91 protein-coding genes and 1 pseudogene are annotated in these 88,109 nt (G+C 40.8%); 40 read left to right on the top strand and 52 right to left on the bottom strand.

Translation table 11 applies throughout. The features are described from left to right. Positions 1–11 precede the first annotated feature (11 nt). Positions 12–428 (bottom strand): VF530 family DNA-binding protein, encoded by a 417-nt coding sequence (locus tag H5201_RS09785; protein ID WP_145233938.1) that lies wholly within the window; start codon positions 426–428, stop codon positions 12–14. 189 nt (positions 429–617) lie between these two features. Here H5201_RS09785 and H5201_RS09780 point away from each other — a divergent pair, with 189 nt between their 5' ends. Then, positions 618–1,184 (top strand): hypothetical protein, encoded by a 567-nt coding sequence (locus tag H5201_RS09780; RefSeq protein WP_149981103.1) that lies wholly within the window; start codon positions 618–620, stop codon positions 1,182–1,184. 212 nt (positions 1,185–1,396) lie between these two features. Here the strand turns inward: H5201_RS09780 and H5201_RS09775 are convergent, their stop codons facing one another. Together H5201_RS09775 and H5201_RS09770 are read right to left on the bottom strand one after the other, a co-directional pair. Then, positions 1,397–2,389 carry an MDR family oxidoreductase gene (locus H5201_RS09775; RefSeq protein WP_182784470.1) on the bottom strand — a complete coding sequence of 331 codons (993 nt, stop codon included), beginning with the start codon at positions 2,387–2,389 and terminating at the stop codon, positions 1,397–1,399. 63 nt (positions 2,390–2,452) lie between these two features. Then, the gene (locus H5201_RS09770) at positions 2,453–3,088 is read right to left on the bottom strand and encodes a TetR/AcrR family transcriptional regulator (protein WP_182718837.1); all 636 of its coding nucleotides are present in this window, start codon (positions 3,086–3,088) and stop codon (positions 2,453–2,455) included. A 731-nt stretch (positions 3,089–3,819) separates the two neighbouring features. On the opposite strand from H5201_RS09770, the gene rmf reads away from it, so the two are divergent. Further along, positions 3,820–3,990, top strand: coding sequence for a ribosome modulation factor (gene rmf / locus H5201_RS09765; protein WP_016707188.1), 171 nt, complete (start codon positions 3,820–3,822; stop codon positions 3,988–3,990). Positions 3,991–4,070: 80 nt separating this feature from the next. Here rmf and fabA read toward each other — a convergent pair whose 3' ends face one another. Further along, positions 4,071–4,586: a bifunctional 3-hydroxydecanoyl-ACP dehydratase/trans-2-decenoyl-ACP isomerase gene (gene fabA, locus H5201_RS09760; RefSeq protein WP_145233946.1), complete on the bottom strand. Its 516-nt coding sequence runs from the start codon at positions 4,584–4,586 to the stop codon at positions 4,071–4,073. A gap of 204 nt (positions 4,587–4,790) precedes the next feature. Between fabA and H5201_RS09755 the strand changes: the two genes are divergently transcribed. Genes H5201_RS09755 through H5201_RS09745 form a run of 3 tightly spaced genes read left to right on the top strand, consistent with a single transcriptional unit; the run spans position 4,791 to position 6,893 of the window. Then, positions 4,791–5,648 carry a 6-carboxytetrahydropterin synthase gene (locus tag H5201_RS09755; protein WP_149981106.1) on the top strand — a complete coding sequence of 286 codons (858 nt, stop codon included), beginning with the start codon at positions 4,791–4,793 and terminating at the stop codon, positions 5,646–5,648. Next, on the top strand, positions 5,641–6,456 hold the full coding sequence (locus tag H5201_RS09750) for a M23 family metallopeptidase (protein ID WP_182759275.1): 816 nt from the start codon (positions 5,641–5,643) through the stop codon (positions 6,454–6,456). Before H5201_RS09755 ends, H5201_RS09750 begins: the two co-directional genes overlap by 8 nt. 5 nt (positions 6,457–6,461) lie before the next feature. Beyond that, positions 6,462–6,893, top strand: a complete 432-nt coding sequence (locus tag H5201_RS09745) for an acyl-CoA thioesterase (RefSeq protein ID WP_064666260.1) — start codon at positions 6,462–6,464, stop codon at positions 6,891–6,893. Between the two features lie 174 nt (positions 6,894–7,067). Here H5201_RS09745 and H5201_RS09740 read toward each other — a convergent pair whose 3' ends face one another. The 15 genes from H5201_RS09740 to H5201_RS09670 all read right to left on the bottom strand — a co-directional run bounded on the left by H5201_RS09740 (position 7,068) and on the right by H5201_RS09670 (position 20,716). Further along, complete coding sequence (locus H5201_RS09740; protein WP_182784468.1) at positions 7,068–8,390, bottom strand: Na+/H+ antiporter family protein; 1,323 nt, start codon at positions 8,388–8,390, stop codon at positions 7,068–7,070. After that, a complete protein-coding gene (locus H5201_RS09735; protein ID WP_182784466.1) occupies positions 8,387–10,381 on the bottom strand; it encodes a DUF3488 and transglutaminase-like domain-containing protein in 1,995 nt (664 codons plus the stop codon). The genes H5201_RS09740 and H5201_RS09735 overlap by 4 nt, the downstream gene beginning before the upstream one ends. After that, on the bottom strand, positions 10,368–11,195 hold the full coding sequence (locus H5201_RS09730; protein WP_182718843.1) for a DUF58 domain-containing protein: 828 nt from the start codon (positions 11,193–11,195) through the stop codon (positions 10,368–10,370). The genes H5201_RS09735 and H5201_RS09730 overlap by 14 nt, the downstream gene beginning before the upstream one ends. Positions 11,196–11,363: 168 nt before the next feature. Continuing rightward, positions 11,364–12,269 carry a MoxR family ATPase gene (locus tag H5201_RS09725; RefSeq protein ID WP_182718844.1) on the bottom strand — a complete coding sequence of 302 codons (906 nt, stop codon included), beginning with the start codon at positions 12,267–12,269 and terminating at the stop codon, positions 11,364–11,366. Positions 12,270–12,296: 27 nt separating this feature from the next. Next, positions 12,297–12,677, bottom strand: a complete 381-nt coding sequence (locus H5201_RS09720; RefSeq protein ID WP_182784464.1) for a response regulator — start codon at positions 12,675–12,677, stop codon at positions 12,297–12,299. A gap of 524 nt (positions 12,678–13,201) precedes the next feature. Beyond that, a complete protein-coding gene (locus H5201_RS09715) occupies positions 13,202–14,344 on the bottom strand; it encodes a phage minor head protein (RefSeq protein ID WP_182784462.1) in 1,143 nt (380 codons plus the stop codon). A 1-nt stretch (position 14,345) separates the two neighbouring features. After that, a complete protein-coding gene (locus H5201_RS09710) occupies positions 14,346–14,888 on the bottom strand; it encodes a hypothetical protein (RefSeq protein WP_182784460.1) in 543 nt (180 codons plus the stop codon). After that, positions 14,889–15,329, bottom strand: coding sequence for a hypothetical protein (locus H5201_RS09705; protein WP_149981114.1), 441 nt, complete (start codon positions 15,327–15,329; stop codon positions 14,889–14,891). A gap of 10 nt (positions 15,330–15,339) precedes the next feature. Next, a complete protein-coding gene (locus H5201_RS09700; protein WP_182784458.1) occupies positions 15,340–15,954 on the bottom strand; it encodes a DUF3164 family protein in 615 nt (204 codons plus the stop codon). Continuing rightward, positions 15,947–17,446, bottom strand: a complete 1,500-nt coding sequence (locus H5201_RS09695) for a DUF935 family protein (protein ID WP_220497159.1) — start codon at positions 17,444–17,446, stop codon at positions 15,947–15,949. Before H5201_RS09695 ends, H5201_RS09700 begins: the two co-directional genes overlap by 8 nt. Continuing rightward, complete coding sequence (locus tag H5201_RS09690; RefSeq protein ID WP_182784456.1) at positions 17,439–19,178, bottom strand: hypothetical protein; 1,740 nt, start codon at positions 19,176–19,178, stop codon at positions 17,439–17,441. Before H5201_RS09690 ends, H5201_RS09695 begins: the two co-directional genes overlap by 8 nt. Continuing rightward, positions 19,178–19,684 carry a DUF1804 family protein gene (locus H5201_RS09685; RefSeq protein WP_149981118.1) on the bottom strand — a complete coding sequence of 169 codons (507 nt, stop codon included), beginning with the start codon at positions 19,682–19,684 and terminating at the stop codon, positions 19,178–19,180. Before H5201_RS09685 ends, H5201_RS09690 begins: the two co-directional genes overlap by 1 nt. Then, positions 19,684–20,022, bottom strand: a complete 339-nt coding sequence (locus H5201_RS09680; RefSeq protein ID WP_182784454.1) for a hypothetical protein — start codon at positions 20,020–20,022, stop codon at positions 19,684–19,686. The genes H5201_RS09685 and H5201_RS09680 overlap by 1 nt, the downstream gene beginning before the upstream one ends. 9 nt (positions 20,023–20,031) lie before the next feature. Then, a complete protein-coding gene (locus H5201_RS09675) occupies positions 20,032–20,475 on the bottom strand; it encodes a D-Ala-D-Ala carboxypeptidase family metallohydrolase (RefSeq protein WP_182784452.1) in 444 nt (147 codons plus the stop codon). Next, positions 20,465–20,716, bottom strand: coding sequence for a hypothetical protein (locus H5201_RS09670; protein ID WP_182784450.1), 252 nt, complete (start codon positions 20,714–20,716; stop codon positions 20,465–20,467). The genes H5201_RS09675 and H5201_RS09670 overlap by 11 nt, the downstream gene beginning before the upstream one ends. A 196-nt stretch (positions 20,717–20,912) precedes the next feature. Here H5201_RS09670 and H5201_RS09665 point away from each other — a divergent pair, with 196 nt between their 5' ends. Further along, the gene (locus H5201_RS09665) at positions 20,913–21,800 is read left to right on the top strand and encodes a hypothetical protein (protein ID WP_182784447.1); all 888 of its coding nucleotides are present in this window, start codon (positions 20,913–20,915) and stop codon (positions 21,798–21,800) included. Positions 21,801–21,834: 34 nt separating this feature from the next. Then, positions 21,835–22,539 (top strand): hypothetical protein, encoded by a 705-nt coding sequence (locus H5201_RS09660; RefSeq protein WP_182784445.1) that lies wholly within the window; start codon positions 21,835–21,837, stop codon positions 22,537–22,539. On the opposite strand, the gene H5201_RS09655 is transcribed toward H5201_RS09660, so the two are convergent. The 11 genes from H5201_RS09655 to H5201_RS09605 form a co-directional block, all read right to left on the bottom strand. Then, entirely contained in the window at positions 22,529–22,717 is a 189-nt protein-coding gene (locus H5201_RS09655) for a hypothetical protein (RefSeq protein WP_182784443.1), read from the bottom strand. The genes H5201_RS09660 and H5201_RS09655 overlap by 11 nt on opposite strands. Further along, on the bottom strand, positions 22,704–22,955 hold the full coding sequence (locus H5201_RS09650; protein ID WP_182784441.1) for a hypothetical protein: 252 nt from the start codon (positions 22,953–22,955) through the stop codon (positions 22,704–22,706). Before H5201_RS09650 ends, H5201_RS09655 begins: the two co-directional genes overlap by 14 nt. An 8-nt stretch (positions 22,956–22,963) precedes the next feature. Continuing rightward, positions 22,964–23,371, bottom strand: a complete 408-nt coding sequence (locus H5201_RS09645; RefSeq protein WP_182784439.1) for a Mor transcription activator family protein — start codon at positions 23,369–23,371, stop codon at positions 22,964–22,966. Beyond that, a complete protein-coding gene (locus tag H5201_RS09640) occupies positions 23,368–23,565 on the bottom strand; it encodes a hypothetical protein (protein ID WP_149981125.1) in 198 nt (65 codons plus the stop codon). Before H5201_RS09640 ends, H5201_RS09645 begins: the two co-directional genes overlap by 4 nt. Beyond that, positions 23,566–23,964 carry a phage protein GemA/Gp16 family protein gene (locus H5201_RS09635; RefSeq protein ID WP_182784437.1) on the bottom strand — a complete coding sequence of 133 codons (399 nt, stop codon included), beginning with the start codon at positions 23,962–23,964 and terminating at the stop codon, positions 23,566–23,568. Next, on the bottom strand, positions 23,961–24,320 hold the full coding sequence (locus H5201_RS09630; RefSeq protein WP_145233999.1) for a hypothetical protein: 360 nt from the start codon (positions 24,318–24,320) through the stop codon (positions 23,961–23,963). The genes H5201_RS09635 and H5201_RS09630 overlap by 4 nt, the downstream gene beginning before the upstream one ends. A 36-nt stretch (positions 24,321–24,356) precedes the next feature. After that, positions 24,357–25,592, bottom strand: a complete 1,236-nt coding sequence (locus H5201_RS09625) for an AAA family ATPase (protein ID WP_182784435.1) — start codon at positions 25,590–25,592, stop codon at positions 24,357–24,359. Beyond that, the gene (locus H5201_RS09620; protein ID WP_182784433.1) at positions 25,582–27,246 is read right to left on the bottom strand and encodes a Mu transposase C-terminal domain-containing protein; all 1,665 of its coding nucleotides are present in this window, start codon (positions 27,244–27,246) and stop codon (positions 25,582–25,584) included. Before H5201_RS09620 ends, H5201_RS09625 begins: the two co-directional genes overlap by 11 nt. Positions 27,247–27,255: 9 nt before the next feature. After that, the gene (locus H5201_RS09615) at positions 27,256–28,173 is read right to left on the bottom strand and encodes a hypothetical protein (RefSeq protein WP_182784431.1); all 918 of its coding nucleotides are present in this window, start codon (positions 28,171–28,173) and stop codon (positions 27,256–27,258) included. Between the two features lie 118 nt (positions 28,174–28,291). After that, a complete protein-coding gene (locus H5201_RS09610) occupies positions 28,292–28,741 on the bottom strand; it encodes a hypothetical protein (RefSeq protein ID WP_182784429.1) in 450 nt (149 codons plus the stop codon). Positions 28,742–28,793: 52 nt separating this feature from the next. Continuing rightward, positions 28,794–29,060, bottom strand: coding sequence for a helix-turn-helix domain-containing protein (locus tag H5201_RS09605; RefSeq protein ID WP_016707158.1), 267 nt, complete (start codon positions 29,058–29,060; stop codon positions 28,794–28,796). A gap of 201 nt (positions 29,061–29,261) precedes the next feature. On the opposite strand from H5201_RS09605, the gene H5201_RS09600 reads away from it, so the two are divergent. The 5 genes from H5201_RS09600 to H5201_RS09580 all read left to right on the top strand — a co-directional run bounded on the left by H5201_RS09600 (position 29,262) and on the right by H5201_RS09580 (position 33,142). After that, positions 29,262–29,942: a LexA family transcriptional regulator gene (locus H5201_RS09600; RefSeq protein ID WP_182784427.1), complete on the top strand. Its 681-nt coding sequence runs from the start codon at positions 29,262–29,264 to the stop codon at positions 29,940–29,942. 22 nt (positions 29,943–29,964) lie between these two features. After that, positions 29,965–30,453 carry a hypothetical protein gene (locus H5201_RS09595; protein WP_182784425.1) on the top strand — a complete coding sequence of 163 codons (489 nt, stop codon included), beginning with the start codon at positions 29,965–29,967 and terminating at the stop codon, positions 30,451–30,453. A gap of 3 nt (positions 30,454–30,456) precedes the next feature. Further along, the gene (locus H5201_RS09590; protein WP_182784423.1) at positions 30,457–31,515 is read left to right on the top strand and encodes a hypothetical protein; all 1,059 of its coding nucleotides are present in this window, start codon (positions 30,457–30,459) and stop codon (positions 31,513–31,515) included. Between the two features lie 71 nt (positions 31,516–31,586). Further along, on the top strand, positions 31,587–32,588 hold the full coding sequence (locus tag H5201_RS09585) for a hypothetical protein (protein WP_182784421.1): 1,002 nt from the start codon (positions 31,587–31,589) through the stop codon (positions 32,586–32,588). After that, on the top strand, positions 32,585–33,142 hold the full coding sequence (locus H5201_RS09580) for a hypothetical protein (protein WP_182784419.1): 558 nt from the start codon (positions 32,585–32,587) through the stop codon (positions 33,140–33,142). The genes H5201_RS09585 and H5201_RS09580 overlap by 4 nt, the downstream gene beginning before the upstream one ends. Before the next feature lie 31 nt (positions 33,143–33,173). Here the strand turns inward: H5201_RS09580 and H5201_RS09575 are convergent, their stop codons facing one another. Further along, positions 33,174–33,428 carry a hypothetical protein gene (locus H5201_RS09575; RefSeq protein WP_182784417.1) on the bottom strand — a complete coding sequence of 85 codons (255 nt, stop codon included), beginning with the start codon at positions 33,426–33,428 and terminating at the stop codon, positions 33,174–33,176. 250 nt (positions 33,429–33,678) lie between these two features. After that, positions 33,679–34,053 (bottom strand): hypothetical protein, encoded by a 375-nt coding sequence (locus H5201_RS09570; RefSeq protein WP_182784415.1) that lies wholly within the window; start codon positions 34,051–34,053, stop codon positions 33,679–33,681. A 68-nt stretch (positions 34,054–34,121) separates the two neighbouring features. Between H5201_RS09570 and H5201_RS09565 the strand changes: the two genes are divergently transcribed. The 20 genes from H5201_RS09565 to H5201_RS09470 all read left to right on the top strand — a co-directional run bounded on the left by H5201_RS09565 (position 34,122) and on the right by H5201_RS09470 (position 58,788). After that, positions 34,122–34,904 (top strand): hypothetical protein, encoded by a 783-nt coding sequence (locus H5201_RS09565; protein ID WP_182784413.1) that lies wholly within the window; start codon positions 34,122–34,124, stop codon positions 34,902–34,904. A 141-nt stretch (positions 34,905–35,045) separates the two neighbouring features. Beyond that, complete coding sequence (locus H5201_RS09560; RefSeq protein WP_182784411.1) at positions 35,046–36,194, top strand: hypothetical protein; 1,149 nt, start codon at positions 35,046–35,048, stop codon at positions 36,192–36,194. Positions 36,195–36,198: 4 nt separating this feature from the next. Next, entirely contained in the window at positions 36,199–36,594 is a 396-nt protein-coding gene (locus tag H5201_RS09555; protein ID WP_182784409.1) for a DUF2190 family protein, read from the top strand. A gap of 41 nt (positions 36,595–36,635) precedes the next feature. Then, on the top strand, positions 36,636–37,574 hold the full coding sequence (locus H5201_RS09550) for a capsid protein (RefSeq protein ID WP_182784407.1): 939 nt from the start codon (positions 36,636–36,638) through the stop codon (positions 37,572–37,574). A gap of 76 nt (positions 37,575–37,650) precedes the next feature. Continuing rightward, positions 37,651–38,118 (top strand): hypothetical protein, encoded by a 468-nt coding sequence (locus tag H5201_RS09545; RefSeq protein WP_182784405.1) that lies wholly within the window; start codon positions 37,651–37,653, stop codon positions 38,116–38,118. A gap of 1 nt (position 38,119) precedes the next feature. Continuing rightward, the gene (locus H5201_RS09540; protein WP_182784403.1) at positions 38,120–38,542 is read left to right on the top strand and encodes a phage virion morphogenesis protein; all 423 of its coding nucleotides are present in this window, start codon (positions 38,120–38,122) and stop codon (positions 38,540–38,542) included. 33 nt (positions 38,543–38,575) lie between these two features. Beyond that, a complete protein-coding gene (locus tag H5201_RS09535) occupies positions 38,576–39,019 on the top strand; it encodes a hypothetical protein (RefSeq protein ID WP_182784401.1) in 444 nt (147 codons plus the stop codon). Next, positions 39,016–39,219 carry a hypothetical protein gene (locus tag H5201_RS09530; protein WP_182784399.1) on the top strand — a complete coding sequence of 68 codons (204 nt, stop codon included), beginning with the start codon at positions 39,016–39,018 and terminating at the stop codon, positions 39,217–39,219. Before H5201_RS09535 ends, H5201_RS09530 begins: the two co-directional genes overlap by 4 nt. After that, positions 39,216–40,115 (top strand): hypothetical protein, encoded by a 900-nt coding sequence (locus tag H5201_RS09525; protein WP_182784397.1) that lies wholly within the window; start codon positions 39,216–39,218, stop codon positions 40,113–40,115. The genes H5201_RS09530 and H5201_RS09525 overlap by 4 nt, the downstream gene beginning before the upstream one ends. A gap of 52 nt (positions 40,116–40,167) precedes the next feature. Beyond that, positions 40,168–40,494 carry a hypothetical protein gene (locus tag H5201_RS09520; RefSeq protein WP_182784395.1) on the top strand — a complete coding sequence of 109 codons (327 nt, stop codon included), beginning with the start codon at positions 40,168–40,170 and terminating at the stop codon, positions 40,492–40,494. Positions 40,495–40,514: 20 nt separating this feature from the next. Further along, on the top strand, positions 40,515–40,859 hold the full coding sequence (locus tag H5201_RS09515; RefSeq protein ID WP_182784393.1) for a hypothetical protein: 345 nt from the start codon (positions 40,515–40,517) through the stop codon (positions 40,857–40,859). Further along, positions 40,819–43,698: a tape measure protein gene (locus H5201_RS09510; protein WP_182784391.1), complete on the top strand. Its 2,880-nt coding sequence runs from the start codon at positions 40,819–40,821 to the stop codon at positions 43,696–43,698. The genes H5201_RS09515 and H5201_RS09510 overlap by 41 nt, the downstream gene beginning before the upstream one ends. 54 nt (positions 43,699–43,752) lie before the next feature. Next, positions 43,753–44,544 (top strand): hypothetical protein, encoded by a 792-nt coding sequence (locus tag H5201_RS09505; protein WP_182784389.1) that lies wholly within the window; start codon positions 43,753–43,755, stop codon positions 44,542–44,544. Between the two features lie 155 nt (positions 44,545–44,699). Further along, positions 44,700–45,233 (top strand): hypothetical protein, encoded by a 534-nt coding sequence (locus H5201_RS09500; RefSeq protein ID WP_259399679.1) that lies wholly within the window; start codon positions 44,700–44,702, stop codon positions 45,231–45,233. Then, positions 45,233–45,823, top strand: a complete 591-nt coding sequence (locus tag H5201_RS09495; protein ID WP_149981151.1) for a hypothetical protein — start codon at positions 45,233–45,235, stop codon at positions 45,821–45,823. Before H5201_RS09500 ends, H5201_RS09495 begins: the two co-directional genes overlap by 1 nt. Beyond that, positions 45,807–46,217 carry a DUF6950 family protein gene (locus tag H5201_RS09490; RefSeq protein WP_182784385.1) on the top strand — a complete coding sequence of 137 codons (411 nt, stop codon included), beginning with the start codon at positions 45,807–45,809 and terminating at the stop codon, positions 46,215–46,217. The genes H5201_RS09495 and H5201_RS09490 overlap by 17 nt, the downstream gene beginning before the upstream one ends. Further along, on the top strand, positions 46,210–53,994 hold the full coding sequence (locus tag H5201_RS09485; RefSeq protein WP_182784383.1) for a phage tail protein: 7,785 nt from the start codon (positions 46,210–46,212) through the stop codon (positions 53,992–53,994). The genes H5201_RS09490 and H5201_RS09485 overlap by 8 nt, the downstream gene beginning before the upstream one ends. 25 nt (positions 53,995–54,019) lie before the next feature. Further along, positions 54,020–56,923, top strand: a complete 2,904-nt coding sequence (locus H5201_RS09480; protein ID WP_182784382.1) for a hypothetical protein — start codon at positions 54,020–54,022, stop codon at positions 56,921–56,923. Continuing rightward, positions 56,913–57,548, top strand: a complete 636-nt coding sequence (locus H5201_RS09475) for a hypothetical protein (protein ID WP_182784380.1) — start codon at positions 56,913–56,915, stop codon at positions 57,546–57,548. Before H5201_RS09480 ends, H5201_RS09475 begins: the two co-directional genes overlap by 11 nt. Before the next feature lie 634 nt (positions 57,549–58,182). Beyond that, complete coding sequence (locus H5201_RS09470; protein WP_182784378.1) at positions 58,183–58,788, top strand: metallophosphoesterase; 606 nt, start codon at positions 58,183–58,185, stop codon at positions 58,786–58,788. A 155-nt stretch (positions 58,789–58,943) separates the two neighbouring features. Here H5201_RS09470 and H5201_RS09465 read toward each other — a convergent pair whose 3' ends face one another. The 3 genes from H5201_RS09465 to H5201_RS09455 form a co-directional block, all read right to left on the bottom strand. Next, a complete protein-coding gene (locus H5201_RS09465; RefSeq protein WP_149981156.1) occupies positions 58,944–59,516 on the bottom strand; it encodes a tRNA-(ms[2]io[6]A)-hydroxylase in 573 nt (190 codons plus the stop codon). A 101-nt stretch (positions 59,517–59,617) separates the two neighbouring features. Further along, positions 59,618–60,250, bottom strand: a complete 633-nt coding sequence (locus H5201_RS09460) for a sulfotransferase family protein (protein WP_182718846.1) — start codon at positions 60,248–60,250, stop codon at positions 59,618–59,620. Beyond that, complete coding sequence (locus tag H5201_RS09455; protein WP_182718847.1) at positions 60,251–60,625, bottom strand: MAPEG family protein; 375 nt, start codon at positions 60,623–60,625, stop codon at positions 60,251–60,253. Positions 60,626–60,988: 363 nt separating this feature from the next. Between H5201_RS09455 and H5201_RS09450 the strand changes: the two genes are divergently transcribed. After that, positions 60,989–62,338: a DUF2254 domain-containing protein gene (locus tag H5201_RS09450; RefSeq protein WP_182740523.1), complete on the top strand. Its 1,350-nt coding sequence runs from the start codon at positions 60,989–60,991 to the stop codon at positions 62,336–62,338. A gap of 8 nt (positions 62,339–62,346) precedes the next feature. On the opposite strand, the gene H5201_RS09445 is transcribed toward H5201_RS09450, so the two are convergent. The 3 genes from H5201_RS09445 to ggt all read right to left on the bottom strand — a co-directional run bounded on the left by H5201_RS09445 (position 62,347) and on the right by ggt (position 66,833). Then, complete coding sequence (locus tag H5201_RS09445) at positions 62,347–63,057, bottom strand: SIMPL domain-containing protein (protein ID WP_182740524.1); 711 nt, start codon at positions 63,055–63,057, stop codon at positions 62,347–62,349. A 126-nt stretch (positions 63,058–63,183) separates the two neighbouring features. Then, positions 63,184–64,878 carry an NAD-dependent malic enzyme gene (locus tag H5201_RS09440; RefSeq protein WP_182718850.1) on the bottom strand — a complete coding sequence of 565 codons (1,695 nt, stop codon included), beginning with the start codon at positions 64,876–64,878 and terminating at the stop codon, positions 63,184–63,186. A gap of 161 nt (positions 64,879–65,039) precedes the next feature. Further along, complete coding sequence (gene ggt, locus H5201_RS09435) at positions 65,040–66,833, bottom strand: gamma-glutamyltransferase (protein WP_182784376.1); 1,794 nt, start codon at positions 66,831–66,833, stop codon at positions 65,040–65,042. A gap of 88 nt (positions 66,834–66,921) precedes the next feature. On the opposite strand from ggt, the gene rrtA reads away from it, so the two are divergent. Beyond that, positions 66,922–67,509, top strand: a complete 588-nt coding sequence (gene rrtA / locus H5201_RS09430; protein WP_182761833.1) for a rhombosortase — start codon at positions 66,922–66,924, stop codon at positions 67,507–67,509. 27 nt (positions 67,510–67,536) lie between these two features. Here rrtA and H5201_RS09425 read toward each other — a convergent pair whose 3' ends face one another. The 7 genes from H5201_RS09425 to H5201_RS09395 all read right to left on the bottom strand — a co-directional run bounded on the left by H5201_RS09425 (position 67,537) and on the right by H5201_RS09395 (position 75,894). Then, entirely contained in the window at positions 67,537–70,029 is a 2,493-nt protein-coding gene (locus H5201_RS09425; RefSeq protein ID WP_182784374.1) for a prolyl oligopeptidase family serine peptidase, read from the bottom strand. A 105-nt stretch (positions 70,030–70,134) separates the two neighbouring features. After that, on the bottom strand, positions 70,135–71,304 hold the full coding sequence (locus H5201_RS09420) for an endonuclease/exonuclease/phosphatase family protein (RefSeq protein WP_182784372.1): 1,170 nt from the start codon (positions 71,302–71,304) through the stop codon (positions 70,135–70,137). Beyond that, positions 71,301–72,236, bottom strand: a complete 936-nt coding sequence (locus H5201_RS09415; protein ID WP_220497158.1) for a putative sulfate exporter family transporter — start codon at positions 72,234–72,236, stop codon at positions 71,301–71,303. Before H5201_RS09415 ends, H5201_RS09420 begins: the two co-directional genes overlap by 4 nt. A gap of 13 nt (positions 72,237–72,249) precedes the next feature. After that, positions 72,250–72,474: a DUF2798 domain-containing protein gene (locus tag H5201_RS09410; protein WP_145233348.1), complete on the bottom strand. Its 225-nt coding sequence runs from the start codon at positions 72,472–72,474 to the stop codon at positions 72,250–72,252. Between the two features lie 47 nt (positions 72,475–72,521). Beyond that, a complete protein-coding gene (locus H5201_RS09405) occupies positions 72,522–73,670 on the bottom strand; it encodes a 5-(carboxyamino)imidazole ribonucleotide synthase (protein WP_182767442.1) in 1,149 nt (382 codons plus the stop codon). Position 73,671: 1 nt separating this feature from the next. Further along, on the bottom strand, positions 73,672–74,154 hold the full coding sequence (purE, locus tag H5201_RS09400) for a 5-(carboxyamino)imidazole ribonucleotide mutase (protein WP_145233343.1): 483 nt from the start codon (positions 74,152–74,154) through the stop codon (positions 73,672–73,674). A gap of 153 nt (positions 74,155–74,307) precedes the next feature. Continuing rightward, the gene (locus tag H5201_RS09395) at positions 74,308–75,894 is read right to left on the bottom strand and encodes an ABC-F family ATPase (RefSeq protein ID WP_145233417.1); all 1,587 of its coding nucleotides are present in this window, start codon (positions 75,892–75,894) and stop codon (positions 74,308–74,310) included. Positions 75,895–76,195: 301 nt separating this feature from the next. Between H5201_RS09395 and H5201_RS09390 the strand changes: the two genes are divergently transcribed. Beyond that, a complete protein-coding gene (locus H5201_RS09390) occupies positions 76,196–77,404 on the top strand; it encodes a porin (protein ID WP_149981168.1) in 1,209 nt (402 codons plus the stop codon). A gap of 64 nt (positions 77,405–77,468) precedes the next feature. Here H5201_RS09390 and H5201_RS09385 read toward each other — a convergent pair whose 3' ends face one another. Beyond that, on the bottom strand, positions 77,469–77,669 hold the full coding sequence (locus H5201_RS09385; RefSeq protein ID WP_182740530.1) for a hypothetical protein: 201 nt from the start codon (positions 77,667–77,669) through the stop codon (positions 77,469–77,471). A 110-nt stretch (positions 77,670–77,779) separates the two neighbouring features. Here H5201_RS09385 and H5201_RS09380 point away from each other — a divergent pair, with 110 nt between their 5' ends. Then, positions 77,780–78,301, top strand: a complete 522-nt coding sequence (locus tag H5201_RS09380; RefSeq protein ID WP_182740531.1) for a TetR/AcrR family transcriptional regulator — start codon at positions 77,780–77,782, stop codon at positions 78,299–78,301. A 427-nt stretch (positions 78,302–78,728) separates the two neighbouring features. Here the strand turns inward: H5201_RS09380 and H5201_RS09375 are convergent, their stop codons facing one another. Then, on the bottom strand, positions 78,729–79,607 hold the full coding sequence (locus H5201_RS09375; protein WP_182718858.1) for an alpha/beta hydrolase: 879 nt from the start codon (positions 79,605–79,607) through the stop codon (positions 78,729–78,731). Between the two features lie 81 nt (positions 79,608–79,688). Then, positions 79,689–80,186 (bottom strand): GNAT family N-acetyltransferase, encoded by a 498-nt coding sequence (locus tag H5201_RS09370; protein WP_182718859.1) that lies wholly within the window; start codon positions 80,184–80,186, stop codon positions 79,689–79,691. Between the two features lie 81 nt (positions 80,187–80,267). Between H5201_RS09370 and H5201_RS09365 the strand changes: the two genes are divergently transcribed. Both H5201_RS09365 and H5201_RS09360 read left to right on the top strand, forming a co-directional pair. After that, positions 80,268–80,465 carry a hypothetical protein gene (locus H5201_RS09365; RefSeq protein ID WP_145233335.1) on the top strand — a complete coding sequence of 66 codons (198 nt, stop codon included), beginning with the start codon at positions 80,268–80,270 and terminating at the stop codon, positions 80,463–80,465. 297 nt (positions 80,466–80,762) lie between these two features. Then, entirely contained in the window at positions 80,763–82,280 is a 1,518-nt protein-coding gene (locus H5201_RS09360; protein ID WP_145233333.1) for a Calx-beta domain-containing protein, read from the top strand. A gap of 1,283 nt (positions 82,281–83,563) precedes the next feature. On the opposite strand, the gene H5201_RS09355 is transcribed toward H5201_RS09360, so the two are convergent. Both H5201_RS09355 and H5201_RS09350 read right to left on the bottom strand, forming a co-directional pair. Beyond that, positions 83,564–83,935: a hypothetical protein gene (locus H5201_RS09355; protein WP_182784368.1), complete on the bottom strand. Its 372-nt coding sequence runs from the start codon at positions 83,933–83,935 to the stop codon at positions 83,564–83,566. Between the two features lie 338 nt (positions 83,936–84,273). Continuing rightward, positions 84,274–84,487: pseudogene (locus tag H5201_RS09350) on the bottom strand (hypothetical protein); the annotation flags it as partial. 322 nt (positions 84,488–84,809) lie between these two features. Here H5201_RS09350 and bktB point away from each other — a divergent pair. Further along, complete coding sequence (gene bktB / locus H5201_RS09345; protein ID WP_182784366.1) at positions 84,810–86,003, top strand: beta-ketothiolase BktB; 1,194 nt, start codon at positions 84,810–84,812, stop codon at positions 86,001–86,003. A gap of 258 nt (positions 86,004–86,261) precedes the next feature. Here the strand turns inward: bktB and H5201_RS23165 are convergent, their stop codons facing one another. Further along, on the bottom strand, positions 86,262–86,528 hold the full coding sequence (locus H5201_RS23165; protein WP_310736878.1) for a DUF6419 family natural product biosynthesis protein: 267 nt from the start codon (positions 86,526–86,528) through the stop codon (positions 86,262–86,264). Positions 86,529–86,862: 334 nt separating this feature from the next. Beyond that, a complete protein-coding gene (locus H5201_RS09340; RefSeq protein ID WP_182784364.1) occupies positions 86,863–87,321 on the bottom strand; it encodes a hypothetical protein in 459 nt (152 codons plus the stop codon). A 392-nt stretch (positions 87,322–87,713) separates the two neighbouring features. Here H5201_RS09340 and H5201_RS09335 point away from each other — a divergent pair, with 392 nt between their 5' ends. Next, positions 87,714–87,971: a group II intron maturase-specific domain-containing protein gene (locus H5201_RS09335; RefSeq protein ID WP_259399677.1), complete on the top strand. Its 258-nt coding sequence runs from the start codon at positions 87,714–87,716 to the stop codon at positions 87,969–87,971. Positions 87,972–88,109: the final 138 nt, after the last annotated feature.

Genomic DNA, 88,109 nt, shown 5'->3' with positions numbered 1-88,109 from the left:
GCACTTAGCACTTAGTTCCCCCAAGGATTACTGGCATTTGAGCGTTGTTTGCGCGTCCGTGCACGATCTTTGGCTTCTTTTTTCGCTTGAATACGTTTTGCGTCACTAAAACTTAACTCACATGGTTCACCCGGTTTATGATCTTCAGGAATAACGCGGTCACGTGGTGGTAGTTCATATTGAACATCATCGGGTTTAGGAAGATTTTTTAATCTATAAAGATAAAAGTTTTCAACTTTATCTTGTGCCCACTGGGTTTTACGCAAAAATTTAACTGCAGATTTGATGTCAGGGTTGTTTTTAAAACAATTTAGCAGTAGATAAGCATGTAAAAGCTCCCACCCATATTGATCAACTAACTCTGATACAACTTGCTCAAGTTTAACGCCTTGTAGCGGGTTATTGCCGAATAAATCTTCATTACTCATGTTTTACACTCTTTTTCTAAAATCTAATCCCAGAATTATAATTTTTATCACGATAATTTGATACAAGAATATCAAGTCAGTTTGCTTGTGTAATTTACATTTGTTTAGTTTATCGGTAATATTAGTGCGCTTTAATAAGTATTGGCATGACGCCACAACATTGGATGATAGATTTAAGGAATAATATACATGGGTCTTTTTAATAAAATTAAAACACAAGCTACCACTATTGGTTCAAATATCAGCGAATCAACGTCTAAACTAAGCTCTGATATGAGCACCTCAATGAAAGAGAACTCAAAGTTATCGGCGATCCGCTCTGAGATCACTTCAATAGAAGGGCAGCTAAATATTGGTTATCAAGATATTGGTAAAAAATACGTAGAAAATTTACTAGAAAACCAAGGACAAAATATCGAAAGTGCTTTGCAAGAAGCATTAAACCGTGTTGAACCGTTACTTGAGAAAAAAATTGAGCTTGAAGATGAAGCTATTGAAATTGAGAAAAAGCTAAAAGATCAAATCATCATTCAAGAAAAAGCAATTTTTCAAAAAGAATACGATCAAGAAAAAGAGAAGCTTGAAAAAGCCGTTAAACTTGATGTGATCTCTGTAGCAGAAAAAGAACAGAAATTAGCTAAAGCACGATTAAAACTTGATAATTTTGACACTATTCGTAAAGTTAAAAAACAGTATGAAATGAGTTTAATTTCAAAAGACGAATTAAACGAAAAGCTTGCTGCTTTAGGCGTGTAATTACGAAGAAATTAAAGCTTCTTTTACAAGAAGCTTTAATAATACCAATTGAGTTAAATATTTAACCATTCTAGCGGGCTAAATGAAGCGCTAACTACGTTAGTAATTTTTCAAGTAGAACAACGACATGTCAAAATTCCTGCCTTGTTATTACTGCATTTCTCCGTCGCTATAAATACTTAGTAACTTAACACGATTGGTAGAACTTATTTTTACTGTTGGCAATTTACTACTACACGGCCTCGGATATTTCCGGCCATCAGCTCATCAGCCGCGTTAATAACATGCTCTAAATTAATTTCAGTCGATATTTTATCTAAGTAGCTCTGCTCAACAAGCTCACCTAGACGTTGCCATGCTTGGATGCGGTCGACCTTTGGACGCATTACACTGTCTATGCCGATTAATGAAATACCACGCAAAATAAACGGCGCAACGGATGCAGGAAAATCCATGCCTTGTGCTAAACCGCAAGCAGTAACAACACCGCCATACTTTAAAGAAGCACAAATATTAGCAAGGGTATGACTGCCAACCGAATCAATGGCTGCAGCAAAACGTTCTTTTGCTAATGGCTTACCTGGATTTGATAGCTCATTTCGGTCGATCACTTCAGAGGCACCAAGTTGTTTTAAATGTTCGCTTTGATCTACACGACCTGTTGCAGCAACTACGGTAAAACCTAGTAGATTAAGTAAATAGACGGCAAAGTTACCCACACCACCGTTTGCACCCGTAACTAAAATATCACCAGAGTCGGGAGTGATGCCTTGCTTTTCAAGCGCAATAATACTGAGCATCGCGGTGTAACCGGCAGTACCAATTTGCATGGCCTGTTTAGGTGTTAACGACGTTGGGAGTGGGAGCAACCAATTGCCATTAACAGCGGCTTGTTGAGCCAGACCCCCCCAGTATTTTTCGCCAACACCAAAGCCATTTAGTAATACCAACTGATCAATAGCGAACTCGCTAGAATCACTGGCTGTTACTTTACCCACTAAATCAATACCCGGCACCATAGGAAATGAGCGCACCACGGGGCCTTTTCCTGTAATAGCTAGACCATCTTTATAATTTAGGGTGCTGTAAAGCACATCTAGTTTGACAGGGAGATTGGGTAATTCGCTATTATTTAGTGTTTGTACTGACGCGGTATACTTATCGTCAGTATTATTTATAACAATGGCTTTAAATTGATTGTTCATCTGGACTCCATTTAGACCGATCGTCTTTTAATTGTTATGAATAAAGAGCAATTACTTAAGCCGTTACCTAAGCAATGCACGTAAAAACATTTCAGTATATAAAATAAGTGGCTGAGTATTTTTAGTTAGCTTGGCACGCATTACAGCACCTTCCCAGCCAATCCAAAAAAATTCACTCATTTGTGTGGTATTCACGTTGGCTGCAATAACACGCTCCTGCTGAGCTTGTGCCAAGCAAACTTGCACATGTTGTTGCCAAATCTCGTAGCTGGTTAATAGTTTATTTTTAAAGTCATCGCTGAGGTGGTTTAGTTCCTGATTTAAATTACCGACTAGACAACCGCGACTAAAATCGTACTTTTGCATACCCCGTGCTGCACTTTGGGTGAAATTGATTAGTCGCTCTAAAGGAGGGATATCGCTTGCCCCTAGATAGCGAATAAGTTTAGCAACAAAGTAATCGTTATAAGCGTCTATAACAGCTAAGCCGTAGGCATCTTTATTATTAAAGTAGTGGTAAAAAGAACCTTTTGGAACACCTACTTTTTTTAAAATAGTATCAAGTCCTGTGGCACTGAAGCCAAACTCGGTTAGTGTTTCTACCCCCGTAGCAATAAGTAATGCTTTGGTGTCGGCATTACTGCGGGCAACTTTTGGTGGGCGACCACGTCGTGGTGGATTTTGACTGTTTTTTAGCATAAACACATATTAGACCGATCGTATTAATATACCCAAACCACCTCAGGATGCGAGTTTCAGTTGGAATTAAAAGCGATTTAGGCAAGGCATTGATTGCAAGTAATAGTGGTTCTATTGTTAAAATCAATAACGCAGTATAAATCGCTTTTAAACCAACCCGTTGGGCGTTTCACAGGCACTTACTCTCAGCGTTGTTACTTCTTAAAAGGGGCTGCCATTGTTGCAAAGTAACGCCTTGATACTAAGCCCCTGTGAAACGCTGAATTCTGTATCTTGAGGTGGTTTGGGTATAGTTGCAAGGATTAATTATTAAACAATTTAAAAAAATGTACGTGAAATGTGGGCTAATTAAGTGCGAGTAAGCCGCAGTAAAGTGGTCTGAAATAAGTTCAAAAATTAAACTTCTTTACTATTAATGAGTTGAAATAAATTTGTCATAATTACATTTTTTATAGGAACTTCACCCATAAACCGCAGTCACAATTAGAGCAGGAAACTGCGTGTTAGTGATTAGATAGTCGTAATTTTTTGTACATATATGGGTCGCACAGAAAATGGTACGACCACTTTACTTTTTTATATGTTAATTCATTTTTGCATCAGCAGCTTAGTTAAAGTAAATTTATTTAATTGCTTTTGTGATTTGAATTTAACAGTTTTATTAACTATTCATTAAATGTAGATGTCACGAACACTACAAATATATAAATATAAAAGGTGAGGATTTACCTATGAAGAGACAGAAAAGAGATCGGTTAGAAAGAGCTCATTCTCAAGGCTTTAAAGCAGGCCTCGCGGGCCGTTCAAAAGACCTATGCCCTTATCAACAAGTAGACCCAAAATCAGAGTGGTTAGGCGGTTGGCGCGAAGCGATAGAAAATCGCAATATGTATAAAACCTAATTTTTAAGTATTGAATTAAAGCAAAAACGCCGCTGTTTATGAAACAGCGGCGTTTTTGTAGCTGGGTTTTAATTACAAAATTAAAACGCGCTAGTATCTTGGAATAAACCAACTTTTAAATCTTTTGCTTCGTAGATAACGCGGCCATCTACTTCAACAGTACCATCAGCCATCCCCATGAATAATTTACGTTTAATAACGCGCTTCATGGTCAAACGGTAGGTCACTTTTTTTGCTGTTGGTAAAATTTGCCCAGTAAATTTAACTTCACCTACACCTAGCGCACGGCCAAGACCAGGACCACCAGACCAACCAAGGAAAAAGCCAACCAGTTGCCACATTGCATCTAAACCAAGACAACCTGGCATGACTGGATCACCTTTAAAGTGACAAGCAAAAAACCAAAGATCAGGGTTAATATCAAGCTCAGCAACGATTTCACCTTTACCATGCTCTCCACCGTCATCAGTGATTGAGATGATACGATCCATCATTAACATGTTGTCACTTGGTAGACGACAATTGCCTTCTCCAAACATTTCACCTTGACCACATAGGATCAAATCTTCTTTTGTATAACTATTTTTAGGTTCCATAACACTTTTCATCGCTTAGAAATTGCCACGTACTTTAGCGTACACTTGTACGCTAAACAACTCGGAGCAGTTAAAAAAATAATTTATTTGCACGAAATACCACCGCTTAGGTGAAGAACATGCTAATTACACGATTAAATCGCGCAATTACTAGCAAAAATCATTATAATTACCGTGATTTTTTAACCAGTATAAAGGAAGTTTATGATCCTTTTTGTTAACGCACTTACCGTAATTGATTTTTCTTACTTGTGTAATAAACGAGGCGCAGTTGGCGAGAGCTGGATTGTTGATTTAACCTTGCATGGCAAGTTAAATGAAGAGTCTATGGTGCTTGATTTTGGCTTAGTTAAAAAGCAAATCAAAGGCATTATCGACCAATGTATTGATCACAAGCTGGCCATTGGCAACCAAATTAACGGCCAAGTTGAAAACCATGGTGACTACACAACACTTGATTGTACTTTTGGTGATGATCACCACTTAGCAATGAGCGCGCCAAACCAAGCGTTTTGTTTAATTGATGCTGATGTTATTAATGAGCAGTCAGTTATTGAATTTTTAATTGCTACAATCATGCCGCAGTTACCAAGCAATATCGATAAAATCGAAATTGAGTTAAAGCCAGAGCATAGTAAGAGCTTTTATTATCACTATAGTCATGGCCTTAAAAAGCACGACGGTAATTGCCAGCGTATTATTCATGGTCACCGTTCGCAAATTGGTATTGCCCTTGATGGCATGGCAATGCCACGCTTACAAAAGCAATGGGCTGATAAATGGCAAGATATTTATTTAGCGACAGCAGAAGATCAAATTCAAGCGCCGCAGCTACAGCACATCAGCGCCAAAGAAAATGACCTCTGTTTTGCCTATACCGCCGCACAAGGCTATTTTGAAATGGCAATAAGTAAAGAACGGTGTGATATTTTACCCATTGATACTACGGTTGAATGTATTGCAGGTTACCTTGCTGAGCAAGTTAAAGCGCAGCATCCTGACAATGACGTAAAAGTCACAGCATACGAAGGTGTGGCCAAAGGGTCCATTTGTTATGCGTAAATTATTAGCCGTTTCGTTATTTGCTACTGTGAGCTTTTTTGCTGATGCAGTGGAGCTAAAAGGTCACTTAACCCAAGGCGGGTTAGTGACGGGTCAAATTGATGGGGTTAAGTCAGTTATTTTTAATGGCCAAGCATTAAAAACCACCGCACAAGGTGAGTTTGTATTTGGCTTTGGCCGTGATGCTGAATTAACCCATCAATTAGCCTGGGTTGATGCAGACGGCGTCAAACATCAGCAAGCGATTGAGATCACTAAACGTGATTATAAAATTGATAAAATTACTGGAGTGGCAAGTAAATATGTGTCACCGCCAAAAGCGGTAAGTGAACGTATCAGCCGCGAAGCTGTGGCAGTAAGAAATGCCCGAAAAGTTGACTCTGAGCTTAGGTATTTTTTAGATCCAGTTTACAAACCTGCACAAGGGCGTATTTCGGGTGTGTATGGTAGCCAACGCTATTTTAATGGTGAGCCTCGTCGGCCACATTTTGGTTTAGATATAGCCAACAAAACAGGCAGCCCTGTTTATGCGCCTGTCAGTGGTACCGTTGTTTTTGCTGATAACGACCTTTATTACTCTGGCGGAACTTTAATTTTAGATCATGGCCACAGTGTCACGTCTACCTACATACACTTAAGTAAGCTTGATGTAAAAGTAGGGGATACCATTAAACGCGGTGATAAAATAGCTGAAATTGGTGCGACTGGCCGTGTAACTGGCCCTCATCTGGATTGGCGTTTTAATTGGAAAGGCGAACGCCTTGATCCTGCACTTATGATGTTAGATAAATTAGCAAACCAAAAGTAGAGAACATGACAACTCAAGTAAACCGTGAAGAAATAATTGCTCAGCGTATTAAAGACTCAACGACTTCGGTCACAAAAACAGTATTTCCTGGGCGCACTAATCACCACAATACCTTGTTTGGTGGTGATGCATTGGCATGGATGGACGAAGTTGCATTTATTGCTGCAACGCGCTTTTGCCGTAAACCATTGGTAACCATTTCATCAGATAGAGTTGATTTTAAAGAAGCTATTCCAGCTGGAACCTTCGCTGAATTGATCTCAAAAGTTGTGCATGTAGGCAATACAAGTTTAAGAGTCGACGTTGAAATATTCTTAGAAACAATGCACAGGGATGATAAACACTCGGCAATTACTGGCAGTTTTACATTCGTTGCGGTCGATGACAATCACAGACCTACGCCGGTTGTATGCGATAAGATGATTTATGGTTTTTAAACCGAGTTGTTAAGTTAAGAAAGCACTTTTATGGTGCTTTCTTTGCTTTATAAAAAGAACACATCATACTATATTGCACTATTTTATATCTTTAGCATCTGCGTTAAAACAATAATTGAGTAACCAAGTAGGGGGCTTAATCTATTCTCTACTTGGTTACTCACATTCAAGGTATTAAAGCACCATAGCGGCTATCCAGCCAAATATTAGTAATGGAATATTAAAGTGGATAAAAGTAGGCACAACTGAATCCCATATATGATCATGCTGACCGTCAGCGTTTAAGCCGGAAGTTGGTCCTAAGGTTGAATCGGAAGCAGGGGAGCCAGCATCGCCTAAAGCACCTGCGGTTCCCACTAAAGCTGCGGTTGCCATCATTGAAAAGTTAAGCTCTAAGCACAGTGGCACAAACAAGGTTGCTATTATTGGCACTGTGGAAAATGAGCTGCCAATCCCCATGGTGATCATTAAACCAACTAATAAAATTAGTGCAGCTGCCAAAGGTTTGTTGCCATCAATAATCAATGCGGCGCTTTGTATTAAGCTAGTCACATCGCCTGTCGCTTTCATTACAGAGGCAAACCCTTGAGCTGAGATCATTATAAATCCAATCATTGCCATCATTGCTACGCCTTTACTAAATACGTCGCTATTTTGCTCCCACTTAACTACGCCAAACAAACTAAAAATCATCACCCCAACTAAGCCACCTAAAATCATTGAACCACTGACATTTTGTGCTGCTAAAGAGGCTAATACCGCTGTAATACCGACTAACAATACTTTTTTAGGTTGTTCTACAACCACATTAGTTGCGTGCTCTTGATGTTCGTCATGCTGATAATCTCGATGTTTTCTATAACTGATAAACACCGCTACAATTAATCCAACTAACATGCCACAGGCAGGAATGATCATCGCCATAGGTACTTGGGTATTAATGATTTCTAAGCCATTTTCCACTAAGTTTTTATGTAAAATCGAGTATAAATAAATTCCACCAAAGCCATAGGGTAAAACCATATATGAGGTTGCTAGACCAAACGTTAAAATACAGGCAATAGCACGTCTGTCTAACCTTAGTTTATTAAATATAACCAGTAGCGGGGGGATCAAAATTGGTATAAAAGCTATATGAACTGGGACTAGGTTCTGCGATGAAATTGCACACACTAAAATTATCAGTAAAATAAAATAGCTTAAATTTGTTTCGCTATTACTACTATTGTTATTTACTTTAGCGAGTAGTTTTGCAGCTAAAATGCGCGTTAAGCCTGATTTTGAAATCGCAACAGCGAATGCGCCTAGCATTGCATAGCTTAGAGCGATCTCAGCTCCGCCAGAGAGGCCTGCGTTAAATGCGTTAAGGGTATCGTTTAAGCTAAGTCCGGCGGTTAAACCGGCGACTAAAGCACTTAAAGTCATAGCAACAATTACATTAACGCGGGCTAAAGTAAGGCCAAGCATTAAAATAACGCCAATCACGACTGCATTCATTGAGTTCTCTTAGTTGTTGTTTTAATTAATTTTACCAGATTTTTACTGTGTTTTTTACGATAAGCGCTAAATATTAGCTGGCGATAACGCACATCGGAGTATAATTGCGCAAATTGCATGATATATGTCCGCTTGTTAGGCAGCTGTTGAGCTGCATATGCTAAAAATTGCAGCGGCGTTTGATTTGACGGTGCAGAAATACCTTGCTTATTACACCAACGCACAACAGTAAGGTAGTCTTTTGCGAGTGAATGCGCTGGTGATTCTGGTTTTTTAGGCCAAGACAAATACACAAAGTAACAAATAAAGGCTAAACATACGGTTGCTATCACCATCAGTGAAATTTGCCAAAGCTGTTTATTACCGAATAATTCTTTTAGCAGGGAAGATTGCTTTTGCTGGTCAAAACCTAACACCCAATTTGTCCATTGGTAATCAAGATTTTCAAGCTTAAGCCTTAACCAGTTAATACCAGCAATATTACTCAATCGTAATAAGCCAAAACTCAAGTTGCTTGTAAATTCGCTATTCAGCTGCAAGTGCTGTGATAAAGATCCGTTTAATCGTTCAGGTGAAACAACCGCAGTTGCATCAAAAATTTGCCAACCTTTACTTTTTATAAATACTTCAACCCATGCATGGGCATCATATTGATAGACGCTCATATAACTATTTTGTTGATTATACTCACCACCTAAGTACCCCGAAACAACGCGGGCAGGAATACCAACACTTCTAAACATAAATGCAGCTGTGCTGGCATAATGGCCACAAAAACCACGTTTATTAGCAAATAAAAACTGGTCAAGGGTGTTGTTACCAGTAATTGGATCGGGCGTTAAGGTATAGCTAAAGTTATTATTGGCAAAGTAGTCATACAGTGCTGAATAAAAAGCCTGATCATTGCTATTATGTTGTTCATATAGATGTTTAGCTAAAGACTGTGACTGCAAATTAGTCTCTTTAGCTAAACTAAGCTGCACGTTTTGATAGTGTGCAGAGCGAGAGAGTTCAGCCAAGCTAAAAGCATAACTCTGGGCTGTATAGCTGATACTATTAGCTAAAAAACGTTTCCGCAGTAGTAATCCATTGCTGGTTGTTTTTACATCTTGATGGGCCGAGTCGGCAAACTGTAAACCATAAAGCCAAGGCTTAGCGCCAGGCTCTGCAAAAATTTGATAACTATATAATGGTTCACCACGTTCAGCTGAGGTGATTTGGTCAATTACTTGTTGGCTTTTTAAAATGTCCGATATTAACCAGCGTTTCCCATCAAACTCATCATGTATAATCGCTCGCCAGTAATAGGGGGAAGATGGCTTTTGCTGATCAAATTTAGCTCGAAATACTAACTCATCTGAATTAGACAGTTTGGCTATATCAAATGGATCAACACTTTCTGACAAACCGGTTTTAGCGAGTTTTGGCCCCGGTAATTGCCAAAATGCGGGAAGTTTCGGTAACAATAATAATAAAAATATCGCTAAAGGTAGTGCTAGCAACAAAAGTTTGCAGCTGTCTTTAGCTGCAATTTTTAAACTATGTTTAGATTCAATCAGCGCTAAAAGCGCAAAATTTAAAATATATAGCATGCTAATTACTAGCGTAGCAAATAAGCTCTGAGAAAATAGATATACTGTTGAGAGACTAAAAAAACTTAACAAAATGATAGTTTGATAATGCTTTTTTGTATTGGCTTGCAGTAATTTAAATAAGCTAGAGAGGATCAGCATCGCAACAAATAAAGTCACCGTATCGCTAAAACCTACGTCATAAAACAAGATCAATAGACTCAAACCGGCCAAAGTATTTGCTAATATGGCAGTGGGTTTATTTCTTTTCAATAAGGTAACGGCTAGATTCCAAATACACAAACTAGCTAATAATGTATTAAATAGAGGAGGTAACTCAGTAAAAATAAAACTCAGCACTAAAATATAAACAATAGATAACGACAAATTGATCGCGGTTAAATTATCAGTGACTTTCATTTTCATCCTTTGCAAAACGGCTTAGTGCTTCTAAACACTGTTTACAATGTTCTTTGGTATCACTGATCGCGTATAGTCCTGCTTCTAATTGCAGGCCATAACTAACGCCTTGTGAGTAAGCCTGAGTTACTAAATAGCTTAATTGTTGTAGGCGGGATTCGGTATTTCCTTGTAACTGATTAAAATCAAAAACAACACTTTGGGCTGAATAATTTACAAACTCTTTTACCATTAATTGCTGAGTTTTTGCGTAATGTTTCCATGATATTCGTTTCATATTCATACCAGTTTGATGAATATTTAAACCATCAAATTCATCACTACCATGGCTGTTTTTATGCAGGCCATCATCAGTGTTGTGGTTATTTTGCAAACTAGCTTCATGCAATGGTTTGAGTTGTTGCGGGTAGACAAATACCGTATGTGCTAATTGCATGTAGCTCCATACCGATACTAATCCAAACGGGTACTTGCTGATTATTTTTAATCGGCGCAAGGGGTATTCACCACGTTCTTTTAATCCTAAATCTAAATTAACTATTTGCTTTTGACTGGTTATTTCATCAACGGTTGTGAGGGTTTTATTTTCATAAATAAACTGCAATGATTGACATTTTTTTTCGGTTTTTAGTTGCAGCTCTAATAATGCAGAGCAGGGAGCATAGCTAGCTATATGATTTTTATAATCAATTTTTAATCCTTTAAGATTGCTATAACCCATAAGTAGCGAAAATATCATTACGACAAGCATTAAATAAGCCATCGCTAAAATCAGATTATTCTGATAATTAATGCCTAATATAAAATTAAGCATAGTAACCACTAAAAAGCTCACGCCCAATTTTGATGGCAAAACATATATTGTGTTATGCGTTAAGGTAAGATGTTCGGTATTATGTTTATTTCTTAGTAATAGCTTGAAAACCTTAGCTTTAAACTGAAACCAAAAAGTAGGGCGCTTTCCTGTTTTATTGTTCATACCTTAAAGTGGCACATCAACAGTATTTATTAATTGTTTGATCTGTTGTGAGCTAACATCATGCTGCAGACCTAAACGATGTTCGCTAACACTAGCAAAAATAGTTTGCACATCATCAGGGGTAACAAAGTCACGACCATCAATAAACGCCCATGCTTTCGCGGCTTTGCCAACTGCAATACTGGCCCGTGGAGATAACGCATTAGCAAATTGGCTGTTATTTCGGGTAGCAGATACAAGCGCCAAAATATAATCAACAACCGGTTCACTTAACATAACAGCACTTACTTTATTTTGTATTTCAATTAATTGTTGTGTATCGATACGTACAGGTAAGTGTGCATAATCACGATTATGTTGGCCTAAAATGAGTTTACGTTCAGCTTCTTTAGGTGGAAAACCCAAACTAATACGCATAAAAAAACGGTCTAATTGAGATTCAGGTAAAGGATAAGTACCTGATTGATATAAAGGGTTTTGAGTTGCTATAACAAAGAATGGTGTTGGTAGGGCATGTTTATCACCATCCATAGTAACTTGGTTTTCTTCCATTGCCTCTAATAAAGCGCTTTGTGTTTTTGGACCTGCGCGATTTATTTCGTCCGCTAAAACAACTTGACTGAAGATAGGCCCTTTATGAAAAGTAAATTTATGCTCATTGGCATTAAAAATACTTGAGCCCAGTATGTCTGAGGGTAATAAATCACTGGTAAATTGCACTCGTTGATATGATAAACCTAATACCGCAGCAAGTGCATGCGATAAAGTGGTTTTACCCATACCTGGCAAATCTTCAATTAATAAATGACCTTGGCTAAATAAGCAGGTTAACGCGAGTTTTATTTGTTGCTGTTTGCCAAAAATAACCTGAGATAAATCATCAATGATCGCTTGTACGGACTGTTTCATAGTAACCTTGTAGGTTGATAAATTACATTAAATGAGTTCGAGGCGTTTCATGACCGTATCAACTTTTTTAGCATTAAATGGTTTTGCAATAAAACCTTTAGCACCTAGTTCCCAAGTATTTTGAACATTTTCGAGGCTGTTATGGCCAGAGCACATGACAACATGTGTATGTGGGTAATTGTCATTTAAGTATTCAAGAATTTCTGTACCATCGGTATCGGGCAGTTCAATATCGAGAAAGATAACATTCGGGGATTTTTCATCAATCAACGTTTTAGCCGATTCAAAATCTCTGCTTTCAAGAATATCTTCAAAACCTAACTCAGTTAAGATCTGATTTAAGTAGTTACGTATATCTTGAACATCATCAATTATTAGGATTGGTTCTAACGGGCGCACAAATTCCATATTGTTTACTTCTTGTGATACAGCTTAAATTGTATTTTTAATACTATGCTAAGCGATAATGAAGCTCAAGAAAGATACTCGAATTAAACTGTATTATTGAAATAAACCACCACTAAGTCCGATACCGTCTAGTATTGGACTTAACACCCATATAAACACACCCCAGCTTAGATAATTAATTGATAACCTATAATTTATATTATGTTAAATAGAGTGAGTTTTATAAGTAACAACCTAATTACTGTAAGGGGTTGTTCATTTCTAGAATAATGATGATATGGGGATTTTCGCCCTCGTGTTTTGGAAAAGCCCATTATTACTGGGTTTGATGAACCCTGAGCGCAAAATTAGCTAAATTCGGATTACGCTTGGTTTTAGACGAAACCTGTTCAAACTGACTCATTCCACGATCATTCCTGCTCATTGTACGTTTAGAATTAGATCATTGTTGATCGTTTAACTTTCCTTTAAATACACTTTAAACGCCTTTTAAACGCTGTTTAAATATTTTGAGGTGCCGATGTTTAAACTTTTTCGGCAGCTATTATTGTATTGAACGTTGGGCCTAGCTCTACTGTGATCATAAAACCTTGGTACGATATTTTTACTTGGTTGCCTATATAAGCAAACGTATTTGGATTTTGAACAGCGTTCATTAGATCGTGTACTTGCTCAATTGCTAGCTGGCCAGTTAAGAACTTTTCAATTTGAGTGCTGCTGACTGTAACAGCGCTACTATATATAGGTGCGTTTTTACGTGACAACTCGTTTAGTAAATTTACAGGCAAGTGCCCTAACGTAAATTGCTGGCTATCTGGTACTGACTTTTTAAGCGCTAACTTTGCTGCTTGTAAGTTTACCTGCTTTATATAGTACTGCTGAGATTTTAAAACTGCTTCGTTAAATTGTGGTACCGCTAATTTTTGAATGTCAGTTGATAATGTCATAACTGATTTACCCGCTGCAATGTCTGCACCTAGCCATGCTTTACCAGGATTATAATCCCAGCCTAGATCAATGCCTGCTAACTTACTCAGTTCTTCGCCTGTTGATGGGTCAACAACTTTGAATGACTCCATAAACTTGTTCACTGTTTCAGGCTTAGTAACTGTTAGCCCCATTCGTGCAATATCACGCGCATTAAGTGATACCACCTTACACCTGCAGTTATAACCATTTGGCGGATAATGTGTATCCCAAAACGGATGATCTACAGGCAGTAAAATGTAATTCCACTTACCGTGGTCAGGTCTTACGCGGCTATCACCAGCTGTTAAGTATAATAAATATGGTCTGCGCTCTTTTATACGCTCTTGCTGTTGCCAACGGCCCGCTGCTCGCGCCGTGTTTTTGTTGTTTTGATAAATAACTTTTGTACGCCAACCCCGTTTGCCATTGTATGACCAACCGTGATCATCAACTATTTTGTCAAAGCGTTTTCTAAAGTCCGATATAGTTTCGCCATCACTAATAGCCTTATCAACTGCTGTATATAGCTCGTTAATGATCTCTATTTGTGTAGCACCGGCAACGGTAAATGCTTTGGCGTGAATTAAGCCCTGTAAGTCTTTATATGACTCACTGGTAAGCTTAATTTTGTCTTTAAAGTGAGAAATGGCTTCCTTGAATTTAACAAGGTCGCCATATTGTGGAGCTAGTAAGGCCATATTAGTGCTCTTTTAGCGACTGTTGAATGTCTTGAATTTCGTTTCTACGTGAATTATCACGGCTATTACCAAAGAAGAAATTCAATATTGATGCTACAACGGTGCCTAAAATAAAGCCCAAGATAGTGTCAGCAAAACGTGTTGCGGTATCTGGTATGGTTAAAAACGTTATACAGCCTATGTATATAACCGTTGCAACCGACCAGAACCACGCATAGTAATAAATAAAGCGCTTTGAGAACTTATCATCTTGATTAAGTGCCTGTATTTGCATATTGCGGGCGCTTTGAGTGTTTTTAAACGCTAAATCATCAAGCTCTTTTTCACGGTTTAAAATGGTTTGCCGTAACTCTTGTTGTAATGCACTGGATTGCTGAACCAGGTTAAATGCTTGCTCTGGCGTGCCACCATTAGTAATGGTTTGCGCAATATCTACCACTTTAGACGCGACCTTTGATCCATTGTCGCCCCCTATCCAACCGCCTATTTTTTTATCTAGGCCTGTGAGCTTTGCTATGCCAAGTGCTATTGTAATTGGGTCCATTTATGCCTCCATTGATTCATAAGTTACGCCACCAATCAGTTCAAGCTCTATATTTTCAATGCGCTTAAACTGTCGAACAAGTGACTTAGACGTTGTAAAAAAACAATCAAAATATTCAGTTTTATCATGCAGTTTTGGGTAATATTTTTTTGAATCGCGTTTACCAAAGGCTTTTTGAATACGTTTAATCTCATTAGGCTTATATAATGAAATAGAGCGTTTACGCCATACTTGCTCAAGGCATACAGGGCGCGACTCTTTTTTGTTAAACCATTCGCCTTTTATAAAATCATCAATATAAACACTTAACACGGTTGTCGACTCAGATTTTCTCTGGCGTTGCACAGAGACTTTGTGATCGCCTACAGAGAAAACAACATTACCAAATGTGCCAGCAAGCTCGTTTTCTATCTCTATCCACTGCTCTTTTGTGATGGCCATAAGCGCCCCGCTACAGTTTTGCTATATCGAGTGAAATTGCTTGCTCAATGCCTTTATCATCTTGCTTGTAAAAGCGAATAAAACGGCAAGAATCAACAACGCCAACGGATTCCGCAATAATATTCATGGCTTTGGTCCACTTGCCCGAATCGTCTGATATTTCGAGTTTACGCAGGGCTAAAATGCGTTGTGGATTAAGTGATCCTTGCTTATCGGTATTAAACGTTTTGCTAACAATGGCTTTAATGTTTTGATTGCCGCCTTCGGTCCATTCGTCCAGGCATTGATCAATTAATTGCTTGGCAAGGGTAAGCTCTGGGCCAAGTTCAATGCGTTCTTGCGTTTGTAGCGTTACTTTTAATTGGCTATCAAAAGTGCGCAGCGTTACATTGCCTTTTTTGCCGCCTAAGTTAACGCCATGTTCTTGCGCTAATAGCTCTATAAAATCGTCGGCCTCAGTCATTAATGCACTTTTAAATTCAGCAAGTTGAGCCTGCATATCTTCAGCACATTTAACAGCTTTTCTTACAAACTCGTCTTTGATCAAGTCAGTTTGTTTGATGTTGGCAACGGCTACTAAATTTCCTTTGCCGTCTTTTAAGTAACCTTCAGGAATGTTATTCATCGTCTATCTCCACAGTTTTTGAATTAGCCTCGTTCATGCCTGCCATAAACTCATACTCCATTGCTGTTTGGGCAACTTGCGCCAATGCAGAGCTTGAAATGTCAGGGAATTGTGAGGTTATTTTTTGTTTAAGTTCGTCCAGGCTTTTAGATGCCTGGGCAAATTGAAAAATCTGTTTAATGGTGTCGTCACTTGCGTGATCAAACACATCAAATTCGTTGGTAAGCTCTACGCTGTCTGTTGGCTTTTTGGCAAACTCAGTTTTAGCGGCAGTGGCTATGCCATGGCCCTCGTCGGGCACATCTAGGATTGTTTCGCCGTCTTTTGGCTTTGGTACACCGAGTTCTTGATAGGCCCAGTCTTCACCAACAGGCACAATGCGCGCTGTTTCGCGCACGCGGGTTACGGTGTCGGTGTTGATCTCGCGTTTGTCTTTAAAGATGAATTTGGGCGGTTCGCCACCGTCAAAATTTACCGTGTGTAATGCGTTTAAAAGCTGGTTACGGTAAGAGGCTACAAGCGCCCTGTCTGAACGTTGGTTGTCGCCCGCGCGTTTTGCATGGGTTTCGCTAGCTGCGCGTGCGCCGCCATTTTTTTGCTCAGTTGCTAGGGTTTGGCTTGTTAGCGCTTTGCTTATTTCAGCATTACAAAAGTTTACTAGGCGCTCGGGTACTGGCTCGCCAGATATTTTGCTTTCGATGATCTCAATACTGGTGTCATCCGGTATCGCTGCAATACCATCACTTACCAACTTAGCTAAGCCATCTAATAAATTTTCGATGTCTTTGTCTTTACTGGCGATTGGGTATTTGCCAACAGGAAATGGAATACCAAAGCGTTCGCACAGCTGAACAAAAAACTTAAAACCGCCGTGTTTAAAGGTCCACGGCCAAAAGCAGCTGCTTAATAATGCAATGCCATACGGGTTTTCGGCGCTTGGCATGTGGCGAACGCACGACCAACGACGGTGATCGACTAACTCACCTTGTGGATTGTCGCTGGTTTTTACCAGCAGCTCGTGATCACTATTAAACGCAAAGCGGCTGTTGCGCCAGGTCTCTACATATTCAGGTTGCCAATGACCGTCGTGCTTAATGTATTTGCCTAAATGGGTCACACTAAAGCCATTTAAAATTGCGCTGTAGTTGTGCCAATCCATATCGGCCCATTCTGTATGGGGGCATGGTTTACGGGCAAAAAACGCTTTAGCTAGTTCATAGCTTTTTAAGCTGGCTGCGTCGTCACCGCCTGGCACTAACTCGGTATTAAAGCTAAATAAACCACTACGTAGTGAGCGCAGTTCACCTATAACATGGGCATCACGGGCTATTTCTTCGTAAATAGCGGTGTTTTTACCCGCGCGGCGTAGTATTGGATCAGGGTTTGGTAGCTCAGTAATAAGCGACGTTAAGTTTGGATCTATACGGTTTTGGTCAAACATACGGTTAAGCGCTGCGTATGCTGTAGATTTAATGCGTGGCTTGCTATACATGATAGCCCCTTATTTGTTTAGTGACTTTGCGGCTATTAACACGCGGCATACCGCCTGCACCGGTGCTGGCTACCATCCACAAAATAGCCAGCGCACAGCTTAAATCGTAGTGATGGGCGGTTTGCTTTTCTGGCCAGTTTTCAAGCTCGTCGAGTAGTAAGCGGCAGTGTGAATGAAAGGCAATTTGTGCCGGTGTATTGGTTACATAGGTTTCAAGTGATCCTATGCGTTCCTCAGCGCTAATAACCGCTGTCACACCGCGTAAAGGCAGGGCAATGCCCTGCTCTAGGCCTGTGGTTATAAATTGGCTGCGCATAAAATCAAAGGCGTTGTTGTTCTCAAAGCCCCACACACGGCAGTTATATTCTTTTTGCGCGCGTATTAAGTCGTTTAGTAATCGGCTGGTACCACGGACTTTACGGCTTTCATATTCAACGTGTAGCTTTTGTAATTCATTAGAGTAAAAGCCCACCAATATGGCGCTGGGGTCGGCTTTTTCGGTTTTGCCCATACTGGGATCACATGCGCCGTAGGGTATCCATTCGTTTAAGCGATCAACCCAAAAATCAAACTGGTAAAAAATAGCTTCTTCGTCGCTTTTGGCTATGCCTTGCATTTCGCGGTTAAACTCACGCTTATTAGCCGCCCACATACACATTAAATCGTAAAGCGAACGCACACTTGGCCAACTGGTAGTTGCGCCTTTAAGCATTTGCTTTTTGCGCTTGATCCAAAACTTAAACGACGGTTTTTGCTCGGTTGAAACGGCCTCACCTTTGGCGGCGGCGCGTTTTTCAAAGCGTTTATCGTCATGGACCATTAAATCGCGGCATTCTTCCCATAAATCCATACGCTCAGGCATTTGTTTAATGGCTTTAAAACGGTGAACAATGTGCCCTGGTGCCTCTTCGGCGCGGCTTATTGGGTCGTCGTTATTTAAAACGGTGTTTACACCTAAGAATTTTACGGTGCCGTCAGGTGGGCCAAGGTATTGCACTGCAGCCTCTAGGAAACGCCAGCGGTTATCGCGCTCAGTGGGCGATTTAGCCTCGGCATCGGTAATAATGTCATCGGATAGCAGCAGCTTAGGGCGGCTGGCACCATGGAATGTACCGCGTACTGATTGCTCAGCACCACGGCTTTCAAAGCGTACGCCTTGGGCTGTTACAAACTCGCCTAACTTCCACACGGGGGATTTTTGGCATACTTCGGGGAAGTCTAACGCGAGGTTGTTATTGTTAAGTAGCTCGGTTTTAACTACCTCTAATGTTTTGGTTGGCATTTTGGTTTCAGCGCCAAACAAAATAACAAAGTCGATAAATTGTTTTATTTTAGCTAAGCCCAGGTCTTGGCAAATATCAGGGTCTTGTAATAGCGCGAGTACCGCTACATAAACGGGCGCTATTTTTACGGCAAGGGTACTTTTACCTTCACCACGCGGGGCAACAAACCAGTTTTTCCAACCGTTTTTAAGCTTGAGGGCTTCGGGGAACCAGTTCATAAAATAGCTTTGAAACTCAGACGCTGTTTGATCGTCGTCAAGCCACATGTGGTGGGGGAAATACGTATACACAAAAAACTCAAAGTCGCCGCCAAGAACGCGTTTGCGGCGTTCTTTAATCGCTGCAGGGCTTGGATCAATATTGCGTTCTTTTGCTTCAATATCGCGGCGCAGTGAGCCGGTGATCTGTTCTATTTCAGCTAAGAACTCGCGTGAATTCATATCGGCCATTAGTCGCTTAACTCCTGATCGAGCCGTGGACCAAATGCAGTGAGTATTTCAACAAACTCAGGGGCAAATTCGGGGTATTTGGTTGATACAAACTTAGCAAGAATTTTAACGACCTCAGCGGCAATGGTGCGCTTTTCAAGTTTTTTATTACCGCCCGATACCTTCATTACTTTACTCATCATATCGGTGAGTGAGCTAAGTACTTTGGTGCGTTGTTCAAGCGGCAGCGCTGCGCCCTCGGCTGATTTTAAAAGCTCAAAGGTTTCGTTTACTTGAATGGTGAATTCTTCGATAAAGTCGGTGGTAAACTCCCCTGCTGTGCCTTCGCTACGGCGGCTTGCTGCACGGGCTAAGTCCCAATCGTCACCGTTGTCTTTGGCTTCCATTTTCCAGCGTCGTGCTGTGCCATCGGCAACGCTATGCTTAATGGCCGCAACACTTAACGCGAGCAGCTCGGTTACATAGCTGTGGCGTATGGCATTTTTCTTTTCTGCAGGGTGCGCCATTAGCCGGTCATCCCATTTTTTACGGCATAGGCAATGAGCGACACGGCTAAACCCGCTGTACCGCCCATAGCAGCTACTTTAATGCGTTGGTTTGTTAGTTTTTCTTCGACTTTATTTAAGCGTTCGTCGTGCTTATTAATCGCTGCAATTTGGCGTAGCTCACTTGCTTTTAAATCTTCTTTTAAGGCGTCGGTGACGACCTTTTGGCGTGCTTCGCTTTTTTCGATACTGTGATGAATATCAGCTTTTATCTCAGCCACGCTGTTTAAAATGGCCTCTTGGCTGGCTTTAATAGAACCAATAGACTCAAATAGTAGGTTTTCTTGCTCTGGGGTCATGAGTCGTCCTTAAGGGTTGAATACTTTAATGCCCGTCCATGTCGGCGTGCGCACATCAAAATGAAACCAACTCACTTGCCCTTCAATGGCGGTGATGTAGGGGAATTCTTGCGGGTGGGCTAATACGTAATCACGTACTTGCTGAGCGGTGTAATTAGTAAAGCTACAATCGAATGCTTTACCTAACTTGTGTTGACTGCGTTTTGCACCTACTGCGCAATCAAGCTGGCGATAGCCACGGTATTGATTAGCGCCGCCCCAGCTCCAACTATTTACGGTGCATGGGCCAAACGTGTTGCGTAACTTTTGCAGCATACGCAATGCGCGATCATCAAATAGATTGATCAAAAACAAAGGGTCGTCTTGATAAAGTTCAAACGTGGCTTTTGGTACTAATTCTTGAAACGTAAAGCTTGGGGCAGTCGGTACTACCACTTTTCTTTTAAGCGCCATGCTGTTGAGTCCTCATTTTGGTTAAACGTTGTTTTGTTAGGACGTAACAGGCAGGTAAGCGAGTACTGCGCACTGGTTTGTTATTGGCTGGGTTTAGCAGCTGTTGAACGCGAGTACGCAATGCGGGCAGGTCTTTTAACGGGCAACGGCGAGAAATTGCAATTTGCTCGGCTTTAGAACTGGCCTTAATAATTTGTTGAGCTAAAAACTCAATAAATGGCGCATGCACTGTATTTGTCATGCTGGTAGTAAATCAATTTAGGGGGTTGGGTAACACTGTAAAGTTGTTTGCGGCTGGGGCTTTCGAGCTGGTCTATTAGGTTAAATTAAAAAGGCTTACTAATACAAGGGGGCAAGCCAATTTAATTTAGGTTTACAATATTAAGTCTGAATGTAAATATCTATCGAAGTCGGTTTAATCAATTGTTGGAGTGTTTATGAATGGAATCTGTAAATTATGTAACGAATCTGGAACGCTTAAGAAAAGTCACTTTATCCCAAAATTTATAGGGAAATGGTTAAAGAAAACATCTATAACTGGTTATATGCGAGAAAAAAATGAAGTTCATAGAAGAGCACAAGATCTGCCTAAGGAATATTGGTTATGCGGAAAATGTGAAGACCTTTTTTCAAATTGGGAAAGAGAGTTTTCACTTAAAGTTTTTTATCCGTTTATTGAAGACTCAACAACTAGAATGCCTTATGGTAATTGGCTATCAAAATTTGCAGCATCAATATCATGGAGAACATTAACATTTATCAGAAGCAAAAATACAAAAGATGAAGGAAGCAAAAGTAAAGATTACTTAAACAATTTAGATAGTGCGGAATTAGCTTTAACTAAATACCTACTTGGTGAATCTGATAACCTTTTCCAATATGAGCAACATATTTACCCTGTTGACGCAATTGGTAATCATAACGTCAATAACCTACCTACAAATATAAATCGTTATTTTCTACGTAATATAGCAATGGATATCATAGGTAATGATAGTGAAACGTATATCTATACAAAGTTACCTAGCTTCATAATCTTAGGGGTTGTTAAAACAAATGCATCGAAAATTATTAGGAACAGTCGAATATCAATCAAGGGAGATGTTCTTAAACCAAGAGTGTACACGTTTCCAAATGGCATAGCTGAATACATTTTTGATAAGGCTGAAGAGGTATCAAAAGTTTATGATGAGATTCCAGTAAAGCAATTGGAGAAAATTAACAAATATATTGTTGATAACCCAGATAAAGTAATAGAGTCGAGATTATTTCAAGCTATACAACATGATTACGATCATTTTGGCTCTGAAGCTTTTAAAAAATAGAATTAATAATTAAAAAAGTTTAAAGGTGATTTAAATGTTAGAGCATGCCCCTGATTGGAAAGTACTTAAAAAATTTGCAGATATTAAATTAGTAAAATTTTCGTATGTATGGATAATTATCGTCCCTATTCTCGCTAAGTTGCTTATAAAGGTTGGGGATGTATTACCAATTAAAATTGGAGATGTTACTTTCAATATAAATCTAAGCCTACCGTTTAGTTGGCAAATGTTCTTTTTTGCAGCACTTTTCTTTTCTTTAGCGCAATTCATTTTTAACTTAATTTGTCCTGAAATAGTCAAGGATTTTGAAAATCAAAGAGAATTTGAAAAAGATGGTAAAACAGTCATTCAGCTAAGTTCGTATTTAAAAGGTTTACTCTTGTGTAGAAATAATAGTAATTATAAAGAAAGTGGTGTATTTCTTAATTTAGTGAAGAAAGAAGATAGAATAAATAATGCAAGGGATATAGCTAAACAATATTTAGCTCATTTGAACGCAGATTATCAAATTAATATTGTCTCAGGTGTAGCTGCAAATGATTTTCAAAAGGCAGCTAATATATTGGTAAGCTTGTCTCCAGAAAGAAGAAAAGCGATCTTTGAGTATGTTTATACAGTTTGTAAAGTACAAAACCCAATCACCAGAATTATAGTCGGTTCATTATATTTTTTAGGTTTCATTTTGTCTGCTGTTGTACTACTCCAGAATGTTATTTCTGTAATCCATACTATATTTTAACCTTTTTAAACGCCTCCCTATATTCATCCATTAAACCCGTTACATCTAACCTCATAGTTTTACGTTGGTTGATGTAACGGGCTAACAGGTTTAAACCGTATTCGTACTGCCACCGCTTTGGCTTTTTGCCACCGCTAAGTTGCAACGCAGTGAGCAGTACAAAGTTATTGTTTTGCATGTTTGTGCTTGGGGTAGCTTTGAATTCTAACCTCTTTACCATCGGTTACACGGATAAACTCAAACCAGCAATGAATGCAAATAGTGTGATCGTTATAAACCTCGCCCTCTGGTGGGCGCATGGTTTTTAAGGTGTTATCGCACTCAGGGCATTTGTAATGAATTACTGGTTTGCTGCGTAACGTTGCAGCGTTAAAAAAGGCTAAGCATTCTGCTTTAATGTCTTTTAAAAGCTCCATAAAGCCCCCTACAAACTTAAATTTAATTGTGTTTCGTGCGCCCGTTCGTCTTGGTATGCACTGTAAATACTGCTTACTTGCTGGCGGGTGATCTTAAAACGCTTAACCAGCTGCTGAATGTTGCTACTTTTAGTGTCCAGGGCTTGGCAAATTTGTTGATTGCGAATTTGCATAAGCACTTTGTGCAGCATGGGTATTTGGTAGCTTGATCCTACGTTGGCATCTATTAGCTCTTGCACTAGGGCTTTACCAAATACCTTGACTACTTCGTGATCCTCGGTTGGCTTTTCTGGGATATAAAACATTTGCCCTTGCTGCTCGGTGAGTACCGCAATGGTTTGTTCAACCCCTAAGTGTTTAACTATGCGGCGCAGGCCATGGGGTAATGCCCGTAAATCTATGGTTGATTCGCTCATGATTGCTCCTCAAATAAATAATCTAAGCCGTTTTCACGGTCTAGTCGGCGTTGCTCTTGGTATGCCTCTACGTCACGGCGAATACGGCACTTTTCGCGGTCTGTTGCTTTAACTGGGCGATAGCGTTCTTCCTCGGTGTAAGGCGGCTTACGCGGGTTAATGGTAAAGTTTTGGTACTCTTCGTAATTAGCCATTTACGCCCCCTGCTTTGCTTTATGGCGTGCAAGCCATTGCTTAAGTACTTCGATAACAGCTGGCCATTGCTGGGCGCTTTGGCTAAGCTTTTTGCCCTGCAGGTGCTTTTCACAAAACGAGTCGCATGCCCCTTTTGAATCAATGTTTACCGCCCCTGCGCGGTGCAGCTGGCCCCACAGGCTGTAAATCATTTTTAGCTGCGCGGGTAACTGCTTTTTGCCTGCGTTTGGGTTCATTGAGCGGTAACGCGTAAGCAGCTGCTGTTGCTCAAGCTTGGTTAAGTCAGCGCAGGTGTTGGTGCGGCCATTACAAATGTACGACACATTAAGTTGGTGGATATCTTGCTCGATACCCGCCGCCTTTTGTGCAATTTTAATTTGTTGGATCAAGTTGCTCATGCGCTTTGCTCCATCGGGATAAACTCAAACGCAATGGCTGGTTGTAAATTGATGACCTTAATGCCCCAGTCGCTAACGCCTTGGGTATAAATACGCGCTAGGTTTGGGTGTAAGTTGTTAAAGCGAATAGCCAATTGCTCGGCAGATTTAACGCCTAAAACATGTTGAATAGTGAATAGCTTTTCGGCTATCAGCATTGAGAACGCGGCTTTGATATTGCCGTTACAGCTGTCGATAAACTCGCCTGATCCTTGTTTATCAGCAAGTACAGCCAGCATGTGTTGCGTGCTTACGGTGTCGTTTACTGCTAAACGTGCGGTAAAACGTGGAGTGTTTAAATTAATTGAAAATGCCATGATTAAATCCTTATTTAAAGTTTATTTAAACAGCGTTTAAACCGCTGGTTTATTAAGTACTGATGAAAAGATGCCATTGACTAACAGCTTGTCTACGGCGGTGTCTGGGTTTTTGTTGGTGTGGTTAAGCAAATGCGGTAGCAAGTTTTCAACTAGCTCACGGGCGTTACCCTCAACGCGTTTGTGCAGCCATTGCCACCACTTTGCATCGTTTTGGGCGAGCTTTACCGTGCCCTCGGTTAGCTCTAAAAACAGGGTGCGAATGTCTTCAACCGTTATTTGGCCGATAGGTTTAGGCCAAAAGCACACGCGGCTTGCAATGAGTTCGTAGCGCTCTTGGGTTTGCAGTTTGTCTACCAGTTGAATGTTGCCAACCAGCGTGACCCCAACTATTGCTTGATCGCTAATAGTGCGCAGCGGGTCGAGCGAGTTTGGTTTGCACTTGTCGGCTTCGTCTAAAATAATTAGGCGGTCTGTGTCACGCAGTGCGCTAATAATCTTTTGCATGTTTTTATAGGCACTTGGGCAACGCGATAAGCCCAGGGCTGTGGTTAGTTGCTCAAGTACTTGGGTGCTGCTGGTTTGCTCACTGCCGGCAATTAAAATGGCTTCTTTGTTGTGGCGGCAATATTCTGCAATGCCTTTGGTTTTACCAAGGCCTGCTTGGCCTGCAAACACACTAAAGCGTTTACGTGCTCGCGCTTGGTCGCATGCCATGGCAATAAGTTTTGAGGTGCTAGTAGGAATAAACCGCACATCACCGTACACAATTTCAATTTTTTTGCGCTCATTAGAAGGCTTGCCTTGGTCAACCTCTGCTGGGCAAATCAACGCCCAAATGTCGTGCAGGTGCTTGGTGGGCTTTGCGTTGTACTTACCGTTAATGAGTTGGCTGATTGATGCAGGGCTTTTACCCATGCTTACCGCAATGCTGGCGCTGGTAATGTTTTGCTCGCGTATTTCGGGCGATTGCAAACGCAGGCAAATACGCGCTGCCAGTTCGCGATCAGCTTTGTTATATGACTTATTAAAGCCATTGCGTTTTTCAATCTCGGTAATAGCGGCGTTACCAAACAGTTTTTGCCACATCGCCACAATGATTTTTTCAGGGTTAATGGTGCATTTGTTTGCCAGTACTTCTTTAACTGACTGCAGGGCAAAGCCACAGTTAAGCTCTTCGGTGGTCATGCCTGTGGTGCTTAACTCTTGGTTTATTAGCTCAACACGTAGCGTTTGCTCTGGCGTGTATGGGTGTGGTTGGCTATAGCTCATAAGTGTGTTCCTTGCGTAAATTGGGTTGATCTAGTAATTCGTTTAGGTCGATTTCGTGCTGTGGCTGTGTAGGCGTTACATCAAAATCAAAAATATTTACCGGTGCTTGTTGTGCCGCAATGGCTTTAATTGGCGCTGCAAACTTAGCCACCGAATCAACATCGATAACGCGTTCTTGCGTTTCTTGGGCTTCTATTTCGCGGCGTTTGGTGTCAATGCGCTTTAAGCGGCCAGTGCGGCGTTTGCTTTCGGCTTGCTCAATGCGCGACGTAGGCACGGCATGCGATTTAGTTTTTAAGTTAGCGAACATTAAAAACTCACCGTTTAGCTTATAAAGCTTGGTGTAGCTGTCGTCGTGTAGGTCGTAGGCGGCAATAAGCTCTTGGCCATTAAACTGGTGTAAAAAGTCAGCTGAATAATCACGTTGGTGTAAGCGGAAGCGGCCACGGCGAATGTTGACGGTTTCGCGCGGTAACATGACAAAATCGCCCTCTACCGGTGGTACGCGCTCTATGTTTTCGTCCCATACCTGTTGGCGGGTTTTACCTTTGATCTCTGGGTGCTCACTGTTGTGGTAGTCGTTTAAAAATGCTTTAAATTCGGCTATCCATTCGTCTACCGTGGGCAGTTTACGTTTGCCTTGCTTGGCCTCTTTAAGTACCAGTTGCTTATGGCGATCGTCGTGGTCGCGCCCGCAATACGTGCTAAAGCGTTTACCAACGCGGTCTTCCATATGCAGGAAGAACCGCTCTATCCACTTAACACGGGCATTGCCTGGTATGGCAAAAATTACGTCTATTTCAAACTGGGCATAAAAGCCGGTTGTGTCGTCGTTCATGAGTTTGTTTTTGTAGCCTGAGCCGTTATCAAGGTAAAACATGGCAGGCACATTGTTATGCACTTTAATAGCGCGGCTTATGGCTGCTAGCGTATCTAACGTGCTTTCGGCGTAGCCGAGTTCCCAGCCAACAATGCAGCGGCTTGCTACGTCTTGAAACGCAGTTAGCTCAGCGCGGTATGGCTTGCCTGTTTTAGGGTGCGCTAGGTATACGTCAAGCGTGTGGCCATCGCCGTTATACATAACGCCTGGCTTTAAGTTATCGGTAGAACGCAGTAAGTGATCTTTATGTTTTTCACGGTACAGTTTTGCACCCATGCGATACGGGCTTTGTGGGCCTAGCTCATGCGGGAGTGCATTTATAAAACGGCGCACTTGGTGATGCTCTGCCTTGTAGCCCTCTTTGTTTAGCTGATCTGCCACTTGCGCAAAGCTTGGGCTGTTTGGGCTGTGGTAAAGCTCAAGGCAGCGGGCAAGCCAGCTATATTGGGTTTGTGCTTTGCCTTTGTGGTTTGGTAATAGGCTGTTAATGCCGTTGTCTTTATAAGCATTGCACCAGTTATAAACTGTGGCGCGCCCGGGTAACTTACCTAGTGCATCGATCGCGCTTGCTAATGTGCTGAGCGCTGTGTTGGCACGGTAGTTTTTTACAAGTGCCTCAAATGCTTTAGGTATGCCGCACTCTTGGGTAAGTAAATGGCGTACTAGCACCGCCCTACTTTGGGCTTTTTTACGGGCTGTTTCGCTGGCATTTTGCCAACTCAGCTCGTTACCTGTGCTGGGTAACTTATTGTATTTTTGAACTGCAGGATGCATTGCTCTCTCCTACTTTTTATTAGAATTAGTGCTAAAACGGTCGTTAAACATGGCGAGCATGTATTCACGGTTTGCTTGGCCGTCTTGCCATTCGTCTTCGGCAAATTGCGGTATGCACTCAGCGCCGGCTAAATGCTCGGGGCCAAACTCCCCGCTTAAGCGATTTAACATGTGGGTAATACGCTGCTGTATGCCTAGCCATAAATGCCAAGTAGTTTGCGCTGCGCCAATACGGTGGTTTAGGTCAAGGTCGCGGGTGTTGCATAGCTGCTCTGCCATGGCTATAAACTCTTCGAGCGATTCGTTAACAACGGCACTGTGCGCAAACGATTTTTGGCGCACCTGTGCAACTAACATAGGTAGCTCGTACATTTGCTTTGGGGCTTTGGTTAAGCGCTCGGTCTCTAGGGCGTTTATAAGCGTGGCAGTTTGATCTTCAAGCTCGGTGTGCTTGTCTTTTAGCTTGCGAATTTCTTTACGAAACTCACGTACTGATAGGTCATTGAGCGTGTCTAGATCGTCGTCATCGAGAGATTCAACGGTTTCAACAGGTAAACGTGCCATTTCAATCAGCTTGCTTTTGTTCATGTTCAAAAGCGCAGACGTCTGCACTTTTGAATCAGGCAGTGCTAAAAACATTTTAGATACAGCTATTGCGTTAAACGCATTGCGGCGAGGAATGCCTAGTTCTTTAAGCTTTTTATCGAATTCACCGTATTGAAGATGTGATTTAATACTTAAATAAAGCAGTCCGCGCTTTGCGGTATCAACCAGTGCTTGTTCTTCCATGCGGACAAGCAATTGCCATGCTTCGTCAACTGAATCTGGCATTACGAGCTGTATGTGCCCTGCCATCTTCTCGATTTTGGCGCTTAACTGCTGTTGCTCTTCGGCAGAGAATGTTTGATCCGTTAAATCAGTGCTCATAATGGCCTCCGGCTGCGTTTATGCGGCTGGCTTTACAAAATACAGACGGTTTTTGGTCTTTGATTGTCATTGTTTTTAGCCTTATATGGGTTTTATATCGGGTGGTGAAATGGTGCTTTCAGTCTTGTTCGTCGTTGTTTAATAACGACTCGGTTATATAGCGCTGCATAGCTGTTCGCTCTTCTATTTCCATTTGCAGCTCTGCATGCTGTTGCAGTAGTTGTGAGCGCTGATCGACTGCTTTAAACAAAATAGGTTTGAGTAGTACATTAGCTGGCTCTGTTGAGCGTACGGCATAACACAAGGCCGGAAGGTAATGCATTGGCATATAGTTAGTTTGACTTGGGGCAAGCCATTTATTGAGTTTGGCTTGGTCTACATCGTTGTTTTGAGCGCGTAGTGCATCGTTCATGCGGTCAGCTATTACTGGGCGACTAAAGCCAGAACGCTTCATGGCTGAACACACGCTGTGAATAAACAAGTGGTATATATCGCAATCAGGCGCTACATCGGCATCTAGAATGCTTTTAGTGAGTTGTTTTTGCTGTGCCATTGTTAAATTTTCCATGGTAAAAATCTCTTGCAAAATTACATTGATTTAATACGCGTGATTGCCGATGCTATTGCTCACTGGCTAGTAACTCGCGTAACGCTTGTACTTTCTTTGCTCGGCAATCTTTATTTTTAATGTAGGCAGGTACATCGGGGAAAATAACGTCTACCGGTTTACCGATAATTTTGGCAATGGCAGCAGCCACTTTGTATGAGGTGGTATGTTGATAAACAACACTACTAACATGCGATAGGTTTAAACCCAGCGCAGTAGCAACAATTGACAGTGAATAGCCTTTTTCTTCAAGGGCTTGTTTAATTTGCTCTGGTTTCATTGTAAAGTACCTTTTGGTTTACATTCTCTTTTCAGTTCTTTGGCGAGATTTAAAGAGAATGTTTTTGTTAATGTGTGGTGAGTATAGTTTCAATATATTGAAACTGTCAACGTTAAGGTTTCAATATTTGGCATTATTATATTCAATATATTGTACATTATTGAAGTTTCTAGTAATTTTAATGGTTAAAAGTTTCAATAAATGACAACTTTCTTGCGGGAAGAGCGTAACAGGTTAGAGCTAACACAAGCAGATGCTTCTAAAGCAATTGGTGTAGGTAAAACGACTTTCCTTCGTTGGGAAGCTGGATATCCCATTCCTTCTGACAAATTAATTGCCTTATCCGATATTGGCTTTGATATTAATTACGTACTCAAAGGCTGTAAAAGAGATACTTTACCAGCCGCATCAACACCAGGCACAGCCCTGCAAACCAGCCATGCTGATTTAACGGCGGTGCCGCAATATGATTTATCAGCCAGTGCTGGTGGTGGCGCATTAGTGGTAGCTGAGCACCCTATTGCTCGTTTTGAACTTTCAAAGCGTTGGTTAGAACAACACAACTTACATAATAAGAAGTTAACCGTTGTTCCCGTTCGCGGTGATAGTATGGAAAATACACTTCACGATGGTGATTTAACGCTTGTTTCGTTGATAGATGATTTATCAGAAGCACGTGAAGGTGTTTGTGTTCTACGCTTTGATGATGAGATTTTTGTAAAACGTATTCAATACGATTTTAAAAGTAAGGGTTATAAAGTCACTAGTGACAACAACGCTTACTCTGGTTTTTTTGTTGATGCGGATGATATTAACGCTGGGCGCTTTAGCGTACTTGGTCGTGTAGAACGTGTGTTACAACGGGCACGTAAAGTAGATTAGTTCACTTTAAAAGGGATTTTGTATGATTAAACATGGTTTGGTTTTTACGTTTGTAATGAGTGGTATCCTAGTTGGTTGTGGAAAAAATGACAGCACTGAGCAAACAACTCAGCTAACCCCACCACCTGCTGATTTTATTAGCCCTTACAGGTTTATTAAGTTTAGGTTGGAAGCTGCAAGCGATATTTTAAAAACTGCCGCTAATGCAAATGGTTCTATTATCACAACTACTGCGCAATACAAAACTCGTTATGACAGTACTGATGGTGTAATTACTTATTCTGAAATTTACTTGCTAGAGACTGCACCATGTAGCCAAACAGAACCGTTTGATCCTATCGCTGTGTTAAATGCTGTTGCAGTCAATCCAAAAAATTTAGAAGAACGAGACAGAATGACCCATTTAGCCACTTACTATGATCATCAAGAAAAATTAAAGGTTAGTATTACCTGTGAGCAAGACGGGACGCCCATTGTGGTTAGGTTTAGTAATAAATATTACCAAGGTTAAAAAATGACCATAGAGTTTAAAGAAACTGATGACGGGGTTTCATTTCTAATTAATGGTAAGGAAGTTACATTCTTCATCAAAAACACAGATAACTCTCAAACATTACGCAATGACTTTGAGTTAGATAATGATGAAATAGATGAACTATTAGAGTTAGAATATTCGGAACTTCCTTTGGATTTTGAATATTACAAGGAAGATTATATCAAAATAAATGGGGCATCTATAGATTTGTGCATAGCTGAGTATCATCTAGGGTTTCGCGTTAAGCATGAACTGGAAATTTGGGCAAATCATTACTCTTTTAAAAAGTTTGATATAGTTTTCGAAGGCCTTCTATCGCAAGGCTCTTTTAAAGTAATTAACTACAATGATTCTCAAATAGACGTAGACCTCGATATAGATAGATTAGAGTATCAAAATCAAAGTATGTTAGCTAATGTAAAAAAAGCTTTAGACTTTATTGAAGAATGCTCGTTAGAGGCTCATAAGTTTTTGACAGAACAATCAAGAGATGATGTTTTCATCAAGGTTTTTGAATTTCCTCCAGAATATAAAAATATCTGCTCTCAATATTTAATATGGTTTGGGGAATTCCTACAGAACTTAGGCATAGATGCTAATGTTTCAACAAATCAAAGAAAAAACCAAACTCAGCTTATAGTCTCTCCAAACGAATGCCCTGAATTACTCACTGAAATAGAAAAGCTATTTTATCAGTATCTATCGCTCCCTTATGCTGAATTATTACCTCCAGAATCAAACCTAACACCACAAGAATTACATGCATATCAAGCAGTGAAAATGCAAGTGCAACATTTACAAACGCAAGTGCAATTGAAGGACTATGTGATCGCAAGCTACCAAGCAACAAACACAGACTTAATGAATAAAATTAGTGAAAAAGACTCAGAGCTGATGCTCATTAACAGTTTAAAGGAAGATAATAAGTTTGAAATTTTTGGTGGGATTTTAAAAGTCAATAAAGTGCAGAAGATTGGTAAAAATGATAATGCATCAATTGATCTGTGTAAGATCTATAAGTTGCTTAATAAAAAATAAATAAAAGAGGCGCTTAAAATACTAATTACATGTGTTTTTGCCTACATTTAAATTAAACAAGAAGGTTCACAATGGCAAAAAAAAATGAACGGAATATCTTATTTTTAGATCTTAATTTATACACTAAAACTTACACGCCGCACATAACAGGGTTACCGAACCAATTTACCCTAGATAAGCTGATGAAAAAAGTGGTTGCATTACGTGAAAAAAACAAAGTTAACGTTGAGTTAGGTACTAAAGAACCAAAAGAACTTTATATTTCTGATATGAAATATGATAAAAATACTGCAACATGGCAGTTATTGATAAATATTGTTGATACGTCTTTAGCTGATGAAGTGCATCGTAAGATTGGTGGTGCAGCTAGCACGCGTAAAGTAAACAGCAAAACAGATGATGTTGGAACTGAGTTTTCTAGCCATGTTATTTTTAAAGGCTCTAAAAAGAAAAGTACCGTTTATTTAGCCTTGTATGAACAAACCCCTAATTTGCCCGTCAAACTCATTGCTCGCTATTTAAATGAAATGTTCAAGCGTGTTTCACGCGAGTATGAAGACGAGTTTAAGATTAAGCACCCGCAAAATATTTGTGACAGCACAGGTAAACCTAAAACGATTAATACCTATTTTAAATGTCACTTTAATGGGTATGTGTCTGACCAGTTTAAGAGTGATTTAGACAATGGAATCTATAAAGATGTAAAGCTCATTACAGGGGAACTAAAAAAGATTGAAGGCTACGATGTGCAAAAACACACCGACTTAAAAGAGATACATATACCTGTGAAGATTGATAAAGCTGAGCTTTCAAAAGCAGGTGGTAATCATAGCTGGCTTTCTAATTTTAGACGAGGTGTAGCAAAAGACTTAGGCATGCAAGAGCTTAAAGTTTCATTTAAAGATGAAACGGACGCATCACATACAGCCAATATTGATGTTGATACAGGTATGTTAGTTAACTCTGAGAAGTATGTAAAAAAAGTAAAAATTAGTGGTTTTTCGGAACCTTTAACTACGTCCGTAGATCTAATCTATAACCCAATTATTAAGAAAATGCTTGAGCACTTATGACATCACATATTGTTTACCAGCTAACTAGGCCAATATCTTATTTGTTATTGCACCACCCCGCTGGAAAAATATATAACTGGCGTATCCCTTTCCTGCTTGCATTAGTAAGTTCTGTATTACTGTTTGTATGCTTTGATGCAGCAACTATTGCGGCGAAAGATGGATTGATAGATCAACTCGCTGGCTTTATAACTGGCCTACCTGGTTTTTTAATTGCAGCGCTCGCAGCAATTGCAACGTTTAACCGCCCTGTTATAGACCAAGAAATGATTGAAGGCCCTACTATTACAATTAAAGTTGGCAACACTAAAATTGAAAATAGTCAGCTTACACGTCGTGACTTTTTATTAAGGCTATTTGCTTATTTAACCGTATTAAGTATTTTTTTAGTGATCTTTGTAAAGGTAGCAATGGTAGTTACTTTGCCTGCAACTATTGCTTTGTATGGACAGTGGTTATTTGTGGTTGGCTTTTTACTGCTTTTTTGGCAGTTACTCGTGTTGTTGTTATTTGGTATGTACTACTTGTGCGAACGCCTGAATATGAATATATGAAAAAGCCCCTAGTTAGGGGCTTTTTTGTATGTTAGTCGTTCCAGTCATGTCGACAATACCATCTACCATCATTTGTTATTTCATAAAGAGCGGAACATGAAGTTCCCGTTTCTACTGTAGTGATCCTTACTTTTGCTTCGGTTCTACTTGTAAAAGAAACATACGGTGAACAACTATATTCTTTTCCTGTGTCACGTTTCACTTCTTTTTCTAAATTTCTAGCGCGTGATGCAGCAATTTCATTTAACTTATTTTGCATATCATTAGAGGGATAGTTATTTGCCATAGTACAGCCTTATGTATGAATTCACGTGTTTAGTTAGCCAATCTAAAGAATTAAAAAGTAAGATTAGCCCTTTCCGTTTCTATCATGGGTATGGCAATAATGCAAAATATTATTAAAACATCACCTGTTCCTATGTGCGATTTTAAGCCTTAAACTTTGTAATCGGCTACACTGGTTCAATTGAAAACCGTTTAAACACGCTCAATCAAATTTAAACAGGGTTTAAACATGGTTTAACTTGTATTTAAAGTTATGGTTTTACGTTTTGGTGGTTAAGCCATGTTTTATGGAATTGTTGTTTGGTTGGCTTGAACTCTAAATATAGATCGTTAGACATAGTAAGCTCGTGATTAAGCGTTAGCCGAATGTATTCTTGCTCCGTTATGATTTGATCAGCATAAGCCTGGCTAACAGCATTCAAAAAGTCTTTGCTTGGGTTTGATTCTAATTTATTGGTAAGTGCTGCATAGAGTTGCGGCATTGCCTCATCGGGGTTTGATGATAGGTATTTATCAGGATCGTTGTAACGAACATAAACAGCTATACCAATACAGTACAAAACGATGGCTGCTGCGATAACCCAAAGTAGTTTGTTGAATTTTTTTAGATATGTTTGTTTGATCATAACCTTTCCTTGGTAATTTTATATTTATTGAATATAGTTGTTAACAAATAAAGTTCAAGGGACCTGATGTGGAAACGGTTTATAAGTTATTAAATTTTTTCGTTAAATGTTTTTCTATCGATGAAAGTAGAGCGTTACATAAGAACTATTCATTTTGGTTTGCGTTATTAACTCCAGCAATTATTGCATTGCTACTTGGTCTGAATTTAACTAGAGAGTTAGTTATACATGAAAGATTCGATTTTGGTTTTACGGCTGCGCACTTAGATTCTTTTATTAATTATTACAAGTTCCCGATAGGCCTTTTGCCGATATCAATACTGCTGAGTGTTATGGTTGCCCGTTTTCATGCATCAAAGCAAACGGTTGCACAAACACACCTTAAAAATTATTTCGATCATCACGAGTACTTTGAGTCATATTGTACTTATTTAGAAAAGCAGCATCTTGTTAGCATACGAAGCCGTGAATTATATTTATTACTTTACCCAGATTCTACAATCAAGGAGTTTTCACCTATACCAAGCTCTAATATCATTGACAATTTTGTTGAGCTGACTGAAAAATTAATTAATTCTGATGAGGAATTAGGTGTACAAGAACAAATTGTTGAAGCTTTCGATTTAGTGATAGATTTTGAAACTCAGAACATGATTTATTTTAAAGAAAACCATTCAGAAGAGGATCGAATGTTGACTTTAAGTATTTTAGATTGGCATGAGAGCATGTCATTTATTTTAAAAGATCTTTATGCATTTAAAGGTAATTTAATTAGTTTAGATAGTTTAAACGCTATGACTGAGATATTTAGAGATTTAAATATGAAACTTAAATTATCATCTTGTGAATGAAATACCTTGATAACTCTAACAACTCAATTTAGCCTATATACGTTACCCCATTCTTAACGCTGTAAAGTCTTTTCCAGCGGTTCAATAGTCACGACCCCCCTACACTGGGTGCCACTTAGTTAGTTTATTGGCACTTGGAACATGGCAAACAAAAACACCCAATTTGATTGGTTTGAAGTATTTAAAGCAGGTACCCAAACCGACGCTAAAGGCGTTACTCATAATTTTAGTGAATCTGATTTACATAGCGTTGTAACCAACTTTAAACCGAAGTGCGCACCGCTGGTTATTGGCCACCCTAAAATGGACGACCCTGCTTGGGGCTGGGCCAGTGAATTAAAAGCGGTTGGTGGCTCGTTGTTTGCCAAGGCTGAAGACGTATGTGCTGAATTTGCAGAGGCTGTACAAAGCAAGCGCTACCCTAACCGCTCTGTACGTTTAGAAAAAACTGATAACGGCTATAAACTGGCACACATTGGCTATTTGGGCGGCAAGCCCCCCGCTGTTGAAGGTTTAGCTTGGCAGTTTAACCAAGCTGATGACGCCGACACCCTTACCCTAGAATTTGCTGCCGGTGATATTGACAACATATCGCTGCGCACATCAAACACCCTTACCCGCCTAATGGGCAACTTGCGCAACTTTTTAACTGACCGTTTTGGTAGTGAAGCGGCTGACAAAGTTGTGCCCGATTACGAAAGCGAATGGTTAAAAGAAGAAACCATTATTGCTGAGCACGAACGTGCTAAAGCGAGCGCGGGTGAAGGTGCTGAATTTAGTAAAGGCGACGCTATTAATAACAGCAATGCCACCCCACCCACCCATGAGGACAATGCAATGGATGAAAAAGAAAGAAAGGCGCTGCAAGACAAGCTTGATGCAGCCAACGCTAAAAACGCGGAGCTTGAATACGCGCAGCGTGTTGCAGCGGCTAACACCTTTATTAACACCGAAGTGAACGGCGGCAAAGCCCCGCGCTTAACAAACACAGAGGGTGTGGCTGAGTTTATGGCCAAGCTTGATGACGGCGACACCACTTTTGAGTTTGCTGCCGCAGACGGTAAAAGCCAAGAGCTTAAACCCGCTGCGTGGTTTGAAGGCTTTTTAAAGGGCTTGCCTGAGCAAACGGGTTTAACTCACGAGTTTAACAAGGACGATAAAGACGGTGAAGTGACTGACGACAGTGCAGAAGCGCTGGCAGCGAAGGCGCTTGAATTTCAACAATCACAATCTAGCAAAGGCATTGAAATTAGTATTACTGCCGCGCTAGACCACATTAAAAAGGCTTAACACCATGGCACAACCAGGATTTATTAGAAACTTTAGCGCGGTTGCTGTTATTGCTGCCAATCGATTAGTGGCGGTGTCTGCGCTTGAAGACTTTCAGGTTGGCGCTGCTGTTGATGCAAGCGCCGTGTTTGTTGGTGTTACAGAGCAAGGCACAGACAACCATTTACGTGTTGATGTGGTAATGACCCAAAGCGCCCCTGTTGAATTTGGTGGTGATATTGCGGCTGGTGACTTAATTGTTGCTGATGCGGACGGTAAAGCTATCGCCCTTGATTTAGCGAGCTACGTGGGTGAAACCAAAATACACGTTGCAGGCTGGGCAATGGAAGAAGGCGACGCTGGCACCATTGGCGACATATTTTTAGCCCCGCAGTTAATTGCGACTATTCCGAGCGCTTAACGCGCTTGGGTTAACTTAAATTTTTAAAGTGAGGATTTGCCATGAGTAATGGTATGCCATTTACCCCTGACGTTGAGCAAACGGCCATAGCCATTGCTTATCGTAATAGAGCTTTGGTTGCAGACACACTTGCACCCTATTCACCGGTTAACTTACGTAACTATAAGTGGACCGAGTACAAAAAAGGCGAAAAATTTACATTAGCTGATTCAAAAATTGGCCGTAAGTCTAGCCCCAATCAGGTTGAGTTTAGTGTTGATGAGCGCAATGGCTCGGTTACTGATTACGGTTTGGCTGACATAATACCCAATGACGATGTAACCAATGCCCCAGCAAACTACAACCCGCGCACGCATGCTGCCGAAAGTTTAACTGATTTGGTGCTATTAGATCGCGAAGTGCGTGTTGCAACGTTGTATAACACGGCTGCTAATTTTGGTACATCACAATCACTTGCAGCACAAGGGTTTAAGTTTTTAGATAACCCTGAATTAGACATTTTACCGTTCTTTTTAGAAATGCTTGACGAGCCACTGATGCGCCCGAACGCGATGACGCTCTCGCAAAGTGTGGCTACTAAGCTGCGTACTAACCCCAAGCTTTTAAAAGCATTTAATGGCACTAGTGGCGACCAGGGCTTAGTGCCATGGAGCTACATTAAAGAGGTGTTAGAGCTAGACCATGTAACTGTTGGCCAAGCGCGGCTTAACACCGCTAAAAAAGGTAAAGCCATTAATTTAGAGCGCGTATGGCAAGACAGTTTATCGTTTACTTATCACGACCCGCTAGCCTCGTTTAACAACAGCCGCATGACGTTTGCGCTAACCGCGCGTTATGGCTCGCGTATATCGGGCAACCGTAACGTTTCAGCTGGTTTAAATGGCGGTGTTGAAATCATGGTAGGCGAAGCCGTACAAGAGCATGTAATTGCTAAAGACTGCGGTATTTTGCTGACCAACGTGCTGACGCCAGCCGGTTAATTAATCATTGTTGTTCCCTGTGTAAAGGCCCCAGTACCGACTTGCTCGGGCCTTTTTTTTACTAACTGAGGTGTGCATGTTTACTACAGAACAAGCAGTTATAGACAAAATAGGCATTAATACGCTGTTGCAATTTGCATCAAGTAAGTTTAACGAAGTGGGCAGTCGCGTAACGCGTGACGATGTTGAAGCCGCCCTTTTAAGTGAGACGTACAGCGAGTTGCAAGAGCAAATTAATGCCTGGTATGCGCAAGCACAAAAAAATGTAAATGCTGTTATAGCCGGTTATGTATCGCGGTTTGCGTTAAACCAAGATGATATTAATAAATCGGTATTGCCAGGTATTGCTAACGATTTAATGCACTGTGAGTTAGCCCCTAACATTGCTGACGAAAACCTTAAAGCCCTTAAGAGCCACGCCATGGCGATGCTTGATAAAGTTAGTAAAGGTGTGATCCAAATTAAGGAAGACGCGCCTGCAGGCGTAAGAACTGGGATGCGAACTAAACCTGCAGGCTCTCAATTTAACTGGCCAGGTTATTAAATTGGCGGGTGTATTTATACATATAACCGGGAATGCCCTACCGCGCTTAGCCCAAATTGCAAACACAAGCGGTGAACCAGCTGATGTATTGGACGACATTGGTGCATTTTTAGACATGGACGTCACCACCCGCTTTTTACGCGAAGTAACCCCCGAAGGCCGCAAGTGGGAGCAGTCGCAAGCAGCAAAAGACCGTGGCGGTTTAACGCTGACTGATGACCGTAACCTTGCAGGCTCTGTTACGCACAACGTAAACGGCAATACGCTTGAGCATGGTTTAGGTGAAAAGTATGCAGCCATACACCACTTTGGTGGTGAAACTGGCCGCAATAAAAGCGTGACGTTACCTGCACGGCCAATACTGGGTATAGCTGCTGTGCAAGAAACTGAGATTAACGACATCATAGCCGATTGGTTAATTTAAACAGTCCCTTGGTTAAGTTTAAAGAGTATTTAAATGGCATTTAACTTTGATTTAAACAACATAGAAGCCCTGCTAAGCAACACTGTTTTTGATGCGTCGGTAGGGTTTGCCAGTGATTTTAACACTGTGCGTGAACATGCTGTACACAGTGCGCAGTTGTTTGTATTGCCATTAGCCGATGACAACACCAACACCAATGAAGTACACGGCCTTGATGAATACCAGGTTAAAGACGTGTTTGCGGTGATGATTGTGATCCCCTGCGCTGCAGGTAATGCCCACAGTGATGCACAAGTAAAGCAATTGCGCAGCGATGTTAAAGCGGCCATTGCAGGATGCCAATACCCTGGGTGGGACCCAATAAAGCTCGATAAGGGCCGTACAATTGAGCTTAACAAAAAAACCAACAACCTAATTTACCAGTGCCAGTTTAGTGTAACTGGCCTACATACCGTAACTGTGAAGGTGATGCCATGAGCAAACAAACCGAGCCGCAATCAAGTAAACCCGCTGAGGAAAAAGGCGTTGTGATCACAACCCCTAAAAAGTCCCGCGCTATGACGATTGCCCAAAACGTTAACCAGGTACTGGCAAGTGCTAAAGGTAACAGAGATGAAATAGCCGGCGCTTTTAATTTAAAAAGCGGTGAGCTAATTAAAGTGGAGACTAACGCATGAGCAGTTGGCGATTTAAAGACAAACTCATTTTAGCTGATGCCCTGGGCACAACCTTAACGGGCTTACACGCTATTTATGCCAGTGACGTTGAACTGGCCCTTGAAAGCGAAAGCGAAAAAGACGAGCTAGAAACCAGCTACAGCGGTGCGAGCATGGAAACGTTTTATGGTGAGCATATAAGCCTAAACTTTAAAACCCCGCTTGCTATGAGCGGCACGGTGGGTAATGAGCCTGCCTTTGCCCCGCTGTTATTAGCCTGTGGCATGGTGCAAGTGGCTGATGCCTCAAGCGTTACCTTTACTAAAGGTGCGGCTGTGGCTGTGACCTGCAAAGTACGCTTTGGTAAAAACACCCACAACATTAGTGAAATGAAGGGCAATGTGAGCTTTGCCCTTGAAAAAGGCAAGCCCATGCTGAATTGGCAGTTTAAAGGTTTGTTTAGTGCGCCGGTTGCAAGTTTAGCCGCCCCTGCTGTTGATTGGGATCGTTGGGTGCGCCCCGAAGTACTCGGCGTAAGTAATAGCAGTGATTTTAAGCTTAACGACGTTAAACGCACGCTGCACAAGCTTACGGTCGACTTAGGTAATAACGTGGTGTTTGACCTTGCCATTAATCATGAAGAAATAATGATAACCGGTCACGAAAGCAGCGCTAACTTTACGCTAACCGCTGAAGAACTGGCCACTTTTAACCCGTTTGATGATGTAGGCAAGGTGCAAATGTTTGAATTTACCCACGGCACCGCCGCAGGTAAAAAAGTGACCATTATTGGCCGCTACCAAATGCCTTGGCCTAAATACACCAGCCTGGACTCAGAATTAACCGGTTATGAGTTTGACGGCAAGCTAGTGCCAAGCGGCGCAGGCTATGACGAACTGACGATAGTGTTTGAGTAAGTTAGTCACCCAGAAATAACGAATTACGACTGCTAAATTAGGAAAACACGCAATGAAATTAAAATTATTAAACCAGTTAAAAAATGCCGTAATAAGCGCCCCGCTCAACTTTGAGTTTGGTGGGGTTATTTTTAAATTTACGGCAAAAATTAAGCTGGTACCTGAAAGTGAGCTTAAAACACTCACTGAAAATCAAGGTGCTAATGATGCTGAGATTGTGCGCACATTGTTAGTGGGTTGGGATGACTTTTTTGACGATGGCAAAGACGTACCATTTGACAAAAGCACCCTTGAAGAAATGTTGGCGTACAGCGGAATAACTGCCCGTTTAAGTGTTGAGTGCATTAACGCCCAGTACCGCATACAAGAAAAAAACTAGCAGATGTTGCTAGGTGGTTTTTGGGCGACCTAGCAGCAGACAGTAAAACCCTTGATGACGACGAAGCCCATTTTGGTGCACCTACTAAAGATGCACCACAAGTAGAAGAAACATTATTTGTATTGCCCCCGAATCACACAGCTGTATTGGCATTAACTACCGCTAGCAGCCAATGGCAACGGGATAACGACGGGGTAGAAATTGCTCTTGATTATGCCAGGGCTGATATAGCCTGGCGCTATGCAAATATAACTCTTAACACCGATGATTTTGCAAAACTGCAAACCCTAGAGCGCACAATAATTGGTTTAATAAGGCGACCCGATGAGCAACAACTTGAATTTGGCGTTACGCTTAAGTTATGACGGTAAAGCAGTTACCACCGGTGCGCGCCAAAACGTAAATGAATTAAACCGTATTCAACAAGCAGTACAGCGGCAAATGGCAGCTAACCAGCAATTAGGTGCCAGCCAAGCTCGCATTATGCAACAGCAAGGCGCAATGACCCGCCAGCTGGGGTTAATGAATAGCGCCTACGGGCAAATTGGGGCCACACTCACTACCTTGGTGGGTATTGGCACCGCTACTATGTTTGTGCGCGATACGGGCGCAGCACAATTGCTCGATACCCGCTTAAAGGGGTTAACTGGTTCAGCTGAAAACTACGCCAAAGTACAAGAGTATTTATTTGCCACATCAGACCGATTAAACACCGTTTACACCACCCTTGCCGACTCTTACAGTAAAATTTTAACGCTACAAGAAGTGGGTGTTGTTACCCAAACCCAAGGTAAAGCCATTTTAGAGGGCATGGCTAACGCCGCTGCTAAAACAGGTGCCAGTAATGTTCAGCTTGGGCAGAGTTTGTTTGGTATGACGCAAGGGATGACTGCCGGCGTTTTACGCGCGGAAGAGTTAAACCAAGTAACAGAACCCATGCCAGGGCTTTTACAAAAACTCGATAAAGCAGCGGGTAAAGCCGCCGGCGGTTTTAGGCAAATGGTGAACGATGGCCAAGTAACCAGCCAGATGTTTAAAAACTATCTGATCAAAGCGCTTAACGATTATGCCGGTGCGGCCGAGGCCACCGAGGGTAAAATAAACGCCAGCTTTGCGGAAATGGGGAATGAGTACCAACGTTTAATACGCAAATATGAAGAGCCAGTAAACTTTGCTGTTACAAGTGTGGTTGACTCAATTACCGACAGCATGGCCTATTTGAGGGAGAACGAAGAGGTTGTAAATGGTTTAGTGATGGCAACCAGCGGATTAGCTGCCGTTTTAGCTGGGCATTTAGTTGCTGGAATAGCTGCCAGCACAAAGGGCTACATTGCAAATATTGCCGCTAAGAACCGTGCGTTAATTGCTGATGCAGCCTTGGCCAAACAATCTAAAGCGACTGCTATTGCAGAGCACCAAAGGGCATTAACTGATCAGGCTGCTGCAAAAAGACAGCTAGCAATGGCGCATACTGATGGCACTAGAGCAGCTGCAATTAATAAGTTGGCTGCAAGTAATATGCAAGTAGCTGCAACACAAGGAGCGGTAAACGCTACAACCAACGCTTATGGGCCTATTGCTCGTAGAGCAACCTTAGCAGCACGGGGCCTTAGCACTGTAATGGGTCTGTTAGGTGGCCCTGTTGGTTTGCTCGTTACTGCAGGGCTTGGCCTTGCTTACTTTGCAAGCCAAGGCGATGACGCTACCGACTCGGTAAATAAATTAAAAGAAGCCAGTAAAGACCTAAACCCGTATGCAAATTTAACCGGTAGCCAAGCGCAAGGCTTACTATTAATGGCTCAAGGGCGTATTAAAAATGCGATTCAACTTGCAGATGAAGCACGGGATCGTTTTAACAATCCATTCTTAAAAGGTAAGTTTTCTGACGTAGAGGACGCTGAAAAACGTGTTACCGATTTAAAGAATGAAATTGTGGCACTGCAACAAGTGCTTGCAATTAAAGAAACTGAAAAGCCTAAGCCAGTTGTAACAAGTACAGCCCTGCCCGATAACATTAAGCGCTTAGAAGTCAGTTTAATGGGTGAAGAGGCTCGCTTAAAAGACAGCTACGAAAAACGTAAGCAAATGGTGATCGTTGCACGTGAAAACGATGCTGCTAATAAAGTTAAATACGACGCTATTTTAAAACAGCTTGATGTTAAATATGGCGAAGACCTAAAAACCATTGCACAAAAACGTGAAGCCGAAAAAACACGTATACAAAACCAAGCAGAAGAAAAACGTAAAAACGACTTACAGCGCGACTTAGAAAACCGTATTGCTGTAGTTAAAGGCTTTGCTGGGCGTGAAGCGCTTGCCGCTTACAACAACGAACTGAGCGTTGAACAAGCCAGACAGCAAGCCCGTGTGGATGCCAAGCGACGAGCACAAATAGGCTTAGCGGCAAATGATGAAACGGGCGAGCTTAAATATAACGCAGATAACCAAATTCGTGAGTTAGAACGCCAAACTGAGCTTAATGCCGCTAATGGCTACCACAGTCAGCGCGAAGCTAATGAGGCAGCACATAAAGAACGTTTAATGCAAATTGAAACACGCCATACAGGTGCGTTGCAGGCCAATTTACTCGCCTTTGCTAATTTTGAGAAACAAACCCAAGCAGAAAAAGCCAGTGCAGTTGTTGGTTTTGGTGCTGATATGTTTAAAAGTTTGGGAAAGCAAAGCAAAACAGCCTTTAAGGCGTATAAAGCGTTTGCGATTGCCCAAGCTGTTATTAATACCTACCAAGGTGCAACTGGCGCATTTGCTTCAGCATCACAAATACCTGGTATAGGTTGGATCATGGGACCTATCGCAGCAGCAGCGGCCGTTGGTTTGGGGATGCAGCAAGTTCGCCAAATTAAAGCCCAGCAACCGGCGGGTATTGCGCACGGTGGTTTAGATTATGTGCCGAATGAGTCTACCTATGTATTACAACGTGGTGAGCGCGTATTAAGCCCTAAACAAAATACTGAGATTAGCCAAATGGCACGGCGTTACAATGCTGGCGGCGCTGCTAATGATGGTGGCGGCTCTGGTGGTGTAAATATACATATAACCAATCAAATTACGGTACAAGGTGGTGCTAATGAACAAACCTCACAAGCGGTTGGTCAAGACATAGCCCGCCAGGTTGTTGGTGTTGTTGTGGCTAACATTCAAAGTAACGGGGCAATTATTCGTGCAGTTCGTGGCGCTGCTTAGTTGTTAAGTAATTGAGATTCGTGTAAAAAGGAGTTTTAAAGCGAGGGAATGTTGATGAGTAAAGCGAATAAAAAAAATAACTCTGCAAAAAACGCATTAATAATTGCAGTCTTATCTGTTGTGTTATCAGTAGGTCTTTTTTATTGTAGATTTGGTTTTAAATTTAATGCCCCCATGGAAAGCTGGGTTGAAACTGCAATTTACTTTAATAACATACTCTCACCGATATTTCTTTTAATAACAATTTTTTTATTATATTGGACTTGGAAAGATACGAGAAATGGCTTGAAGCTTCAAAGAGATGATGCACGTTATCAGGCCGTAATTACCTCTTATGAGAAACCATCATTAGAGTTCTTGAATTTAAGTAAAGAAGTAAGTGAAGAATTGGGTTTTCCTTTTATAGAATACTATATTATAGAAGCTTCTGACTACCTAAGCACTTTTGATGATTTTAACCATGAAGCTGAGCACAAAATAAAAGTTCTTCCTGCTCCCTATTTGTTAAATCTCCCAAAACTTTGGGATTTTGTGGATTATATTTTTAGATTATATAAAACGCTTGATAATGACCAACATCAAAGCTACTTTATAACACATATAAGAGGCCGTTTTAACTCAAAAATTACTTTAGGAATTTTAATTTCATATTTGTCTTTAATGCTTGGGCCATCTCATAAAGGTAAAGTAAAAAGTATCACAAAAGAAGATATTGAAAAAATAACTTTATTAGGTTTAATTTCAGGTATCGACGACCGATTGATTAATGGATATCAAATAATTGGCAAAAAAATATTAAATATTAAGATTTTAACCCAGTATTTAGTAAAATTTAGGAACACCTGACAATGTAAACACCTTTCCAGCCGAAACCTTACCAGCTAAATTTTATACTCGTTACCAGTGTTTTATTATGAAACTTGGTAACGATGCAATCACTCCCCCTACCCAAACGGCCTAAAAGCTCTAACTTTACGTTAGTGCCCAATAGCCAAATACACTTGAATAAAGCCAACAATGCTACCGAGGTTTACGACCTTGAGGGTGCATATTGGGAGTTTGAAATAGAGCTTACCAATGTACCTGAGCGCGATGCATTGGCCCTTGATGGTTTTATTGCTAGCTTACGCGGCCAAGTGGGCACGTTTACCTTAATTGATTACCGCCGTGAACAGCTTGATAAAGACTTTGTTGGCTATGTGCGTGGTGCAAACCAAGATGGCAATATTTTAAATATTGATGGCCTACCCGCCAACCAAACCTTATTGGTTGTTGGCGAACGTATGCAAGTAGGTGTTGGCCAAAACACTGAGCTAAAAGTTTTAACCCAAGATTTAACAACTGACTCACTTGGCCGCGCAACGGTTATATTTGAATCCCCCCTACGCAAAATACCTGCAGACAACACCCTAATTACCTTTAAACAACCGGTTGGTTTATTCCGTTTGGCTGATAACAAGCAAGGCCTTGCCAGTGCGCAGTATAAAAATGGCATAGTTACAAGCTGGAAAATTAAAGGTCGGGAGGCGTTTTAATGGAAAGCCTAAACGCCGCCCTACTTACTGATTTAGCCACCAGTGGCCGCGCTCGCTTTTTTGTACGCCTGGCGTTTAAAAGCGGCGATGTACTGCTGCATACAGGCGTAGGTGAACGCCGCTTTGCTAATTTAACCTGGCATGGCGTGGGCATGCTCGGCACTGTAAGCGAAATACCCGCCAGTGATAAAAACGACAGCACCAGCATACGTTTAACACTACACACCCAAGACCAAGCTGTATTAGCTGAGGTGGCCGAAAACGACCCCATTAGCCAGGGCTGTGAAATTTACCTTGTTACTGTGGATGAACACTACCGCGTAAGCCAAAGCCAATTGCTTGAAAGTGGATACATTGTTGCCTGTGACGTAGAGCGCGGCGATGTATCGCAAATACAGCTAAGTGTTGCAGGTGAAAGCGAGCGCTGGAAAGAAGCCCGTTTAAATCAACGTTGGAACGACGCCACCCAAAAATCACTTTACCCGGGTGATGTATTTTTTAGTGAACAAACCACCGCTAACAAACAAAACCTACCTGATACGCAACCTGGTAATTATATAGGAGGGCCACGCAATGAACGTCGCCGCTAAGCTTGCTGCATTTATTAACCAACGAAACTGTGAACCGTTTAAATGGGGTAAAAATGATTGCTGCCTATTCGTTGCCGACTGGGTGTTATTTGCAACTGGCAGTGATGTAGCAGCGGATTTTAGAGGTAAATACCGCACTGAAACTGGCGCGTTTAAACAACTATTTAAACGCGGTTTAAATGATGTTCAAAGTGTGTTTAAAGAGCGTTTAAACCCTGCTATAGCGCTTAGTTACGCCCGCCGTGGTGATATCGCCTTAGTTGAATTTAAAGGTGAGTATGTGGGCGGCATAGTGACTGTAAACGCAGTGGTGTGTGTGGGTGAATATGGTTTAGTAACCCGACCAATGGACACAGTAAAAGCGGTCTACCCGTTGGAGCCGCGAAATGTCTAAGGTTATAGATACGGTTGTTAATGTTGTTGATACTGTTTTTGATTATACAGGGCTTGGCGCACTGTGGGATTCGTTAGCGCCGGACTTGCCAGAAAATGATTTAGCCACACTTGGCCAAGGGCTACAAAAAGGCATAGACCAACCAAGGCGTATTACTTTTGGCCGTGACCGTGTGGGCGGTGTTATTGCTCACCAAGCGGAAGTTGAAAAAGGCGATAAAAAATGGATGCAATTAATTGTACTCATTAACGGTGCGCCTATTGATGCCCTTGAAGAGATTTACATTGCTGATAAAAAGCTGAGTGATTACCCAAGTGAGAGTTGGGATTATTCGCTCAGCGATGGCCGCCAAACTACTGCAAACGCTAAAGCCGTGGCTAAAATGGCGGGCTGGACCAGTGAGCATGTGGGCTTTGGGCAAAGCTATATTTTTATAGAGATTGAAAATAACCGCGAAGTGTTTGAAGACGGCATTGGCGATATGGGCTTTTTAATACGCGGCGCTAGAGTGTGGGACCCACGGGATACAAGCCAAGACCCTGATGATGAAACCACCTGGCTTTGGAGTCAAAACGCCGTACTGTGCGCCCTGCACTATGTGCGGTTTTATGGCGCGTATGAAGTGCCCTTTAGCAGGTTGCCGTTGCAGTGGTGGATTGCGGCAATTAACGTGTGTGATGAAGACGCCGAGTTTACCGACGCTCAGGGTGTTGTTACCACTGAGCCGCGCTACACAACCAATGGCAGCTTTACATTTAGCACCAAACCAATTGATGTTTTAAACCAGTTAGAAGCCTGTTTTGCTGGTAAAATTTTTAGACAAATGGGCCAATGGTATGTGCGGGTAGGTGCATGGTATGGCAACCCGACGTATACAATTAACCAGGATGATGTACACGGCAATATTAAAATTAAATGGCACGCTGATTTACGCGACCGTGCCAATGTTGTTAGAGCCACATTTACAGACCCAGAGCAAAACTACGATCGTACAGACGCCCCGCCTGTCGTGTCTACTGGGTATCAAACCATTGATAATCAGATATTAGAAAAGTCTATTTCACTGCCATTTGTACGCAGTAGCACCACTGCGCAGCGCCTAGCAACAATTTATTTAGAGCAAACACGCCTTGGCGAAATAGAGCTACCGCTTAAGCACAAAGGCTTAGCTGCTGCGGTTGGCCGTACTGTGCTTTTAAACTTACCCCGCGAGTCGATTAACAATAAAATTTACCGTGTAACCGAGCGCCGCTTTAGATTAGATGGCGGTGTAAGCTTGATGTGTGTTGAAGACGGCCCTAATTTATGGGCTGATAACATAATACCTGGCGCGCAGGATTTAACTCCAAACAGCGACTATTTGGTAGGCAAACCTCAGCCTATTTTTGATGTACGGGTAACAATAGATGGTGATGGCAACGGCATTATTAAATGGAACCACCCGACCCCGCTTGCTGTGCATGAATACGATGTTGAGTTTATTAATACCGCTGCTGATGAGCAGGTATTTAAAACCTCTGTTACGTATACGCAAGTTGTAATACCTAATTTGCAGTTGGGTGAATACACCGCCCGTATTAGTGCTAAAAACATATTTGGCCAGCGCTCACAGCTTGTTGCTGTGCAATTTAGTGTATTAACACCTACTTTGCCAACTGTGTATGTAACCGCTGATTATAACCAAATTACGCTCACTGCCGAGATTGCAGCAGCAGGCATTGGCACCGCGTTTGAATGGGAGTTTTTAGGCACTAACGCACAGCCACAAAGCGGCGAACGTGTGCTTGCACAGATTTACAACCGCATTGGTTTAAAAAGCGAAACTGAGTATAAATTTAGAGTGCGCAGCGTTAATCACCTGGGCGCAAGTGACTGGGTTAATGTAACGGCCACCACGACCACCGTTGATTTAACAGAATACATTAACGAATTACCCCTCACTAAACTAAGCGAAGAAGCCCAAACTTTAATCGCAGACATTAACGCGCAAGTTGATCGCCTGCGGCCAGAAACCGAGAACAACCTCCCCAGCTTAATTGCTAAAAACCTTGATGCAATCAGCGGACTTGCTGAAATAGTACAAGTGATTGATGCTGAAAATCCAAATAACTTACAGCAACAACTAGCCGACTCTAACAGCAAAATAAACGATTTAGAGCGCGTAACAGAGGTTTTAGACGCAACCCAGCAAAACAGCCTGCCAGCGCTTATTAAGATCAACAATATTGCGATTGAGCAACAGCGTTTAGCCCAGCAAAACATGGGGCTGAGCTTATTAAACGTAACGAGCGCATATACAAACTGGCGTAACGAGTACGAGCGCCGCACGTTTAATAACGAGCGTTTAATTGATGCCGCTGTGTATGTTGATCCTGACACGGGCACCATTGTTAATCGCGCTTACGCCTATGCAGATGAAAGCTTTAACAGTGCCACCCTCTTAATTGACGGTGTGAATAGCAAAATTACTATTGCGTCACAGCAAATTACACAGTCTCAAAATCGCATAAGCCAAGCCGAGGCGCAGCTTATTATTCAAGCCGCGCAAATCAACCAAAAAGCCACTTTTAGTGAGGTTGAGGGACAAATAGCCGGTGCATTGGCAGCGCTACAACCTGCGTATAGCTGGCAGTTTAATACAAGTAGCGAAGGGTTTGATCCGGATAGCCATAACGCAACCGGTTACATTGTTGCCACTACGCAAATTAGCAGCCCTGCTATTAGCTATAACGCCGATGAAAACCCGATGTTTCGCCTGCGCGTGCGTAAACATGTGGGCACAACCTGGCGCGGTGATATTAAATTTAATGGTGGGACGACAATCCTGCATTTACCTGAGCCAACGGGCAACGATTTTGAGACCTTAACACTCGATGCCACAGGAGCAGCAGGCTATACAGGCACCATTACCAGTTTAGAGTTTGACCTTGGCGCGTGTGATATCGACTTTATCGAGGTGGGTAAACGCGGTGCAAACGATTTAGCCCTTGCAGACATTACCGCGCGTACCACAGAGCTTGAGCAAGACATTAACGCCGCAACGGGCGTTATGGCACAGTATGCAACAACCGCTTGGGTTAACGCCCTGGGCTATCAAACGCAAAGTAACGTACAAACGCTTATAGATTCGTTTAATACTCAGTACAGCATTGCCGCTACGCTGCAAGAGTTTAACGACCAAGACATCATCGTAAAAGCCAACGCTGCTCAAACGTGGATCGACGGAGCAAATGCCACCATTCGTGACCAAGTAACCAGCATTTTAAACAGTGACGATGGTGTAAACCAGCGCATTAGCACCGCTGAACAAAGCATTGATGCCATCGCTGGCGAAATAAGCCAAAGCATTACCCAAGTAAGCGGCCTAGAAATTGATGTTAAAGGCTTAGGCTTAAATGAGGTTATTGCAGCATACAACAAAATGCAGCAAGACAAAGAACTTGCAGAGCAAAGCTTTAGCCTTGCTGCCGCTAATCAAAAGCTTGCCGCTGTTACTAATGATGTTGAATCACTCGCAACGCAAACACTTGAATTAGTGGGCTTATACGGCCAAAACGCTGCGTATTTAACGAGTTTAAACCAAGCATTTGCGAACGAACGTACCGCCCGTTCAAGCACTGAACGTGAGCTGCGCGCTGAAATTATCAACGAGGGTACGCGCTCAGTAGCACAAGCCAACGAAAGGGTTGATGCCATTGTTGGTTACTGTGTAGATGCCGAGGGCAATAAAGTTGATGAAGTTAACGCCATGGCATGTATTGCCGCTGGCCATGAGTGGGTTGACGGCCCACTGGTACAGTTAATTAACGACTACACCAGCGTTTTTGTTAATAACCAAGGCTACCAAACCGCCGCGAACGTTGAGCAGTTTATTAGCACGTTTGACGGTGAATACAGCATAACTGCAACAATCCAGCAGATTAACGACGAGGGCATAATCACTGCAGCAAAAGAAGCCCAGCAATGGATAAATGCCGCTGATGGCACCATTACAAACTTGATCACCCAGTTTGTTAATAAACCAAACGGCATAAACGATAACATTGCATTTGCGTACGATTTAATACAAGCCAATGCAGACGATCTAACTGTAACTGCCAACTCGCAGCAGCAACTAAGCGTGCGCATGGGCAGCGCCGAGGCTGATTTAAACCGCATTGATAATTTAGTGAGCACAGAGCAACAAGCTCGTGCAAGCATGGGTTCACAATTACGCATTGAGTTTCAAACGCAAGATTTGGTCATGCTGGCAACGGCTAACGAGTTTACCCGCGCAGTAACGGGCTATTGCGTAGATGCCAACGGCGAACGTGTTGATCAGGATGATGCTGTGGCGTGTGAAGCTGCGGGCCATACGTGGATTGACGGCCCAGCCGTGCAACGCGCAGTTGAAATTGGGGCAGCATGGGTAACGCTGCAGGGCTATCAAACCCAAAGTAACGTAAGCCAACTGCTTGATACATTTAATGCAACGTATCAAATAAGCGCGACACTGCAAGAGTTTGCTGAAAATGGCACTTTGCAAAAAGCCAATAACGCTCAGCAGTTTATTAATGCTGCAGAGGGTTATATTGATAATCAGATCACGTTATTTAACGATAAAGAAGATGGCGTAAACGCGACCTTTGCGAATGTAAAACAACGATTAGATGCCGCTGAGGGCGCGGTAACGACTAGCATTTTGCAAATTCAGGGCTTGGAGCTTGGGCAAACGCGGCAGGGCTTGAATGATGTAATTGCAGCGTATAACCAAATGATGCAAGACAATGAGTTGGCAACGCTCAATGTTAAAGCGTCGCTCGCTAACGAAAAGCTGCAAGCTCAAGCTGGTGATTTTGAAAGTTTGGCTCAGCAGCAGCTTGAATTAGCAGCCATTTTTAACAACAGCAATGCCATTATTACATCACTAAATAAAGCGGTGGCAAATCAATATCAATCAAGTGTAGTGCGTGACCAACGTTATCAAGCCACGTTTGAAAACGTTACAGCGCGTTTTAGTGATGTTACTACTGCCCTAGCAACAATCAATGAAGCAAGTACGCTGCGTGATGAAGAATTTGCATCGTTTGTTGACGACACTATTGCTGAGTTTGACGAAATAACCCAAACATTTGCAAGCCAAGACCAAGCGTTCAGCACGTTACAACAAACCCTAACCAGCAAAATTAATGATGATACCGAGGCCGCTAAAAACACCGCGATAGCCACAGCTCAGCAATACACCCGCACTGCAGTAGGTTATTGCGTAAATGCTGAGGGGCAAATCACCAGCAAAAACGACGCCGTGCAATGCGTGGCAGATGGCGGCTCATGGGTTAATGGCCCGCTCGCTGAGTTTATCGCCAATATGCAAATCACCGATGGTGAAAACAGCGCGAGCATTAAACAGCTACGCCAGTTATTTACCACAGTAGACGGTAAGCTGGTAGCTCGCGGTGGCTGGACGCTTGATAACAATGGTCGCGTAACAGGTATTGCGGGCTATAACGATGGCGAAATTGCAAGCATTGATTTAGTGGGTGATGTTATACGCCAAGGCGTGATGGTTGGTGACACCTTTGTGCCAACGTCCTACGTTGATAATACCGATCCGCAAAACCCACAGCATGTTATACGTGGGCGCTTAATATTAGGTGATGGCCACGAAGTTAAAAACCTTGAGGACATTAAAGCGCAGGATGGTGCGGACGGAAAAACCCGTTATGTTGAGTACCAATATAGTGTAAATGGTACCAGCGCATGGCATGCGAGTTACACAACTGGTGACGTATACCGCCGTGAGCGCACAATTGAAGACGGCACCGCGATCACATCATGGTCAAACGCCGCGCGTTTAACGGGGTTAAAAGGTGAAAAAGGCGATGCGCCAACAATAATCACTAACCCTGACGGCTCTTACACAATTACCAACGGCGCAGACACCATCACCATTAAAGATGGTGTGGACGGTGATGCAGCCCCCATACCAACAGTGACAGATAACGGTAACGGTACCCACACAGTTACCGACGGCGCGGGTAACAGCATTGTTATTGCAGATGGTAACGACGGTAACAACGGCGTAGATGGCGCGAGTGCATTTACTATTAACGCTGTAAACGCCAATGCAGTAAAAACGGGTAACAGCGTTACTAAAGTAGCGGGTGCGTTAACGTGGAATGCGGGTGCTCAGAGTGTTATGAAATACAAAGCATGTGCTGTATCTGCGACGTTAAATGATAGCCGCCATACTATTTTTGGACTAAGTAACACGGCCAACACTGCAGGTGGTTATGAGCACATTAACTTTGCAATGTACGGTGATCAAGGTTCAATTAGCATTTATGAATCAGGGGTATATATTGGCTTTTTTGGCAGTTATACCAGCTCAGACAATCTAGCTGTTGAGTGTGATGGCGAGCACGTACATTACTACAAAAATGGCGTGGTTTTTTATTCATCAATCACGGTGCCAAGTGGTGTTTACGGGTTTGATTGTAGTATTTATCAAGTAGGTACAGAGCTTACTAACATTGCATTTACTCAATTGGGTTTAGCGGGTTACAGCCCAATAAAAGGCATTGATTATTTTGATGGAAATGACGGCAGCTTTGTTAGTTTTATTTACATTGCGGCTCAGTCAGTGCCCGCAAAACCCGCAGGCGGCAGTTTTAATGGCACTGTAGAGCAAATACCGCAGTATTGGAGCGACACACCCGTGTATGTGGCGGGTTATGTCACGTATGTATCAAAAGCGCGTTATGTATCAAACGGTACAGCATGGGTCAATCAAGGGTGGAGCAACCCTGTACCCTATATTATCAAAGGCACGGATGGTTCCAGCGGTAGCCGAGGCGCTGGCCGTTACACTGTAGCCACTTCAACCGGCGCATGGTCAGATGCAACAGCAAATGCCGCAGTACCCAGCAACACCCCTGTTACTGATGACATAGTAACCATTTATAAATCCAGTGACCCAACTATTGAAACCACTAAAAAATACAATGGCTCAATGTGGGTTGGTTATACGCTGTTAGTTAATGGTAATGCGCTAATTAGAGGTTCTGTTGATGGCGATTCATTTAAAGCCGCCACTAAGATTACAGCACCAAAAATTATAGGGGGCGAGTTTGCCGTTACCGATCCAAGCTCAGCTTATTTAGACATAGTGGGACGCTCCACCCCCTTTGGTCCAAGTGGAGATTTAATATCGTGGTATGGACCAAAAATAAACGGCGTCACTTGGAACGCTACAACACAGGAGCCCATTTATTCAGGCATGAGTAAAAGCAACGCAGTTAGCTATAAAACAAACACCGGCAGCTTTTATTTTGGGGGTACTTTCCAAGCGGGTATTTTGTCTATATCGCGCCAAGCAACCAACACATCAGGGCTGCTTAATGTATCAACAGGCCCCTTTACAATACCAGGAGGCACAACAGCAATAACTATTGCAGCAAGTGTTTCGGCTCAAGGTAGCGGGATGGGCGCAGGCATCTGCCCTGCAAATCAATACAAACCTAATTCAATAATAGATATAGAGAGATTTGTCGGGGGGACGTGGCAATCAATCGCAGGCAATAACGCGATGGGCACAGCTAACTGCATACAAGAGGGGTCAGAAATGATTCTTTCAGTTTCCGCTGGAGTATCTGCAAATACAAATCTAGCAGTCAGTGCTGGACAGTCATTACAGCTGAGGGCTGTGGCTAATACTGTTGCATTTCCGTACTCCGAAGACGGGGTGCCAATATCTGGATCGCGCTCTGTATCGATTGTTGTAACAGGTAGCAACTAAATTAATTAATAACGAGGACTAAACAATGGCAGCATTTACAGCTAGTCAAGCCAGCGTGACCAACGGCTCTAAAGTGGTCACAATCAACAGCGGTGAAAGTATCGCTAATATTAGACAGGGTGACTTTTTATTCTTAGCTGGCTTTTTAGTTGAGATAAATCGCGGATACGTGGGCGGTTCAAGTCAGCAGTACATAGAGCTTGTTAAGAACTGGGAAAACAGCAATCAATCCAATCAAGAGTGTATTGTTATTCCGACAACCGGTGATTTTAGAGCGGCGGTTGATGTAATAACAAAGGCAAATGTGTTGGTGAATGATAATATTGTCGCGATGAACGATTGGCAAACCCAAATGGGAACCGTCACGTTCAAAAACCAAGACGGTACCACGACAGAAGTTAAAACGTTAAAGCAAATTGAAGCAGATAACGCCGCCCAAATGGACGCGTATCATCCATTCCCGTGGGCTATGCGCAAAGTGGAGTTTGAAGCTCGCCGCGCTGTGAATAATCAAAAGTTTGCGGCCAGTGGGTTTGTGCATAAAGGTAAAGTTATATCTCCCACTACAGGCTACAATAAAGTGGCAAGCGGGCTATGGACAAATGAGTTAACACCCAATGTATTACGATTAGGGAGAGTAGACGGTGATGGTAACAGTCTTACCGATAATCCACAGTTAAATATTGCAGGTATTCTGACTAACCTTAAATATTTAGGTACCTCTGGTAGTCTATTCGGCGTTGAGATAAAGCTTCCACACGCCGAAGATGGCACGCGAACTTACGACAGCGCCACGGGTGTATCAGTCACACACGCCACCCCAGCTATTGCGTTTGCGAGTGAGACTGAAACTAACAAGGTTGTGACAGAACGTGTGGATATGTGGGGTTTTGAAGCGTTTTTACGTGAAATTAATAATGCCGACCCGTTTGTTTATGCAAATGGATTAATTCAAAGCCAAGCTACAAGTATCAATGGTGTAACAACGGTAAGTGATAATGTCCGCCCTATTACCTATTTTGCATGGTATAAGGGTGACGACTCTAGTCGCGGTAAAGGCGTTAACTGGCAAACTGCAAGTGAAACACAACGTACGGCCATTGCAAGTGACCCAGCTAATAAAATCTATTTTGATGATTCAACGGGTAAATTTTACCAATTTTGTGCTCGTGGGCGCAGTTTTGCTGGTGCGGGTAATGGTGATTGGCAAGTACTCGATTCATCATCTTCTGGGGGGTTACTTGCTTACTCTGTATCTTCACCAGTAAAAAGAATCTCCCCGCAGGGTATCAGTAATGTTGATGCTGCATATACGTTAGCGTCACCTTATTATTACAACACTAATCATATCAGTGGTTATAGGGGCAATACAGGCTCATTTTTATCAAGTAATACGGCCGGTGGTGTAGATACCTCAGTTGGTGTGAATGGTGAGTGCCATTTTTTAGTTTGCGGCACTGTTAATAGACTAAATGAGGGCGCGTATCATCCAAGTCTTAACCCTACAGGTACATCAACACTAGTAAATACAAATGGCAGTCGAGTTAAGTGGCTTTCGGCAGATTCAGCAAGAAAGTTAAAAAGTAAGAGTGATTGTTTTAATTACTATAGTAGTGGTGGTTTTGTTGCGAATGGCGATATTGGTGGCAGCATTACAAGCAACTTTTCTGGACGACCAGACGCTCGTTTTTATGATGCTATTTACGCCAGCGGCCAAGGCGGTGTTTGTCGTGATATGCGATACTCAGCGTGGGGTTTAAAGCAAGAAGATTTTGCAGAAGCCGACTTAGCTATTAAATCAGGCGAGTATCGTGGACAAGAAAGTGCCGTCATAACGAATGTGGGGCAAACTTCGGGATATCACACTACGACATATTTAAATTTAGGAATGACGAAACCCAGTTGGTGGACAAATAATTTAAATTCATCACTAGATTTTTCCTCGGTTTGCATTTTTTACAATGGCAGTCCAATGTATTTCAAAATACAAGGATTTTCTTTGCTTGACTCATCTTCAGGTTCATTAGAGGGCTATAACATTCGTATCGTACCAATCGCCCCCGCAATTGGTCACGGCATACCTGCGGGTGAAAATCTTAATTACGTTCTGTCATTAGCTATTGGACCTTCGCTATCTTCAGAGTTTATACATACAGATGTGCAAGGCTCAATACCAGATATACTACTCTGCGATGACCTTAAATACGGCTGGGTAGGCAGCTATTTACCTGATTTACCTAATGGTACAAAAGATGAATTTGCACTCACTAGACCATACGGTGGATCGGGAACGGATATTATCCGAACTCATACACTAAATAACGGTGTAACGTGGACTACAGGACTAACAGCAATTGGTAATGCGGCTAAAAACACAGTCACAGTTACTAACATGCCAACTAATCAAGTGACGGTTTGGCAGTATAAAGTTAATGCGAAAATTGTAAGAAATGATTTAAACTCCAGTGTTTACGGTGGTGTCGGCGATGTGTGGGCAACGTCATTTTACGCAAAAACATGGGGAAGAGATTTCGCTTATTCGGCAACGGGTAAAATATTAACTGGCAGTTCTGGTTCTGGCGGCAACATTAACCGAAATTTCAAAATTACTGATTACAGCCTACGCCCTATCACTAGCGTGTTAGATTTTACAACAGGCCGAGAAACTAAACACGCCCCAATAGACCTACTCGGTATAGATAATGATGTAGGGTTCAAGGCGCTGAATTACAACGCAGTCGAAAACCAACAAGGCTTTATCAATTACGCTTACACTGAGCTTAAACACGATGGTACGGATTGGGGCGATGATGGCAAAATTCATATCGTAGACGGTCAAGCGACAATGCTTGACGAAAACGGAAACACTGTTTTAGTAGGCACTGCTCGCTGTGTAGAACCACTTGGATGGATTAAAAATGACAAATAAACTCGAGCCAATATTAGATTTTATCGTCCTAGACGAAAACGAAGCGCCAGCTCTTAATGAGCAGGGCTTACCTGCACTGAAACAAGGGCCAATTGTTAAAGACCTGGCACAGCTTATCGCCAAAGGCAAGGTTGAGCATATTGAAAAATTTGCAGAAATTGCAGCCCAAGGCGAGCAATGGCAATGGGCACAAAGCTACTACGATTATTTGGTTGAGCTAAACCAAGTTAACGAGTACAACGCTAACTTACCAGAGCCCGTGGCCAATGAAGACGGCACAATTACAACAGTTGATCCACGGCCAGAGCCCGCAGCACCAGAGCGGCCTGCAGTGCAAACGGTTGAGCAAGTACTCGCGCCACACCAACGCAAGATAGATAAGCTATGTGGTATAAAGTTCAAAGGTATTAATATTTCACTTTCTGAAACAAATCAGAATGGATTATCAGCACTAAAAAGTGCATTGGAACTTGCGAAAGAGTTTAATGTTGAGGAGCAATTCTTCCCCATTAACTTCAATGCAGAAACATGTAAAGGCGTTGAAGTACTCGAACTACTAAACGAAACCGAGTTTAAACAATTTGGTTTAGATTTCATCTTGGCTCGCAAGGCTTTCTTTAGCTAACATTTAAAAAGGGTTTAAACACTGTTTAAACCCTACTCTTTCAACACATCAGTAAACACCATTGTAATGACCAATAAAGTCAAAAGTAAAGCCTATTTAACATAATTAATAGCATTCTAAAATCTAGCGTCTTTTTTTCTAAATTTCTGCGGCGGCTTACAATTACCGTGATTAATAAACGCTATTTTCCCTACTTGCATGCAAATTTAGATTAAATCCGTTACACCAATTTTAAATACCTAACTCACTGACTCACACATAACTAACTATTAATGGCTGGTCGTTTAACTTTGATTCTAAGCGCACTTTAAATCTGTTTTATATTAGCTGACTTTGAGCATTGCTCATTTACACACAACTATATGGTTGAACTATGGTCCTAGCTCTACGATCATTCGTTCGTGTATTTGCTCAATTGTACGTGACAGCTCGTTTAGTATATTCACAGGCAAGTGCCCTAGCGTAAGATGCGTTTTTTATTGCTGACTATCTGGTAGCGACTTTTTAAGCGTCAACTACGGCTTGATTATTTATGACCAGTAAACACTTCGCTTATTTATAAATTGTTTTAGCTTACATAGCTACAATGTTAGCGTATGAAGAATTAGTAAAATCACAGGAGTAATTTGTTTTGATGGGAATTAGCACGAATAAAATACGGTATGCGTCCCCTAATAAAGTTATTGATATTCAGGCTGATAAACGTGTGTTTGTGATTGGTGATTTAGATGCTGATTATAATAAATTTCTACAAGCCATCCATTCAGTAAGTTTTGATCCGCACGCTGATGTACTAATTTCATTAGGTGATGTTATCGACCGTGGCAATGATAGTTTAAAGTTGTTAGATACCTTTTCACAGTTGGGTGTCTATATGGTCTTGGGTAACCATGAGCATATGATGCTCGAGGCACTTGCTAAAGATCAACAAGCGTATGACTTATGGATAAAAAATGGCGGTCTATGGCACAAACATAGTGATAAAAATAGCCTACTAAATGCCTGTAATAAATTAATATCATGCCCACTATCAATTTTATTGAACTACCAAGGCGAAAAAATTGGTTTGTCGCATACTTTAGCTACATGTTGGGATTGGCAGCAACCTATGAAAGTAAATGCTCAACTGATCAGTGACTTATTATGGGATAGACAAATAACGCAGAGTAAAAAACTGGTTCAAAACCTTGGCGTGCTGTTCTCTATTCATGGACATAACGCAACCGCTAAGCCATATTAGATCGAAAATACGTACCATATTGATACCAATTATTTAGGCGGGAGCCCTACAATTGTTGAGTTAAGTGAATTAATCAAAAATTTTAAAACGTTGATAAATTAGTAACTTACAATTAGGCACTAGATAAATAAAATTACCAGCTAGTGCCCATATGTTTAATGCAGCGCTGCAGTAAATGGAATGTTTTTACATATTTCAGCTTCAGCGATAAGAATTTCTTCTAATCGTGCATCGACCTCATTTTTATCAAAATATTCATAAGCCAGCTCGACAAATAAGTTCTTATGTTTTTCTTCCGATTTAGCTATTGCCACATAAAAATCTTTTTCTTTGCCGATTGGTAATGCTTGTGCAACTAAAGAGAAACGCTCGTGTCCCCTCGCCTCAATTACGGCACCGACTAATAATCTATCCATTAAGAACTCGTCGCGGCCATTTCTAAAAATCGCGCGAATTTGTTTCACGTACGGATCTTTTTGGTCGTTGCCTAAGTTAACATCACGATCAAGCAGTAGCTTTAATACTTGTTTAAAGTGGATCATTTCTTCCAGTGCTAAATCTGTCATTGCTTTTACAAGCTTGCGGCGATCTGGATAATGCGACAACATCGACATAGCCATACCGGATGCTTTTTTTTCTGCAGCGGCATGATCTTGTAAAAAGGTGTCAAAGTCTGCCATCACAGCTTCGGTCCATGCAAATGGAGTGTGGTATTTTAATTCGAACATAAATATTTTACCTAAAAACTAATGGCGAGATTTTAACGCAATTGAACTACAAAATCTTGTTACAGCAATAATTTTTAATCACCTTGAGTAGTTACTTCCTATCAAGACGATGGGTATAGATATTTATCGATTTTACCATTTGCTGTTGAAGCAACTTTTAGTGGATGTTTTACTGCATTCCAAGCTGTTACTTTGCCACCAATATTCATTTTTTCAAACTCTGTCAGTTCAGTTTGTAATTGCAAAAAATCACAAAGCTGATTAAAACTGTTTGGATGGGCGATATCTATTGATAAAAAGTCAGCTGTTCGCTTAGCAAAATAGTTATGCGCAGCACTTTTGTGTTGCTCATAGCATTGTTGCAAATAGGCATCACTGTGTAACTCATCAACAGAAAAACGGCCAAAGGTATGCAGATAACAACGCTTAATATGAGGGTTGAACCCCCCATCCGCTCGCATCAAGTTGGTGTGCATTCTCAGTAATAATTGGCGAATTGAAGGCAGCCATTTATCTGCTTCTCGCTCTAAATAGATAAATTTAGCACCTGGATAAAGTGAATCTAAATATTCGTAATCATTAAAAATTGGGGTGTCAGCGATCACTTGCGCTTGGTTAAAACATTGCTTGGTATAGGCTGTATGGGCACAACTAAAACCAAGTTGTAAAAATGCATGGCATACACTGGTTGTGCCCGTACGAGGTAGGCCAATTATAAAGATTCTCTCTGACATTTAATAAAGGCGTGTAAGTAATAAGATAAACGCATTTAACACTATTATTAAGAAGGTTGTTAGCGCGCCAATTTGGCGATAGCGGAGATTTTTATCGACAATACCCAAATTATGAAATACGCGCCCTATCAGTAATGCTGCCCCAAATGCGTGGCAATAATGACTGGCTAAACCTTGATACTCGACTAAAAACAATAAAATAATTGCAAGAGGAACATACTCAATAAAATTACCATGCGCGCGCATGGCGCATTGCAGTTGTTGATTACCACCATCACCAAGTGAAATTCGTTCAGCTCGACGAACTTTAACTACGTTCATCGTTAAATAAATATAAAAAAGTGCTAATAAAGCAGCATATAAAGATACAATCACAATAAACCTAATTTTTATCTAAGTGTTTATAAAAACTTGTGTATTACCAAGTCTCCCTAATTATTGGTAGTACTATACAACTATTGTTATTTAAATAACAAATGATAATCAACCAGTACAGTATCAATGGCGTTTACTATTTATCCGATTAATCATGATGAAATATAAATAAAGTAACAACATCTTACCGCCCGCGATTAGAAGCCCATATATTATAGATTTTAAACCTGCAGCGGACAAAAAATACGTTCCTATTGGCACTGTTACTATTAATAATTAGACCTGCAACAAAGTTTGTTGTTAAGCTTACTGCATAAACTAGCTGTTGTTGGTGCAACAACTAAGTCATCTTAGGGTTCATATATGTTTACTCCGCGAAAATTTGCCGATAATTACCGAGAATTAGTCAGTAGTATTGGTTTCTATCCATCGTTATTATCGGTGATATTTTTATTGTTTGCAGTACTTGTTACCACAACAGAGTACACCTCTTTTGTTATGGAGCTTAAGTCGCTGCTTGAGGTACTATTGGTTGATAGCGAAGAAAATGCACGAACGATTCTAAGTACATTAACGGGTAGTATTATTTCGCTAACTGTTTTTAGTTTTTCTATGGTTATGGTGGTACTAAATAGTGCCAGCGCAAGTCTATCACCAAGAGTATTACCGGGGCTTATAACGCGTAAATCACATCAACTTGTTTTGGGTTTTTATCTCGGCAGTATTATTTTTTCAATCGTTATGCTGATCAACATCCGTACTATGGATAATGGTGAAATAGGAATTCCTTCATTGGGCATACTTTTTTCACTTGTTTTTGGCCTGATATCGTTAGGCTTTTTTGTATTTTTCATCCATTCAATTTCAAGGGCTATTCAAGTCGATAACGTATTAAACGACTTATATAAGAATACTAAAAATGAATTGAAATCGATTATTAGCATGCAAAAAGATAACCCTATCGATGTATTTCCTAACTTTGACGATTGGTCGAGTATTTCAAGTAAAACAGAAGGTTACTTTAAAGGCGTGAATAGCGATAAACTATGTGCCCTTTGCCAACAACATGATATAAAAATTTATGTTGTAGTTAAGCAGGGTTTTTTTACTGTTGAAGGCTATCCGTTTTTAAAATGTAATCATGATTTATCTGATAACGTGCAACTCCTTGAAGATCTACTTAATTGCTTTATTTTTTATATCGAAGAATATGTAAGTGACAATTATAGGTTTGGAATGACACAGATTTCAGAGATTGCAGTGAAAGCGATGAGCCCGGGTATTAACGATCCTGGTACTGCGGTAAAGGCGATCGATATGCTCAGTATTTTACTCATTGATCGATTAAGCATATATAACGTTAATTACTCTTTAAAACATAGTGATGATAAACAGCCACTGTTATATTTCCATGAAACATCATTTGATGAATTATTGCATGATAACTTCACGCCAATCCGCAACTATGCAAAAAGTGATGGTTATGTGATGAATAATGTACTCGAAGCGTTCAAAAACATTTTGTTCAGAACCCACCAGAACAGTAAAGCAGCGCAGAGTCTATTTACTTATTTAGATGCTATTATCGATGATGTAAATGAGAATATTAGTAATCAGTATGATCGCGACCAAATAATTAATATGCTTAATGCTATCGCGAGGATCTCCCCTGAAATGGGAGATAAATTGGTGGCGAAATTTCGCCACCAATGAGTTGAGTGTTAATTTTTAATTAAATAAATTGCATAACTGTCTGCTGAAATTGTGATTTCGCCAGCATGATAGGCATCAGGTACGAAATTGCCTGAATTACTGTCTGACAGCATGGTTTTTTCAGCACGCATGTAAGGTTGAGCTGATACGTTCATAGGGGCATTTGAAGCACTATACAAACCTTTGAGTTCTACGTCGTATTCAGCTGCAAATTCTTTTGCCGCTGATTTTGCATCTGCAATTGCCATTTTTTGCACTTTCTTTTGCAATGACTCGTAACGACTCGATGTGAACTCAGTTTGATTTATTTCATTAATGCCTGCGTTCACTAAACTTTGCAGCAGTAATGGATATTTTGTTACATCCGTCAGTGTGAGTGAAAGTGTGCGACTAACTCGGTAACCAATAAAGTCTTGTTTACCTGTTTCACGGTTGTATTGATTTTCTCGGTTAATTGAGATTTGTGAACCATAAATACTTTTTTCATCAATCCCCTGCTGCTTTGCTAATTTAATCGCTTTAGCCATAGTTTGATCAGCTTTTTGTTTAGCGCTCATCAAGTCCTTATCAACTTCAACAATTGCAACGCCTAACTTTACATTATCGGCAATAGTGGAGATTTGCGCTTGGCCTTGAATATAAATGTGTGGGGCATCTGGTGTACTGGCTGCAAATACATTGAAACTTAGAGTCGCGGCTAACAATGGTAAATAACGCATACATATCCTTAATAGTTTTAATAACGTTATTAGATACCGTACGCGGTTAATTTAAAATGAACAAGCATAAAAAAACAGGCCGAAGCCTGTTTCTAGATAATTTACTAGTTAATCAGCAGTGATCACTTAGATACTACAACGTTTGTAATTACGGTATTTTGGTAACCAGTAATTTCTGTCAATTGCCGCCCATAACATATCATCGCTGATCTCAAGTGCAGCCCCCTCTTCGATGGCTTTTTTAGCCACCCCAAAAGCAATGCGTTTACTCAGTGTTTCAATTTCTGTTAGTGCAGGTAATAAACTCCCTTTACCGGTATTAGCTCGAGGTGATGATTCTGCCAATATTTCACTCGACACCATGAGCATTGCATCAGTAATACGGGTGGCCTTCGCCGCAATGACACCTAAACCAATACCAGGGAAAATATAGCTGTTATTACATTGTGGGATTACAAATGTTTCACCGTCATAAACAACCGGTGCAAATGGGCTGCCAGTTGCAACAATCGCTTTGCCTTGTGTCCAATTGATCACATCTTCCGGCAGTGCTTCAACTTGCTTAGATGGATTACTTAACGGGAAAATAACGGGCTGTTCGCATCCATTATGCATGGCGCGAATAACTTGCTCAGTAAATAAACCAGGTTGCCCTGATACACCAATGAGAATATCAGGAGCTGTGCAGTGCATCACATCTAGCAATGATGCGTATTCACCGCTGTATGTCCAATCAGCTAATTTATCTGTAGGTTGAGCAAGTGCTTGCTGGAAGTCGCGCAGTCCTTCCATACCTTGAGTTAACAAACCAAAACGATCAACCATGAAAACTTGGCTGCGAGCTTGTTCGTCAGAAATACCTTCCGACACCATTTGCGTAATGATTTGCTCGGCAATACCACAACCTGCGGAGCCTGCGCCTACAAACACTACTTTTTGTTCTGATAATTGTTCATTCTTCACACGACATGCAGCAAGCAACGAACCAACTGTAACCGCTGCTGTGCCTTGAATATCATCATTAAAACTGCAAATTTCATCACGGTAGCGTTTTAATAAAGGCATCGCATTAGGCTGTGCAAAGTCTTCAAATTGTAATAACACATTTGGCCAACGACGCTTAACGGCTTTAATAAATAGATCTAAAAATTCATCGTATTCATCTTGTGCAATACGTTTATGGCGAGCACCCATATACATAGGATCGTTTAATAACTTTTCGTTATTCGTTCCTACATCAAGCATAACCGGTAGCGTATAGGCTGGGCTTATACCACCACAGGCGGTATAAAGTGATAGTTTACCAATTGGAATACCCATGCCACCAATACCTTGGTCGCCTAAACCAAGAATACGTTCACCATCGGTAACAACGATAACTTTTACTTTGCCTTTGGTCGCATTACGTAAAATATCATCGATTTGATAACGATCTTCATAAGAGATAAATAAACCGCGCGCGCTACGATAAATATCTGAGAATTTTTCACAGGCATCACCCACGGTTGGGGTGTAAATAATAGGCAACATTTCTTCAAGATGGTCACGCACTAAACGGTAGTAAAGTGTTTCGTTGTTATCTTGGATGGCGCGTAAATAAATGTGTTTATTTAGGTTGTCTTTAAAACTTGAATATTGTTGATAACAACGTTCAACCTGCTCTTCAATCGTTTCATAGCGTGGAGGCAGTAATCCCGCAAGGTTGAAACTTTCACGCTCTTTTTGAGTAAATGCACTGCCTTTATTTAAGAGTGGCGTTTCGATCAGACCAGGGCCTGAGTGATGAATATAAAGATAATTTGGGTCAGTATTTGTAGTCATAAGTCCAAGCTTAACGAAGTCTTTAAGTTACGATCTGTCATTATTACTGTTGAATATTAAAAAGCAATGATATTCAATCTTGTCAGACCATTAGGAGAAAATAAGGCGTGTGTGCTTAACACACACGTAAAAGTAGATTGTACATTAAATCACGATGTCAATTAAGGCTTATTCACTGGCATTTCGTGCTCTTTAAGAACAATACTTTGCTCACTTAAAGCGATCCCTTCGCGGCGAGGATCTGCGGCACCAAATAAAGTGCCATTAACGACTTCAACCGCATGCAAGCCAGAGTTTAAATCGACGACTTTTACTGTATGACCCCGCTTTTGTAAATCAGGAATAATTGCCTCGATAGCGGTGCCTTTTTCAATACTAGTGTAATTATTATTACGATTAGTAATTCTTGGCAAGTCAATGGCTTGTTGAGCAGTTAGTTGCCAATCTAATACGCCAATAACCACTTGCGCGACATAGTCGATAATTCGGCTACCGCCAGGTGAGCCGACCACTAAGCGTAAACTGCCATCGTTATTAAACACCATCACCGGTGACATTGAGCTGCGCGGGCGTTTACCTGCTTCAACGCGGTTGGCTAATAATTTGCCGTTTTTGCGCGGCGACAAAGCAAAGTCGGTTAATTGGTTGTTTAATATATAACCGTTCACCATAACCGTTGAACCAAACGCCATTTCTATTGAGCTGGTCATTGATACCGCGTTCCCTTCACTGTCAACAATAGATACATGGGTAGTAGATGGCAATTCATACGCATCATCTTGTGCGTAACTTAGTAATGGACGAGGCTGCCCTGCATAGGCTTTTTCATCTCGCTCACTTATTAATTTTGTTCGTTGCTCGATATAGCGTTTATCGAGTAGCTCATTAGTAGGAATATCTGCAAAATCAGGGTCGCCCATATACACATTACGATCCGCAAAAGCGAGTCGCGATGCTTGGCTAAAATAATGCAGGGCTTGTGCCGAATTAGCTTTAAATTGACCCATGTTCTTATCTTCAAGCAAAGCGAGAATTTGTAACACCGCGACTCCGCCACTGCTCGGTGGTGCCATGGAACATACTTTATAACTGTGGTATGGGGTGCAAACTGCATCACGTTGTTTACTTTGATAATTAGCTAGATCGGTTAATGCTAAAGTACCTGGCGCAACAATAGAATGAGTGACCGCAGCAACCATTTGCTTAGCGTTATCGCCTTTATAAAAAGCATCAATGCCTTTACTGGCGATTTTTTTGTAAACTTCAGCAAGTGGTTGGTTTGTTTTAACAGTGCCAACAGCAAGCGGTTTACCATCTGGAAAAAAATAATCACGGATCACTGGAAGTGTTGTCACCCCAGGATTTATTTGTTTGGCTAATAAAGCATGTAAACGCGGCGATACTACAAATCCTTGTTCAGCAAGTTCTATGGCCGGTTTAAACAGCTCTGCCCATGCAAGTTTGCCATATTGTTGATGCGCTTTAGCGAAGGCATGCAATAAACCAGGTACACCCACTGAACGGCCGCCAACCACTGCTTCAATCCAAGGTGCCGCGTTACCTTTTTCATCTAAAAACAATGTTTCGTCAGCATTACTTGGCGCTGTTTCGCGGCCATCAAAGCTGGTTAGCTTATTATGACCTTTGTCAAAATGCAGCATAAAAGTACCACCACCGATCCCGGATGATTGCGGCTCGACCAAAGTCAGCACTAATTGTGTTGCAATGGCAGCATCAACAGCACTGCCGCCCTTAGCGAGTATGGTTTGTCCAGCTTTAGCAGCATAGGGGTTTGCCGCAGCAACCATATACTGCTGACCGGTGACATGTTGCTTAAGTTGATGGCCAGTGGCGGCTTCTGGCTCGCGTACTTCCCGTGGTGTTTGAGTGGCTAAAACCGGTAAAGTAAAAAGAGTTAAACTAAAGACGACGCTGGTTTTAAAAGGTAAAAACATAAAAAGACCTTAATTGCATTGAGATGTTTGGCATCTTAAAGTTAAACGGGCACAATATGCAAAATTTTGCTGTAAAAATAAGAATAAAATGGTCAATTTACCACTTCAACCCCGATATATTTTACCCCCGCTGTGTTTAATGGCATTAAGCGCCCTATTTGCAGCGTTTAATTTAAATGATGTTTTAGAGTTTAATCGCCAGCTCATTGACCAAGGCCAAGTTTGGCGTTTGATCACGAGCCAATATGTGCATGCTAACTGGGCGCACTTAGCATTAAATTGTGCCGGTATCGTACTGATATGGGCGTTACATGCTGAGCATACAAAACCGACGCAATATGCATTGCACACCTTATTTTTGGCTGCTTGGTGCGGTATTGGGGTTTACTTTTTTTGTCCTGACATTCACATTTACACCGGATTGAGTGCACTACTGCATGGTGTCATTGTATGGGGGGCAATCAAAGATATTGAAGTTGGCATGAAAAGCGGCGGTTTATTGTTTATCGGTATTTGGCTTAAAATTACTTATGAACAATTTCATGGCCCCAGTGCTGAAGTGAGTAAATTAATTGCCTCTCGGGTTGCTGTTGATGCTCACTTAATAGGTGCAATTGGCGGAATAGTACTCGCAACGCCACTGCTGATAAATTATATAAAAAAACGCCAAGCATAAGCTTGGCGTTGTCTAAAAATTTAGTGCTTATAAACTTTCTTTAAATAGTTTATGAATACGACGGTATTCATCTAACCAACTAGAAGGCTGTACAAAACCATGTGGTTCGACTGGAAATATAGCCGTTTCAAAGTTTTCTTTTTCAAGCTCAATTAAACGCTGTACTAAGCGTACTGAGTCTTGGAAAAACACATTATTATCAACCATAGGGGCGTTGATCAATAAGCGGTTTTTAAGTCCCTGCGCATAATATATAGGCGAACTTTTTTCATACGCAATTGGATCAACATCTGGGTGATTTAAAATGTTTGATGTGTATGGACCATTATAGTGTGCCCAATCGGTAACTGGACGAAGCGCAGCCCCTGCTTGAAATAAATCAGGCTGAGTAAATAACGCCATAAAGGTCATAAAGCCACCATAAGAGCCGCCATATGTACCCACAGCACCGGTATCAACATTAGCATTTTCAGCCATCCATTTAACACCATCGGCTAAGTCTTCAATTTCTGGGGTACCCATTTGACGGTAAATCGCCGTACGCCAATCACGTCCATAACCTTTTGATGCGCGATAATCCATGTCCATCACTACATAACCTTCAGAGGCTAGTAATGAATGAAACATAAATTCGCGGAAGTAACCTGACCAACCCATGTGTGAGTTTTGTAGATAACCTGCGCCATGGTTAAAAATGATCGCTTTGCGGTTTTTGCCGCTCTCACCTTCTACATAGTCTGCTGGGTAATATACTTTAGCGTATACCGGTTGTTCGGTATGACTTGACGGTACCGCAACAATTTTAGGCGCAATTAATTGTTTTGCTAAAAATTCACTCGATACTGTATGAGTTAGCTGCGTTGCAGTTGTATTCGCTTTTGCATCAGCAACATATAACTCTGGTGGAGCCATGATTTTGGAATGTGTTAACAATAATTTGCTTTGATCAGGGCTTAATTTATAGTCGGTCATACCGTCTAAGTTGGTTACTTGCTCTGATTTTGCCGTTTGTGGATCAACGCGGTAGATTTCATATAGACCAGGATGCTCAACATTGGCTTTGTAATAAATTGCACTGTCGTCATCTGTTAGTGTGAGGTTCGATACGACAAACTGGCCTTTGGTAAGTTGTGTTGCTTTACCATTGAGTGGTTTTTTATATAGGTGGCTATAGCCAGTTTCTTCAGATAAATAATACAAGGTATCTGAATTATTTAACCAGCCAAAATCGTTATAAGCATAGTTAACCCATGCATCATCGTGTAAACGGTGTTGTGAAACAAGTTTTGAATTTTCAGCATCAACAGTAGCTAACCAACGGTCTTTGTTATCCCATGCTTCAAGCATAATCGCGACTTGCGTGCCGGCTTTGTTCCAGACGATAGCACTTTGATCCCATCCCCAATCCATCATTAGGTTGATAGCACGAAGTTCTTTTTTAGATTCATATGTTTTGCCGTCACGGGCATAGTTTTCTTTTTTAACTGAAGCTAGCACGTCTTCATCAAAACCAGGTAAGGTATCAAATGCGAGTGCTGTTTGCGTTTGCTCAGTTAAATCTATGTAGATAACTTTCGAGGTTTGTGGTTTTTCATCAGCAACACGACGACGTACTTTTTCAGCTTTTACCCGTGCATCATCAGCAATATAGTTTGGCATGATGTCGGCTTCATCTCGCCAAGGTCTGGCTTCTGTGACAACAGCAATTAAGGCTTTACCATTTGGTGATAACTGCACATCGGCTAACTCATTGCCTTTACCTAAGTAAAACTGAGCATTGGCAATTGAACTATTTTGCTGGTTGAGTTGCTCTTTGCGCGCTTGTTTATCTTTTTTATTTTTATGGGTCAGCGCAATGTAATCAATCAGTTTATGCTGTTCTTTAGCGATGTAAGTTTCAGGCTCTGTAACTCCTTTTGGTGCATCGCTCAAATGAAGATTTACAAGCTCAGCTTGCAGTCCCGTTGCCAGATCTACTTTATAAAAAGTGTTTCCTTGACGATAAGCTAAATTACCATCAGTTAAAAATTGCGGTTTAGATTGTTTAGCACTGTCGTGAGTAATTTGTGTAATTGCACCTGTATTGATGTTCTTTACAAATACATTACCTTCAAACACATAAGCTTGCTGTGAACGATCCGCTGAATAAACAGCATCACCAGCCCCTAATGTATGCAACTTATTTAACGCTACTTGGCTTGCAGCTTGGCTATCAACAGCTTGTGTAAATAAGTCTCGAAGCTCATTACCTTGTTGTTTTTGCGCATAGACAACTGTTTTTGAATCAGTAGCCCAAAACGCACGCTCTGCTTGGCGGCCTAACCAATCAGGATGAGCCATTGCTTGCTCAAGTGTGATTGCGCTGCTGCCTGTATCAGCAGGCGTTACAACAACGCTGGCAACAGTTGATTGTGGTTGCTCTGTAGGGGTAGATGCGGTTGATTGACAACCGGACAACATAACGCTGGACGCGACGGCAAGTGCAATTAAGGTTTTTTGAGTAGAAGATTTAAAAATCATAGGGCTTCTGTAAGGTTATTGTAATTCCCCCAATTTAAGCAGAAGCACCTATGTAATAGCAATTATTTCAGACAAACAGCCAAACTTTGCTGTTTAATAACCAAGTTACTTTATAGAAATATCTAACCACACCATGCGATGATCTGACGATGCATTACGATCTTTAATTAACCGGTACAACTCGCTACTTTTAGTTGGCCAAAATACCCCACCATCATGGACTTCAATGCCATAACTTGAAGGCAAAACATAATCTGCACGAGCTTGCCAGTTTGCAGTGTAAGCCGCAGCATACTTTTCACTGTAGCTGGTTTTAGCGCCCTTACTGGTTGGTGTAAATTTGCTGTTTATTAATGAATTTTTTAAAAGTTGATCCGTTGTATCTGGGCGTTTTTTATCTCCTTCAGGAGCCGCATTTAAATCTCCGACTATAACAAATCGTGATTTTTCAGCTAACCCGCCTTTGACACCATGATCGTCATAGAGGTAATCTGCGCTGGCGATATAATCTTTAATCAAACGTACTTCATCATGATTACGTAAGCCGTTTCTATCTTCAGCACCATCAAATACAGGAGGCGTTGGGTGCGATGCAATAACGTGCAGCGTTTTACCTTTTACAGTAACCGGAATATCCCAAAACGATTTTGAACTGAGTCTCAAAGCTTGCCATTCTTCGTTGTTATACCAATTTTCACCTGTAGTTGGATCAATTGGCATTTTAGCATTTGGCATATCTTTGTATTTAAAGGTTTGTAAGGTACGAATTTTATCAAAATCAATTGGGTAGCGAGATAAGACGGCCATGCCATAATGGCCTTCAAAAAAGCCAAAACCAAATGCATCCCCTTTAATACCAGTTGCTTGGCCGTCATTATCTAGATCAAATGGCGTTTTCAAACCTGTGTTTACTGGGCCAACATAGCTGTACGGATAATCTATAGCGGGCTGTTTATTTTGGCTTTTAGCAAGGTAGTGCGTTTTAAAATAATCAATGCCTTGCGCTTTGCTGACATAATCAAATTCATTTAATAATAAAATGTCAGGGCGAATACGTTGAATTATCTCGGCAATATTTTTGATTTGTGGATGATCACTTTGTAATGCATTTACCAAACCTTTGGCATCAAGGGGTTTATCATTTTCAGCATAATTTGTTGCATCCATGCTCACATTAAACGTGGCTACACGTAAAGATGACGCGGCCAATGCTGAGTTAGAAAAACCACTGATTAATAGGCACGCTAATGTGGCGATAGAAAACTGCTTCTTCATACGATATATCCATCTAAAATTAATAACAAAATGACACTACTTACGACTATCCATAAAATAATTGCCATTATAAAGGGCTTTAGTCCTGCTTGTTTTAATACAGCCAGTGATAAGCCACTGCCAATTAAGAATAAAGTCATTACCAATAGTTGCTTTGCTACGGTGTAGATCAGCTGCCAGAGATCTGTAAATTGAGGCAAATACGTATTGATCAATGCAGCAGCTAAAAAACCAACAATAAATAAAGGAATGCTGGCCTTTTCTTCTGAGCGCCAAAAGACACCTGCAATCGTAGTGTAGGGAATGATCCACATCGCACGTGTGAGCTTAACTGTTGTAGCAATACTTAGTGCCACAGCTCCATAAGCTGCTGACGCCCCTACTACACTGCTGGTATCATGAATAGCTAACGCTGCCCATAAACCAAATTGGTGTTGGCTTAAACTAAAGTAATGACCAATGGTTGGAAATAGTAGCAAACCGACACCGTTTAATAAAAACACTACACCAAGTGCAACCGCTACTTCGTGATCTTTAGCTTTAATTACCGGCGCCATTGCTGCAATCGCACTGCCTCCACAAATAGCCGTACCGAATGATATTAATACACCTGTGTTACGATTTAATTTAAAGACTTGCGTTAAAATTTCACCAAGACCAATGATCGCTGTAATACTGACTATGGTCAGTACCAGCGAACTGCGACCAACTTCAATCACCTGATTAAAATCAACAGCAAAACCTAAGCCAACCACCGCGGCTTTGAGCATCCATTTACTTGCCTTTTGGGATAGCTCTGCAAATGGATTACCGAGCAAAATTGCAAACATCGCGCCACAAATTAGGGCACTACCACCACCAATCAAAGGGGTGATACACAGGACAAAACAAAGCAGGTATAGAGGCTTTTTAATCCGATCAGACACAGACAAAATAATCCCTTCGTTACGAGCGCACAATCTTTGTAGTGAGCTTATGCACAACTGGCGCTACAAGAATTACGGTAGGAAATGCGACACAAAATGCAAAAGCCCACGCCGCTAACCAAATAGAAACTATGTTATCAATTAAACCAACATTAAAAATTGAAATTACCAATGACATAAAACCAGACATAAATAATGCCATGAAAAAAGCGAATACCACGGTTCTGTATTTAGCGCTAATCATAAAACCATTCCTCAAGTAAAAAGCCGAGATAAACTCGGCTTTTTTAGTTAATTTAAAATCAACGCGGTGCTGGCCGCTAATACGCCGGGATAATCTTCCTCCGGAAGATACTCCGACAATTGTGCTAAGCGTTCACCTAACTCATGAAGGTTCGCAGCAGATACATTAATATGGCCCATTTTACGACCAGGCTTTGCTGTTTTACCATACCAATGACTCGTAACCTCAGCAATGCTTAGTACTTGCTGAGGAATCGCGGCTTGTCCGAGCACATTCACCATTGCCGTAACACGCTGTAATTGTGTGCTACCTAATGGCAGCCCAGAGACTGCACGCATATGATTTTCAAATTGACTGCAATGCGCGCCTTGTTGGGTCCAATGACCAGAATTATGAACCCGAGGAGCAATTTCATTGACCAATAACTGCCCTGCCACATCGAAAAACTCAATCGCCAATACACCAACGTAATCAAGCTCATTAGCCAATTTATTAAATGCATCTTCAGCTTGTTGTTGAATCACAGATTTTTCTTTACCGGCGATAGATAAGGTTAAAACACCATTGGTATGCTGGTTTTCAGTAAGTGGGTAAATAGCGGTATTACCTCTTTTATCGCGAACACCTATGATTGATACTTCACGATCAAATGGGATCATTTGTTCGGCAATAATAGTGTGTGGCGCGGATTCAGTACCGGAGGCAATAAAATCAGCCATTTGTGACCATATCTGCTCAATTTGATCATCTGATTTTAAACGCCACTGGCCTTTTCCATCGTAACCGGCTTGACAGGTTTTGATCACTAATGGCTTACCCAAGCTAGCAACGGCTTGTTCTAAATGGGCTTTTTCAGTGATTAACTGATATGGTGCGCACTTAACCGCGGTTTTACTTAGTAATGCTTTTTCTAGGGCGCGATCGCCACCCGTTTTAATCGCGGCTTTACCCGGATAAAACTTTTTGCTTGCACAGCATAGCGTTAGCACATCATCAGGAATATGCTCAAACTCAGCAGTGATCGCATGAGCATCTACAATGGCTTGCTCTAACGTTGTAGTATAGATTTGCCCAGTTAATGGGTGAACAATTTTTTTACTACCAACATCATACGCAACCACATTTAAATTCAATGGCGCACCAGCTAAACACATCATACGTGCTAATTGGCCGGCTCCTAAAATTAAAATAGTCATATTACTCTGCTGGATTTGGGTTAGCTAAAATAGTTTCGGTTTGTTCTTTACGGAACGCTTCAACTTTGGCAAATATCTCCGGTTGCTGACAACCTAAAATCTGTGCAGCTAATAATCCTGCATTTGCAGCACCAGCTTCACCAATTGCTAATGTACCTACCGCAACACCTTTTGGCATTTGGCAAATCGACAGCAATGAATCAATGCCATTTAACGTTTTAGACTTAACCGGCACACCTAATACTGGTAACGATGTGAAAGCAGCGGCCATACCTGGTAAATGCGCTGCACCACCGGCACCGGCAATAATTACTTTAATACCACGTTCTGCTGCTGAACTTGCGTAATCAGCGAGTAGTTGAGGAGTACGATGAGCCGATACAACTTTAGTTTCGTAAGCGATGCCAAATTTATCTAGCATGATCGCCGCATGTTCCATAGTTGGCCAATCTGACTTGGAACCCATAATAATGCCAACAGTCATAAATACTCCTCAGTAATGGTTTTAATACCTATAGCGGACTTATGTCCGCATTAAAGGCGGTCATTATACACGTATTAATTGTTAAATTGCGAATATCGAGTAACAAAAAAGCCATGACTAGCATGGCTTTTTGATCAGTATGTAAATTGAGCTTTAGCCTTCTTTACTGGCTAAATATTCAGAGTAAGTACCTCTGAAATCAATTATTTTGCCGTCTTTGATTTCCCAAATACGGGTTGCAACTGAGGATACAAATTGACGGTCGTGAGATACAAACATTAACGTACCTTCATATGCTTCTAGCGCAAGGTTTAATGCTTCTATTGACTCCATGTCCATGTGGTTCGTTGGCTCATCCATTAATAGGATATTTGGTTTATGCATCATAATCTTACCAAATAGCATGCGGCCTTGCTCACCACCAGATATTACTTTTACAGACTTTTTAATATCATTTTGTGAGAACAACATACGGCCTAAGAAACTGCGAACAACTTGTTCATCATCGCCTTCTTGCTGCCATTGCTCCATCCACTGAAATAAGTTCATATCGGTGGCAAATTCATCAGCATGATCTTGCGCATAATAACCGATATTATGGTTTTCAGACCATTTAAACTCGCCTTGCTTCGGTGCCAAACGACCTGCTAAAGTATTTAATAGTGTTGTTTTACCAACCCCATTTTCACCAATGATAGCGATACGCTCGCCTACTTCAACTAAGCCTTCAAGGCCAGTGAACAGCATATCGTCAAAACCTTGGCCTAAGTTTGTTAATTCAAGGGCATTACGGAATAACTGTTTTTCTTGCTCAAAACGAATGAACGGTGTTTGACGTGACGATGCTTTAACTTCATCTAATTGAATCTTGTCAATTCGCTTGGCACGAGATGTTGCTTGTTTTGCTTTAGATGCATTAGCTGAAAAGCGTGAAACAAACTGTTGTAGCTCAGCAATTTGATTTTTCTTCTTGGCATTTTCACTTAATAAGCGTTCACGAGCTTGCGTTGCTGCAAACATATATTCGTCATAGTTACCTGGGTAAATACGCAATTCACCATAATCAATATCAGCCATATGCGTACATACAGAGTTTAAGAAATGACGGTCATGGGAAATGATGATCATTGTGCAATCACGTTGATTCAGTACATCTTCGAGCCACTTGATAGTATAAATATCCAAGTTATTAGTTGGCTCATCGAGTAGCATGATATCTGGATCTGAAAATAACACTTGCGCAAGAAGCACACGCAGTTTAAAACCAGGAGCAATCTCTGACATCGGACCGTAATGCTGATCAGTTGCAATACCTACGCCCATTAGTAGCTCGCCGGCTTTAGATTCTGCAGAATAGCCATCCATTTCAGCAAACTCAGTTTCAAGATCGGCAACCTTCATGCCATCCTCTTCACTCATTTCAGGCAAGCTATAGATACGATCACGCTCTTGTTTAATCGCCCACAGCTCTTTGTGGCCCATTATCACAGTGTCAATAACTGAATATTCTTCGTAAGCGAACTGGTCTTGGTTTAGTTTAGCAACACGTTCATTTGGATCAGTACTTACATTACCAGCTGACGGTTCCAATTCCCCACTTAAGATTTTCATAAATGTTGATTTACCACAGCCATTTGCGCCAATTAAACCATAACGGTTACCTTCGCCAAATTTAGCTGAAATATTCTCAAATAACGGTTTAGCACCAAATTGCATGGTGATGTTAGCTGTACTGATGATAGCGCTACCCTCCAACGGGGAAAATCAAAGAAATAAAATTGGCTGGAGTGTAAACCAAATAGGCTTATTTTTCCATGAATTATTAGCTTCGTGGGCTATAGCTGCTGTCCATCGAAATAAGCTAATTTAGGTCAATTTATTATGCTAGTATTGTGTAGCTGCACACAAAAAGAACATAAATTAACAATTCAAATTTCCTCTATCATTTTTTGATGATATTTTTTCACTTTAGCCATTAATTTAGCTTTGTTAGTCTGCGCGACCAAAGGACAATGATAAATAGCACACAAGGCAATATTAAATGAATAGAAAATTAATTGGGGTCATCATCGCAAGCGCTTTGATAGCACCGAGCGTAAACGCTGTTGAGGTTTATGATGACGGAAAAAACAATTTAACCATCGGTGGTTTTATTGACGCCAGAATAATCCACACACAAGGGCAAACTGAAATAGTTAATGGTGCATCACGGATTAGCTTTGATTTTAGTCGCAAACTAAAAGATCAGTGGTCAGCTTTAGCCTTATTAGAATGGGGTGTAAACCCTGTTGGTAGTAGCGATATTATCTATAACAACCGCTTTGAATCTATTCAAGATAAATTTTTATATAACCGACTTGGTTATGTAGGTATAGCACATGAAAAATACGGACAAGTGACAATTGGTAAACAATGGGGTGCTTGGTACGACGTAGTTTATAGTACTAACTATAGCCTAGTTTGGGATGGTAATGCAGCCGGTGTTTACACCTACAACAAAGACGATGGTGCAATTAATGGTACCGGGCGCGGTGACAAGTTATTGCAGTATCGTAATACGTTCGGTGATTTTAGTATTGCAACACAAGTGCAATTTAAAAATAATGATTTTTATACTTGCGATATCGAAGCCATTTCTGAAGCTGCTTGTCAGACTTTGTGGGAAAATGGCAGTGATCTTGCTCAACAAGTAGAATTTAATTCAACCTATGGGGCAGCCGTTACCTATTCAGTAAGCGACGACTTAAAACTTTCTGCTGGGTTTAACCGCGGAGAACTGACCGTAAATTACGCAGCAGGACGAATTCAGTCTGTTAATGATTTTATTTATGGCGCAGGCGTTACTTGGGGTAACTTCAACAATGATGGCCTTTATTTTGCCGCAAATATCAACAAAAATGAAAATCATGATACCGATAACTTAGGCCGTCTGATCAAAGACGCGATTGGGGTAGAGTCTTTATTATCTTATAAGTTTGATAATGACATTCGTACCTTCATTGCATATAACGTCTATGATGCTGGAACAGATTACGTGATCCAACCAAATTTTAACGCCGATCCTAATGACAACTTTAAACGTCAATTTACAGTACTTGGCTTTCACTATCTATTCGACGAAGATACGATTTTTTACATTGAAGCACGTAAAGACTTTAGTGATTTTTCAAGTGCCGATAAAGAGCAAGAATATCAAATGGGTCTATCAGAAGATGATGGCATTGCATTTGGTTTTCATTACACATTATAACTAGAACACTGACAGGCTGATTATTTAATCAGCCTGTTTTGCTAATATTTAGCACCCGCTGCGATCACATTTTTTTTGCTTTACCTTTAGTTGCAAACGCTTTTGTCAAAGCCAAATAACCTTCCTTAGGTCCTAAAATTATCCATAACATTAAAATTCCACCCGGTAATAAAATTGCTTTAAGTAATGGTCCTAGCATGTAAGAATAAAAAATAATAAATGGGATAAATAGTCCGTAACCAATAACTTGTTTGATAAAGTTCATATAAGTTCCTTGTTTAAATGAGCGCGCTCATAAATATAATTGAGCGCAGTCACTTTTTCAAGTAACTTCATCTTTACTATCACAAGTTAAATATAATTAATTGATATACAATGAATAAAAAAACGCAAACCTATAATAAAATTCTTACCTCGGCTTGGCTGTTATTCTTAGAGCAAGGTTATGCTCATACATCTACACGAGAAATTGCAAAAGCGGCTAATGTGGCCGTTGGTACTGTGTTTAGTCATTTCGAAAATAAAATCGACTTACTAAAAGCAGGAATGCAGCAACAAATAGATACGATCATTCATCAGACTAGTTTAACTGATCGCCAACATGCACCAAGGCTAAAGTTACGTCACTATGCCCTACCGTTGTTTGAATTTTATTGTAATAACATTGAATTTAGTAAAATATTGATAAGCGATATGATTTGGCAAGCTGCTTTTTTTGAACAGCAAATGAGTGAGTTTAAAAAACGGCTGTTCAATGAACAGCAAGAGTTTGACGATATAAAAGCAAGTGTGATGTTAGATTGTTATTTTATGACCATTATTTCAGGGTTAAATGAACCTGCGCCAGAACCTGAAAAAATGCTACGCCAACTAACCAGCAAAATATCTATTCTTTAGCGACAACTTATTTCACTCTGTGTTTCACTTTGGGCATTAAATCTAAGCTTTTAATTTAAAGTAATAGCGATTTTCTATGTTTAAGTGCAAACTCTGTAACTTATCTATTGATAAATTAAACGTCGTTAGTGTGTAAATAAAACTCACCTTCTAAACCCCTACTAATTCGCTGCAATTACCGACTGTTTACTGATATTTTTTGATTTAAGACGTTGTCGTTGTATCAATGAAGATCCCTCCATAGCCAAATAAACATAACTCTTGTGATACGTTTAATCGAATTACTAACTTTGATTTATCAAGCTCATGATTCTTCTCGATAGCTTTTAGTTGAAAATAACTTTTTATGCAGAGTTATCTTAATTAACAAATATAGTATGATGTGTTCTTTTGTGGTTTATTACTGTCTTATTATTTAGTTAAGCAATTAGTTTATTGATGAATTATAGAAATCGAGTGCCTGCTTAACACTATGCACCGGGTTTTCCCTGTGCTCTAAACCTTCATTAATTCTGCTATTCCAAATAATATCATTAGCATATATGTTAAGGCTATTATTAAGACCAGCAAAGGCACTTAACATTAAAGGATGCTCGGCGCCTCCTACTGTTATATAGAGCGACAGCGGTATGTTATCGTCTGTATTGAGGCATCGTTGCGATAAGAATCGATCAAACTCTTTTACAACGGTCATATCGTCGTACCAAGCAGCCGGACTAAATGCAAAATAACCGTTAAACAGCCAAGGCTTTGTACTCATAGTGTATAAAACAAAACTCCCTCCTGCTGAATAGCCCGACAAAACACGATTATTATCTAGCTTATAATGTGATTCTAAATACGGTAATAACTCACCTTCAATAAAAGCCAAAAATTGATCTGCTTGACCAAATAATTCTGGTGAATTTTCACTTGCTGGTCTTGCCTGGGTATTCACATCTTGGCGTGCATACGGCGGCACTAAATCACGATTTCTGGTAAAGGTCCAAAATTGATTAGGAATAGACACTAAAATTGTATCTTGCTGCGCTGGTAACTCAGTCATCACTGAATCCCACTGCGTAAGATTAAAGTTACCATCGGTTCTAATGATCAAGGAGTAGCGCTTATTTGGCTCAAAATTGTTAGGTAAACGAATAAACACTTTCCTACTTTCATCCAATACCTGAGAATAAATAGTGATGTCTTTAAAATTTGACGTGTAATGCGCGTTATATTTATAAATGACAATAGCGCATGCAATGAAGCCGGCTGTACTCAATAGAATTATGATTGCAGTGCGATTTAGTTTTTTTAATAGCAGCATAGCTTTCAGGTAAAGATTGTTTTAAAAACAATACCCTTTCTGTATTTTTAATTAAACTACCGTTATGTAACAAAGTGTGATTTACAGTTGATACAACCATTGTTCACTCGCTACATGAGTGAATTTAAAACGGCGAAGTAGTTGCTGGCTTTGGCTATTTTCTGTCGCCACTTTCGCCTGTAAATTAGTAATGCTCAACTCATTGCCTAACTGCGCAACAACGGCTGTTATATTTGTTAGCATAAATGCTAATGCTTCAGACATAAACCCATTCCCCCAATGATTTGGTGACAACTCAAAACCTAACCAAGCAGTATCTTCTTCAATATCATATAAACCAATGCAGCCAATCAAGGTCGACGTATTTAGTAAGTACATTCCAAAGCGCAGCGTATTTCCTTCATACATGCCAGTAATATCATCTTGGATCAGTTGTTTTACGTCATCACGTGCAAGTGGCACTGCATAGTCATTAAACTGAGCAACTAACGGCTCAGACAAAATAGCCCACAACGCACTACAGTCCCTATGCTTAATTGGCTTTAATGTGATTCGACTTAGTGCAAACTCATTGTTCATAAATAAAATTAAATTACGGCTTTAAAGCCCGCTATTATTCCCTTAAGATACCCGCCATACAAGTTAATAACTGAGCTAATTATGAATGACGAATTTAAAGTAATACAACCTACAACCACAGTGTATTGCCCAAAGCGCGGTGAAGGTTGGACCCTTACAGGTATTACTAGCATTAATGAATTTACATCTGTTATGTTTGATGGTGTGCGTTATACGTTACCTGCACGTGAAATCATTGAACAGTTATTACCTAACCAGCTTGCTCGTGAACAAAAATAGCCACAACTTAAAATTCCCCGTTAAAGATACAAAATAAAGCCTTTAGTATTATAAAACACCTCAATTTAGCCAGCATTTCGTGTATAAATGCCAACCGTTCGTTAAGATATGTTGCTTTTGTAATCAACCATTAGGATAATTGTACAATACTTTGAGGTTAATAACGGATGCGCTCGGCTTATAGGAATTAAGCAATACAATTTTGGGAACAAGGATAGGCAGCTATAAACCAAATTGTAATTACCTCAGACTAACTATAGCTGTAACAATGGATCCTCGTTAAAAGGCCTACTCTAAATGAAAACAACGCTAAAAATTACAACCCTGTCTGTTGCTATCCTTTCATCTTTGCAAGTTGCGCATGCAAACCAATGTAACGGTCAACTTTATGGTATTAATGCTGGACGCGGTGACACCGGTATTATATTTAAACTAGACGAATATACACAACAAACTCAAGCACATTCTAGAGCTAAATACAGCTCTTCAGCGCTTGCTCATATTCCGGAAACAAATCGCTTGTATTACATCTCAGCACCTCGCCCTATTGAATATCAAGTAGATGTTGAGCACTTAGGTTTTAATTCAACAGAGCTCAAATCTCTACCTATTAGTGGCAGTAAGTTTAAGTACATCAAATTGGCCTATGTTGATTTAGATACAAACGAACATGTTGAAGTTGGCAGAACAAGTAACATGTATCGTTTAGTGTATGACCAACAAAATAATCGCTTACTTGGATCATATAAAGATAAGCTATACGCGATCGATCCTGAAACTAGCGAAACAACTTTACTTGGAAATATTACAGGCCTTGAAAATGACCAAGGTATCTGGCGTGGTGACATGGTATTTAAAAATGGTGAATTAATCTTAGTCACCAGTACAAGTTTATATACTGTGAATGTGCAGGAACTTACGGCAACAAAATTATCTGATCACAACTTAACGACTGTCACAGGCGCTGCACTTAACCAGCAAGGTGATATTGTATTAAGCCGAACTATTTTAACTGATCTAGGCCATTCTAATAAATCTGAGTTGTACAAAGTAAATAAAAACACTGGCAATACCTGCCATGTTGCAGATTTTCCAGTACGTTTAAATGATTTAGCAACTAATTTTAACGAATCAGTTGCATGCTACGATGCACCAGTTTGCACCGTGTCAGATATTCCAAGCTTTACTATTGTACCTATTGTTGATTCAGTAGACGAAGGTAGCGCATTATCTTATAAACTAGAGCTAAGCAATAGTTATGAACAAGATAGTGATATTTATGTATCGACTTCAGCAGGAACAGCAACAAGTAGCGACTACAGTTTCTCTGATCAAGTCATTACTATTGCGGCAGGTGAAACAACTGCTTCATTTACAATCCCAACAATTGATAACGATGACTATAGTGAAACTAAAACCTTTACCGTCAATGCCGTTGCTCAGCTTAATGTAACTGGTTCAAGTTCTCTACCAGCGTCTATCTTAAATGATGATGCTCAGTGTATTGCCGAGAATTACACACGGATCAGTTACTCTTTTATCTCTGAAAATTCTGGTTATAATAATGATTGGGGTATTAAGGTTAATAACCAATATATTAAATTGTTAGATGAGCATGGAGCATCAGGTTATTACGACGTTAAAGCCAGTGATTCAATCGTTTACGTACTTTCCGTGAACGGTAATGCAAACAATCTTAAAACAGCCTATAAAGCCAGTGGTACTAAGCAATATTGGGAAGATCAAAACGACAGAGACTACAATGACTTCGTCGTAAATGTCACAACACAACCAATTCAAAAAGGCTGTAATTAATCTGAACTTAGGATAATAAATCCCTTACCCAAGGTTCAGGTAATTCATAACTTTCCTGTTTATCATTATCAAATTTACCCCACAAAAAAAGCCAGCATCGCTGGCTTTTTTTGTGGGGTAAATTGAAAATTAACGTAACGCGTTAATTCGACCATAAAGTGGTGGGGGTGAAGAGAATAACTCAGCCATACCTTATACCAATCGACTTAAATATTTAACCATTCTAGCGGGCTAAATAAAGTGCTGACTGCGTTAGTGATTTTTTATGTACGACAGCATGGATGCAGGAGGTAGAGCAATGCAGGAGCAATTGCCGAGAACAACTACATGTCAAAATTCCTGCCTTGTTATCACTGTATTTATCTGTCGCTATAAATGGTCAGTAACTTAACACGACTAGTATTAACCACTAGCAATACCCACCATAACAATAAAATAGACACCCACTTTTAATAATCTCAGACTAAACATGATTTTTATCTGGTAATTTTACTGTGTCCCCTAACATGCTCTCAATTTATCATGCAAATAAACAACTCATGATAAAAAACCTAAATAACAAACACACTAAAAAGTGCATTATTGCAATGCGCAGCTTTTTGTTTGGTTGACGTTTTAAGCAAGTAGCTTTTCTATATTATGAGCAAGACAATAAAGTTGCCGCATAATGCAATGAAAGCATTACTTTCGTTTTTCCGTGTAAGGTCAATTTATTCATGCATTTTAAACTGTAATATTGCACAGTTTACTTACAAGCAAACAGGCTCAATACAGCCTAACCTTTTACCATTTCTTAAATAAAAAGCTGTCATAGCCCTATTGAGCTGTCTTTTTGAGCTTCATTCTGTCGATGTAACTTACTTGCAGTCTTCCAACGCTTATCGACTAACCGTGGGTTTAGAACACAAGATCCCCCGTTTAGTAATAATGTGTTACAGGCGACAGTGGTGCTTTTTATAAAAATAGTACGCACTAATTAGATACGCAGTTTAATCAAGTTGAAGGTTAGTGATCGACTCGCCATATCCATATAGTGTGGTATCACCAGTACCAAAAGTAGGCGCTTGGAAGCGAAAGCTCTTGTCAAAGCTCAAAAACAAAAGGCATTAACATTGCGCTAGGCAATGACTATTTAGCGTCACAAGGTTTAGTGTCATTGAGAGATATTTGGATCAATATTCATGATGGGAGATGATCCGCCCATTGCACTTGCTATTAATAAAAAGCGCATGATGAGCAGTCTGGGGCTTGATGTTAGAGACCCCCGGCTATCCGATTTGCTCTCACTCTTTAATCAACACCCATCGCGCGGTTTTAACCCACTTTTTTAAACAGGCAATTTCTTCCATACAGCGTAGTTCATTTAAAATCGACAAATACTGCTCTTCATTTGACGTATACATAAAAAATGCATCACCTTCGCTATCAAATTGAACAGATGCAAAATGTGTATTTGCTCTCACAACTTGCTCTATAGATGGGCCATTGCCGCTAAAACCGTAGGCATTAAACAACTCTGCGAATGATCGCTTATCATCCTTTAAATCAATTTCCACAGGGATCGTAATTGAAAAATAGGTCTCATCAGAATATATGATTGGAGGATAATATTCTGTAATTTCAGGGTTAGCCAGTGGACGAATCCAATAGAACACGAACAATACGAGTAAAATGCAAACTATAATTATTTTCAAAATTTTCATCCTTGAGAACTAACGCTGAGTTTTACGACAATTTTGATGCCGCGAAGCGGTGTAACAAGTAAAAATGACACCCCCATTTTAAAATCACCTAAAAATAGCATCAAATAAGTTCAGATCAAATCAATTTACCGCCTAAAACTCATTCAAAATTACATTTACAATTATCTTGGGAAGCTTTTATTCTACAAATCCAAAATTACTGACATGCAAACCCTTGCCTTGGGGCAATATTTGACGTTTTAGCTGGGTATAAGTACTGGCCAGTAGTTTTTCGCTGTTGTTAACGTTGCTACATTTTGCTGGTTATTCATTACGGCGTTAGCACATATATAAATACAAAATGTCTTTGCGACTAAAGCAAGTAACTTGCCTTTGCCCCCCTCTGCGATGTTCATAAGACTTTCCTGTAAAGCAGTCTTCACCACATAAAAATGCTCGGCGAACACAACGTGAAATACAGTGATAATACTTTGTAGCGGCACCATGATTATTTTTCACACTAATTAAAACTTAGTATTTAGCTTTGTAAAATGCAAAAATTAAGGTGAGTGTCTTACTTATTTATTATTTATAAATTAAACATTGGGTTATCGTTAAAATGAGAGCCCAACTAAATAAATTATTTTAAAATCTAGAAAAAGCCATATTACTTATCTATATGTTCAAATAAATTGATAGGCTTTATTAACAAACAGGATACGGCTGTTACTTTTGTTTATTGCTTAATTGTGTTTTGATGAATTACCTAAAATTTAGATCCCTTTGGTTCTTAAGTAGCTTCATTTATAACAAAGCGAATAAAGTTTAAAAATAAGAAGAGAAAATAATGACAAAACTTAATAACAATAGCGTAGTTATATTAAGCGCAGTTCGTACCGCTATCGGCAGCTTTGGTGGCAGCCTTAAACATTTCACGCCCGCCGAGCTAGGCACTCTATGTGCGAAAGAAGCACTAGCCAGAGCCAAGCTATCACCCAACCAAGTTGGCTCCACTGTAGTCGGTAAAGTAATTCATAACGGCCCTAAAGACGCATACCTTTCAAGAGTCATTGGGCTAGATGCGGGGTTACCTATTAGTAGTCACGCAGTAACTCTCAACCGATTATGTGGCTCTGGCCTTGAAGCCATTATACAAGCAGTACAACAAATACAATTAGGTGATGTAGACGCAGCCCTTGCTGGCGGAGCTGAAAGCATGAGTAACTCAGCTTATACCCTCGAAAGTAATCGCTGGGGGCAAAAAATGAGCAATAGCATCATGCAAGATGAACTCACCTCCACATTACAAGACCCATGGGATAATAATCCAATGGGAATAACCGCTGAAAACATTGCAGATAAATACACTATTAGCCGCGACCAGCAAGACGCTTACGCAGCTCAAAGTCATCACAAAGCAGCAAAAGCGATTGCTGCAGGCCATTTTAAACAGCAAATACTCCCTATTGAAATCAAATCAAAAAGTGGCAGCCATATTTTTGATACTGACGAACACGTGCGAGCCGATACCACAACCGAGAAGCTCGCTACCTTAAAGCCCTACTTTAAAAAAGATGGAACCGTTACCGCAGCAAGCTCATCAGGTATAAACGATGGCGCAGCCATGTTGGTACTCATGTCTGAGCAAAAAGCGAATGAGCAAGGCTTAAAACCTCTTGGTCGATTAATAGGTTATGCCAGAGCGGGCGTTGATCCCTCGTTAATGGGCACCGGCCCAATTCCTGCGGTAAAACACGTATTTGAAAAAACAGGCTTAACCATTGATGATATGGATGTAATTGAGTCTAACGAAGCCTTTGCAGTACAAGCTCTGTGCGTTGCCAACGAGTTAAATTTCCCAGCGCATAAGGTAAACCCGAATGGCGGTGCAATTGCCTTAGGCCACCCTGTTGGCGCAACGGGCGCAATTTTATCAACTAAATGCTTGTACGAACTCAAACGAATTAATGGCAAATATGGGCTAGTCACAATGTGTATTGGCGGTGGGCAAGGCATTGCAGCCATTTTTGAAGCGCTTTGATTCTAAGTTTGTAACAACTATTTGATACCACATTAGGTTTAAACATAAGAGCTTTATTCACAAGGAGAACTAAGAGACGCTTTGCTGTTAGAGGAAACAAACAATGTGAAAGGCTATTTTTCTTCTCGTTTGCTCCTCTTTCATTTTTCTTTGTGCAAATAGCTCTTTAAAGGCTTTTTTCACAAAGGGAGCAAAGCGCTGCTACACCTTATTGCTTAATAAAAAAAAGCTTACCTCAAACCTCACCAAGTCATTCGTCTACAAAACGTGTTTTAAAGTTAACTTTCTTACGCCTAATAAAACACCACCAAATGAGATTGAAAATAATATCGGTAAAAACAGTAATGTATTAGTGTTGCCTATATCTGTAGCTGGGCTACCAATAACCGCCAGCGTATTAATTAACAGCAATATCAAACTTGATTGCAGGTAGCCCTTGTATCCAAAGGTAGCCATGCCTAAAATAATCAAAAATGGACATACAACTAGCGTAAACCAAAACCAAATACGTTTAATGCCTTTTATAATTAATACAAAAAATCCTTTTCCTTAATTTAACTTAGAGATTAATTAGCTTGTAAGTCACCGGCATTTTAAAAGCAGCTTATAAGTTTGCCGTGTGAATTTGATGTCTGAAGTCAAGATTTGACCCCATTTGGTTTGGAAGCGAAGGTCCTTGTAGAAGCTCAAAAACAAAAGGAATTAACATTGCGATAGGCAATGACTATCTAGCGTCACAAGGTTTAGCGTCATTGAGAGATATTTGGATCAATATTCATTACGGGAGATGAACCGCCCATTGCGGACCCGCATGATGGGTGGTGTGGGGGCTGGAGGTTAGAGACCTCCGGCTACCCGATTATATCGGCTCTGCGACCAAACTGATAACAGCCCAGCACAAGAACAACATTGATATTTTTACAGCTTCACCAGTGCTATTTTGACAAGCACCATTAAAAGCTTCTTTCTGTAGACTCGACCAATTATATTTAAGGCTATTTAGTTCACTAAGCGCAACTGAGTAGCCATCATTGTGAGAGTAATTATTCCTAATATTATTTGCAGCTTTGATTGCTGAAAATAGATTGTGATCGAGTAAGTCCATTGCATTAGCAAGATCAAGCTTTAATTCAAAGGTTCTTCTCTTTTTAAAAAACACCTTTGGATTTGGTAAATTTTTAGAAATCGCAGATTCTAGTGCTTTCTCTATAAACAAGTGCCCTTTTAATATTGAAGTAAGTTCATCACCATCTTCAAATATCAAACGTTGAACTGCTAGGTTATCTAAATCATTAAATGACTGTTCATTGAAATTCAAACTAAACCCTCGATGCCGATATAACGCTAAGCTAAGTAGTGAGCAACGCAATACGAAGCCACCGCATAACATCTTAAACACATAAATCAACGCATACTAAAAATGCCACGCGTTGCGAATCTGCCTTAAGCGCTTTGTGTACGCCCGACATGGGCATTGACTTATGAGGTGAAAGTCCTCTGTAGGAAGAACACCGTTTAAATAACATACTGTTATTAAACGATAGACACTCGCGAATGGCAAGGGCTAAATCGCGAGAGACAGTCTAAAGGAAGCCGCTAGCATTCTTTATAAATATAAGTGCGAGCTGATGAAAAAAACATCATATGAGGCGTAGGCTGAAGACGAGCTAGCACAAGATAGCGAAGTCATGTGATCTAACGGCCACCTTTTTGGGGAACACAATAACCCTAGAAATTCATAGGCTCACCCAGTATTTACGCGGCTGGGGACACTACTACCTGATAGCCAACGCTTATCAGCTAACGGTGGATTTAGATCATTGGATCCGACGTAGGATAAGAATGTGCTACTGGCAGCAATGGCGCTCTTTAGAAAGGTATAGCTCGCACCAAAGTACGCAGTTTAATGAAACTGGGTGTCAGCGAACGGCTCGCCATAGCCTGTGGTATCACCAGTACCAAAAGTAGGCGCTTGGAAGCGAAGGCCCTTGTAGAAGCTCAAAAACAAAAGGAATTAACATTGCATTAGGCAATGATTACTTAGCTTCACAAGGTTTAGCGTCATTAAGAGATATTTGGATCAATATTCACTACGGGAGATGAACC

It is taken from the genome of Pseudoalteromonas sp. SG43-6 (assembly GCF_014164365.1).
GTDB classification, from domain to species: Bacteria; Pseudomonadota; Gammaproteobacteria; order Enterobacterales; family Alteromonadaceae; genus Pseudoalteromonas; species Pseudoalteromonas rhizosphaerae.
The sequence above is the reverse complement of the archived record's forward strand: the minus strand, read 5'-3'. Positions and strand labels throughout refer to the sequence as shown.

What these genes read in the sequence shown, in the direction of transcription:
- H5201_RS09785 (WP_145233938.1), bottom strand. Translation starts at nt 428, where the DNA reads ATGAGTAATGAAGATTTATTCGGCAATAACCCGCTACAAGGCGTTAAA.
- H5201_RS09780 (WP_149981103.1), top strand. Translation starts at nt 618, where the DNA reads ATGGGTCTTTTTAATAAAATTAAAACACAAGCTACCACTATTGGTTCA.
- H5201_RS09775 (WP_182784470.1), bottom strand. Translation starts at nt 2,389, where the DNA reads ATGAACAATCAATTTAAAGCCATTGTTATAAATAATACTGACGATAAG.
- H5201_RS09770 (WP_182718837.1), bottom strand. Translation starts at nt 3,088, where the DNA reads ATGCTAAAAAACAGTCAAAATCCACCACGACGTGGTCGCCCACCAAAA.
- rmf (WP_016707188.1), top strand. Translation starts at nt 3,820, where the DNA reads ATGAAGAGACAGAAAAGAGATCGGTTAGAAAGAGCTCATTCTCAAGGC.
- fabA (WP_145233946.1), bottom strand. Translation starts at nt 4,586, where the DNA reads ATGGAACCTAAAAATAGTTATACAAAAGAAGATTTGATCCTATGTGGT.
- H5201_RS09755 (WP_149981106.1), top strand. Translation starts at nt 4,791, where the DNA reads ATGATCCTTTTTGTTAACGCACTTACCGTAATTGATTTTTCTTACTTG.
- H5201_RS09750 (WP_182759275.1), top strand. Translation starts at nt 5,641, where the DNA reads ATGCGTAAATTATTAGCCGTTTCGTTATTTGCTACTGTGAGCTTTTTT.
- H5201_RS09745 (WP_064666260.1), top strand. Translation starts at nt 6,462, where the DNA reads ATGACAACTCAAGTAAACCGTGAAGAAATAATTGCTCAGCGTATTAAA.
- H5201_RS09740 (WP_182784468.1), bottom strand. Translation starts at nt 8,390, where the DNA reads ATGAATGCAGTCGTGATTGGCGTTATTTTAATGCTTGGCCTTACTTTA.
- H5201_RS09735 (WP_182784466.1), bottom strand. Translation starts at nt 10,381, where the DNA reads ATGAAAGTCACTGATAATTTAACCGCGATCAATTTGTCGTTATCTATT.
- H5201_RS09730 (WP_182718843.1), bottom strand. Translation starts at nt 11,195, where the DNA reads ATGCTTAATTTTATATTAGGCATTAATTATCAGAATAATCTGATTTTA.
- H5201_RS09725 (WP_182718844.1), bottom strand. Translation starts at nt 12,269, where the DNA reads ATGAAACAGTCCGTACAAGCGATCATTGATGATTTATCTCAGGTTATT.
- H5201_RS09720 (WP_182784464.1), bottom strand. Translation starts at nt 12,677, where the DNA reads ATGGAATTTGTGCGCCCGTTAGAACCAATCCTAATAATTGATGATGTT.
- H5201_RS09715 (WP_182784462.1), bottom strand. Translation starts at nt 14,344, where the DNA reads ATGGCCTTACTAGCTCCACAATATGGCGACCTTGTTAAATTCAAGGAA.
- H5201_RS09710 (WP_182784460.1), bottom strand. Translation starts at nt 14,888, where the DNA reads ATGGACCCAATTACAATAGCACTTGGCATAGCAAAGCTCACAGGCCTA.
- H5201_RS09705 (WP_149981114.1), bottom strand. Translation starts at nt 15,329, where the DNA reads ATGGCCATCACAAAAGAGCAGTGGATAGAGATAGAAAACGAGCTTGCT.
- H5201_RS09700 (WP_182784458.1), bottom strand. Translation starts at nt 15,954, where the DNA reads ATGAATAACATTCCTGAAGGTTACTTAAAAGACGGCAAAGGAAATTTA.
- H5201_RS09695 (WP_220497159.1), bottom strand. Translation starts at nt 17,446, where the DNA reads ATGTATAGCAAGCCACGCATTAAATCTACAGCATACGCAGCGCTTAAC.
- H5201_RS09690 (WP_182784456.1), bottom strand. Translation starts at nt 19,178, where the DNA reads ATGGCCGATATGAATTCACGCGAGTTCTTAGCTGAAATAGAACAGATC.
- H5201_RS09685 (WP_149981118.1), bottom strand. Translation starts at nt 19,684, where the DNA reads ATGGCGCACCCTGCAGAAAAGAAAAATGCCATACGCCACAGCTATGTA.
- H5201_RS09680 (WP_182784454.1), bottom strand. Translation starts at nt 20,022, where the DNA reads ATGACCCCAGAGCAAGAAAACCTACTATTTGAGTCTATTGGTTCTATT.
- H5201_RS09675 (WP_182784452.1), bottom strand. Translation starts at nt 20,475, where the DNA reads ATGGCGCTTAAAAGAAAAGTGGTAGTACCGACTGCCCCAAGCTTTACG.
- H5201_RS09670 (WP_182784450.1), bottom strand. Translation starts at nt 20,716, where the DNA reads ATGACAAATACAGTGCATGCGCCATTTATTGAGTTTTTAGCTCAACAA.
- H5201_RS09665 (WP_182784447.1), top strand. Translation starts at nt 20,913, where the DNA reads ATGAATGGAATCTGTAAATTATGTAACGAATCTGGAACGCTTAAGAAA.
- H5201_RS09660 (WP_182784445.1), top strand. Translation starts at nt 21,835, where the DNA reads ATGTTAGAGCATGCCCCTGATTGGAAAGTACTTAAAAAATTTGCAGAT.
- H5201_RS09655 (WP_182784443.1), bottom strand. Translation starts at nt 22,717, where the DNA reads ATGCAAAACAATAACTTTGTACTGCTCACTGCGTTGCAACTTAGCGGT.
- H5201_RS09650 (WP_182784441.1), bottom strand. Translation starts at nt 22,955, where the DNA reads ATGGAGCTTTTAAAAGACATTAAAGCAGAATGCTTAGCCTTTTTTAAC.
- H5201_RS09645 (WP_182784439.1), bottom strand. Translation starts at nt 23,371, where the DNA reads ATGAGCGAATCAACCATAGATTTACGGGCATTACCCCATGGCCTGCGC.
- H5201_RS09640 (WP_149981125.1), bottom strand. Translation starts at nt 23,565, where the DNA reads ATGGCTAATTACGAAGAGTACCAAAACTTTACCATTAACCCGCGTAAG.
- H5201_RS09635 (WP_182784437.1), bottom strand. Translation starts at nt 23,964, where the DNA reads ATGAGCAACTTGATCCAACAAATTAAAATTGCACAAAAGGCGGCGGGT.
- H5201_RS09630 (WP_145233999.1), bottom strand. Translation starts at nt 24,320, where the DNA reads ATGGCATTTTCAATTAATTTAAACACTCCACGTTTTACCGCACGTTTA.
- H5201_RS09625 (WP_182784435.1), bottom strand. Translation starts at nt 25,592, where the DNA reads ATGAGCTATAGCCAACCACACCCATACACGCCAGAGCAAACGCTACGT.
- H5201_RS09620 (WP_182784433.1), bottom strand. Translation starts at nt 27,246, where the DNA reads ATGCATCCTGCAGTTCAAAAATACAATAAGTTACCCAGCACAGGTAAC.
- H5201_RS09615 (WP_182784431.1), bottom strand. Translation starts at nt 28,173, where the DNA reads ATGAGCACTGATTTAACGGATCAAACATTCTCTGCCGAAGAGCAACAG.
- H5201_RS09610 (WP_182784429.1), bottom strand. Translation starts at nt 28,741, where the DNA reads ATGGAAAATTTAACAATGGCACAGCAAAAACAACTCACTAAAAGCATT.
- H5201_RS09605 (WP_016707158.1), bottom strand. Translation starts at nt 29,060, where the DNA reads ATGAAACCAGAGCAAATTAAACAAGCCCTTGAAGAAAAAGGCTATTCA.
- H5201_RS09600 (WP_182784427.1), top strand. Translation starts at nt 29,262, where the DNA reads ATGACAACTTTCTTGCGGGAAGAGCGTAACAGGTTAGAGCTAACACAA.
- H5201_RS09595 (WP_182784425.1), top strand. Translation starts at nt 29,965, where the DNA reads ATGATTAAACATGGTTTGGTTTTTACGTTTGTAATGAGTGGTATCCTA.
- H5201_RS09590 (WP_182784423.1), top strand. Translation starts at nt 30,457, where the DNA reads ATGACCATAGAGTTTAAAGAAACTGATGACGGGGTTTCATTTCTAATT.
- H5201_RS09585 (WP_182784421.1), top strand. Translation starts at nt 31,587, where the DNA reads ATGGCAAAAAAAAATGAACGGAATATCTTATTTTTAGATCTTAATTTA.
- H5201_RS09580 (WP_182784419.1), top strand. Translation starts at nt 32,585, where the DNA reads ATGACATCACATATTGTTTACCAGCTAACTAGGCCAATATCTTATTTG.
- H5201_RS09575 (WP_182784417.1), bottom strand. Translation starts at nt 33,428, where the DNA reads ATGGCAAATAACTATCCCTCTAATGATATGCAAAATAAGTTAAATGAA.
- H5201_RS09570 (WP_182784415.1), bottom strand. Translation starts at nt 34,053, where the DNA reads ATGATCAAACAAACATATCTAAAAAAATTCAACAAACTACTTTGGGTT.
- H5201_RS09560 (WP_182784411.1), top strand. Translation starts at nt 35,046, where the DNA reads ATGGCAAACAAAAACACCCAATTTGATTGGTTTGAAGTATTTAAAGCA.
- H5201_RS09555 (WP_182784409.1), top strand. Translation starts at nt 36,199, where the DNA reads ATGGCACAACCAGGATTTATTAGAAACTTTAGCGCGGTTGCTGTTATT.
- H5201_RS09550 (WP_182784407.1), top strand. Translation starts at nt 36,636, where the DNA reads ATGAGTAATGGTATGCCATTTACCCCTGACGTTGAGCAAACGGCCATA.
- H5201_RS09545 (WP_182784405.1), top strand. Translation starts at nt 37,651, where the DNA reads ATGTTTACTACAGAACAAGCAGTTATAGACAAAATAGGCATTAATACG.
- H5201_RS09535 (WP_182784401.1), top strand. Translation starts at nt 38,576, where the DNA reads ATGGCATTTAACTTTGATTTAAACAACATAGAAGCCCTGCTAAGCAAC.
- H5201_RS09530 (WP_182784399.1), top strand. Translation starts at nt 39,016, where the DNA reads ATGAGCAAACAAACCGAGCCGCAATCAAGTAAACCCGCTGAGGAAAAA.
- H5201_RS09525 (WP_182784397.1), top strand. Translation starts at nt 39,216, where the DNA reads ATGAGCAGTTGGCGATTTAAAGACAAACTCATTTTAGCTGATGCCCTG.
- H5201_RS09520 (WP_182784395.1), top strand. Translation starts at nt 40,168, where the DNA reads ATGAAATTAAAATTATTAAACCAGTTAAAAAATGCCGTAATAAGCGCC.
- H5201_RS09510 (WP_182784391.1), top strand. Translation starts at nt 40,819, where the DNA reads ATGAGCAACAACTTGAATTTGGCGTTACGCTTAAGTTATGACGGTAAA.
- H5201_RS09505 (WP_182784389.1), top strand. Translation starts at nt 43,753, where the DNA reads ATGAGTAAAGCGAATAAAAAAAATAACTCTGCAAAAAACGCATTAATA.
- H5201_RS09495 (WP_149981151.1), top strand. Translation starts at nt 45,233, where the DNA reads ATGGAAAGCCTAAACGCCGCCCTACTTACTGATTTAGCCACCAGTGGC.
- H5201_RS09490 (WP_182784385.1), top strand. Translation starts at nt 45,807, where the DNA reads ATGAACGTCGCCGCTAAGCTTGCTGCATTTATTAACCAACGAAACTGT.
- H5201_RS09485 (WP_182784383.1), top strand. Translation starts at nt 46,210, where the DNA reads ATGTCTAAGGTTATAGATACGGTTGTTAATGTTGTTGATACTGTTTTT.
- H5201_RS09480 (WP_182784382.1), top strand. Translation starts at nt 54,020, where the DNA reads ATGGCAGCATTTACAGCTAGTCAAGCCAGCGTGACCAACGGCTCTAAA.
- H5201_RS09475 (WP_182784380.1), top strand. Translation starts at nt 56,913, where the DNA reads ATGACAAATAAACTCGAGCCAATATTAGATTTTATCGTCCTAGACGAA.
- H5201_RS09470 (WP_182784378.1), top strand. Translation starts at nt 58,183, where the DNA reads ATGGGAATTAGCACGAATAAAATACGGTATGCGTCCCCTAATAAAGTT.
- H5201_RS09465 (WP_149981156.1), bottom strand. Translation starts at nt 59,516, where the DNA reads ATGTTCGAATTAAAATACCACACTCCATTTGCATGGACCGAAGCTGTG.
- H5201_RS09460 (WP_182718846.1), bottom strand. Translation starts at nt 60,250, where the DNA reads ATGTCAGAGAGAATCTTTATAATTGGCCTACCTCGTACGGGCACAACC.
- H5201_RS09450 (WP_182740523.1), top strand. Translation starts at nt 60,989, where the DNA reads ATGTTTACTCCGCGAAAATTTGCCGATAATTACCGAGAATTAGTCAGT.
- H5201_RS09445 (WP_182740524.1), bottom strand. Translation starts at nt 63,057, where the DNA reads ATGCGTTATTTACCATTGTTAGCCGCGACTCTAAGTTTCAATGTATTT.
- H5201_RS09440 (WP_182718850.1), bottom strand. Translation starts at nt 64,878, where the DNA reads ATGACTACAAATACTGACCCAAATTATCTTTATATTCATCACTCAGGC.
- ggt (WP_182784376.1), bottom strand. Translation starts at nt 66,833, where the DNA reads ATGTTTTTACCTTTTAAAACCAGCGTCGTCTTTAGTTTAACTCTTTTT.
- rrtA (WP_182761833.1), top strand. Translation starts at nt 66,922, where the DNA reads ATGGTCAATTTACCACTTCAACCCCGATATATTTTACCCCCGCTGTGT.
- H5201_RS09425 (WP_182784374.1), bottom strand. Translation starts at nt 70,029, where the DNA reads ATGATTTTTAAATCTTCTACTCAAAAAACCTTAATTGCACTTGCCGTC.
- H5201_RS09420 (WP_182784372.1), bottom strand. Translation starts at nt 71,304, where the DNA reads ATGAAGAAGCAGTTTTCTATCGCCACATTAGCGTGCCTATTAATCAGT.
- H5201_RS09410 (WP_145233348.1), bottom strand. Translation starts at nt 72,474, where the DNA reads ATGATTAGCGCTAAATACAGAACCGTGGTATTCGCTTTTTTCATGGCA.
- H5201_RS09405 (WP_182767442.1), bottom strand. Translation starts at nt 73,670, where the DNA reads ATGACTATTTTAATTTTAGGAGCCGGCCAATTAGCACGTATGATGTGT.
- purE (WP_145233343.1), bottom strand. Translation starts at nt 74,154, where the DNA reads ATGACTGTTGGCATTATTATGGGTTCCAAGTCAGATTGGCCAACTATG.
- H5201_RS09390 (WP_149981168.1), top strand. Translation starts at nt 76,196, where the DNA reads ATGAATAGAAAATTAATTGGGGTCATCATCGCAAGCGCTTTGATAGCA.
- H5201_RS09385 (WP_182740530.1), bottom strand. Translation starts at nt 77,669, where the DNA reads ATGAACTTTATCAAACAAGTTATTGGTTACGGACTATTTATCCCATTT.
- H5201_RS09380 (WP_182740531.1), top strand. Translation starts at nt 77,780, where the DNA reads ATGAATAAAAAAACGCAAACCTATAATAAAATTCTTACCTCGGCTTGG.
- H5201_RS09375 (WP_182718858.1), bottom strand. Translation starts at nt 79,607, where the DNA reads ATGCTGCTATTAAAAAAACTAAATCGCACTGCAATCATAATTCTATTG.
- H5201_RS09370 (WP_182718859.1), bottom strand. Translation starts at nt 80,186, where the DNA reads ATGAACAATGAGTTTGCACTAAGTCGAATCACATTAAAGCCAATTAAG.
- H5201_RS09365 (WP_145233335.1), top strand. Translation starts at nt 80,268, where the DNA reads ATGAATGACGAATTTAAAGTAATACAACCTACAACCACAGTGTATTGC.
- H5201_RS09360 (WP_145233333.1), top strand. Translation starts at nt 80,763, where the DNA reads ATGAAAACAACGCTAAAAATTACAACCCTGTCTGTTGCTATCCTTTCA.
- bktB (WP_182784366.1), top strand. Translation starts at nt 84,810, where the DNA reads ATGACAAAACTTAATAACAATAGCGTAGTTATATTAAGCGCAGTTCGT.